The organism is Streptomyces sp. L500 (assembly GCF_054551825.1).
Genome location: NZ_JBTOLC010000006.1, coordinates 113,933 through 218,315 on the forward strand (window position 1 = coordinate 113,933; position 104,383 = coordinate 218,315).

At 74.5% G+C, this 104,383-nt stretch carries 90 protein-coding genes and 1 riboswitch (1 of these 91 only partly in view); of the genes, 32 read left to right on the forward strand and 58 right to left on the reverse strand.

What is annotated here, in order from left to right:
* The 3 genes in view from ACX9I7_RS09170 to ACX9I7_RS09180 are tightly spaced (at most 10 nt apart) and all read left to right on the forward strand, a layout consistent with a single transcriptional unit that may run on beyond the window.
* Positions 1-1,653, forward strand: the 3' portion of a protein-coding gene (locus ACX9I7_RS09170) for an FHA domain-containing protein (protein WP_459387020.1). Its footprint begins 717 nt before the window's first position; the window shows 1,653 of its 2,370 coding nt (coding positions 718-2,370); the start codon falls outside the window, past its left edge; its stop codon occupies positions 1,651-1,653.
* 10 nt (positions 1,654-1,663) lie between these two features.
* On the forward strand, positions 1,664-2,356 hold the full coding sequence (locus ACX9I7_RS09175) for an SH3 domain-containing protein (RefSeq protein WP_459387021.1): 693 nt from the start codon (positions 1,664-1,666) through the stop codon (positions 2,354-2,356).
* Positions 2,356-3,360, forward strand: coding sequence for a serine/threonine-protein kinase (locus ACX9I7_RS09180; RefSeq protein ID WP_459387022.1), 1,005 nt, complete (start codon positions 2,356-2,358; stop codon positions 3,358-3,360). The genes ACX9I7_RS09175 and ACX9I7_RS09180 overlap by 1 nt, the downstream gene beginning before the upstream one ends.
* Here ACX9I7_RS09180 and ACX9I7_RS09185 read toward each other — a convergent pair.
* Together ACX9I7_RS09185 and ACX9I7_RS09190 are read right to left on the reverse strand one after the other, a co-directional pair.
* Entirely contained in the window at positions 3,348-4,445 is a 1,098-nt protein-coding gene (locus ACX9I7_RS09185) for a hypothetical protein (protein ID WP_387572489.1), read from the reverse strand. The two genes, ACX9I7_RS09180 and ACX9I7_RS09185, sit on opposite strands and share 13 nt — an antisense overlap.
* 124 nt (positions 4,446-4,569) lie before the next feature.
* On the reverse strand, positions 4,570-4,944 hold the full coding sequence (locus ACX9I7_RS09190) for an RNA-binding S4 domain-containing protein (protein ID WP_229820058.1): 375 nt from the start codon (positions 4,942-4,944) through the stop codon (positions 4,570-4,572).
* A 182-nt stretch (positions 4,945-5,126) separates the two neighbouring features.
* Here ACX9I7_RS09190 and ACX9I7_RS09195 point away from each other — a divergent pair, with 182 nt between their 5' ends.
* Positions 5,127-5,672, forward strand: coding sequence for a hypothetical protein (locus ACX9I7_RS09195; protein WP_459387023.1), 546 nt, complete (start codon positions 5,127-5,129; stop codon positions 5,670-5,672).
* A 122-nt stretch (positions 5,673-5,794) separates the two neighbouring features.
* Here ACX9I7_RS09195 and ACX9I7_RS09200 read toward each other — a convergent pair whose 3' ends face one another.
* The 3 genes from ACX9I7_RS09200 to ACX9I7_RS09210 form a co-directional block, all read right to left on the reverse strand.
* On the reverse strand, positions 5,795-6,262 hold the full coding sequence (locus ACX9I7_RS09200; RefSeq protein WP_387572495.1) for a MarR family winged helix-turn-helix transcriptional regulator: 468 nt from the start codon (positions 6,260-6,262) through the stop codon (positions 5,795-5,797).
* 64 nt (positions 6,263-6,326) lie between these two features.
* Entirely contained in the window at positions 6,327-7,667 is a 1,341-nt protein-coding gene (locus ACX9I7_RS09205) for an MFS transporter (RefSeq protein WP_459387024.1), read from the reverse strand.
* Between the two features lie 103 nt (positions 7,668-7,770).
* Positions 7,771-8,865, reverse strand: a complete 1,095-nt coding sequence (locus ACX9I7_RS09210; RefSeq protein WP_387572501.1) for a PP2C family protein-serine/threonine phosphatase — start codon at positions 8,863-8,865, stop codon at positions 7,771-7,773.
* A 194-nt stretch (positions 8,866-9,059) separates the two neighbouring features.
* Between ACX9I7_RS09210 and ACX9I7_RS09215 the strand changes: the two genes are divergently transcribed.
* Together ACX9I7_RS09215 and pdxR are read left to right on the forward strand one after the other, a co-directional pair.
* Positions 9,060-10,019: a GlxA family transcriptional regulator gene (locus ACX9I7_RS09215; protein WP_452672837.1), complete on the forward strand. Its 960-nt coding sequence runs from the start codon at positions 9,060-9,062 to the stop codon at positions 10,017-10,019.
* A gap of 87 nt (positions 10,020-10,106) precedes the next feature.
* Positions 10,107-11,558 carry a MocR-like pyridoxine biosynthesis transcription factor PdxR gene (gene pdxR / locus ACX9I7_RS09220; protein ID WP_459387074.1) on the forward strand — a complete coding sequence of 484 codons (1,452 nt, stop codon included), beginning with the start codon at positions 10,107-10,109 and terminating at the stop codon, positions 11,556-11,558.
* Positions 11,559-11,582: 24 nt separating this feature from the next.
* Here pdxR and map read toward each other — a convergent pair whose 3' ends face one another.
* Positions 11,583-12,350, reverse strand: coding sequence for a type I methionyl aminopeptidase (gene map, locus ACX9I7_RS09225; protein ID WP_459387025.1), 768 nt, complete (start codon positions 12,348-12,350; stop codon positions 11,583-11,585).
* A 74-nt stretch (positions 12,351-12,424) separates the two neighbouring features.
* Here map and ACX9I7_RS09230 point away from each other — a divergent pair, with 74 nt between their 5' ends.
* Entirely contained in the window at positions 12,425-12,697 is a 273-nt protein-coding gene (locus tag ACX9I7_RS09230) for a helix-turn-helix domain-containing protein (RefSeq protein ID WP_358622875.1), read from the forward strand.
* 41 nt (positions 12,698-12,738) lie between these two features.
* Here ACX9I7_RS09230 and ACX9I7_RS09235 read toward each other — a convergent pair whose 3' ends face one another.
* Positions 12,739-14,283: an AMP-binding protein gene (locus ACX9I7_RS09235; protein WP_459387026.1), complete on the reverse strand. Its 1,545-nt coding sequence runs from the start codon at positions 14,281-14,283 to the stop codon at positions 12,739-12,741.
* Positions 14,284-14,337: 54 nt separating this feature from the next.
* Positions 14,338-15,258 (reverse strand): LysR family transcriptional regulator, encoded by a 921-nt coding sequence (locus ACX9I7_RS09240; RefSeq protein WP_459387027.1) that lies wholly within the window; start codon positions 15,256-15,258, stop codon positions 14,338-14,340.
* 70 nt (positions 15,259-15,328) lie between these two features.
* Between ACX9I7_RS09240 and ACX9I7_RS09245 the strand changes: the two genes are divergently transcribed.
* Positions 15,329-15,934: an IclR family transcriptional regulator gene (locus ACX9I7_RS09245; RefSeq protein WP_358622882.1), complete on the forward strand. Its 606-nt coding sequence runs from the start codon at positions 15,329-15,331 to the stop codon at positions 15,932-15,934.
* 30 nt (positions 15,935-15,964) lie between these two features.
* Here the strand turns inward: ACX9I7_RS09245 and ACX9I7_RS09250 are convergent, their stop codons facing one another.
* The 5 genes from ACX9I7_RS09250 to ACX9I7_RS09270 form a co-directional block, all read right to left on the reverse strand.
* Positions 15,965-17,110, reverse strand: coding sequence for an RNA polymerase sigma factor (locus tag ACX9I7_RS09250; RefSeq protein ID WP_459387075.1), 1,146 nt, complete (start codon positions 17,108-17,110; stop codon positions 15,965-15,967).
* 8 nt (positions 17,111-17,118) lie between these two features.
* A complete protein-coding gene (locus tag ACX9I7_RS09255) occupies positions 17,119-17,526 on the reverse strand; it encodes a YciI family protein (protein WP_387572510.1) in 408 nt (135 codons plus the stop codon).
* A 209-nt stretch (positions 17,527-17,735) separates the two neighbouring features.
* Positions 17,736-18,194, reverse strand: coding sequence for an NUDIX hydrolase (locus tag ACX9I7_RS09260; protein ID WP_459387028.1), 459 nt, complete (start codon positions 18,192-18,194; stop codon positions 17,736-17,738).
* Positions 18,191-19,444 carry a DegT/DnrJ/EryC1/StrS family aminotransferase gene (locus tag ACX9I7_RS09265; protein ID WP_459387029.1) on the reverse strand — a complete coding sequence of 418 codons (1,254 nt, stop codon included), beginning with the start codon at positions 19,442-19,444 and terminating at the stop codon, positions 18,191-18,193. Before ACX9I7_RS09265 ends, ACX9I7_RS09260 begins: the two co-directional genes overlap by 4 nt.
* The gene (locus ACX9I7_RS09270) at positions 19,441-20,442 is read right to left on the reverse strand and encodes a Gfo/Idh/MocA family protein (protein WP_459387030.1); all 1,002 of its coding nucleotides are present in this window, start codon (positions 20,440-20,442) and stop codon (positions 19,441-19,443) included. Before ACX9I7_RS09270 ends, ACX9I7_RS09265 begins: the two co-directional genes overlap by 4 nt.
* A 203-nt stretch (positions 20,443-20,645) precedes the next feature.
* Here ACX9I7_RS09270 and ACX9I7_RS09275 point away from each other — a divergent pair, with 203 nt between their 5' ends.
* Positions 20,646-22,022, forward strand: coding sequence for a helix-turn-helix domain-containing protein (locus tag ACX9I7_RS09275; RefSeq protein ID WP_459387031.1), 1,377 nt, complete (start codon positions 20,646-20,648; stop codon positions 22,020-22,022).
* Positions 22,023-22,377: 355 nt separating this feature from the next.
* On the opposite strand, the gene ACX9I7_RS09280 is transcribed toward ACX9I7_RS09275, so the two are convergent.
* Complete coding sequence (locus tag ACX9I7_RS09280; protein WP_459387032.1) at positions 22,378-23,109, reverse strand: B3/B4 domain-containing protein; 732 nt, start codon at positions 23,107-23,109, stop codon at positions 22,378-22,380.
* Positions 23,110-23,318: 209 nt separating this feature from the next.
* Here ACX9I7_RS09280 and ACX9I7_RS09285 point away from each other — a divergent pair, with 209 nt between their 5' ends.
* The 3 genes from ACX9I7_RS09285 (at position 23,319) to ACX9I7_RS09295 (ending at position 26,438) form a co-directional block, all read left to right on the forward strand.
* The gene (locus ACX9I7_RS09285) at positions 23,319-23,840 is read left to right on the forward strand and encodes a DM13 domain-containing protein (RefSeq protein WP_459387033.1); all 522 of its coding nucleotides are present in this window, start codon (positions 23,319-23,321) and stop codon (positions 23,838-23,840) included.
* Positions 23,841-23,902: 62 nt separating this feature from the next.
* A complete protein-coding gene (locus ACX9I7_RS09290; protein WP_459387034.1) occupies positions 23,903-25,399 on the forward strand; it encodes an FAD/NAD(P)-binding protein in 1,497 nt (498 codons plus the stop codon).
* 94 nt (positions 25,400-25,493) lie between these two features.
* Complete coding sequence (locus ACX9I7_RS09295; RefSeq protein WP_459387035.1) at positions 25,494-26,438, forward strand: oxidoreductase; 945 nt, start codon at positions 25,494-25,496, stop codon at positions 26,436-26,438.
* An 8-nt stretch (positions 26,439-26,446) separates the two neighbouring features.
* Here ACX9I7_RS09295 and ACX9I7_RS09300 read toward each other — a convergent pair whose 3' ends face one another.
* Genes ACX9I7_RS09300 through ACX9I7_RS09310 form a run of 3 tightly spaced genes read right to left on the reverse strand, consistent with a single transcriptional unit; the run spans position 26,447 to position 28,998 of the window.
* Complete coding sequence (locus ACX9I7_RS09300; protein WP_387572543.1) at positions 26,447-27,109, reverse strand: methionine ABC transporter permease; 663 nt, start codon at positions 27,107-27,109, stop codon at positions 26,447-26,449.
* A complete protein-coding gene (locus tag ACX9I7_RS09305) occupies positions 27,106-28,116 on the reverse strand; it encodes a methionine ABC transporter ATP-binding protein (protein ID WP_387572546.1) in 1,011 nt (336 codons plus the stop codon). Before ACX9I7_RS09305 ends, ACX9I7_RS09300 begins: the two co-directional genes overlap by 4 nt.
* A gap of 3 nt (positions 28,117-28,119) precedes the next feature.
* Entirely contained in the window at positions 28,120-28,998 is an 879-nt protein-coding gene (locus tag ACX9I7_RS09310) for a MetQ/NlpA family ABC transporter substrate-binding protein (RefSeq protein WP_459387036.1), read from the reverse strand.
* Positions 28,999-29,191: 193 nt separating this feature from the next.
* Here ACX9I7_RS09310 and ACX9I7_RS09315 point away from each other — a divergent pair, with 193 nt between their 5' ends.
* Positions 29,192-30,145: a hypothetical protein gene (locus ACX9I7_RS09315; protein ID WP_358634565.1), complete on the forward strand. Its 954-nt coding sequence runs from the start codon at positions 29,192-29,194 to the stop codon at positions 30,143-30,145.
* Here the strand turns inward: ACX9I7_RS09315 and ACX9I7_RS09320 are convergent.
* From ACX9I7_RS09320 to ACX9I7_RS09330, 3 genes are all read right to left on the reverse strand, one after another.
* Positions 30,120-30,602: a DUF6624 domain-containing protein gene (locus ACX9I7_RS09320; RefSeq protein ID WP_387573042.1), complete on the reverse strand. Its 483-nt coding sequence runs from the start codon at positions 30,600-30,602 to the stop codon at positions 30,120-30,122. The genes ACX9I7_RS09315 and ACX9I7_RS09320 overlap by 26 nt on opposite strands.
* A gap of 175 nt (positions 30,603-30,777) precedes the next feature.
* Complete coding sequence (locus ACX9I7_RS09325) at positions 30,778-31,467, reverse strand: response regulator transcription factor (RefSeq protein ID WP_358634563.1); 690 nt, start codon at positions 31,465-31,467, stop codon at positions 30,778-30,780.
* Position 31,468: 1 nt separating this feature from the next.
* On the reverse strand, positions 31,469-33,538 hold the full coding sequence (locus ACX9I7_RS09330) for a sensor histidine kinase (protein ID WP_387572552.1): 2,070 nt from the start codon (positions 33,536-33,538) through the stop codon (positions 31,469-31,471).
* Positions 33,539-33,765: 227 nt separating this feature from the next.
* On the opposite strand from ACX9I7_RS09330, the gene ACX9I7_RS09335 reads away from it, so the two are divergent.
* The 4 genes from ACX9I7_RS09335 (at position 33,766) to ACX9I7_RS09350 (ending at position 40,827) form a co-directional block, all read left to right on the forward strand.
* Positions 33,766-34,827, forward strand: a complete 1,062-nt coding sequence (locus tag ACX9I7_RS09335) for a radical SAM protein (protein WP_387572554.1) — start codon at positions 33,766-33,768, stop codon at positions 34,825-34,827.
* A gap of 33 nt (positions 34,828-34,860) precedes the next feature.
* Positions 34,861-37,461, forward strand: coding sequence for a class III lanthionine synthetase LanKC N-terminal domain-containing protein (locus ACX9I7_RS09340; RefSeq protein ID WP_459387037.1), 2,601 nt, complete (start codon positions 34,861-34,863; stop codon positions 37,459-37,461).
* Between the two features lie 147 nt (positions 37,462-37,608).
* The gene (gene lanKC / locus ACX9I7_RS09345; RefSeq protein WP_459387038.1) at positions 37,609-40,131 is read left to right on the forward strand and encodes a class III lanthionine synthetase LanKC; all 2,523 of its coding nucleotides are present in this window, start codon (positions 37,609-37,611) and stop codon (positions 40,129-40,131) included.
* 153 nt (positions 40,132-40,284) lie between these two features.
* A complete protein-coding gene (locus tag ACX9I7_RS09350) occupies positions 40,285-40,827 on the forward strand; it encodes a hypothetical protein (protein ID WP_459387039.1) in 543 nt (180 codons plus the stop codon).
* Between the two features lie 67 nt (positions 40,828-40,894).
* On the opposite strand, the gene ACX9I7_RS09355 is transcribed toward ACX9I7_RS09350, so the two are convergent.
* From ACX9I7_RS09355 to ACX9I7_RS09390, 8 genes are all read right to left on the reverse strand, one after another.
* Positions 40,895-42,451 carry an MFS transporter gene (locus ACX9I7_RS09355; protein ID WP_459387040.1) on the reverse strand — a complete coding sequence of 519 codons (1,557 nt, stop codon included), beginning with the start codon at positions 42,449-42,451 and terminating at the stop codon, positions 40,895-40,897.
* 340 nt (positions 42,452-42,791) lie between these two features.
* Positions 42,792-43,397: a response regulator gene (locus tag ACX9I7_RS09360; RefSeq protein WP_459387041.1), complete on the reverse strand. Its 606-nt coding sequence runs from the start codon at positions 43,395-43,397 to the stop codon at positions 42,792-42,794.
* 53 nt (positions 43,398-43,450) lie between these two features.
* Complete coding sequence (locus ACX9I7_RS09365; RefSeq protein ID WP_387572568.1) at positions 43,451-43,696, reverse strand: antitoxin; 246 nt, start codon at positions 43,694-43,696, stop codon at positions 43,451-43,453.
* A 104-nt stretch (positions 43,697-43,800) separates the two neighbouring features.
* Entirely contained in the window at positions 43,801-46,002 is a 2,202-nt protein-coding gene (locus ACX9I7_RS09370; protein ID WP_459387042.1) for an FUSC family protein, read from the reverse strand.
* Positions 46,003-46,075: 73 nt separating this feature from the next.
* Positions 46,076-46,693: a DsbA family protein gene (locus ACX9I7_RS09375; RefSeq protein ID WP_459387043.1), complete on the reverse strand. Its 618-nt coding sequence runs from the start codon at positions 46,691-46,693 to the stop codon at positions 46,076-46,078.
* Between the two features lie 92 nt (positions 46,694-46,785).
* Positions 46,786-47,280 (reverse strand): MarR family winged helix-turn-helix transcriptional regulator, encoded by a 495-nt coding sequence (locus ACX9I7_RS09380; protein ID WP_189450432.1) that lies wholly within the window; start codon positions 47,278-47,280, stop codon positions 46,786-46,788.
* A 73-nt stretch (positions 47,281-47,353) separates the two neighbouring features.
* Positions 47,354-49,954, reverse strand: coding sequence for a bifunctional lysylphosphatidylglycerol flippase/synthetase MprF (locus tag ACX9I7_RS09385; protein ID WP_387572577.1), 2,601 nt, complete (start codon positions 49,952-49,954; stop codon positions 47,354-47,356).
* Positions 49,951-51,318, reverse strand: coding sequence for an alpha/beta hydrolase (locus ACX9I7_RS09390; RefSeq protein ID WP_459387044.1), 1,368 nt, complete (start codon positions 51,316-51,318; stop codon positions 49,951-49,953). The genes ACX9I7_RS09385 and ACX9I7_RS09390 overlap by 4 nt, the downstream gene beginning before the upstream one ends.
* A 156-nt stretch (positions 51,319-51,474) precedes the next feature.
* On the opposite strand from ACX9I7_RS09390, the gene ACX9I7_RS09395 reads away from it, so the two are divergent.
* Positions 51,475-53,649, forward strand: a complete 2,175-nt coding sequence (locus ACX9I7_RS09395; protein ID WP_459387045.1) for a hypothetical protein — start codon at positions 51,475-51,477, stop codon at positions 53,647-53,649.
* A 31-nt stretch (positions 53,650-53,680) separates the two neighbouring features.
* Here the strand turns inward: ACX9I7_RS09395 and ACX9I7_RS09400 are convergent, their stop codons facing one another.
* The 4 genes from ACX9I7_RS09400 to ACX9I7_RS09415 form a co-directional block, all read right to left on the reverse strand.
* Positions 53,681-56,545 (reverse strand): M48 family metalloprotease, encoded by a 2,865-nt coding sequence (locus ACX9I7_RS09400; protein ID WP_459387046.1) that lies wholly within the window; start codon positions 56,543-56,545, stop codon positions 53,681-53,683.
* A 6-nt stretch (positions 56,546-56,551) separates the two neighbouring features.
* The gene (locus ACX9I7_RS09405) at positions 56,552-57,025 is read right to left on the reverse strand and encodes a hypothetical protein (RefSeq protein ID WP_459387047.1); all 474 of its coding nucleotides are present in this window, start codon (positions 57,023-57,025) and stop codon (positions 56,552-56,554) included.
* A 147-nt stretch (positions 57,026-57,172) separates the two neighbouring features.
* Positions 57,173-58,198: a hypothetical protein gene (locus ACX9I7_RS09410; protein WP_387572590.1), complete on the reverse strand. Its 1,026-nt coding sequence runs from the start codon at positions 58,196-58,198 to the stop codon at positions 57,173-57,175.
* 63 nt (positions 58,199-58,261) lie between these two features.
* The gene (locus ACX9I7_RS09415) at positions 58,262-58,792 is read right to left on the reverse strand and encodes a hypothetical protein (protein WP_387572592.1); all 531 of its coding nucleotides are present in this window, start codon (positions 58,790-58,792) and stop codon (positions 58,262-58,264) included.
* A gap of 237 nt (positions 58,793-59,029) precedes the next feature.
* Here ACX9I7_RS09415 and ACX9I7_RS09420 point away from each other — a divergent pair, with 237 nt between their 5' ends.
* Together ACX9I7_RS09420 and ACX9I7_RS09425 are read left to right on the forward strand one after the other, a co-directional pair.
* On the forward strand, positions 59,030-59,452 hold the full coding sequence (locus ACX9I7_RS09420; protein WP_459387048.1) for a YchJ family protein: 423 nt from the start codon (positions 59,030-59,032) through the stop codon (positions 59,450-59,452).
* 139 nt (positions 59,453-59,591) lie between these two features.
* Positions 59,592-60,047: a hypothetical protein gene (locus ACX9I7_RS09425; protein ID WP_459387049.1), complete on the forward strand. Its 456-nt coding sequence runs from the start codon at positions 59,592-59,594 to the stop codon at positions 60,045-60,047.
* A gap of 28 nt (positions 60,048-60,075) precedes the next feature.
* Here ACX9I7_RS09425 and ACX9I7_RS09430 read toward each other — a convergent pair whose 3' ends face one another.
* The gene (locus tag ACX9I7_RS09430) at positions 60,076-60,747 is read right to left on the reverse strand and encodes a class I SAM-dependent methyltransferase (protein ID WP_459387050.1); all 672 of its coding nucleotides are present in this window, start codon (positions 60,745-60,747) and stop codon (positions 60,076-60,078) included.
* A gap of 156 nt (positions 60,748-60,903) precedes the next feature.
* Positions 60,904-61,350: a glycine-rich domain-containing protein gene (locus ACX9I7_RS09435; protein ID WP_387572602.1), complete on the reverse strand. Its 447-nt coding sequence runs from the start codon at positions 61,348-61,350 to the stop codon at positions 60,904-60,906.
* A gap of 187 nt (positions 61,351-61,537) precedes the next feature.
* Here ACX9I7_RS09435 and ACX9I7_RS09440 point away from each other — a divergent pair, with 187 nt between their 5' ends.
* Complete coding sequence (locus ACX9I7_RS09440) at positions 61,538-62,836, forward strand: helix-turn-helix domain-containing protein (protein ID WP_387572604.1); 1,299 nt, start codon at positions 61,538-61,540, stop codon at positions 62,834-62,836.
* A gap of 86 nt (positions 62,837-62,922) precedes the next feature.
* Here the strand turns inward: ACX9I7_RS09440 and ACX9I7_RS09445 are convergent, their stop codons facing one another.
* From ACX9I7_RS09445 to ACX9I7_RS09490, 10 genes are all read right to left on the reverse strand, one after another.
* On the reverse strand, positions 62,923-64,497 hold the full coding sequence (locus ACX9I7_RS09445; RefSeq protein WP_459387051.1) for a carboxylesterase/lipase family protein: 1,575 nt from the start codon (positions 64,495-64,497) through the stop codon (positions 62,923-62,925).
* 90 nt (positions 64,498-64,587) lie between these two features.
* The gene (locus ACX9I7_RS09450) at positions 64,588-65,061 is read right to left on the reverse strand and encodes a C40 family peptidase (RefSeq protein ID WP_358628582.1); all 474 of its coding nucleotides are present in this window, start codon (positions 65,059-65,061) and stop codon (positions 64,588-64,590) included.
* Positions 65,062-65,065: 4 nt separating this feature from the next.
* A riboswitch (cyclic di-AMP (ydaO/yuaA leader) is annotated at positions 65,066-65,218 on the reverse strand.
* A gap of 246 nt (positions 65,219-65,464) precedes the next feature.
* Positions 65,465-66,421, reverse strand: a complete 957-nt coding sequence (locus ACX9I7_RS09455; protein ID WP_459387052.1) for an endo alpha-1,4 polygalactosaminidase — start codon at positions 66,419-66,421, stop codon at positions 65,465-65,467.
* 14 nt (positions 66,422-66,435) lie between these two features.
* Positions 66,436-67,143 carry a spherulation-specific family 4 protein gene (locus ACX9I7_RS09460; protein WP_459387053.1) on the reverse strand — a complete coding sequence of 236 codons (708 nt, stop codon included), beginning with the start codon at positions 67,141-67,143 and terminating at the stop codon, positions 66,436-66,438.
* Positions 67,140-68,099: an NAD-dependent epimerase/dehydratase family protein gene (locus ACX9I7_RS09465; protein ID WP_459387054.1), complete on the reverse strand. Its 960-nt coding sequence runs from the start codon at positions 68,097-68,099 to the stop codon at positions 67,140-67,142. Before ACX9I7_RS09465 ends, ACX9I7_RS09460 begins: the two co-directional genes overlap by 4 nt.
* A gap of 9 nt (positions 68,100-68,108) precedes the next feature.
* Entirely contained in the window at positions 68,109-68,822 is a 714-nt protein-coding gene (locus ACX9I7_RS09470) for a sugar phosphate nucleotidyltransferase (protein WP_358628594.1), read from the reverse strand.
* Positions 68,823-68,870: 48 nt separating this feature from the next.
* Positions 68,871-69,872, reverse strand: a complete 1,002-nt coding sequence (locus tag ACX9I7_RS09475; RefSeq protein ID WP_387572618.1) for an SDR family NAD(P)-dependent oxidoreductase — start codon at positions 69,870-69,872, stop codon at positions 68,871-68,873.
* 35 nt (positions 69,873-69,907) lie between these two features.
* Entirely contained in the window at positions 69,908-71,359 is a 1,452-nt protein-coding gene (locus ACX9I7_RS09480; protein ID WP_459387055.1) for a hypothetical protein, read from the reverse strand.
* On the reverse strand, positions 71,356-72,873 hold the full coding sequence (gene pelF / locus ACX9I7_RS09485; RefSeq protein ID WP_189450461.1) for a GT4 family glycosyltransferase PelF: 1,518 nt from the start codon (positions 72,871-72,873) through the stop codon (positions 71,356-71,358). Before pelF ends, ACX9I7_RS09480 begins: the two co-directional genes overlap by 4 nt.
* 63 nt (positions 72,874-72,936) lie before the next feature.
* Positions 72,937-75,105, reverse strand: coding sequence for a hypothetical protein (locus ACX9I7_RS09490; RefSeq protein ID WP_387572626.1), 2,169 nt, complete (start codon positions 75,103-75,105; stop codon positions 72,937-72,939).
* A gap of 769 nt (positions 75,106-75,874) precedes the next feature.
* Here ACX9I7_RS09490 and ACX9I7_RS09495 point away from each other — a divergent pair.
* The gene (locus ACX9I7_RS09495; protein ID WP_459387056.1) at positions 75,875-77,059 is read left to right on the forward strand and encodes an ABC transporter substrate-binding protein; all 1,185 of its coding nucleotides are present in this window, start codon (positions 75,875-75,877) and stop codon (positions 77,057-77,059) included.
* A 110-nt stretch (positions 77,060-77,169) separates the two neighbouring features.
* The gene (locus ACX9I7_RS09500) at positions 77,170-78,111 is read left to right on the forward strand and encodes a carbohydrate-binding protein (protein ID WP_387572630.1); all 942 of its coding nucleotides are present in this window, start codon (positions 77,170-77,172) and stop codon (positions 78,109-78,111) included.
* Between the two features lie 42 nt (positions 78,112-78,153).
* On the opposite strand, the gene ACX9I7_RS09505 is transcribed toward ACX9I7_RS09500, so the two are convergent.
* Together ACX9I7_RS09505 and ACX9I7_RS09510 are read right to left on the reverse strand one after the other, a co-directional pair.
* Positions 78,154-79,077 carry an NADP-dependent oxidoreductase gene (locus tag ACX9I7_RS09505; protein ID WP_387573048.1) on the reverse strand — a complete coding sequence of 308 codons (924 nt, stop codon included), beginning with the start codon at positions 79,075-79,077 and terminating at the stop codon, positions 78,154-78,156.
* A 76-nt stretch (positions 79,078-79,153) separates the two neighbouring features.
* On the reverse strand, positions 79,154-79,735 hold the full coding sequence (locus ACX9I7_RS09510; RefSeq protein WP_459387057.1) for an SRPBCC family protein: 582 nt from the start codon (positions 79,733-79,735) through the stop codon (positions 79,154-79,156).
* A gap of 126 nt (positions 79,736-79,861) precedes the next feature.
* Between ACX9I7_RS09510 and ACX9I7_RS09515 the strand changes: the two genes are divergently transcribed.
* The 3 genes from ACX9I7_RS09515 (at position 79,862) to ACX9I7_RS09525 (ending at position 82,803) form a co-directional block, all read left to right on the forward strand.
* Positions 79,862-80,617, forward strand: a complete 756-nt coding sequence (locus ACX9I7_RS09515) for a DUF2334 domain-containing protein (RefSeq protein ID WP_387572636.1) — start codon at positions 79,862-79,864, stop codon at positions 80,615-80,617.
* A complete protein-coding gene (locus ACX9I7_RS09520; protein WP_459387058.1) occupies positions 80,614-81,735 on the forward strand; it encodes a glycosyltransferase in 1,122 nt (373 codons plus the stop codon). Before ACX9I7_RS09515 ends, ACX9I7_RS09520 begins: the two co-directional genes overlap by 4 nt.
* A 483-nt stretch (positions 81,736-82,218) precedes the next feature.
* Positions 82,219-82,803 carry a histidine phosphatase family protein gene (locus ACX9I7_RS09525; protein ID WP_459387059.1) on the forward strand — a complete coding sequence of 195 codons (585 nt, stop codon included), beginning with the start codon at positions 82,219-82,221 and terminating at the stop codon, positions 82,801-82,803.
* A 4-nt stretch (positions 82,804-82,807) separates the two neighbouring features.
* Here ACX9I7_RS09525 and ACX9I7_RS09530 read toward each other — a convergent pair whose 3' ends face one another.
* Entirely contained in the window at positions 82,808-83,707 is a 900-nt protein-coding gene (locus ACX9I7_RS09530) for a 3-hydroxybutyryl-CoA dehydrogenase (protein ID WP_459387060.1), read from the reverse strand.
* Between the two features lie 217 nt (positions 83,708-83,924).
* Between ACX9I7_RS09530 and ACX9I7_RS09535 the strand changes: the two genes are divergently transcribed.
* From ACX9I7_RS09535 to ACX9I7_RS09550, 4 genes are all read left to right on the forward strand, one after another.
* On the forward strand, positions 83,925-85,325 hold the full coding sequence (locus tag ACX9I7_RS09535) for a short-chain fatty acyl-CoA regulator family protein (protein ID WP_459387061.1): 1,401 nt from the start codon (positions 83,925-83,927) through the stop codon (positions 85,323-85,325).
* Positions 85,326-85,448: 123 nt separating this feature from the next.
* Positions 85,449-86,567, forward strand: a complete 1,119-nt coding sequence (locus tag ACX9I7_RS09540; RefSeq protein WP_459387062.1) for an alpha/beta hydrolase — start codon at positions 85,449-85,451, stop codon at positions 86,565-86,567.
* 126 nt (positions 86,568-86,693) lie between these two features.
* Entirely contained in the window at positions 86,694-88,169 is a 1,476-nt protein-coding gene (locus ACX9I7_RS09545; protein WP_459387063.1) for a serine/threonine-protein kinase, read from the forward strand.
* Positions 88,170-88,191: 22 nt separating this feature from the next.
* Positions 88,192-89,559: a DUF6777 domain-containing protein gene (locus ACX9I7_RS09550; RefSeq protein WP_459387064.1), complete on the forward strand. Its 1,368-nt coding sequence runs from the start codon at positions 88,192-88,194 to the stop codon at positions 89,557-89,559.
* On the opposite strand, the gene ACX9I7_RS09555 is transcribed toward ACX9I7_RS09550, so the two are convergent.
* The 10 genes from ACX9I7_RS09555 to ACX9I7_RS09600 form a co-directional block, all read right to left on the reverse strand.
* A complete protein-coding gene (locus ACX9I7_RS09555) occupies positions 89,513-90,637 on the reverse strand; it encodes a ferritin-like domain-containing protein (RefSeq protein WP_459387065.1) in 1,125 nt (374 codons plus the stop codon). The genes ACX9I7_RS09550 and ACX9I7_RS09555 overlap by 47 nt on opposite strands.
* Entirely contained in the window at positions 90,634-92,505 is a 1,872-nt protein-coding gene (locus tag ACX9I7_RS09560; protein WP_459387066.1) for a GMC family oxidoreductase, read from the reverse strand. Before ACX9I7_RS09560 ends, ACX9I7_RS09555 begins: the two co-directional genes overlap by 4 nt.
* Positions 92,502-92,999, reverse strand: coding sequence for a hypothetical protein (locus ACX9I7_RS09565; protein WP_387572661.1), 498 nt, complete (start codon positions 92,997-92,999; stop codon positions 92,502-92,504). Before ACX9I7_RS09565 ends, ACX9I7_RS09560 begins: the two co-directional genes overlap by 4 nt.
* Before the next feature lie 118 nt (positions 93,000-93,117).
* Entirely contained in the window at positions 93,118-94,059 is a 942-nt protein-coding gene (locus ACX9I7_RS09570) for a serine/threonine dehydratase (protein WP_459387067.1), read from the reverse strand.
* A gap of 153 nt (positions 94,060-94,212) precedes the next feature.
* The gene (locus ACX9I7_RS09575; protein WP_387572666.1) at positions 94,213-95,745 is read right to left on the reverse strand and encodes a hydrogenase large subunit; all 1,533 of its coding nucleotides are present in this window, start codon (positions 95,743-95,745) and stop codon (positions 94,213-94,215) included.
* Positions 95,746-95,748: 3 nt separating this feature from the next.
* Positions 95,749-97,254: a proton-conducting transporter transmembrane domain-containing protein gene (locus ACX9I7_RS09580; RefSeq protein ID WP_387572669.1), complete on the reverse strand. Its 1,506-nt coding sequence runs from the start codon at positions 97,252-97,254 to the stop codon at positions 95,749-95,751.
* Between the two features lie 395 nt (positions 97,255-97,649).
* On the reverse strand, positions 97,650-98,423 hold the full coding sequence (locus ACX9I7_RS09585) for a hypothetical protein (protein ID WP_387572671.1): 774 nt from the start codon (positions 98,421-98,423) through the stop codon (positions 97,650-97,652).
* Between the two features lie 6 nt (positions 98,424-98,429).
* On the reverse strand, positions 98,430-99,392 hold the full coding sequence (locus tag ACX9I7_RS09590; RefSeq protein WP_459387068.1) for a respiratory chain complex I subunit 1 family protein: 963 nt from the start codon (positions 99,390-99,392) through the stop codon (positions 98,430-98,432).
* Positions 99,389-101,437, reverse strand: coding sequence for a proton-conducting transporter transmembrane domain-containing protein (locus tag ACX9I7_RS09595; RefSeq protein WP_459387069.1), 2,049 nt, complete (start codon positions 101,435-101,437; stop codon positions 99,389-99,391). The genes ACX9I7_RS09590 and ACX9I7_RS09595 overlap by 4 nt, the downstream gene beginning before the upstream one ends.
* 136 nt (positions 101,438-101,573) lie before the next feature.
* Entirely contained in the window at positions 101,574-102,056 is a 483-nt protein-coding gene (locus ACX9I7_RS09600; protein ID WP_386723922.1) for an NADH-quinone oxidoreductase subunit B family protein, read from the reverse strand.
* A 376-nt stretch (positions 102,057-102,432) separates the two neighbouring features.
* Between ACX9I7_RS09600 and ACX9I7_RS09605 the strand changes: the two genes are divergently transcribed.
* Positions 102,433-102,762: a DUF6233 domain-containing protein gene (locus ACX9I7_RS09605; RefSeq protein ID WP_189450500.1), complete on the forward strand. Its 330-nt coding sequence runs from the start codon at positions 102,433-102,435 to the stop codon at positions 102,760-102,762.
* Between the two features lie 77 nt (positions 102,763-102,839).
* Positions 102,840-103,745: a hypothetical protein gene (locus ACX9I7_RS09610; RefSeq protein ID WP_358628674.1), complete on the forward strand. Its 906-nt coding sequence runs from the start codon at positions 102,840-102,842 to the stop codon at positions 103,743-103,745.
* 71 nt (positions 103,746-103,816) lie between these two features.
* Here ACX9I7_RS09610 and ACX9I7_RS09615 read toward each other — a convergent pair whose 3' ends face one another.
* Complete coding sequence (locus ACX9I7_RS09615; RefSeq protein ID WP_387572680.1) at positions 103,817-104,242, reverse strand: hypothetical protein; 426 nt, start codon at positions 104,240-104,242, stop codon at positions 103,817-103,819.
* Positions 104,243-104,383: the final 141 nt, after the last annotated feature.

Below are 104,383 nucleotides of genomic sequence, written 5' to 3' on the forward strand. Positions count from 1 at the left end.
AAGACCCTGCTGGACGACGTCTCCTTCCCCGTCGGCGCCAAGACCCTGCTCGCCGTCGTCGGCCCCAGCGGCGCCGGGAAGTCGACCCTCCTCAACGCCCTCACCGGGCTGCGCCCCGCCGACCGGGGCACCGTCCTCTACGACGGCCGCGACCTCTACCGGGACTACGCCGAGCTGCGGGCCCGCATCGGGCTCGTCCCCCAGGACGACATCCTCCACACCCAGCTGACCGTGCGCCGGGCCCTGAACTACGCCGCCGAGCTGCGCTTCCCCGGCGACACCGCCAAGGCCGAACGCCGGGCCCGGGTCGAGGAGGTCATCGGCGAACTGGGCCTGGAGCAGCGCGCCGACCAGCCCATCCACAGCCTCTCCGGCGGCCAGCGCAAACGCGTCAGCGTGGCGCTGGAGCTGCTGACGAAGCCCTCACTGCTCTTCCTCGACGAGCCGACCTCCGGCCTCGACCCGGGCATGGACCGCTCGGTGATGAACATGCTGCGCGGCCTCGCCGACGACGGCCGCACCGTCATCGTCGTCACCCACAGCGTGCTCAGCCTGGACGTCTGCGACCGGCTGCTGTTCCTCGCCCCCGGCGGGCGCACCGCCTACTACGGGCCGCCCGGGGACATGCCCGGATTCTTCGGCTTCGGCCAGTGGCCCGAGGCCTTCGAGGCGTTCGAGAACGACAGGGACCGGGACTGGGCGGGCGAGTACCGCTCCTCGGCCCACCACCGGCAGTACATCGCCTCCGCCACCGACCAGCCGCGCCTGGGCGCGCCGCCCGCGCCGGAGGCGGCCCCCGCGCCGGCCAAGGCGCAGACCTGGGGCGCCCAGCTGTGGACCCTGATGCGCCGCTATGTGATGGCGCTCAGCACCGACCGGACCTTCCTCATCATCATGGTCGCGCTGCCCTTCCTCACCGGCGCCATGGCCCGGCTGTCCTCCGGCACCCGCTTCGCCTCCGCCGACAAGGCCAACACCGTGCTGCTGATCCTCTGCGTGGGAGGCGTGCTGACGGGCGCGGCCAACGCCGTGCGCGAACTCGTCAAGGAACGCGTCATCTACCGGCGGGAGCGTGCCGTCGGGCTGTCCCGGTCCGCGTATGTGATGTCGAAGATCCTGGTGCTGGGCGTGATCACGGTGGCGCAGGCGATCGTCCTGGGCGTGGTGGGGCTGGGCGGGGTGGACACCCGTGCCCCGAAGGGGCAGGGCGTGCTCATGCCGCCGCTGCTGGAGATGACGCTCGCCCTGGCGCTGCTGTCGTTCACCTCCATGCTGCTGGGCCTGCTGGTGTCGGCGCTGGTGCGCAGGGAGGAGGTCACCATGCCGCTGCTGGTGCTCATCACCCTCGTCCAGGTCGTCTTCTGCGGCGGGATGATCGAGCTCAACGGCAGGCTGGTGCTGGAGCAGCTCTCCTGGCTGGTGCCGTCGCGCTGGGCGCTGGCCGCGATGAACTCGACCATCGACTTCACCCATATCCCGCCCGAGTCCGGCCAGCTCCCGCCGAAGGGCGGGAGCGGGGCCGACCCGCTCTTCCGGCACGCCGTCGGCACGTGGCTGCTCGACATGGGCATGATGGTGGTGCTGTCCTTGGTCTTCGCGTTCCTGGTCGCCCGGCTGCTGCGCCGCCACGAGCCTGCGGTCATGCGGAAGTGACGGCGCCGCCATGAGTACGGTCCCCCTGCCGTCCGGCGCGGTGCCGGACGTCCCCGGTTTCCAGCCGACCCACGTCGTGCCGAACGAGGGCCTGCCGACGTGGGCGACACCCGACGCGGCCGTCCCCAGCGAGCCGCTGGACCCGCTGCTGCCGGTGCGGCTGCTGACCCGGCACGGCGACTGGGGTCAGGTGCTGTGCTCCAACGGATGGTCGGCGTGGGTGGACGCCCGGCTGCTGGTCACCTTGCCGCAGCGGCCGCCCGGCACGGGCGGGGCGCTCGTCCGCACGGCGGACGCGCGCGAGCTGCTGGCCGGGGTGGAGGAGACGCTGGGGCGCTACCGGCAGGCGGTGGAGGACCTGACGGCGGGCCGGACGGACGGCGAGACGTTCCGGCTCACGACGCGGGGCCTGCGGATCGGGGTGGTCGTGGCGGGCGAGGAGGTCTGGCTGTACGACGCGGCGCACGACCGCTGGTGCTACAGCGACGGCGCGACGATGACGACCGTCGCGGGCGGCGAACCGTCCCCGGACCGGGACGCGAGCGGCGGCCCGGCGTGGGCGAGCGCCGCGAGCGCGGGCTCGACCCGCCTCGACGCCGGCGGCCCCGCCGCCGGCCCGGGCCCCACCGGGCCCGGACCCGGGGCGACGCGGCTGGACGGCGGAGGTCCCGCTCCGGCCGGCTCCGACGGTGGGGGGCGGTGATGGCCGGCGAGGGGGAGGCGCGGGCCGTGCGGCCCGATGTGTCGCTCGGGGCCGGGCCCGGGGGGCTGATCGGGCATCAGGTCGCGAGCTATCGCGTCGAGGGCGAGATCGGCCGCGGCGGCATGGCCGTCGTCTACCGCGCCACGGACCTCCGGCTCGACCGCACCGTCGCCCTCAAGCTCCTCGCCCCCGAGCTCGCCCGCAACGACACCTTCCGCCGTCGCTTCAGCCATGAGTCGAGGGTGGCCGCCGCCATCGACCACCCCCACATCGTGCCGGTGTTCGAGGCCGGTGAGGTGGAGGGCGTCCTCTACATCGCCATGCGCTACGTGCCCGGCCAGGACCTCCGGGCCCTCCTCGACCGCGAGGGACCGCTGTCGCTGTCCGTCACCGCCCGGATCGCCGGGCAGGTCGCCTCCGCCCTGGACGCCGCGCACGCCCACGACCTGGTCCACCGGGACGTCAAGCCCGGCAACATCCTGGTGGCCGAGGGCACCGACGCCGAGCACCCCGAGCACGTGTACCTCACCGACTTCGGGCTCACGAAGAAGTCCCTGTCGCTGACCGGCTACACGCGGGTGGGCCAGTTCGTCGGCACGCTGGACTACGTCGCGCCGGAGCAGATCTCCGGCAAGCCGGTGGACGGGCGGTGCGACGTCTACAGCCTGGCCTGCGTCGTCTTCGAGATGCTGACGGGGGCGCCGCCGTTCCGGCGCGAGGACGACATGGCGCTGCTGTGGGCCCATCAGTACGAGCCGCCGCCACGGCTCTCGGAGCTGCTGCCGGGGCTGCCCCCGGACGTCGACGACGTCCTGGCGACGGCGCTGGCCAAGGCGCCGGACGACCGTTTCGACAGCTGTCTGCGGTTCGTGACCGCGCTGCGGCGCACGGGACGGGCCAGTCCGGCGGGGGAGGCGGCGGAGCCGCCGCCTCCCCCGCCGGACTGGGCGGCCGTGGTCTTCCCCGGCCCGGGTGCGGGCCCGGGCCCGGGTCAGCGTCCCTGAGGGATCGTGAAGGGCAGCTGCTGGGAGTGGAAGGACGCGTCGCCGTTGCCGACGGAGATTCCCGCGTCCGCGCGGGTCACGTCGCGCGGGGCCGTCCGGGCGACGGCGACCTTCAGCCGGTAGACGGCCGTCTCGCCCGGGGCGAGGACGCGCTTGCCGGTGGTGGGCAGCAGGGCGGCGCTCATGCCCGGGTCGCAGCCGCCCGCGACCAGCGGGACGCCCACCCAGCCGCGGTCCGAGCGGTACTGGGACAGCGTCAGGTCCTTGGGCGTCAGGACGTGCGAGCCGCCCGCGCCGTAGGCGAAGTACGAGCCGTTCAGGGCCGGGTAGGCCCGGTCGGTGGTGTTCTTCACGGTGACCGTGACGACGCGCCCCGTCCCCCCGCGCCGCAGGGTGGCGCCCCGGTCCCAACCCGTCACGGTGACCTTCGGCCGGGTGGCCTCGGCGGTACGGACGGGGGCGCGGTAGGTGTGGCCCCGGCCGTCGTCGAGGGAGGCGGCGACCGTGAGGGTGCCGGGCCGGTCGAGGTCCTGGAGCCGCAGGGCGATGCCGACCGGGTGCTTGGCGCTCGCGTCCGGCGCGGTCACCGGGAAGGTGAGGACGCCTCGGGTGGGGAAGGATTCCGAGCCCGGCTTGGTGTCCAGGTCGACCCAGCGGCGGTCGCGCGGCTCATAGCGCTGCACCGTCAGGGAGTCGGTGCTGAAACCCTTGCTGGCGACGTCCAGCCGGACCGTGCCCTTGGTGACGGGCGTGCGCAGGGTGACACCGGATTCCGACCACAGCCCGATGGGCAGCTGGCCCGGCATGCCGTACGCGAAGCCCTGCGCGGCCGTCCCGGTGAGGGCCGGCACGGGCGCCGGCTGGTGCGCGGCGGCCCACGCGGGCGCGGCGCTCGCGGCACCGGCCCGGTCCGGGGTGTCGCAGCCGGCCTTGGCCGGGGCGGCGCCCCCGGCCGGTGTGGCGGCGGCCTGGCCCGGCGCCGCCGTGCCCATGACGAGCGCCAGGCCGGCGGCCAGCGCGGCCGCCGTTCTGACCGTGGCCTTCCGTACCGCCGACGACCGCCGCTGCGCGACCTTGAATGTCATGTACCGCCCCCCGCGATGTGGGTGTGTATCCCGTGCTCGGCGTACGTGTGTACGCGTCCGGCCTCAGAGAGGGCCGTCCACAGCTGATGGTTCCCCACGGGGAACGGAAATCCCACGTTTTCCGTCAGTGGCCGCGCAGCTGCTCCATTTCGCGCCGGTCGCGCTTCGTCGGCCGGCCCGCGCCCCGGTCGCGGACACCGGCGGGGGCGACGGCCTCGCGCGGCGGGGGCGGCGGGCTGTTGTCCTCGTAGCACTCGACCGCGACGGGCGCGCCGACGCGCTTGCGGATCAGGCGCTTGACGACCACGACCCGTTCCCGGCCCTCCTGGCGCACCCGCACCTCGTCCCCGGGCCGGACGGTCTGGGCGGGCTTGGCCCGTTCGTCGTTGAGCCGGACGTGCCCGGCGCGGCAGGCCGCGGCGGCGGCCGAGCGGGTCTTGGCGAGCCGTACGGACCAGATCCAGGCGTCGATCCGTACCGCCCCTCCCTCTGTCTCCATGTGCGTAAGCCTAGGGGACCCCACCGACATGGCCGATTACCGTCGGCGCCGCCCCGCCGGGCCCGGGAGTCCGTTGACTTCTGCACCTTCCCGTGCGACTGATGTCGTGTTCACATCAACCCCCGCTCTTCGCAGCCGGCGGTGGCCGCGAGTGCCGCTCCCGGCCGGAAGGGAGTACGGCGATGAACACATCCACCATCGGCAACCGGCACCGCGGGCGCGTCGCGGCCACCGCGGCCTTCGTGGCCGCCCTGGCGAGCGCCGGCCTCGGCCTGGGCACGACGTCCGCCGCCGCGGACACGGTGTCCGTCAGCTACACCTGCACCGGACCGGGCGCCCCCAGCGACGTCCAGTCGCTGCAGGTCACCGTGACCGCTCCCGCGAGCGTCCCGCAGGGCGGCACGGCGGACCTCACCGTCGAGGCCAGCACCCAGCTGAAGGTGCCGATCAACGTCCCCGCGCGGGCCGTCACCGGGGAACTCGACCTGACCCTCGGCGGCGCAGCGTCCGGCACCGTGACGGCCACCGGCTTCACCAACCCCGACCCGGTGCCGAGCGGTTCGGGCGTGACCCTCACCGGCGGCACGGCCTCCGTCAAGCTCGACAGCGCCGGCACCACGACCTTCAGCCCCGGCACGGCGAAGGTGCACGTCTTCGGTGTGACGGTGGAGTGCGCGGTCTCCGGCAGCGCGCCCGTGGCGGCGAGCACGCAGGTGACGACCGAATAGCCCGCACGGTCCGGCCCGGTCCGGCAAGGGTCGCCTCGCGCGCCGGGCGGTCACGCCGCCGTCCGGCGCCCACCGGCCGAAAGGCACTGGCCCGGCTCCGCCGCGACCGTCACGCGCGCGGTTCAGTCGTCCTCGGCCAGGCGCGCGAGGAGGCCGAGCGCCTCGACGACCACGGCCTGTTCGCGCTCGTCCAGGCGCTCCGCCAGGGCCCGGGCGATCCAGCCCTCGCGCTCCCGGCGGACCTCGGCCAGCCGGAGGCGGCCCTGGTCGGTGAGGGACATGATGGCCTGGCGGCGGTCGCTGGGGTGCGGGGAGCGCTCGACGAGGCCGGCCTCCTCCAGGGCGGCGAGGGTCGCGCCCATCGACTGCGGGCGCACGCGCTCGGCGCGGGCCAGGGCCACGGTGGTGGCGGGCCCCTCGCGGTCGAGCCTGCTGAGGGCGGCGGCCTGCGAAAGCGTCACGTCCGTGCCCTCGGAGGCCGCGCGCAGACGGCGCGTCAACTGCCCGGTGAGCACACGGAGCCGGGCGGCCGCCTCGGTCAGTTCGGCGGACGGGGCGGGGGCGGCGGTGGGCTGCTCTCGGTCCATCATCAAGCAAGGGTACCTTTCGAACGGCCGGTGGTCCGGGGCCGGGGCGAACGGGTCCGGGCGGACCTCACCCCGCGTCGCCCTGGCCGCGCGGCAGGTCGCGGTCCGCCAGGGTCGCCACCAGCAGGAGCACGCTCAGCGCGCCCAGGACAAGGGCGAGGGCGTGGAGGCCGGACGTGGTGGCGCGGTCCCCGTAGAACAGGCCGATCAGGCTGGAGGCGGCGATGGCGCCCGTGTATTGCGCGGTGCGGAAGAGGCCGGCGGCGGTGCCCGTCTGCTCGGCGGGGGCCTGGGCGTACAGGGCGGTCTGATTGCCCACGGCGTTCAGCCCGTTGGGCAGCCCGAAGAGGGCGCCGAGGACGACGAGGAGCACCACGGGGCTGTCCGGCCCGGCGCACAGCAGCACCCCGGTGGCCACCACCATCGCGCCGGTGCCCAGCAGCAGCGGGCCGCGCACCCGCTTGCGGCGCGAGCCCAGCCAGGAGGCCACGGCCGCCACCACCGACATCGGCAGCATCAGCAGCCCCGCGGTCGTCGTCGAACGGCCCGCCGGCTCCTCCAGCCATTGCGCATAGCCGTAGAGGACGCAGTAGAGGACGAGGAAGGCCGTGGCGTAGCGGGCGTAGGTGCGCACCAGGGGGCGGTTGGCCGCCAGCATCCGCAGATCGAGGAAGGGGCGGCGGGCACGGAGCTCCCAGGCGACGAGCGCCGCGGCGAGGGCGCCCCCCAGCGCGAGCAGGGACCACCGGGGGTGATCGAGGCGCATCAGGAAGAGCACGGCGGGCAGGGCGGCCCCGGCGAACAGGGTGGCGCCCAGCGGGTCGAGGGCCGTCCAGGCGGACTCCCGTTCGCCGGCCGGGCGCGGGGTGTCCCGGGGCAGCCAGGCCAGGGTGAGCAGGAGCCCCACCACCGCGAGCGGGACGTTGACGACGAAGATGGCGCGCCATCCGGCGAGTCCGGTCAGCAGTCCGCCGAGGGCCGGGCCGACCGCCGCGCTGGCGAGGCCGGCGATGGTGAGGGCGCCGAGGACGCCGCCCGGCGGTTCCCGCCGGAGGCGGGCGGACTGGGCGCGGATCATAGCCATCGCGGCGGGGTAGGCGGCCGAGGTCCCCACCCCCAGGGCCACCCGCACCGCGACCAGCTGCCCCAGCGAGCCCGCCCGGAGCGCGGCGAGCCCGGCCAGGGCCACCAGGACCAGCCCGGCCGCGTAGACGCGGCGGGGACCGAACCGGTCGGCGACCTTGCCCATCGCGGGCTGGGCGACGGCGCTGGCCGCGTAGAGGCCGGAGACCAGCCAGGCGGTGCCGGCCGCGCCCGTGCCGAGCGCGCGGCCGATGGGGACGAGGGCCGTGGAGATCATGGTCGAGTTGACCGGGTTGAGCATCGACCCGATGACGATCGGCACCACGAAGCGAGGGCCGAAGCCTATGGATCCGGATGGCCCGGACGAGGAAGGCGACATATAGGAAGGCTAACTTCCCAGAAGGCCGCCTTGCAAGGTTGCCTTTCTATTATCGTTTTTCCCTACGGACGATCAGCAGCGCGGCGTCGTCCGCCAGCTCGCCCCCCGTATAGTCCCGCAGATCGGCCACGATCCGGTCCGCCAGCTGTCCCGGCGTCAGGTCCGGCAGCGCCGCCAGCCGCTCGCCCAGCGGGTAGAACGTGCCGGTCGCGTCGCGCGCCTCCGTCACCCCGTCCGTGTAGAGCACGAGCGTGTCGCCCGGCGCGAAGGGGGTGCGCAGGACGTGGTACGGGCCGGGGTCCAGCTGCCGCAGCGCCAGCGGCGGGTCGGGCGTGGGCGACTGGATCTCGGCCACCTCGCCCGCGCGCCACAGCAGCGGCGGCAGGTGCCCGCAGTCGACCAGCTCCGCCGCGCCGTCCCCCGCCGACACCCCCACGAGCACGGCCGTCACGAACTCCTCCCCGGCCCCGCGCCGGACGACCGTGGCGTCCAGCCGCCGGGCGACCCCGTCGAGCCCCGGCTCGACCTGGGCGGCCTCCCGGAAGGCGCCGAGGACGTCGGCGGCGGTCTCCACGGCGGCCAGCCCCTTGCCCCGTACGTCGCCGAGCAGCAGCCGCGTCCCGTACGGGGTGCCCAGCACCTCGTACAGATCGCCGCCCACCCGCGCCTCGGCCGCCGCCGAGGCGTAGCGCACCGCGACCCGCAGGCCGCCGATCCGCTCCGGCGCGGGACGCAGCAGGGCGCGCTGGGCGGCCTCGGCGATCGAGCGGGACCGGAGCAGCTGGCGCTCTCGGGTCGAGACGAGGACGACGTTGGCGGTGGAGACGCAGGTGATGGCCAGGACGGTGGCCCCGGCCGTGAGGTGGACGGGCAGGGTGACGCCGGGGTCGGCGAAGGCCAGCGGGGCGACGAGCAGCAGCGCGATCAGCCCGGTCGCCAGGGGGACGCGGGCGCTACGGGTGCCGAGGCCGGCGAGCGCGGGGGCGGTGGCCAGCACCGGGGAGAAGGTCAGCGAGGGGTTGGTGGCGAGGTCCAGCGCGACGGCGGCGGCGAGCAGCACATAGGCCGCCACGACGAGCGGGCGCACACCGCGGGGCAGGGCCGGGGCCGCCCCGGGCACCTCGGGGCCGGGGTCTCGCTTCATGGCTGTCTTCCACCCTAGGGGCCGGGCGGGGTGCCGCAACCGCTGGGACGGCCGTGACCGGCCCGGGGTCACCGCTCATGGCACAGCGCGCCTTATGACCCGAAAAAAGGCCATTGCTCCATAAAGGTGATCGTTGACCCGTTCGGCCGTGCGCCCCCGGGGAGGCGCTCGATGATGGGCCCGTGAGCGGCAAGGTGGTGACGCGCGACGTCCTGATCGTCGTGTACGACGGAGTGCAATTGCTGGACGTCGCGGGGCCCTTGGACGTCCTCGACCGGGCCGGTGGCGACGGGGACGGCGGCTACCGGGTGCGCCTGGCCTCGCTGGGCGGCCGGTCCGTGCTCACCTCCGCCGACGCGCAGTTGGGCGTCTCGGCGGACCTGACCCGGATCCGCAAGCCGCCGGACACCCTGATGGTGGCCGGCGGCCGGGGCTACGCCGCCGCCGCGTCGGACCGCGAACTGGTCCGCCACGTACGGCGGCTCGCCACCGGGGCGCGGCGGACGGGCTCGGTGTGCACGGGGGCGTTCGTCCTGGCCGAGGCCGGTCTGCTGGACGGGCGGCGGGCCACCACCCACTGGGCGTTCTGCTCCGAACTGGCCGCCGGGTATCCGGAGGTATCGGTCGAGCCGGACGCCATCTTCGTCCGGGACGGCGCGGTCGTGACCTCGGCGGGGGTGACGGCGGGCATCGACCTCACCCTGGCGCTGCTGGAGGACGACCTCGGCCCGGAGGCGGCCCGTGCCGTCGCCAAGTTCCTGGTCGTCTTCATACAGCGCCCCGGCGGCCAGTCCCAGTTCAGCACCTGGACGCGCGGCGACCCGCCGCGCGGGGGCGCCCTGCGCGAGCTGGTCGAGGACATCGACGCCCACCCGGCGGGCGACCGGTCGGTGCCCACGCTCGCCGCGCGCCTGGGCATGAGCCGGCGCCACTTCAGCAGGCTGTTCAGCCAGCAGGTGGGGACCAGCCCCGGCGCGTACGTGGAACGGGCCCGGGTCGCGGCGGCGCGGGCCCTGCTGGAGAGCACGCCGGACAGCGTCGACGCCATCGCCGGGCGGTGCGGCTTCGGCACGGTCGAGACGATGCGCCGCGCGTTCGTCCGCGAGACGGGGGTGTCCCCGGCCGCGTACCGCGACCGCTTCCGCAGGGTCTGACCCCTCGCGCGATGCCGCCGCCGGCCGTCGGTCCATGCCGGGGATCTCGCGGATGATCATCCGTGGTGCAATTCACGAGTGAACGCGATGGTCAATTCCGCTGGTCCCGCCGCTGATCCCACCCGTGGGACGGTCCTGGGCGGCCCCGGCGGCGATCTCCACCTGGAGCTGCCGGACGGCCCCGGAGGGCGGCGCGGCGCGCTGATCCGGGCCCTGCGCGACGCCGTCCGCACGGGCCGGCTGACGCCCGGCACCCGGCTCCCGCCCTACCGCTCCCTCGCCGCCGACCTGGGCCTGGCCCGCAACACCGTCGCCGACGCGTACGCCGAACTCGTCGCCGAGGGCTGGCTCACCGCCCGGCAGGGCTCCGGCACCCGGGTCGCCCACCGGGCGGAGCCGCCCCGCGCCGAGCGCCTCCACCGCCCCACGGCCCCCACCCCGCCCCGCGGCCCCGTCCACGATCTGGTGCAGGGCACCCCCGACGCGTCCTGCTTCCCCCGCACCGCCTGGGTCGCCGCCACCCGCCGCGCCCTGACGGCCGCGCCCAGCGAGGCCTTCGGGCCCGGCGACCCCCGGGGCCGCCCCGAGCTGCGCCACGCCCTGGCCGACTACCTCGCACGGGCGCGCGGCGTACGGACCGACCCCGAACGCGTGGTCGTCTGCGGCGGCTTCGCCAACGCCCTGCGACTGCTGGGCCGGGTGCTGGAGGGGACGGTCGCCGTGGAGTCGTACGGGCTCGGCTTCCATCGTGGCCTCCTCACCGAGGCCGGGCTGCGGACGGTCACCCTGCCCATCGACGAACACGGCGCGCGGGTCGACGTGTTGCCCGCCACCGGTGTGAGCGCGGCCCTGCTCACCCCCGCCCACCAGTTCCCGACCGGCGGCCCCCTCCACCCCGGGCGACGGGTCGCGCTCGTCGACTGGGCGCGGAGATCGGGCGGGCTGGTGCTGGAGGACGACTACGACGGCGAGTTCCGCTACGACCGCCGGCCCGTCGGAGCCGTCCAGAGCCTCGACCCGGAGCGGGTCGTCTACCTCGGCACGGCCAGCAAGAGCCTCTCCCCCGCGCTGCGGGTGGGGTGGATGGTGCTGCCGGGGCACCTCGTGGACGCGGTGCTGGAGGCGAAGGGCGAGCGGGAGTCCTGGACGAGCGCGCTGGAGCAGCTGACCCTCGCCGAGTTCATCGCCTCGGGCGCCTACGACCGCCACGTCCGCCGGATGCGCCGCCACTACCGGCGGCGCCGCGACCGGCTCGTCGCGGCCCTCGCGGAGACCGCCCCGCACGTCCGGGTCACCGGGATCGCGGCCGGGCTGCACGCGGTGCTGGAGCTCCCGCCGGGCACGGAGCGGGCCGTCGTCCGGGCCGCCGCCCGGCGGGGGCTGGCCGTGGAGGGGCTCGGGACCTACCGGTACGGGGAGGCGGCCGGGGTGCCGGGCGACGGCCTGGTCGTGGGGTACGGCACTCCGCCCGAGCACGCCTTCGCGGGCGCGCTGGAGGCGCTGTGCGGGGCGCTGCCGGCGGCGGGCGCCGTCACGTGAGCCGGTGCGGGTCCCACCCGCCCGTCAGGGGAGGGTCAGGACGCGCGGGCCGTCGTCCGTGATGGCGACGGTGTGCTCGAAGTGGGCGGCGCGGCTGCCGTCGGCCGTGCGCAGGGTCCAGCCGTCGGCCGCGGTGGCGTAGTCGTCGCGGCCGCCCGCGATGAGCATCGGCTCGATGGCCAGCACCAGCCCGTGCCGCAGCGGGAAGCCGCGCCCGGCCCGGCCCCGGTTGGGGACGTGCGGGTCCTCGTGCATCCGGCGGCCGATGCCGTGCCCGCCGAAGTCGGCGGGCATCCCCAGCCGGGCGGCCCGGGCGACGGCGCCGATGGCGTGGGAGATGTCGCCGACGCGGTGGCCGACGGTGGCGGCGGCGATGCCCGCGTCGAGGGCGCGCCGGGTGGTCTCCATCAGCTCCGCGTCGGCCGGCCGGGGCGTGCCGACGGTGAAGCTGACCGCCGCGTCGCCGGCCCAGCCGTCCAGCATCGCGCCGCAGTCGACGCTGACGAGGTCGCCGTCGCGCAGCCGGTAGTCGTCGGGGACGCCGTGGGCGATGGCGTCGTTGACCGACGCGCAGATCACCCCGGGGAACGGCACGGGCGCGAACGAGGGCCGGTAGCCGAGGAAGGGCGATGTGGCCCCGGCCTTCTCCAGGACGTCACGGGCCACCCCGTCCAGCTCCCGCAGGCTCACCCCCACGGCCGCGGCCTCCTCGACGGCGGCGAGCGCGTGCGCCACGACGCGGCCCGCCTCCCGCATGGCCGTAAGCGCCGCGTCCGTCTTCATCTCCACCATGTCCACTGACTCCCCGCCGGTGATCAACCAATTCTTATACCGGTATTAGTATCACGCCCACTAGGATCGTGGGCATGGTGAGGACTCCTCTGACCCCTTGGGAGCGGCAGCGCGGCGAGCGGCTGGGCGAGCTGCTGCGCGAGGCCCGCGGTGAGCGCAGCATGGTGGAGGTGGCGGCCCGCGCCGGGCTGTCCTCCGAGACCCTGCGGAAGATCGAGACCGGCCGGGCGCCGACACCGGCGTTCTTCACGATCTCGGCGCTGGCGAACGCGCTGGGGCTGTCCATGGACACCCTGGCCGGCGCCTGTGTCGCGGACCTGGACCCGGCGGAACGACTGACGGCCTAGACCGCGCCCGCCGGGCCGTGCGACGACCGGTCCGGCGGGCCTCAGCCCGCCAGCCGCTCCCGCAGCAGCCGCTTGTCCGGCTTGCCCGCCGCCGTCAGCGGGATGTCGGGCATCAGATGCAGGGACTCGGGGGCGTAGAGGCGCCCCTTGCGGGAGATGACGAACTCCCGGACCTCCTCCAGCGAGGGCCGCCGCCCCGCCACGGGCACCACGGCGGCGTGGACGTGCTCCACCGACTCCGCGTCCCGGCTGCCGAAGACCGCGCACCGGGCGACGTCGGGGTGGCTCAGCAGCAGCTCCTCCAGCTCCGTCGGGTACACATGGCCCCCGACGACCACGATCATGTCCTTGATCCGGTCCACGATGTAGAGGTGGCCGTCCTCGTCGAGATAGCCGACGTCGCCGGTGTGCACCCAGCCGTCCCGCAGCACCTCCGCCGTCAGGTCCGGCCGCTTCCAGTAGCCGGCCATCACCTGGGGCGTGCGCACCTGCACCTCGCCCCGCTCCCCGGGCGGCAGGGTCGTCCCGTCGGGGTCCCGGATGGCGATCTCCACCCCCGGCACGGCCCGGCCGACCGTCAGATGCCCGCCGCTGCCGGTCGTCGTCTGCTCGTCGGGGCCCGCTTCGGTGATGTGCTGCGCCTCGGCCTGCCCGTACAGACCGTAGAGGACGGGCCCCAGGGCCTCGGCCGCCTGTCGCATCCTGGCCGCCGAGGCGGGGGTGCCGCCGTAGCTGATCCGGCTCAGGCTGGAGAGATCGGTGCCGGGCAGGTCCGGGTGGTCCAGCAGCCGGTAGAGCAGCGGCGGCAACAGCCAGGTGTGGGTGACGCGCTCGCGCTCGATCGTGGCCAGCACGTCCCCGGGCTCGAAGCCGTGCCGCAGGACGGCCGAACCCCCCTGACGGAGAGTCATGTCGATGAAGACGCCCGCGAGATGGGCGAGCGCGGTGCACGCCAGGAAGCGGGGCGGGTCGCCGGCGCCGGTGAACCGGTGGTCCAGGCTCCGCCGGTACGGGCCGTGGGTGGTCCGGATGCCCTTGGGGACCCCGGTGGTGCCGCCCGTGTGCCGCACGCACCAGTCGTCGTCCGGGCCCACCAGGCCGCCCATCGGCCGGGCGGGCCGATCGGCGGCCGCGGCCAGGACGTCCTCGGCGAAGCCGGCCGGCCCCAGGGCGAGCATCGGGGGAACGCCGGCGATCTTCCCCAGCTCCTCGGCGGTGTCGTGCCGCCGGTCGTCCACCAGCAGGAGGGCGCACTCCACGCTCGCCATGATCTCGGCCATGGTCGGCGGGCTCATGCCCTCGTAGAGGCCGACGACGCGCGCGCCGGCGAGATTGGCGGCGTAGCGGGCGACGAGGGCCTCGGCGGTGTTGCCGGTGAGCAGGGTGACCGTCGTGCCACGGGCCACCCCGCGCTCCGCCAGCTCCGCGGCGAGCCGGAGCACCTGGTCCCGGAGCTCGCCCGCGCTGATCACCCGCCCCTCGGCGGTGGTGACGGCCGGCCGTGCGGGCCCTTCGGACAGGGCGTCGAGGACGGCCTCCACATAGCTGTCGAAACCGCCGTCCGGGGTGTCGTCTCGCTGGCTCATCGCTGGTCTCCCTCGTCGGAACCGGTGGACGGACCCGACGCTAGTGCTGGCCCCTCATACCTTCCACGACCTGTTCCGCCATGAACTCATGTCCCCGGAGGCATGATCCGTTTCCATGGCCAGCCGGCGGAAGTCCTGGGCGGCGGGGGACAGATAGGCGTCCTCGCGCCATACGAGGCTCAGCGTCCGGTGGCAGTCCGTGGCGTCCAGCCGCAGCCAGACCACCGGGCTGCGCCCGCCGAGGGTGTCCCGCGCGACGGCCGGCATGAGGCCGAGGCCCAGTCCGGCGCCGATCAGCTCGGGCGTGGCGGCGGCCTCGTCGCCCTCGCAGACCACCCTCGGCGTGAGCCCCTCGCGGGCGAAGAGCCGCTCCAGCAGGGCGCGCTGCCAGTGGCCGGGGCGCGTGCTGACGAACTCCTCGTCCGCCAGCTCCGTCACCGCCACGCGCTCCCGGCCGGCCAGTGGATGCCCGGGCGGCACGGCCAGCATCACCTCCTCCCGCACCAGCTCCACCGCGCACAGCCCGGGGCCGGCCAGCGGCTGGGAGGCGACCGCGAAGTCCACCTCGCCGGAGCGCAGATGGCGCCGCATCGCCTCCGGTGGCGCCTGGAACAGGCGCACCCCCACTCCGGGGCGGTGGGCGCGGAGGGCGGCCAGCACCCCGCCCAGCTGGACCAGGGTCTCGGCGGCGACGGCGACCCGGCCCGGGCCGTCACCGGCGGCGTCCGCCATCTCGCGCCGGGCGTCGTCGAGCTCGGCCAGTATCCGCTCGACGCGGCGCAGAAAGGCCGCGCCGTGCTCGTTGAGCCGTATGCGGCGACCGTGGCGGCCGAAGAGCGGGACACCCAGTTCCGACTCCAGCCGGATGATGGTCCGGCTCAGTGACGGCTGGGCGACCCGGAGTTCCTCGGCGGCGCGGCTGATGTGCTGGTGGCGGGCCACGGCCCGGAAATATCGCAGCGAGAGAAGATCCATGGCGGCAGTCTCGCGGAATCGGCCGTTCGGCCGACCCGCGTCCGGCGGCGGCCCTCCTAGCCTGGGCCGCATGTACCGGAACCAAGCACTCGCCGGCCGCACCGCCGCCGCGCTGCGGCTTCTGGACCGGCACCCGGAGGACGGTGTCACGGCGCTGCTGCGGAGCCTGGAGGCGGAAGGACTGGTCCGGCGGGAGCCGGACGGCGCCTTCCGGCCGGCCGGCCCGCTCGGCGGGCCCGCCGCCGACTGCAACGACCTGCGTGCCGCCGCCATGAACTGGGCGGACAAGCTGGCCGCGCACAGCGGCATGAGCGTCCGCCTGGCGGTGGCGCACCCGGACGGGGCGCGGATCGTCCACCACGTCTTCCGCCCCGACAACAGTCCGCAGCGCCTGGAGACGGGCGAGACGCGCCCCGCGACGGGCGCCCTGGCCCGCGCCCTGGCCGCCCCGCACGACGGGCGCCTCGTCTACGCCACCGACACGGACGGTCACGGGACGGCCTCCCTGGCCACCACGATCCACTGCCCCGGCCCGGAACCCACGTCCTGCGCCCTCGGCCTCACCGGCCCGCGCCCCGCCCTGGACCCGACCCTCCCGGCCTCCGGCCACTGCCGCGACCTCCTGCGGGAGGCCGCCGACCGCATCGCGACCACCCTGGCGGCCGGCCGCCGCTGAGCGCGGCGGGGGAAATCCGGGAGAGACCCGTCAGCGGCGTCGGAGGGCGTTGAGCCGGGCGGCCTGGCGCGTCAGGTGGTCGCGCTCGGCGAGGTCGGGTGCCTTGTGGGCGGCCTCGGCGTACAGCCGGGCCGCCGTCGCCGGGTCGCCGTCGCGCTCGTGGAGGTACGCCGCGACCGCGGTGTAGCGCGGCAGGGAGGGGTCCAGCGCGGCGAGCGCCGCGAGGCCGGCGCGCGGTCCGTCGGCCTCCCCGACGGCGACCGCGCGGTTGAGCCGGACGACCGGGCTGTCGGTCAGGCGCGCGAGCTCGTCGTACCACTCGACGATCTGCGGCCAGTCGGTCCCGGCGGCGGTGGGCGCGTCGGCGTGGAGTGCCGCGATGGCGGCCTGGGCCTGGTACTCGCCCAGCCGGTCGCGGGCGAGGGCCGCCCGCAGGATTCCGATGCCCTCGGCGATCGCCGCGGTGTCCCACCGGCCGCGGTCCTGCTCGGCGAGCGGCACCAGGCTGCCGTCGGACGCGGTCCGGGCGGCGCGCCGGGCGTGGTGGAGCAGCATGAGGGCGAGCAGCCCCGCCGCCTCGGGGTGGTCGACGGCGGCCGCGAGCCGCCGGGTGAGCCGGATGGCCTCGGCGGCGAGGTCGACGTCGCCGGAGTAGCCCTCGTTGAAGACCAGGTAGAGGACGCGCAGCACGGTGGCGACGTCGCCGGGCCGGTCGAACCGCACGCCGGAGACGGTGCGCTTGGCCCGGCTGATCCGCTGCGCCATGGTCGCCTCGGGCACCAGGTAGGCGCGGGCGATCTGGCGGGTGGTCAGCCCGCCGACGGCGCGCAGAGTGAGCGCGACCGCCGATGCCGGGGTCAGCGACGGGTGCGCGCACAGGAAGTAGAGCTGGAGGGTGTCGTCCACCGCGGGCGCCGGCCCGGGCGTCGGCTCCTCCTCGACGCGGTCCTCCCGCCGGCGGCGGGCGATGTCGGCGCGCGTCGCGTCGAGGAACTTGCGCCAGGCCACGGTGACCAGCCAGCCCTTGGGGTCCCGCGGCGGGTCGGCGGGCCAGACGCGGAGCGCCTCGACCAGCGCGTCCTGCACGGCGTCCTCGGCCGCCGCGAAGTCGGCTCCGCGGCGGACGAGGACGGTGAGCACGCTCGGCGTGAGGCTGCGGAGCAGGGCCTCGTCCATCGCCGAGGTCACTCGGTGATGGTGGGAGGGCAGGCCAGGAACGGGCGCACCTCCAGCCACTCGTGGATCGGCTTGCCGCCCGCCCCGGGGGCGGCCGACAGCTCTCCGGCCAGCTGGACGGCGCGTTCGTAGCTGTCGACGTCGATCACCATCCACCCGGCGATGAGGTCCTTGGTCTCGGCGAACGGCCCGTCGGTGACCGGCGGGCGCCCCTCGCCGTCGTAGCGGACCCACGCGCCCTCGGGTGCGAGCGCTTGACCGTCGACGAACTCGCCGGTCTTCTCCAGCCGGGCCGCGAAGTCGTTCATGTACCGCATGTGGTCCGAGATCTCCTCGGGCGTCCACTGGTCCATCGGCACGTTGTTCACCGGAGCCGGGGCGCCGCGGTAGTGCTTGAGCAGCAGGTACTTCGCCATGGTCGTTCTCCTCGGTGCGGGTGCGACCCATTGTGGTCGCGTTCACCCCGGGGACGGAGCCGGACGCGGGTTCTCGACATCGCCGTCCGGAATTTTTTCGCGGTGCCCTCGCCGTAGCGGCGTACGCCCGGCCGCGGGGCGGTCCGTGCGGCGGAGGCCCCGGCCGTTGCACGGAGGCGCTGCGGCCGGGGCCCTGCCTGCGGTGGCGGTCAGGCCGGATGTCGGCGCCAGGTGTCCAGGATGGCCTGGACGGCGCTGGAGACCTGGCTCTGCCGGCCGTCACCGGCCCACAGGTGCGCGTCATGCTCGGTGAGCTTGACGGTCTGCCCGGTGACTGCGGCGGTGAAGTTGAACTGCCGGGTCCGGCGGCCGGAGCCGGAGCGATAGTCGAAGTGCCCCAGGTAGTCATCGACCGCTGTCACGATCAGGCCGGTCTCCTCGGTGACCTCGCGCCGCAGGGCGTCGGTCAGGCTCTCGCCGGGCTCGACACCGCCCGAGGGCAGTTCCCACAGCCCGCCCAGGTAGTCCTCGGCAGGCCGGTGCAGCAGCAGCACCCTGTCGTCCGGGTCGGTGATGACAGCGCCGACGACGGTCTTCTCGATGCTGTCCTGTGCGGCGGTACGGGCGAGGTCGTCCAGCAGGTCAGGATTGACGGTGGAGAAGGTCACATGAGGTCCTTCGCGTTGGTGGCGACCTTGGTGATGGCGGTGGTGTAGGCGTCGGCGAGGCGAACGTCGCCCGCGTGATGCCACACTGGCAGCTTCAGCGTCGTGGCATGCACGTGCTCCGCCGCCGGGAAGCCGTCGGCGGGCAGGCCGTGGCCGTCAGCGTAGCCAGGCAGCAGGGTGCCCGGGGTACGGAAGAGCGGATGGGCGTGCAACGGGCAGGTGGAGCCGGGGCGGTCGGCCTCGGTGGCGCCTTCGGCGTGGAGGGCGTCGAGGAACCTCTCGATGGGCAGGCCGTCGAGTTCGGCCGACTCGTAGCGCAGTGGCAGCGCGTACCACGACGGCCGCGTCGCCGCCGGCAGGTCGGGAACGCTGATGCCGGGAACGCCGTCCAGCGCAGCGCACATCCGGTGCGCGACCGCCTGACGCCCGGCGAGGTGGTCCTCCAAACGAGTGAGCTGGGCGCGGGCGAGCGCGGCGGCCAAGGGGTGGATACGCAGCTTCAGGCCCATGCCGGTGACGGCGAAGCGCGCGAGCGGGTGGGCGGCGGGGATCTCGCGGCGGCAGCGCTTGTTGTACTGGCCGTGCAGCAGTACCCGGTAGTACAGCTCGGTGTCGTCGGTGGCGACGAAGCCGCCCTCGCCGGCGGACAACGGCTTGGGCCCGTTGAGGCTGAACGCCGAAGCGGTACCGAAGGTGCCCACCATCTGGCGATTCCAGATGGCGCCGTGGGCGTGTGAGCCGTCTTCCAGCAGCATGAGCTCGTGCTCATCGGCGAACGAGGTCAACGCGTCCATGTCCTCCGGCAGCCCCCACAGGTGCACAGCCACCACCGCCTTCGTCCGGTCGGTGACACGGCGTGCTGCCTCCTCCAGATCGAGTCGGCCGCGCTCGTCCACGTCGGCGAGAACGGGATGGGCGCCGAGGTGGAACAAGGGGGTGGCGGTGGCGTGGAAGGTGAGCGCCGGGATGATGACCTCGTCGCCGGGGCCGATGCCGGCGGCCGCGTACATCGAGTGCAGCGCCGCTGTCCCTGTGCAGGTGGTTACCACGTGCCGGACGCCGAGGTAGGAGGCGAGGGCGTCCTCCAGGTCGGCGACGACGCCGGAGCGGTCCGGGATCGAGACGGCCGTCTCCAACTGGCGGTCCACCGCCCGGCGGTCGGCCTCGGTGATCGGTGGCCAGGCGAAGTGCCGGCCCGAGGCGGTGATGGCCGGGGCGCCGCCCAGCAGGGCCAGAGTGGAGTCGTTCATGGCAGATACTCCTTGGGGTCGGCGGGCTGATTGGTGGCCGTGGAGGCGTAGGCGGCGGCCAGGAACGCGGCGTGCGGCAGGTGCTCGGCCGGGCCCGACGGGTTGGTGGCGGTGCCGTCGAGGACTCGGCAGAATCGGTCGATCACGGTGGCGGGCGGGCAGGGCCAGGCGGGCTCCTGCAACAGCGACTCCACGACCTGACCACCGGGAGCGAGGAGGCGGGCGGTGCCGCGCTCGATGGCGAGGGTGCCGTGGGGGCCGGTGATGGCCAGGTGTTCGGTCTTCGGACCGGTCGAGCGGGAGACCAACAGCGACCCGTACAGCCCACGGTCGTACGCGAGGTGCACCAGGGCGGTGTCCTCCGCGTCGTACTCGCTCTCCGGCGCCGCGGCGGCCGAGATGCCGGCGAGGACGCGGTCGGGCAGACCGAGGTACCACAGGAGCAGGTCGACGAGGTGGTAGCCCATGTCCGCCAGAGCCCCGCCCCCGGCGAGCTCGGCGCGACCACGCCAGCCGGCGGCCGGGTCCGGGCAGTGGAATGTGTAGCGGCCCTCGACCAGGTACGGGTCGCCGATCCGCTCCAGCAGGGCGAGCGCGGCCGCGTAGACGGGGTGGAAGCGGCGCTGGACGGTGACCATCAGCTCGATCTCTGCCTTCTCGCACAGCACGGCCAGGTCGGCGGCCTCGTGCGGGTCGGTGGCGAACGGCTTCTCCTTCAGCACGTGCACCCCCGCCTCGGCGCACGCCTTGACGACCTCCCGGCCGGAGTGGTGCGGGACCGCGATGATGACGAAGTCCGGCCGCACCGACTTCAGCAGTTGCCCGATGTCGGTGAAGCCCGGCACGTCGTGCCTGTCGGCCACGAGGGCGATCCGATCGGGGTCGACGTCGCAGACGCCGACGAGCTCGGCGAGGCGGCACTCGGCCAGGCCGGGAAGATGGTCTCCGGTGGCCTGGCCACCGAGCCCCACCACAACCGCCCTCTTGCGTACGGTCATCGCTCATATCCCCCTTCGGGTTGCGCGGCGGTGGCCCGCCGTCCGGGCCGCCTGCCCTTCGAGGACACCGCGACCGGCAACGCGGCGTCAGGGGCGTAGCCGTGAGCCGCAAAGCCGTTTGCATCCGGTGCAAAGCCCCTGTCCCTGGGCGGCCGGTACCGCTACGGTTGCCGCGGCGCACTCCCGGCGAACGGGGGACGGGTATGGACGCGGTCCCAGCACAGCCGGCACCGGCGACGGACGGCAATTCCGGGAAGCTGGTCCGGCTGACGCGTAAAAAACGTGGGCTGACCTTGGCTCAGCTCGGCGAGCTGACCGGGTACTCCGCCGCCCAGGTATCCCGCTACGAACGGGGCATTTCACCGCTGACGGACATCACCGTGCTGCGGCGTTTCGCCGGAGCGCTCGGTATCCCGGCGCAGGCCCTGGGGCTGACCGACCCACCCGAGATCCGGCACGGGCGCGCGGTCGTGCGGACTACCGCCTACCCGCGCCTGCCAGCCCCTAGGCTGGCGGGGACGGCTCGTCGAGGAGACGGGGAGGATCCGGTGCGGCGCAGGCAGTTGCTCGCCAATCTCGCGGTCACCGCTGCCGCGGCCGTCGGCGCCCCGATCCTGCCCACCGGCAGGACACCCGCCGCCGGAGCCGTTACTGGTGAGGCCCTGGTCGCGCGCGTCCGCGACGCCATGCTGGGTCTCCGCACAGACACCGCCGTGCCATCGGCCACGGTCCTGCGCACCGACCTGGCCCGTGCCTTCACAGACTTCCGCGCCTGCGCCTACGGCAGTCTTGCCATCCGCCTGCCCCGGCTCCTGAGCGCCGCGCACGCCCGGGCGACAGAGGACGACGGACTGCTGGCCCACAGCTACCTGCTGGCCACACGCATGCTGATCAAGCTGGACGAACAGCAGCTCGGCTGGATGGCCGCGGACCGTGCCCGCCAGGCCGCCGAAGCCGCCGACGATGCTCTGCTGGTCGCCGAGGCCGCGCGGCAGCTCGCCGTACTCGCCCGCAAGGCCGACTGGCACGAGCAGGCCCTTTCCCTCGCGCTCACCGCCGCCGACGATCCCCGTCTGCGTGGCGGCGCTCCGGTCCTCGCGGCGCAGCGGGGCCTGCTGATCCAGTCCGCCGCTTACACCGCCGCCCGTGCCGGTGACGCCGCGGGCATGCGGGAGTTGACCGGCGAAGCCGCCGCCATCGCCGAGGAGCTGGGCAAGGCGACGTTGCTGCGGAACCACGGCGGCGGATTCGGCCCCACCACCGTTCAGCTGCATTTGGTGTCCGCGGAGAACTCCGCCGGCGACCCGGCGGCCGCGCTCGCCGCGGCCAAGGCGGTGGCGCCCGGGAGCCTGCCCAGCACCGAGCGCCGCGCCCGCTACTACACCGACGTCGCCACCGCCTTCGCCCGCTGGAACCGCCGGGACGACTGCATCCGCGCACTCCTGGCCGCCGAGCACCACGCCCCCGAGGAGACCCACGCTCGCCCGGCGGTGAAGTCGTTGGTCTCCGGGCTACTGCTCTCCGGGCGGACGACCACGGAACTACGCGGGCTCGCCGCCCGCGTCGGCGTCCTCGCCTGATGGCCACCGCCTCGCAGGGAGAACGCCGCCGACGATTGCTATCGGGGCGTTTCGGCCGCCAGGGCGTCGAGGTGGCGGCGACCCGCTGGAGCAGATTCATCAGCATCTCGTGCTCGTTGGCCTCGTCGGCCGAGAGGCACTGCATCATCCGCATTCTCAGGGCTCCGGCCCCCTCGGAGATCCGCTCGTAGGCACGTTGCCCCTCCTCGGTCAGCGGCACGCTGCGGTGGCCCGACCCTCTCGCGGGGCGGGGCGACCAGGCCGGTCGTCCCCGCTTTGTCGGCGACTCCCCCAGTGCCTCGTTCGGCGGTGCGGGTCTGACAGCGCCGGTCCGCGAGAGACGACGGTACCGGCCCTACCGGACCAGCCGCGAGGCCAGCCTCGCCCCCGGACTGCTCTCCTCGAGCGCCGTCACCAGCGCGTCCCCGGCGGCCGTCAGGGACGGGTCGTCGAGGGGGCCGAGGGCGTCGAGGATGAAGACCGCTCGGGTGGTGGTGAGGGTCAGCCGGGTGCGGGCGCACTGGCGCCAGTTCCAGCGGCGGCAGGTGACCCCGGCGTCGTCGCGCCAGACCACCTCGCCGGGCGGGCAGTGCTCGGTCACGCTCTCGCCGCCGCCCGTCGTCCCGAACGGCTCCTCGCCCGTGGCGCGGACCAGCCGGGCCGGGCCCCGGTAGTGGTCGAGGTCCTCGCCGCCCAGCGGCAGGACGTGGGCGACCGAGATCGCGTTGTAGATGTCGGTGAGCCGGTCCACCCGGGGCAGCCCCGCGGGCACGCGGCGCAGCAGCGCTTCCGCGCTGGGGCGGGTGCGCTGCGGCTTGGCGCCGAAGGCGCGGAACGCCTCGCGCCAGGCGGCCAGGTGCGGGTGGCCCTCCGGGGCGGTGTGCGCCAGCCACTCGCGGGCGGTCTCCTCCGCCCCGGCGAGCAGCTTCTCGCTGGTGTCGTCGCTCGGTCCGGGCACGAGGCCCTCGGCGACGACGACCAGGGCCCGGTAGTCGGGCCGCAGCTCCCGTACGGCGGGGTCGACGGCCACGGCCTCGAGCCAGGTCCCGATGTCGGCGGTGTCGGCGGTGCCGGTGCCGGTTGTCATGGCTGCTCCTCGGGTCGGTACGGTTCCTCGGACCCTTCAGAGCAACATCATGAACTAAAGGGTGCTTTTTACTGTACCCCGTCCGTGTTCACCGATCGGCGGCCCCGTCATGACCTCCGTAAGACTTTCGTCATCGGAAATCCGGATCCCCGGCCCGCCTCCCCGGCGTTCTCCCCGGTGAGACGAGGAACGGCTTCGGGAGGCGGAACATGGGACGCGTGCGGCGACTGCTGGGCAAGAAGGTGGTCATCGGCATTCTGGGCGTCGGGATCCTGCTGGTGGGCGCGGGGACGTACTGGTTCCAGCCGTGGAAGCTGTGGGTGAGCGAGACGGTGCGCGAGGCCGCGCCGACCGCCGGGGACGGGCGCGGGGAGGCGCCGCGCACGCTGGCGACGGGCCGGCTGATCAGCCACGAGCACATCACGAGCGGCACCGTGCGGATCCTGCGGCTGCCCGACGGCTCGCGCACCCTGCGCCTGGAGAACCTCGACACCAGCAACGGCCCCGACCTGCGCGTCCTGATCACGGACGCCCCGGTGAAGGAGGGCCGGGCCGACTGGTTCGTCTTCGACAAGGGCGCCCACACCAGCCTCGGCAAGCTCAAGGGCAACAAGGGCGACCAGAACTACGCCCTGCCCGCCGGCCTCGACCTCAACCGCTATACGAGCGTGAGCATCTGGTGCGACCGCTTCGACGTCTCCTTCGGAGCCGCCGCCCTGACCCGTGTGTGATCACGCATCCGCACGCCCCCGCCCGGGCAGGGTGAGAGGACCGACGGGAAGGGGAAGCGCCCATGGGACCGAGCGGGCAGGCCGGGCGGGACCCGGCGCGCGATGTGGTGATCGTGGGAGCCGGGGTCGCGGGGACCAGCGTTTTCCTGTGCCTGGTGCGCGCGCTCGGCCGGAAGAACGCCGGGCGGATGCGGTCCATCCGGATCGTCGACCCCAACCCCGTCGGCTGGGGCCTCGCCTTCGGCGACACCGACCCGCTGCTGCTGTGCAACAGCGCCGCCGAGGTCAACTCCCTCCTCGCCGACGAGCCCGCCGACTTCGTCGCCTACTTGCGGCGGCACGGCTGGACGGGCGAGCCGCGAGACTGCGTGCCCCGGATGCGGATGGCCGAGTACTGCCGGGACCGCTTCGAGGACGCCCGCGAGGCCGCCGAGGCCCTGGGCGTCGAGGTCGCCCACGTACCGGCGGCGGTCGACTCGATCGCGGCCGGTGCGATCCGGCTGAGCACGGGTCAGGAGCTGTACGCCGACGCCGTCGTCGTCTGCACGGGCGTCCACCGCCCCCGCGTCCCGGACGGCTTCGCCGCCTTCACCGGGCACCCCCGCTACTCGCCCGCCCCCTACCCCGCCGCCCGGCTGCGCGACCCCGAGCTGGGGCCGCCGCCCGGAGCGGAGGTCCTGGTCCTGGGCAGCCGCCAGTCGGCCGTCGACGCCTCCCTGCTGCTGTGCCGGGAGGGCCACCGGGTGACGATGGCCTCGCCCTCGGGCGTACTGCCCGCCGTACGGGTCTCGCTGGGCGCGCCCGTAGCGGACTTCCCGTCGCTGGAGGGCCTCGCACGGCTCGACCCGGACGATCCCCTGCTGGAGGAGAAGGTGCGGCGCGCGGTCGTGGAGGCCGTGCGGTCGCTCGATCCGACCCCGCTGCGCCTGCAGTCCTCGTCGGCCGGCGACCCCGTGGCGCGGCTGCGCGAGGAAACGGCGCTGGTGGAGGCGGGCGCGTGCGCCTGGCCGGGGGCCGTCATGGCCGCGCTGGAGGCGGTCATCGAGCTGGGCGCCCGGCTGCCGGCCGAGCGGCGGGCGGCGCTGCTGGAGCGCCACTGCTGGTTCATCGCCCGGTATGCCACGGCGATGACGGTCGTCAACGCGCGCCGGCTGCTCACGCACATCGACTCCGGCGCGCTGCGCCTGGCCGGCGGCTACCCGGACGCGGTGGCCTTCGAGGCGGGCGCCTGGCGGGTGGAGTGGCCCGGTGCGGGCGGGCCGGAGCGCTTCGGCCACGTGGTGAACGCCACGGGCTTCGACCAGCCCCGGCTGTACTGGTCGGAGGACGGCGCCGCCCTCCACCCGGCGGAGCCGCCGCGCCACTTTGGCACCGTGGACTTCCTGGCGGACGACCTGCGCGTCCGGCGGAGCCCCGGGGCCCGGCCCGAGCGGGTGTGGGTGGTGGGCGTCGGAACGCACGTACGGTTTCCGTTCTCGAACCACCTGCGCCAGGTGGTCCGGCAGGCCCGCCGGGTCGCCGGGGAGGTGTCGGGGACGGCGGACGGCACCGCGGTGTGAGGCGGGGCCGCCGCCGGGCGCGCCTTCCCCTCGGGCGCCGGTCCGGCGGCGGACAATACGCTCGCCCGTCCGCGACCGGCCGCCGAGGAGTCGCATGCGCCACAGCCCGCCCCGCTGGACCACCGAGGACATCCCGAGCCTGGAGGGCCGGCTGGCCGTCGTGACCGGCGCCACCGGTGGCATCGGCTACGTCACCGCGCGCGAGCTGGCCCGTGCGGGCGCCGAGGTCGTGGTGACGGGGCGGGACGCGGGCCGGGCGCGGCGGGCGACGGAGGACATGGCGGGCGAGGTGCCGGGCGCCCGGGTGCGTCCGGACCTGCTGGACCTCGCCGACCTGGCCTCCGTCACGGGCTTCGCCCACCGGGTGGAGCACGGCGGGCGCCCGGTCGACCTGCTGGTCGACAACGCGGGGGTGATGGGCGTCCGGCACCGGGCCACCACCAAGGACGGTTTCGAGCTGACCGTCGGCACCAATCACCTGGGCCACTTCGCGCTCACCGGCCGGCTGCTGCCCCAGCTGCTGGCCGCGCCCGCCCCGCGCGTGGTGACGGTCAGCGCGGCGATCTCCCGCAGCGCGATCGCGGAACTCTCCGACCTGCAGAGCACCCGCAAGTACCGGCCTCTGAACGCCTACGCCAAGTCCAAGCTGGCCAACGTGCTGTTCGCCCTGGAGCTCCAGCGCCGGGCCGACGCGGCGGGCGTCGCGCTGACGAGCGTGGCCGTCCACCCGGGCTTCAGCGCGACGGGCCTCCAGCGGCACGCCACCCGGCCCGTCCGCGCGCTGGCCCGGCTGCTGCCGGGGCACTTCGTGGGCCAGTCGGTGGAGTCGGCCGCGCTGCCGACGCTCTACGCGGCGACGGCGGCGGACGTCGCCCCCGCCGGCTTCTACGGCCCGACCGGCCGCTTCGAGACCCGTGGCACCCCCGGCCCGGTGGACCTCCCCGCCCCCGCCGCGAGCGCCGCGCTCGCCGCCCGCCTGTGGGAGACGTCCGAGTCCCTCACCCACGTCCGCTACCGCTGGCCGGAGGGTGCTTCCTGACGGGTGTCTCACCGCCTGAGCACCTTGCGGGCCAGGAAGTTGCCCAGCAACTGGGCGAGCTGCACGAGGAGCACGAGGACGGCCACGGTGACCACCATCACCGAGGTGTCGAAGCGCAGATAGCCGTAGGTCATGGCCAGGTTGCCCACTCCCCCGCCGCCGACGGTCCCGGCCACGGCCGAGAAGTCGATGAGGGCGACGAGCATGAAGGTGAAGCCCAGCACCAGGGGTCCGAGGGCCTCGGGGACGAGGACGGTGAGCAGGACGCGCAGGGGGCCCGCGCCCATGGAGCGGGCGGCTTCGATCACTCCGGGTTCGACGGACAGCAGATTGCTCTCGACGATCCGGGCGACGCCGAAGGTGGCCACGACCGTCATGGGGAAGATGGCGGCCTCGGTTCCGATCATGGTGCCGACGACGCCGCGGGTCACCGGGGAGAGCGCGACGATGGCGATGATGAAGGGGACCGGGCGGATGACGTTGACGAGGGCGCTCAGCACGGCGAAGACCGCGCGATTGCGGAGGAGGCCGCCCTTGCGGGTGGCGTAGAGGGCGAGGCCCACGGCCGTGCCGAGCACGGCGGACAGGGCCAGGGTGACGAGCACCATGTAGACCGTCTCGCCGGTGGCGTCGACGACCTTGACCCAGAAGGTGTTCCAGTCGGCCTTCATCGGGCCACCACCTCTTCCCCGGCGGTCAGGCGGGCCAGGACGGCGGCCACGTCCCGTTCGGCGCCGCGCAGTGCGAAGGTGACGCCGCCCAGCGTCCGGGCCTGGACCTCGGTGACGCCGGCGTGGGCGATCGTGAAGTCGACGTCGTGTTCGCGGAAGAGCCGCGAGAGGTCCTCGCCGCCGCCCACCGGGACGGTCACCAGCCGTCCCGGGTGGCGGGCGCGGAGCCGGGCCAGGGTGGCGGCGTCGGGCACGTCGTGGAGCGCGGAGCGGACGAACGTCTCGGTGACGGGGTGCGCGGGGCGGGAGAAGACGTCGTGGACGCCCCCGCTCTCCACGACCTTGCCGGCGGCCATCACGGCCACGTGGTCGCAGAGCGAGCGGACCACCTCCATCTCATGGGTGATCAGCACGATCGTCACGCCCAGTTCGCCGTTGACGCGCCGGAGGAGGTCCAGGACCTCGCCCGTGGTCCGCGGGTCGAGGGCGGAGGTCGCCTCGTCGCACAGCAGCACGCCCGGCTCGGTGGCCAGGGCGCGGGCGATGCCGACGCGCTGGCGCTGGCCGCCCGAGAGCTGTTCGGGGTAGCGGCGGGCGTGAGCGTCCAGGCCGACGAAGCGCAGGGCCTCCCCGGCCCGTTCGCGGGCCTCGGCGCGGCCGAGCCCGGAGAGCCGGAGCGGGTAGGCGACGTTGCCGAGGACGGTGCGCGAGCGGAACAGGTTGAACTGCTGGAAGACCATCCCGATGGAGCGCCGGACCTCGCGCCGCCGCCGTTCGCCCAGGGCGCCGAGGTCCTGGCCGTCGACGAGCACGGTGCCGGAGGTGGGGGTCTCCAGGTAGTTGACGAGGCGCAGCAGGGTGCTCTTGCCGGCGCCGCTGTGGCCGACGACGCCGAAGACGCTGCCGCGCTCGACGGTCAGGGAGACGCCGTCGACGGCGGGCGCCGCGGCGCCGGAGCCCTTCTCGGCGGCCGGGAACACCTTGGTGACATCACGGAGTTCGATCACGGTTCAGCCCCGGTCCTGGCGCGTGAGGCGGTCGAGCTCGTGGCGGAGCTCGCCCTGGGGGATGTCGAGGACGTACCGGGCGCCGTGGCCCGACTTCCTGACGGCCTCCTGCACCGTGCGTGAGCGGTAGAGCTCGACGACCTTCCGGATGTTCTTGTTGTCCTTGTCCTTCGCGCGGGCGGCGATGACGTTGACGTAGGGGCGGGTGACGGCGCTCTCGGGGTCGTCGTGGAAGACGGCCTGCTCGATCCGGTAGCCGGCCAGTTCGGCGACTCCGGCGTTGATGACGGACGCGGCGGTGTCCTTCAGGGCGCGAGGGGTCTGCTGGGCGTCGACGGGTGTGATCTTCAGGTGCCTGGGGTTGTCGGTGATGTCGTCGGGCGTGCCGTGGATGCCGGCCTTGTCCTTGAGGCCGATGAGCTTGGCCTGGCGGAGGACGAGCAGGGCGCGGCCCTGGTTGGAGGGGTCGTTGGGGATCGCGACGCGCGCGCCGTCGGGGATGTCCGCCACCTTCTTGTGCCGGAGCGAGTACAGGCCCATGGGTGCCACGGAGGTGGAGGTGACGGGCACGATGTCGGTGCCGTTGCGCCTGTTGAACTCGGAGAGGAACGCCAGGTGCTGGAAGGCGTTCAGTTCGATGTCGCCGTCGGCCAGGGCCCTGTTGGGCAGCTGGTAGTCGTCGAAGTTGACGATCTTGACGTCGATGCCCTCCTTCTTGGCCTCCTCGGCGAGGACGTCCCACTCCGGGTCGGCGCCGTTGACCCCGATGCGCACCCGGTCGCCGCCGGCCGCGTCCGACATGCCGCAGGCCGACAGCAGGAGCGCGAGGGCGGCGGCGACGGAGGCCGCGGTGGCGCGGCGGCGGGAGAGGGGGATTCTCATCGGAGCTCATTCCACGAAAGAACGTACGGGGCTTGCTGTTCCGATGATCGTAGGGGTGAAATCCCGCTTCGCCTGGAAATGAAAGGAGACATTCACGTTTTCGCAATAGAAGCAAGGAAGGCCCGGTCGTGGCGGGAGCCGTGGCGGGAACACCTCCCTTGCCGGGGGCGGCACGCGGCGCTGCAATCGGCTCATGGTGACGACCCGACACAGACCCCGCCCTCTCAACCACCCGAAGATGGCCACCGGGTTCGACCAGGTCCTCCACGCCCTGCGCGGCCGGAAGCCCCGGCGCGCCGCCGGGCTGCCGGGCGAGCCCCGCTGGCGCGCCGAGTTCGTGGCGAAGGACGCCGAGGGGCCGCGCCTGGGGCTCCAGGACTTCGGCTACGCCTCCCACGAGCTCAGCCGCGGCTACGGCGCGGTGGACGACACGGCGCTCGTCGGTCCGGTGCGCCTCCTCACGCCGGACGGCCTGGCCTGTCTGACCGAGGTGTGCGACCGGCTGGAGAGCTCGGCCGGCACCGCCCGCTTCATCACCACCCGCCGGGTGCGCAACGCCGATCTGATGTCGGCGTTCATCAACAACATGATCCGCGACAAGGGCTTCCTGCTGGCCTGCTCCCGCCTCGCGGGGGTGCCCCTGATCCCGCATCCGCTGCGGATCCCCACCGTGCAGATCAACTACTTCGAGGCCGACGGCCGCGCCGACATCGTCAAATGGCACCACGACGGCATGGACCACGTCCTCACCCTCCAGCTCAACGGCTACGAGGACTACGACGGCGGGCGCTTCCACTACTTCCTGGGCCGCGTGGACGAGTTCACCGGCGCCCGGCAGGGCGATCCCCGGATCCGGGAGGCGCCCTGCGGAGAGCGCGGGGCGGCGCTGTTCCTGCACGGCAGCCGGATCTACCACGCCGTCACCCCGGTGACACGGGGCCGCCGGGTGACGGTCGTCGTCTCCTTCCTCTGCCCGTACTTCGCCCGCCGGGACTCCAACACCTTCTGGCACCTGGCGGCCGACGACGGCATCCCGGCGACGATCCCGGGCTGGCTCCGGCTGAAGTGGCCGGTGCGGGACCCCGCGATGGACTACAGCCTGCGCGCGGGGAGCCCGGTCGTCACCTGGGAGGACCTGCGGGGGTAGGCGCGTGCCGGGCGACGTACGCGGCGAACGGCTCGATGCCCACCGCCGCGCGCAGCTCGTCCACGCGCTCGGGCTCCTCGCAGGGCCAGGGGACGGGCGAGCCGTTCTCGACCCCGGCGATCTGGGTGCCGTAGATCTGCTTCCGGCCGTCGTTGACCAGCACCCGGTCGCGGAGGAAGGCCAGTTCGCGAGGGCCGGCCGCACCGGCCGCGACGGCCTCCTCCATCAGCCGCAGCGCCCTGCGCTGGACGCCGAGCTGCCGGTCGGCGTGCTGGGCGATCAGCCAGGCGGCGCGGGCGGCGTCCGGGCCGACCAGGCCGGCGGTCGGCCAGCCGAGCTCGTCCATGATCTCGGCGAGCCGGTCGCCGTGGCGGGCGGTCAGGCGCCGCCAGGCGAGCTGTTCGGCCGGGTCGGCGCTGAGCCCGAGGGGGGCCGTCCGGTGGTCCTCCTCGGCCATCTGCACGAGCTCTGCCGCCAGTGCGGTCGTATCGGGTCGCGTCACGTTCTCTCCCGCGGATCGGGTCGGGGCTGGTCCCCGTAACGCTAGGGGCACACGCGAGCTTCAAGATCGTTCCGAGGGATGGTGACAGGACCCGCCGTTCGCGGCGATAATGGATGTACTCCCCCGGGCCTCATGCCCCCTTTTCCCGCGGCGCGTGCCGCAGATACGCGAGGACGGCGCTGACACGCCGGTGCAGCTGGGGCTCCTCCGCGAGGCCGAGTTTGGCGAACGTGGAGTTGACGTGCTTCTCGATGGTCGATTCCGACAGGACGAGCTCCGCGGCGATGCCGCGGTTGGTCTTGCCCTCGGCCATGTGCCGCAGGACGTCCAGCTCGCGGCGGGTCAGACAGGCCAGCGGGGCGTCGGCGGCGCGGGTGTGGCTGCCCATCAGGACCTCGACGATGCGGGGGTCGACGACGGAGCGGCCCGCCGCCACCTCGCGCAGGGCGCGCAGGAGTTCGTCGAGCTCGCCGATGCGTTCCTTGAGGAGGTAGGCGAGGCCGTCGGTGCCGCGCCGGAACAGGTCGAAGGCGTAGTTCTCGTCGGCGTGCTGGGAGAGCATGACGACGCCGATGCCCGGGTGGCCGGCGCGGATGGCGTGGGCGGCGGTGATGCCCTCGGTGTGGTGGCCGGGCGGCATGCGGATGTCGGCGATGACCGCCTCGGGGCGGAGCTCCTCGACGGCGTCGAGGAGCTCCGCCGCGTCGCCGACCGCCGAGACGACGGAGATGTCGCCGGTGTCCTCCAGCAGCCGGCGGGTGCCCTCGCGCACCAGGTAGTGGTCCTCGGCGATGACGACGCGCATCGGTCCCTCCGTCACCTCAGTCAACGGTCTCCTCTTCTCTGAGCCTCTCGGCCAGCCGGGAGCGGATCGTGGTGCCGCCCCCGGCACGGCTGGTGATCCGCAGGTCCCCGCCGACCGCCTCGATGCGGTCCCGCATGCCCGTCAGCCCCGAGCCCCCGGTGGTGTCGCAGGGGAAGCCCACGCCGTCGTCGACGACCTCCACCACCAGCCAGCCGTCCGCGCGCGATATGCCGATCGTCACCCGGCCGGCCCGGGCGTGCTTGAGGACGTTCGTCAGCGCCTCCGAGACCAGGTAGAACGCCGACTCCTCGATGTCCAGGGCGAAGCGCACCCGGTCCAGGGACTCGTCGACGCGCACGGTGACGGGGATCGGCATCCGCCGGGCCCGGGAGGTGACGGCCGCGACCAGGCCCTGGTCGGTGAGGACGGGCGGGTGGATGCCGTGGGCGACCTCGCGGAGCTCGTCGATGACGCGGTAGGCGTCGTCCTGCACCTCGGTGAGCACGGCGTCGACGTCGCCCCCGCGGCCCAGCCGGTTGCGGGCCAGGCGCAGTTTGGCGACGAGGGCCACGAGGTCCTGCTGGATGCCGTCGTGCAGCCGCCGTTCGATGCGGCGGCGTTCGCTGTCCTGGGCGTGGACGATCCGGGCGCGGGAGGCGTCCAGCTCGCCCGCCTGGCGCTGCACCTCCAGGACGCGGGTGGAGAGCTCGGCGGCCAGGCGGGCGTTGTGGACGGCGAGGGCGGCCTGCCGGGCCAGGGTCTCCACCAGGTCGTGGTCCTCGGGGGTGAAGCGGCCCCCGGCCTTGGGCCCGTACTCGATCAGGCCGAGGACGTCGTTGCCGTAGCGCAGCGGGAAGCCGCCGCCGGGGCCGGCCGGGCGGCCCCGGCCCGGGGGTTCGCCGGCCGTGCCCAGGTGGACGGGCAGGTCCCCGCCGCCGAGCCGGACGCGGGTCCAGCTCAGGGTGAGGCCCTGCTGGAGGCCGGCCGCGAGCTGGGGCGCCAACCGGCTGAGGTCGTAGGCGTGTTCGAGGGCGCTGCCGAACTGGACGAGCAGTTCGAAGCCGCTGAGCCGCTCGCCGAAGACCCGCCGCTGGGCGAGCCGGTTCAGCCGCTCCCGCACGGGCTGGAACAGGGCGGTCGCGGTGACCGCGACCAGCACGGACAGCCCGATGGGGAAGTACTGGCCGGCCGTCAGCCCGAGCGTCATCGCCATGCCCAGGTACCAGCCGCTGATGATCAGCCACAAGGTGCCGTAGACGACCGAGCGCCGGATGACGATGTCGACACCCAGGAGCCGGTAGCGGAAGGCGGCGTAGACGACGGACAGGGAGATCAGCACATAGGGCAGGGCGCCGAGCGCCGAGCCGACGAGGTAGAGGACGCCCGTCTCGCCGTGCCAGGGCCGGAACAGCCGCGAGGCGCCCCGGCCGAGGAAGAGGACGGTGGCCACGGCGGCGACGGGCAGCACCCCGGCGAGGTCCCGGTCCCCGGCGGCCCGCGCGCGCAGGGCGCGCAGCACCAGCAGCGCGGCGCCCACGCCGGGCAGCCAGGCCTCGGGGTAGTAGAAGACCACGTACTCCACGACCCGCGTGGGCACGCCCGCCAGCGGCAGGAGGAACGGCAGGGCCAGCAGCGCCCACAGCGAGCGCAGCACAGGGCGTTCGTAGCGGAACCGGGGGAGGCCGTCGGGCAGCAGGGCGAGCAGGTGGACGACGAGGATGCTGACGGCGAGGTTGTCCCACTCGGTGGGCAGGACGAGGCAGGACGCCGTCAGGGACGGCAGGCCGTTCTCGGGCGCGGTGAGGTCCCAGCCGAACGAGGTCGTCAGCAGCGCCGACGTACAGCGGATGCCGATGCTCACCGCCAGCGCCGCGCCGATCAGGAGCAGCCGGCGGGCGACCGGGCTCGCGGGGGCGTGCCACCACGCGAACAGGCCGGCGCAGTAGCACGGGAGGACGGAACCGAGGATCCACGGCAGGGTGACGGTGTTGTTCCGCAGCAGAAACGCTCCGGTGGTCACCGCCCACAGCAGGCACAGCCCGCCGGAGAACGCGGCGATCTGTATCGCACGGCCGTTACCCCTCACACGCACCCCTCACGCGCGACATTATCGGGGGCGCCCAGGTGCCAGTCCAGACGATCCCGTTCGGCGCGTATAGCGGAAAACCCCCAGTGGGATCGGAGGATTCCGGGGTACGCACGGCGGGCCCGGCGCGGCAGACTCGGTATATACGCCCTTTACCCGGCCCCGGCGGCCCCGGTAAGACGATCGACTGTGCGATTCTGCGATTCAAGGAAAGCCGAAAGGGAACCATGAGCGTGTCTTCCGGTCCCGAGGTGGTCGTCTGGGACACCACCTATGCCTGTCCCCTGCGTTGCTCGCACTGCTATTCGGAGTCGGGCAGGCGGGCGTCGCGGCAATTGAGCCACGAGGACATGCTGCGGGTCGCCGACGCCCTGATCTCGCTGAATCCCCGGGTGGTGGCGCTCTCCGGCGGGGAACCCCTCGTCGTCAAGGGGATCTTCGAGGTCGCGGGCCGGCTCTCGCGGGCCGGGGTGCGCACCGCCGTCTACACCAGCGGCTGGATCATGGAACCGTGGATGGCGGCCGAACTCGGCTCGGTGTTCGACGAGGTGATCGTGAGCCTCGACGGGGCGACGGCCCAGGTCCACGACCGGATCCGGGGCCGGCGCGGCTCCTTCGACCGGGCGCTGAGCGCCCTCACCCTGCTCGACGGGGTCGCCCGGGAGCGCGCCCGGCGGGGGCGCGCGCCGCTGTGGTTCGGCATCGACTGCGTCGTCGTGCGCAGCAATTTCCCGCAACTCGAGGAATTCTGCACGGCCATCGCCCCGCGCTTCCCGGAATTGCGCACGCTCACCTTCAACGCGGCGGTGCCCGAGGGGCTCGCCAGCCGCCCGGAATTCTGCCGCTTCGAACTCCTCGACGACACCCAGGTCGCCGAGTTGACCAGTGACGGGCGGCGGGCCCGGCTCCAGCGGCTCGCACCGGCCGGGGTACGGGTCTTCACCACCGACAATCAGAACCTCGTGATGCGCCCGGACCGTTTCGCCAGTGGCGTCGACACACTGGTGATGCAGATCGAACCGGACGGTGATGTCAGGGCGCTGCCGGTGTACGAAGGAACCGTGGGAAACATTCTCCAGGAATCCCCGCTCGATCTGTGGCACCGGGGCGTCTCCCGGCTCAGCGATCCCTTTGTCGTGGAAACGCTGTCGGCGGTGCGCACGATGCAGGACTGGGCGGCGGCCGTGCGCCGCATGGACTATCACTTCGGCTCCCCGGAGGTCCGTTCCCGTATCGACCGCCGGGCGATCCGTACGAATCCCCCGGAGTTCAGCGCCCTCGCCCACTGACCCCCGCAGTCCCCGCCCCGAAAGGGACGCGCCGTGCTGACCCCCAAGGCCGTGCTGACGCTCAAGGACTACGACCGCTTCTGCCTCGCCGACCCCGTCTTCTACGAGGTGCCCGAGCGCTACCCGGACGACCACGACAGGTTCGCGGCGGCCCGCCGGGAGCCGCCGAGAGGCTGGGAGCGGGGCGAGTCCGGCTGGTGGATCACCCTGCGACCCGGTCCGGCGGAGCCGGAGGCAGGGTGGCGGATCCATGTGTCGGTGGCGCTGCCGGAGCTCGCCCGGGCCGTCGAGATCGTCTGGGGGCACTGCGTGGCGCACGCCCTGCCCTTCGACTTCGTCCGCAGCCGCGCCACCGCCCGGGAACTGTGCGGCGACCGCGCCGAACCGCTGCCGGGCAGCCGGCTGATCACCGTCCACGCGGGCGACGGGGAGACGCTCACCCGGAGCCTCGAAGAGCTCGGCGTCCTCCTCGCCGGGCTGCCCGGCGGATATGTGGCGGGCGCGCTGCGGCACGGCCCCGGCCCGCTGTACGTCAGCCACGGCCCGCCCGGCCCGGAGGGCCGGCCCCGGCCGGGCGACCGGGCCGTCTTCGCCCCGCCCGACGGGGTGCCGCTGCCCGAGCCGCTGCGGGCCGACCTGGAGGCGCTGCGCGCCCGGCCGGCGGGCGGCTTCCCCTACCGGGCGGAGCGGGCGCTCGGCAGGTCCCACGGCGGCGGCACCTACCTCGCGGTCGACAAGCGCACCGGCGAGCGCGTGGTCCTGCGCGAGGCCCAGCCCTACGCCGGGCTCGACGAGCGCGGCGAGGACGCCGTCACCCGGCTCGACCGGGAGCGGGCCGCGCGCGAGCGCCTCGTGGGCCTGGACTGCGTACCGCGCGTCCTGGCCCACCTCACCCACGCCGAACACCGCTTCCTCGCCGAGGAGTTCATCGAGGGGACCTCGCTGCTGCGGGCCGCCGCCGACGCCTTCCCGCTCACCTCGCGGGAGCGCGCCGCCCGGGAGGCCGCCCCCTACACCGCCTGGGCCCTGGACGTCGCGGACCGGACCGAACGGGCCCTGCACGCCCTGTATGCCCACGGGCTGCGCCTCGGCGAACTCCGGCCGGAGAACGTCGTCGTGCGGCCGGACGGGCGGGTGGTGCTCGTCGGGCTCGGCACGCTCACGGACGCCGGGGACGACCGGGCCCCCGCCACCGGCGACCCCGGCTTCACCGTGCCGCCCGGCCTCACGGCCCCCGACGCCCTGCGCCATCTGCTCGACCGGCTGCGCCTGTGGCTGTTCCTGCCGGTCCCCCACCGCGGCCCCGGCAAGCTCCATACCCTCACCGCCGCGATCGAGCGGCACTACCCGGTGCCCCGGGGGTTCGGCGCCGGGCTGCTGACGGGGCTGTGGCCCGCCGGCCACCCGGCCGAGGACGACCGGGCGGGCGCGCTGCTGGCGGCGGACCGGCCCGACTGGCCGGCGATCCGCGACTCCCTCGTCCGGGGCATCCACGCCACCGCCACCCCGGACCGCCCCGACCGGCTCTTCCCCGGCAGCCCCACCGGGACCGGGGCGCTGGGCGGCCCCGGGCTCGCCCACGGCGCGGCCGGGGTCCTGTACGCGCTGCACCGGACCGGGGCGCGGGTTCCCGAGGAGTACACCGCGTGGCTCCTGGACGCCGTGCGGCGCGACCCCGGCCCCGCGCCCGGCCTCCACGAGGGCCTCCACGGCGTCGCGTTCGTCCTCGACACCCTCGGCCTGCGCGCGGAGGCCCTCGACGTCCTCGGCCGCTGCCCGCCGGAGCGGGACGCGGTGCCCGACGCGGGCCTGGCCGCCGGCCGGGCCGGCATCGCCCTGACCCTGCTCCACTTCGCCACCGCCACCGGGGACCCCGCGCTCCTGGCCCGCGCGCTGGGCCTCGCGGGCGGGCTCGGCCGCGCCGTCGAGGACGGCCCCCCGCCCGCCCAACCGGGCTACCCCGCCCCCTACGGGCTGCTGCACGGCGCGACGGGAGCGGCCCTGCTCTTCCTGCGGCTGTACGAGCACACCGGCGACGCCTCCCTCCTCGGCCTCGCCGGGCGCGCCCTGCGCCACGACCTGGTGCGGCTGCGCACCCTCCCCGACGGAACGCTCACCCTCTTCGACGGCACGGCCAACCTGCCGTACCTCCACGGGGGCAGCACCGGGCTCGCGTTCGTCCTGCGCGACCTGCTGCGATACCGGCCCGACCCCCGGCTGGCCGCCGTGCTGACCTCGCTCCGGCTCACCTGCGACGCCGTGTACGTGCGCAACGCGGGCCTGCTGCGCGGCCGGGCCGGTTCGGTGGCCGTGCTCGCGGCGCTCGGCGAGCCGGTCACGGGCACGGCGCTCGGCGGGCAGATCCGCCGGCTTTCCTGGTACGCCCAGACCTACCGGGGGCACCTGGCGTTCCCCGGGTTCCGGATGCTGCGGCTGTCGGCGGACCTGGCGACGGGCGCCGCCGGTGTGCTGCTCGCGCTGGGCTCGGCGTTCGGGGCGGCGGGGCCCGTGCTGCCCTTCCTCGACCCCCGTCCCGTGGCCGTACCGCCCGCCCGGGAGGGAGGTGAACGACGTGTCGGAGATCCTGGAGCTGCAGGAGCTGGAGGAGGAGACCCCCGCCCAGTGGCCGTGTAGCAACAGCTACCAAAGCACCCTCGGACAGGTCTGAGCCGCCCTCGGAGGACGGCGGGCCGGCCGCCGCACCGCACGGCGACGGCCGGCCCGCCGGAATCGCGAGGCCCGACACGGCACCGGAACCGCACGGCACCGGAGGAGCACGGCATGCTCGCTCAAGGCCACCTCGTCGCCGACCCCCTCTTCGTGGACGCACCGGAGCGCGTGGAGGACACCGCCGTCCGCTTCGCCCACGCCGCCCGCCCGGCCCCGCCGGGGTGGCGGCGCGCCGAACGCGACGGCTGGGTGATGCTCCGGCCCCGGGACGCGCGGCTGCCGCCGCAGGGCTGGAAGATCCACGTCTCGGCGACCGCCGAGGACGCCTCCCGGGCGGTCGCCACGGTCTGGGAGTACTGCGTCGCGCGCGGCATCGGCTTCAAGTTCCTGCGCAGCCGCGCCCTGCTGGCCCTCGTCAACAGCAAGCGGGCCCCGCGCTCGGCGGGCGGCAAGCTCGTCACCGTCTACCCGTGCTCCGAGGAGCTCCTCGAGCGCGCGCTCGAGGAGCTGTCCACGCTGTTACAGGGCGTCAAGGGCCCCTACATCCTCAGCGATCTGCGCTGGGGCGACGGGCCGCTGTACCTGCGCTACGGGGGTTTCACGCCCCGGTTCTGCTTCTCCGGCGACGGCGAGTACGTGCCCGCCGTCGTCCGGCCGGACGGCAGGGCGGTGCCCGATGTGCGCGGAGCCGCGTTCAAGGTGCCGCCGTGGGCGGGCGTGCCGTCGTTCATCGCCGGGCGGATCCGCGCCGCGCGGGCGGACGGCGCCGGCGGCTTCCCCTACCGGGTGGAGAAGGCGCTGCGGTTCTCCAACAGCGGCGGCGTCTACCGCGCGCTCGCCCCCGGCACCGGGCGGCGGGTGGTGCTGCGGGAGGCCCGGCCGTACGCGGGGGTCGACGACAACGGCATGGACGCGGTGGCCCGGCTGGGGCGCGAACACGCCGTGCTGGAACGCCTCGCGGGGCTCGGCTGCGTACCGCGGGTGCTCGCCCGGACGCGCCACTGGGAACACCACTTCCTCGTCGAGGAGTTCGTCGAGGGGGAACGGCTGGAGGAGGCCATGGGCCGCCGCCACCCCCTCTTCCGGCCGGACGCGAGCCGCGCGGAGCTGGCCGCGTACACCGACTGGGCGTGCGCGGTCGTCACCCGCGTCGAGGAGGCGATAGCTGCCCTCCACGGGCGGGGCGTGGTCTTCGGGGACCTCCAGCCGGGCAATGTGCTGGTGCGGCCGGACGGCAGCGTCTGCCTCGTCGACTTCGAGACGTCCTTCGGGATGGACGAGAACTTCACCCCGGCACTGGGCACGGCGGGCTTCACGGCCCCCTGGGCGCGGACGGGGCCGGCCGTCGACGCCTACGCGCTGGACTGCATGCGGCTCGCGGTCTTCTGCCCGCTCACCGAGCTGCTGCGCTTCGACCCGCGCAAGCACGAGCAGTTGATCCGGCACGTCGAGGACCGTTTTCCCCTCCCGCCCGGCTACGGCGAGCGGTTGCGCGCGGGCCTCGCCCCGCCCCCGGACCCCGCGCCGCCGCCCGCGCCCGCGTGGCCGGGCGCGGCGTCCGGGCCGGCCGGTCCATGGGACGAGGTCCTCGGCTCCCTGTGCGACGCCGTGGTGCGCAGCGCCACCCCGGAGCGGGAGGACCGGCTCTTCCCCGGTGACGTCCGGCAGTTCGACGGTCAGGGCGCGGCGCTGGCGTACGGCGCGGCGGGCGTGCTGCACGCCCTGTACCGCACCGGGCACGGCGGCGGCGCGCGCTTCGAGGGGTACGTGGACTGGCTGGCCCGGGCGGCCGAGCGGACCGACTGGCCCCGGCCGGGCCTGTACGACGGGCTCGCGGGCGTGGCCTACGTCCTCGACGAGCTCGGGCGCCCGCAGCAGGCGCGGGCGGCCCTGGCCCGGCTGGCCGCGTTCGACCTGCGCGGCTGCGGGGCGGGGCTGTTCGGCGGGCTCGCCGGGATCGGCCTGGCCTTCGCGCACTTCGGGGACCTGCGGGCGGCGGCCCGGCTCGGCGCGCGGCTCGCGCACGGCCTCGACGGCGCGGGCGACGGGCCCGCGCCGGTCCCGGCGGCGGGGCTGATGCGGGGCTGGTCGGGGCCGGCCCTGCTGTTCAGCCGGCTCTTCGCCGAGACGGGCGAGGACCACTGGCTGCGGTGGGCGGAGACCGCGCTCGCCCGCGACCTCGCGCACTGCGGCGTGTCCCCGGGCCGGCACGTCCATGTGCGCGCGGGGCGGCGCCGGCTGACCACGCTGGGCGGGGGCGGCGCCGGTGTGGCCATCGCCCTCCACGAGTACCTGCGGCACCGCGAGGACCCGCACTTCGCCGGGCTGCGGGACCGGATCCGCGCCGGGCCGGGCGCCGAACTGCTGCTGTCCTCCGGCCTCTTCGAGGGCCACGCCGGGCTGCTCTACGCGCTCGTCCACCTCGGCGGCCCAACGGACGCGCGCGAGGCCCAGCTGCGCGGGCTGGGACTGCACGCGGTGCGGTTCCAGGGGCGGCTGGCGTTCCCGATGGACGGGCTGCTGCGGCTGTCGATGGATCTGGCGACGGGCACCGCCGGGGTGCTGCTCGCCGTCCACGCGGCGCTGCGGGGCACGACGGCGGGGGCGTCGCTGCCGCTCCTGCGCACGGGGTGAGCGCACCGCGCCGGGGTGCGCGCGCTGCGGCGCGGGCGGGCCGGGGGTGCTGCGGGAGCCGGGCGGTGCCAGGTGGTTCGCGTGGGCGGCGGGGGTAGGGAGGGCCGGAACGCGCCCGTCCGGGTGCGTCGAGGCTTCTCGAAGGGGTACCGCATGTTCGGAAAGCGCGGCATCGGGGTCGCGTCGGTCTCACTGGCGCTGATCGCCTCCTGCCTGGGCTGGGCCGCTCCGGCGGCCGGGGCCCACGGCGGCCACGGGCCGGTCACGTGCCAGGGGCAGGAGAGCACGACGTACACCCCGGGCCTGACGCTCACGCCGCAGCCGGTCGGCATCCGGGGGGCCACCGCGTACACCTGCTCCGACCGCCCGGGGCACACCGTCGCGGCCACCGGAGCCACCAACGGCCGGTCCCCGGAGTCCACGTGTCTCGGGGTCAACGCCCCCGCGGGGCACGAGGTCCTGCGGTACGGGGACGGCTCGGTGTCGGAGATCTCCTACCCCGTCGGCAACGCCGAGCGGGTCTTCGGCGTCAACACGGTGATGCTCAAGGGCCTGGTCGTGGCGGGGCGCGACAAGGGCGCGGAGGCGGAACGCTTCGTCCAGCTGGCGCCGGCCCAGGGGCTTCCGACGGCGTGCCTGACCCCGGAGGGCGTCCGGCGGTCGACCGGTGTGACGCAGCTGCGCATCATCCCGTGATCCGGCGCTGACCCAGCCCTGACCCGGCCCTCATCCGGCCTTGATCCGGGCGGCGGGCGGCCGTCGTTCAGTGGCCGCCGCCCGTCACCTTGAAGCCGCGCGGGACCATGAACACGGTCAGCAGGGTCACGGCGACGATGATGCCCGCCGAGACGTAGGCGGTGGTGGTGAGCGCGTGGTCGAAGGCGCTCCGCGCGGCCGTCAGCACCCGCCGTCCCGTCTCCCCGCCCACCTGCCGCGCCACGTGCGCCGCGCCGCCGACGGAGCCGCGCGCGGTGTCGAGGTCGTGCCCGCGCAGCGGCAGGTCCGCCGTCCGGTCCGTCATCCGGTCGGAGAAGACGGCGCCGTGGATGCTGCCGAGCAGGGCCACGCCCAGGCCGACGCCGAGCTCGTAGGCGGTCTCGGAGACCGCGCCGGCCTGCCCGGCCCGTTCCGCCGGGACGGCGGAGACGAGGACGGACGCCGAGGCGGTGATGGCCAGCCCGTCGCCGAGGCCGAGCCCGGCCAGGACGACGGCGACGACCGGGTAGGTGGTCGGCTCCGGGGCCAGCGCGAGGAGCAGGAACCCGGCGGCCAGGGCGCCCAGTCCGGTGGCCAGCACGGCACGGACCCCGGCGTGGTGCATCAGCCAGGGCGAGCTCAGCGAGCCGGCCAGCATGGCGAGGGCCGAGGGCAGGGTGCGCAGCCCGGCCTCCGAGGGCGAGTAGCCGTGGACGTACTGGAGCCACAGCGAGATGAGGAACAGCGCGGCCCCGATGGCGAGCATGGCCAGGAGGGTGGCCAGCGCTGCCGCGAGGAACGGGCCCTCGCGGAACAGCCGGACGTCCAGCAGCGGGTCTTCGAGCCGTAGTTGGTGCCAGGCGAACAGGGCGAGCAGGGCCACGCCGAGGACGAGGGCGCCCACGTCCGAGGGGTTGGGGCTGCCTTTGGCGACGTGCTTGATGCCCCAGGCGAGGGCCACGATGCCGACGATCGACAGGCCCGCGCCGGGCCAGTCGAGCCCCGCTGGGTGCGGAGCGCGGTACTCCGGCAGCAGCCGCACGCCCACGGCGACCGTCACGACGACGACAGGGACGTTCACCCAGAACGCCGCCTGCCACTCGAAGTGCTCGACGAGGAACCCGCCCACCAGCGGCCCCACACAGGCGCCCGCCCCGGCCACGGCGGCCCACACACCGATGGCCAGGGCCCGTTCCCGGGCGTCGGTGAAGATGTTCCGGATGAGGGAGAGCGTCGAGGGCATCACCATGGCGCCGCCCAGCCCGAGCAGCACCCGGCCGCCGATCAGCTGGAACGAGCTGTGCGCGGTCGCGGCGAGGACGGAGGCGACGCCGAAGAGCACGAAGCCGAGGAGGAAGAGCCGTTTGCGGCCCCACCGGTCGCCGATCGCCCCGGTGGTGACGAGGAGGCCGCCCAGGATCAGCCCGTAGATGTCGATGATCCACAACTGCTCCAGCGGGCCGGGCCGGAGGTCGTCGATCAGGGAAGGCAGGGCGACGTTGAGGATGGTGGCGTCCATGGCGACCAGCAGCAGGCTGGCGCACAGCACGGCCAGCATCGCCCAGCGGCCGGGGGCGGGACCGGAACCGGACGCGGGGTCGGGGTCCCCGGAAGCTCGCGCCATCGGACGACAACACCTCACCGATCTCGGGAACCCGAGCGTCCGGTGGCCGGAAGGCACCGGTCAGCCCAGTCGACCGGATCCCCGGGGCACCCGCAACCGGAGCGTCGTCCGAGCCCGCGAAACGCTGAGTCCTCGGCGCGCATGCGGTGCCCCGTAGGGGCGCGGGGCCGTGACACCGTGCGGCTCCGCCGCGTGGGCGCGACAAGCCACGACGTGCCCGCGGATCGCCCGGACCCCGGGGTGGCGTGTCGGCTGCGGGCCGTCGCCGGCTGATCGCGCAGTTCCCCGCGCCCCTACGGGCCGCCGTGGTAGCGCGTGACGAAGAGCCGCCGGACACGGCCTAGTCGAGCAGGCCCCGGCGCACGGCCTCGGCGACGGCGGCCGCCCGGTCGGGCACGCCGAGCTTCTCGTACAGCCGGTGGGTGACGGTCTTGACCGTGCTCGCCGCCAGCCGCAGCTCGGCCGCGAGCTGCGGGATGCCCTTGCCCTCGGCGAAGCCGCGCAGGACCTGCCGCTCATGCTCGGAGAGGGCCGCCGCGTCCCCGCCGGCGGACGGCCGGGGACCGGCCTCCGAGGGCACCGGCCTGCCGTCGGCGGCCGCCAGCACCGCCTCGACGAACTCGGGCCGTTTGGCGTCCTTGGCGAGGTGCCCGGCGGCTCCCTCCCGGAGCGCCCGGTAGACGACGGTCGCGTCGGTCGCCGCCGACAGCAGGACGAGCCGGGTCGGCAGGCCCTCCCCGACGACGGCGTGGATCACGGCGACGCCGTCCATCTTGGGCAGCCGGTAGTCGATCAGGGCCACGTGCGGGACGAGCTCGCGGATGGCGGTGAGCGCGGCGACGCCGTCCTCGGCCTCGGCCCGCACGTCGATGCGGCCGTCGGCGCGCAGGCCCCGGACGACGCCCTCGCGATAGGCGGGGTGCTCGTCGGCCACCACCACGGTCACTCTCCGGGAGGGCTCCGCCCTCTCACCCCCCTGGGAGGACCTCCGCGAGCCGGTCACCCCTGGGGTTCCGCGGATGCTTCCGGAGCGGGCGGAGGAGGAGTCTCGGACCCGCTTTCCTGGGGGATGGCGTTCTTCGCCGCCTCCTTGCCCTTGGCGATCTTGTCGGAATACTTGTGGTCCGTCTTCTCGTCGATGAAGTCCCCGGCCTTGTCGACCGCTTCATGGACCTTTTCGGGGTTCTCGGCCGCCGCGTCCCTCCCCTTGCCGACGAGGCCCTTGAGCGTGTCGATGAACGACATGGCGTTCTCCTCCCTGCGCGCCGGGTCGCGGGGCCATGCTCGGGAAAGCCCCTGTCTTCAGCATGCGCACAGCCCGTGAGGGGGCATGCGGAGCACGGCGCGGACTAACCCGAACGGGTGACGACAGGGGTCGCGATCCGTGCGACGTCCTCCGCCACGCCCGTCAGCCATGCCTCCGCGTCCACCGTCAGCAGGACGCGCGCGGCGTCCACGTGACCGGCGTGGAGGGCGGCGCCGCGCAGGAGACCCGACGTGGCGGCGGGGTGAGTCTCCGGGTCGGGGATGCCGGGGGCCGGGTGCGGCGGGTCGGGGTCGCGCAGCGCCTCGGCCGCGCGGAGGGCGTCGTCGGCCACGCGGTCGGCGAGGAAGGTCAGTTCGGCGGCGGCTCCGGGTGAGAGGGGCGTGGTCCCGAGGGCGGCGCCGTACCGCAGGAGCATCAGTTCCGCGCCGCGCAGCATGTGGTAGCCGGTCAGCATGGCGAGCTCCCACGGCGGGTCGGTGGTGCGCCGGAGGAGGCGTTCGCCCTGGTACTGGCAGTACGAGGCCTCGGCCAGGAGCATGGCCACCCGGACCGGGCGCAGGGGGTCGGCGGGCGCGGGGCGGCCGCAGAGGAGGTCCGTGACGCCCCGGCACCCGGCGGCGCCCGCGGCGAGGAAGTCGGCGACGGCACAGCGCAGTTCGCCCCCGGCGCCGCGCGGCCAGGCGAGCAGGCTCGCCAGGGCGCCGATCGCGCCGCCGACGAGGACGTCGACGAGGCGCACGGCGGACAGCTGCCACTGCGGGGTGGAGAGCTGGGCGAACATCAGCACGATGACGACGGTGAACGTCGCCTGTCCCCACGCGGGCCCGAGCAGCGGGGCCGCGGTGAACCCGACGAGCAGGACGACGGGCAGCGCGGCCGCGTAGAAGAGCGGTACGTCGCCGACGACGCGGAGCGCGAGGGCGGCGAGCAGGGCCCCGGCGGTCGTCCCGGTGACGGCGGGGCGCAGGGCGGTACGGGTGTCGGCGGCCGAGGTGCGCATGAGGCTGAGGGTGGCCAGGAGGACCCAGAAGCCGTGCGAGAGGCCGAGGACGCCGACCAGGAGCCGGGCGCCGGCCATGGCCGTGGCGACCCGGAGGGCGTTCTGGAGGTGGACCGAGCGGAGGGTCAGGTGCACCCGCATCCGGTGCCACCACAGCTCGGGGGCGGGCACGGCGGCGTACCAGAACGGTCCGTCGCGCCCCGCCCCGGCCGTCGTGGAGCGGGCGCCCAGCGCGATCCGCGCCGCCTGGCCGGCCAGCCGCGCGCCCTCGGCGGCGGAGCGGACGACGGCGTCGCGGCGGAGCCGCTCGGGCGGGGCGCCGGGGAGCTCGTCCGCGCGGACGGCGTCGAAGGCGGCGACGGCGCGGCGCAGTGCGTCGCCGTCGTCGCCGTCGTCGCCGTCGTCGCCGTCGTCGCCGTCGTCGCCGTCGTCGCCGTCGGGTGGCGGAGCGCCGCTGGTCAGGCCGGTGGCGACGGGGCGCAGGGCGGTGGCGGTGCGCTCCAGCAGGGCGGTGGCGGGCTCGTCGGCTCCGGCGGGTCCGCCGGGGGCGCGACAGAAGCGGTCGAGCTGGTCGTGGACGTGCCGGACGCACGCGCGGGTGTGGTTGAGGGCGCGGTCGCGGGCGGAGGGCGAGGTGGGTCGCTCGGCGGGCGGGATCCGGGAGGGGCGCGCCTCCTGGAGCGCCCGGTCGGCGGCGGGCCGGACGTCCTCGCCGCCGCGCGCGGCGGCGGCGCAGCTGTCGGCCACGGCGGCCGTCGCGCGGCCGAGCCGCTCCCGGTACGGGGTGGGTGGGGGCTCCCGCAGGCCGAGGAGGTTCAGCAGCCGGTCGACCAGGGCGGTGAGCAGGATGCCGGCGGTCAGGCCGGCCAGGCGGGAGCCGAGGGTCGCGGGGGCGTAGGGCGGGAAGCAGGGGAGGATGTAGAAGAGCTGGCAGGCCACGCTCAGCCCGGCCGGGCCGGGCCCGGTCGTCGCCGCGAAGGCGACGAGGAAGCCCACGACGAACATGCCGGCCGCGGCGGCCCAGCCGCGCACGGCCAGCAGCGTGCCGGACGTGACCATGACCCAGCCGACCGGCACCATCGCGAGGAGGACGCGGGTGCGGTGCCGGGCGGGGCCGGGGATCTGCGAGAACAGCACCAGCGGGAGGACGCCGAAGATGGCGTAGAGGCCGACGGTGCGGTCGCCGAGGGCGTGCGCGAAGCCGTAGAAGCCGGCGCAGCCGGCGAGGGTGGCCCAGGCGGCGCGGCGGGCCGCGCCGGCGGGCGGGGTGGGTGCGCGAGCCATGGTGTCACCCCAGCGTAGGGCGAGTGCGGGCCGTCGCAACCGGGGACCGGGGGTCCGGGGGCGGAGCCCCCGGTCACGCGGCCCGCGCCGCCACCAGCCGCGCGGCGACCTGGTCGGCCGTGGCGTGTCCCACGGCCAGGACCGTGACGCGCTCGCCGTCGACGGCGAGCAGCGTCGGGAAGCCCTGGACGCCGTACTCCGCCGCGCGGCGGAAGTCCGCGCGGGCGGCCTTGGCGGCGCCGGGTGCCGAGAAGGCGGCGGCCACGGCGTCCGCGTCGAGGCCGGCGGCCTCGGCGACGGTGCGGTAGGTGCTCTCCTCGGAGAGGCTGAGCCCGTCCGCGTAGAACGCGTCCTGGAGGGCGGCGGCCAGCCCGGCGGCCCGGTCCGGGGCGGCCTGGCGCAGGGCGGCCATGCCGCGCGCGGCGGCCTCGGAGTCCATGACGAAGGAGCCGTCCGCGATCAGCCGGTCGTAGGCCGCGCCGAACTCCGCCCCCGTCAGCTCCGCGATCTTCGCGTTGGCGCCCTGGACGTAGCCGAACTCGCGGATCGGCACGCGGCGGGCGCCGGTGAACAGTCCGCCGGAGACGACCTCCACGGGCAGCTCCGGGTGGCGCCGGGCGGTCTCGGTGAGCGTGGCCGAGAAGCCGTGGGACCAGCCGCAGTAGGCGTCGAAGACGTAGACGAGCTTCATGGGGATGCCTCCAGGAGGGTGTGACGCGAGCTATTCACCTGCCCCAACAGTATCTGCTCAGTCAGATATTCCGGACGCCCGCGCGTACCCCCTCAGCGCAGGCGCGGCAGCGCGTCCCTCGCCGCGTGGCTGAGGACCTTCAGGTCCTCAGCGAACCGCTCCCGGTGCGCCTCCGGCAGCGGCTCCAGGAAGAAGCGGCGGATGTTCTCGCGGTGGATCCGGGCGGCCCGGACCGCCGTCTCCTCCCCCGCCGGGGTCAGCCGGACCAGCCGGCCCCGCCGGTCGCCGGGGTCGGCGTCCCGGACCACCAGGCCCGCCGCCTCCATCCGGTCCACCAGCCGGGTCACCCCGCCCGTGCTCAGCACCCGCTCCTGGGCGATCGCCCGCATGGGCAGCCCCGCCTCCCCGGCCCGGCCCAGGATCAGCAGCACCTCGAACATCAGGTGACTGATCCCGCACTCCTCCTCGATCGCCCGGCCCAGGATGTACTCCAGCCGGTTCGCGGCCCCCTGGAGCCGGCCGAAGGCCAGCACCAGGCCGTCGTCCGCCGCTTCCTTGGCCGTCGCGATCCCGCTCTCGTGTGCCACGTGGCCCCTCTCGCCCGTCACCCGTCACCCCTGGCTGTGCGTGGCACCCGTGCGCCACTGGAGGAGCCTAGAGCTACGCCGAGAACTGCCGCACCAGCCGCACCCCCTGGACGGCCGTCAAGTGCGGCAGATACGCCTTGCTGACCGCCCGGGTGATGGCGGGCAGGGCCGCCGGGTCCGGATACGCCATGTACATGGGCCGGTAGCGCGGCTGGAACTTCGCCTTGAACGCGAGCAGTGACCGGAAACCGTAGACGGGCTCCAGCATCTTCCCTCCGTAGTCGAGGACCCGCTGGAGGGCGACCGGTGGCTCCTCGGTCGCCTTGCGGGCCAGCGGGGCGCCGGAGAGGCTGAGGAAACGGGCGCCCTCCTCCTTGAAGCCGAGCGCGGCCGAGGCGATCAGGAACTCCATCGAGCCGCGGAAGCCGTCCGCCCTGCGCCGCATGAAGTCCAGCGTCCAGCCCGCGGGCCGGCCCTCCTCGTAGACCGGCATCCAGCTGGTGATGCCGTGCACGGTGTGCTCGGCGTCGACGGCGAGGAGGCAGCGCACGGCCGGGTCGTCCAGCTCGTCGAGGCCGCCCAGGGTGAAGTTCATCTCCGGCAGGCCCTTGTCGGCGACCCACTCCTCGGAGATCGACCGGATCTGGTCGGTGACGGCGACGGGCGCGTCGGGGAAGGACCACCACTCGGCGGTGACGCCCTCCTTCTTCGCCTTGTTCAGCGCCGTGCGCACGTCCTGCCACTTCTTCCCGGTGAACGCCAGGTCGGGCAGCGGCACCACGGTGTCCTCGGCGACCTGCACCGAGCGCCAGCCCAGCCGCTCGGCGGCCTCGCGGGTGGCGGCGCCGACGCTGTAGAAGCAGGGCGTCCAGCCGCGCTCGTCGCAGAAGCGGGCGAAGCCGCCCACCGCGTCCGCCCGCTCCTCCGGCACCCCGAACGGATCGCCCGTGGTCAGCGCCACCGTGGCGATGACCCGGTAGGCGACGGCGGTGCGGCCGTTGGCGGCGAACCAGTAGTAGTTGCCGTCCCAGGTCGTCAGGTACGACAGCGTCGAGCCGCCGTGCGCGACGAGCAGTTCGCGGGCGCGCACGGCCGCGTCGGCGTCGGTGTGGAGCCGGGGCCTGCGGAAGGTGATCAGCAGCGCGATCAGGGTCACCAGCCAGAAGAGGAGCCCGCAGTAGCGGAAGAGGGTCTCCGCCGCGCCGCCGACCGGCACCGGCCAGTCCGTGAAGTAGCCGAGGAACGCGGGCGGCAGGTACTCCGACACCAGGCCGCTCAGCAGCGGGCCGAAGCCGGCCGCCGGATCGTACTGGTCGCGCACCGCCCAGCCGATGCCCACGTACGCGGCGGAGGCCAGCAGCAGGGCGCCCCCGGCCACGGCGGCCAGGCCCCCCAGGGCGGAGCGCGGCAGGCGCAGGTCGAAGCGTTTCCGGGTGACCAGCAGAAGCAGCAGCACCAGGACGGGCAGCAGCATCTGCTCGGCGAAGTACTGGATGTAGTCGACGTGCTCGGTGGGCTCCGCGCCGTAGGCCGAGGGGTTGCCGAGGAAGTCGTGGAGCCAGTAGGCGAACAGGGCGATCCAGCCGAGGTGGAGCAGGACGGCCAGGCTCCAGGCGAGCCGCAGCCCCCGGCGCAGTCCCTCGGCGAGGACGAGGAGGACGACGGGGACGACGACGGCCATGGCGATGGCGGGCGAGTCGTAGAAGCCGCGGACGGCGTGGGCGGCGTGGCAGTCGCGGGCCGACTGGGCGCAGGCGTCGGCGACGTCCTGGGCGCTGGGCCGGGTGGAGACGTAGAGCTCGTTGAAGGTGCTGAAGGGACCGTAGGCGTCCTTGTAGAGGATGGCGGTGATCGGCCCGATCGCGGCGGCGGCCACGACGAGGGCGACGAGCACCCGGGCCTCGGTGTGGGAGGAGTGCAGCGGGCGCAGGGGGCCGCGGCGGCGGAGGAGCAGGGCGCCCGCGGCGAGCCCGGCCACCGCGCCGCCGAGCCGCAGCACGCCCTGGAGGTGGCCCACGTACAGGGCCATGACCAGGGAGAAGGCGACGATGCCGAGCCGTACCCGGCGCCGCCACAGGGCGGTGAGCCGGTAGCTGAGGACGGCTCCGGCGGCGAGGGCGCCCACGGTGGGGGTGACGGACAGGTCCTGGGTGAGGCTGTCCAGCCACTGCTCGCCCGCGAGGGAGCCGAGTTTCACGGCTCCGACGCCCAGCAGGGTGCCCAGGATCTGGCCGCCGAGGAGCGCGGCGGCGGCTCTGGCGACGCCCAGGCGCCGCTCGGCGGGGGTGACGAGGAGCAGCACGATGACGGTCGAGCCGATGTAGGCGCCGAGCCCGGGGCACCACAGCAGGGAGCTGGCGGGCGTCCACCAGCGGCCCTCGGCGAGCGCGGGCACGCCGACGGCGATCCGTTCCATGCGGTGCGGCCGGGGGCCGGAGCCCAGGGAGCCGGTGACGGCGCCGACGATCCACAGCACCGCGAGGAAGCCCAGGGTGAAGGGGGCGTGGCGGACGGGCACGAGGAGCCGGTCGAGGGTGGCCCGCCAGGGGTGGGCGCTGTCGCCGACGCCGGGCATGTCACCGGGCGCGGGTACGGGCGGCGGGGCGGCCGGGCCGCCACCGCCGCCCGCGCCGGGCACGTCGCCGCCCCCGGGTGCCCCGCCGGGCGCGCTCACCGGATCAGTCCCGTCTCGCGGGACAGCCAGGGCAGTTGCCGCTCCAGGCCGGGACGCCAGACGGCCCAGCTGTGCCCGCCGGGCAGCAGCACGAACTCGGCCCGCATCCCGGCCTTCACCGCCGCCTCGTAGACCTTCCGCTGCTGCGGCCGGTAGGTGCCGTCGTCGCTGCCGGCGACGAAGGCCGCCTTGGTGTCGGGGAAGCGCTGCCGGGCCATGACGTCCAGCGGGTTCACCTTCTCGTAGGCGGCCGCGTCCCCGCCGAAGGCCTTGTCGATCGTCTTCTGCCGGCTGCCGAGGGTGGGGGCGTCCTGCCCGGAGATGTCGTTGACGACGCCGTAGACCTGGGGGGCGTTCACGCCGAGCTGGAGGGAGCAGGTGCCGCCGAAGGAGAGGCCGGAGACGGCCCAGGAGGTGCGGGCGCCGGCGACCTGGAGGTGGGAGCGGATCCAGTCGGGGACGTCCGTGGCGAGGTAGGTCTGGACGTTCCCGAGCCGGGAGTCCAGGCAGAGGGTGTTGGCGAACTGCGAGCCGAGCGGGTCCACGACGGCGACGACGGGGGCCAGGCCCCGGTGGTCGCGGGCGAAGGCGTTCATCATCTCGACGAGCCGGCCGGAGTTGATCCACTCGTCGGGCGAGCCCGGCTGACCGGCCATCAGGACGAGCACGGGCAGCAGCGGGCGCGGGGTGGCCTTGTAGGCGGGCGGCAGATAGACGTACGCGCTGCGGGCCTTGAAGCCCGAGACGGTGCCGGGGATGTCGGTCCGGGAGATCGTGCCCGTGTCGGCCATGCCCGCCGGGGGCCGCCACACCTCGGAGAGCGCCTTGCCCGGCGGCACGGCCAGGGTGGGCCCGGCGGTGCCGGTGGCCTCGGAGAGGCGGGTGGTCTTCTGCAGCCAGGCGTTGAGGGCGCTGCGCGCCGTCGGGTACTGGTCGAAGTGGCGGTTGATCTGCGAGGCGCCCATGAGGACGACGAGCAGGCCCGCGAGCACGGCCGGGAGCCAGTGGCGCGGCCGCAGCAGCGGCAGCCGGAAGGCGGTGAGGCACAGGCCGAGGGCGGCGACGCCCGCCCAGAGGACGACCTCCGTGGGCAGGGGGTCGGGGAAGGGCTGGAGCCAGTCGTCGACGGCCACCTGGAGGAGCAGGGTGAGCAGGGCGGCGAGCACCACGGCCGCCGGGGACCGGCGGGCCCACCACACGCGCCGCCGGGAGGAGAACAGGGCGGCGAGGGCGCAGAGGCCGGCGGCCAGGACGGCGAACGGGATCCATCCGCTCACCAGGGACCAGTCGAGGGGGCCCGCCGCGAGGTCCAGTGGGCCCGCCGCGAGCCGCGGCGGGCCGTCCGGTATCCGTATCCGCACCACGACAAAATGCTACGTATTTACCGATTTCCGGCAACCCGGGGCGTATGGGCGCGGCATTGCCGGAACTCTTCCCTCCCGCCGGATTCCCAGCAGAATCGCTGCTTCGCGCGACTGCCGCGACAGCGGCGCCGGACGTCACCTCAGGAGGTCGAAGTCATGGACGTGCCCCGGAGAATGAGCCGAAGAGGGCTGTTACGGGCGGGGCTGGGGGTGGGGGGCGCCGCCGTGGCGGGGCAGCACCTGGCGCTCGCCGGCCCCGCCTCGGCCGCCTCCCCCGCCGCACCCGCCCCGCTGCCCCTGGACCGGGCGGCGTGGGCCGCGCCCGCCGTACGGGCGGGGGCCTTCCCCGAGTGGAGCCGGTTCGCCCGGCTGGCCGACGGGACGTTCGACGAGGACGCCGACCCGGTCCGGGACATGAAGCCGGTGATCGACGCCCTCAAGGCGCAGAACGTCAGCGTGATCGAGCTCGACACCGTCCTGTCCAACTGGCTGACGGACCAGGAGTTCACCCAGCACGTCGGCAAGGTGAGGGACTTCGTCGGCCTCGCCCACGCGGCGGGCCTCCGCGTGGTCATGTACTACCCGTCGATGGAACTCATCAGTGTCGGCGGCGAGAAGGGCCGCTCCTTCTACAAGAACGACCGGGGCAAGGAGTGGGTCCAGCGCTCCCTCGACGGCAGGCCCAACGTCTTCTACGGCAGCCTGGTCGTCTGGGTGGACCCGGGCGACGAGAGCTGCTGGCTCAGCCCCGACTCCCCCTGGCGCGACTACTACCTGGGCCGGGTCAAGGCCCTCGCCGGCACCGGCCTCGACGCCATCTGGCCGGACGTCCCCATCTACTTCGACGGCGCGCTGAGCTGGTGTGACGGCTCCTCCTGGGCCGCGGCCGCCTTCAAGGCCGACACCGGCCTCGCGCTGCCCCCCAAGGCCGACTTCACCAGCCTGACCTTCCGCCGCTACGTCGAATGGCGCCACCGCAACCTCCACCAGTGGCAGCTGGACATCGCGGCCGCCGGCCGGGCCGTCAACCCCGACCTCGTCACCTTCGTCGAGACCGTCAGCATGGACTACCAGTACGCCACGCTGGTCGGCCTCGACGGCGCGTACCTGCGCACGGCGGAGGGCGTGAGCCAGATGTGGGAGGTGGACGTCCTCGGCAACTACGACGGTATGCGCCACGCCACCGCCACCGACTGGACCTGCCTGATCTCCATGTACAAGTACGCGCGGGCCGCCAGCGGCACCAAGCCGGCCTGGGCGTTCTCCTACGGCTGGAAGGCCGACGACGCGTCCCTGGTGATGGCCGAGCTGCTGGCCGCGGGCTGCAACCCGTACGAGGTCAAGAGCCCGTTCAAGAACGAGACCACCGACAAGGCCATGCGCACCCGCATGTACGCCTTCGTGGCGGCCAACCAGGAGAAGCTCTACACCACCACGACCGCCGCCGAGGTCGGCGTCTACCACTCCTCCGCCTCACGCGACTTCGTCAGCCCCTCACCCGGCACGGGCATGTACGCCAACGTCAAGAAGCCGGCCGGCGTCAAGGAGTGGTGGAGCTCGGGCAGCGCGGAGGAGAGCTGCGCCCGGCAGGCGTGGCTCGGGGAGTTCCGCGGCACGGTCAAGGCGCTGGTGTACGCGCACGTCCCATTCGTCACCGTCACCAGCCCGGGGCTGACCGCCGCCGATCTGGCCGGGCTGAAGGTCCTGCTGCTGCCCAACCTCCAGGCGGTCTCGGACGCGGAGGCGGCGGTGCTGCGGGGGTTCGTCGCGGGCGGCGGCACCGTCGTGATCACCGGCCCGGCGCCGACGGCACTGGACGAGCTGGGCACGGCCCGGAGCGAGTACGCGCTCGCCGACGTCCTCGGCTTCCGCAAGGGCGACGCCCTGCCGGACGGCAAGCAGAACCGGTTCGGCGCGGGGACGTGCCGGTACGTCAAGTCCCTGCCGGGGCACGCGTACCTGGACACGGCCGACAAGGCGGCGGGCGAGCTCCTCCTCGCCCCGGTACGGTCCGCCGCGCCGCCTTCGGTGACGCTGAGCGGCGACGACCGGATCCATCTGGAGATGGGGCGGCTGGGCGGTGACGTGGTGGTCCAGCTGGTCAACTTCACGGGGTTCGGGGACGTGCCGACGGCGTTCAGGACGACGCCCGCCGCGTGTACGGTCGCGCTGGCGGTGCCGGCCGGGAAGAAGGTGCTGGGGGCGACCGTCAGCTCGCCTGACGCGGCATCGCCCGCTCCGCGAGCGGTGCCCTTCACGGTGGACGGCGGAACGGTGAGCGTTCCGCTGACAGTCGCCCAGTACGCACTGCTCACCGTCAGCATGGGCTGACGCCGGGGACGAAGGCGGTGGCCCGGGGCGTCTACCGGATGTCGCCCTCCTCCGCCACCGCCTTCGTCCGCGCGATCACCGCGCCGCCCAGGCGGGCCGCCCCGACGAGCTCGCTCATCGACCGCTCCAGGAGCCGGCCGTTCGACTGCTCCACGGCCTGACCGCACGTCCGGCCCGTCTTCTCCACCTGGGCGACGAACTGCTTCCACAGCTCCGCGGCCCGCGGCTCCGGCACCCGGAAGAACGCGCCGGCGTCCCGCGCGATCCGCGCGAAGTCCTCGCAGAAGGGGCGGACACGGGATTCGGACACCTCGCCCCGCCCGGCCGCGAGAAGGTCCGAGAAGCCCTTCGCGCCGGTCATGAAGCGCTTCACCAGCTCTTCCCCGCCGTACATGTGCCAGGCGAGCACCTGGATCTCCCGGGTCCGGGCGGATACGGGCGGCCCCTCGGGGCCGCCCCCCGCCTCCGCACGGCCCACAGTGATCGCCGGCTCACGTCCGCGCGCCCTGTCGTCGAGGCCCTTGCCGTCCCCCGCCCGGAACACCCCCGCCGCCACGGTGGCGCCCACCGCCACGGCGCACAGCAGGCCCACCGCGACCGCGCGGCGGACGGGCCGCACGGCCCGTCCTGGGGCGGCGGCGCCGCGCGACGCGGGCCGCCGTCGCACGGCCCCGACCGCCGACACGGCCGCGGCCGCGCCGACGGCGACGACCACGCCCAGCAGCAGAGCGGGACCCAGCAGGAGCCGGTAGAGCGGCCAGGGCACCTCGGGGCGCCAGCCACAGGTCCGGGCGAGCGTGCCGAGCGGCGGGACGCATCCGTCGAAGGAGGCGAGCGTGAACGTCGCGGCGCAGCCCGCCGCCACCGCCGCCTCGCCCGCGACGAGCGCGACGAGCAGCCGGTAGCGCCCGGCCGACGCGCTCGCGACGACGGCGGCCACCGCCGCCGCCGTCCCCAGGGCCACCAGGATCCATCCGCAGTAGGTCAGCACGTCGAGAACCGTCAGGCCCTCGGAGGCCCGCCGGGCGTGGAGGAAGGCCATCGCGCCCGCGAGGGCGGCACAGGCCGACACCCCGCCGAGCAGCACGGCCAGGAGCACGCGCCGCAGCGGCGGCACCACCTCCCCGTCCGGCTCCACGGCGCCGCCGCCGGTGGCGTCCCGCATCCAGCCGGGCGGGGCGGTGGCCGGGCCGATCGCCCAGGCGAGCAACGGCACGACCCACAACGTCGCGACCGCCGGGAGCACGAGGGGCCGGCCGGCCACCGTGGACAGCTCCAGCAGCGCCTTGGCGGGCAGCGACCGGTACGGCTCGGCGACGGACGCCAGACCCGACGACTGCAGAAAGCCCCCCGTGTCGAAGGGCCCGCCGGCCGCGTACAACGTGCCGGTCCGCTGCCACCACTCGAACCACGCCGACAGCACCAGGCACATGGCCGCCAGCCCCAGCAGCATCGGCGGGCGGATCGTCCGGCCCGGCCACGCCCGGATCCACAGGTGCGCGCACTGGGTGGCCCACCACGCGAACGTCCCTCCCGCGAGCACCACCAGCGCGAGGACCCAGGGCCGTGCGGGCAACCAGGTGAACGACGTCACGTCGTCCACGACCAGTTCGCCCACCGCCATCCCCGCCCCCAGCCACAGCCCCGCGCGCACCCCGGACGGCACCCGGCGCGAGGTGAGCACGGCGTGGGCCACCCCCCGCCAGAGCGCGACGCCGAGCACTCCGACGACCAGCACGGCCGAGGCCAGTACCCACGCGTGGTCCGCCCACCCGGCGTTCGCGGCGAGCACCTCGTGACGCGCCTGGGAGGTGATCACGGTGGCGGCGGCTCCGGTCAGGAAGAGCGGCAGGGCCCGCACGCCGAACAGCACGACGGGGTCGTCGAGGGACCGCCGGCGAAGGTCCCACCTCGGGTGGGTGCGCCACAGCTCCGCGAGGGCCCCGGCGGCCCGCCGCCATCCGGCCGGCGGCGGGTCCGGTGTCGTGACCGCCCAGCCACCGCGATCCGCGCCCCAGCGCACCGCCGCGAGGTCGGCGTAGATCTCCCGGCTGCGCAACACGTCCGCGCGGGCGAGGTGGACCAGGACGACCAGGAAGCCCAGCAACCCGAAGCTCCGCACCAGGGACGGGACCTGGGTGTCCTGGAACTGCGGCGCGATGGAGACGGCGCTCCGGACGAGGACCGCCACCGCGGGCACGAGCACCACGGCGACGAACGCCCACCACACGGCGAAGGTGACGTAGGTGAGCGTCACGTCCCGGTTGCGGATGTGGGCGAGTTCGTGGAGGAGCACCGCCCGGAAGCCCTCCGGATCGGTGTGCCTGCGGGCGAGCAGGCCCCCGTGGAGGCACACCGTGGGGCGGCGGTCGCTGCCCAGCACGACCGCGCCCGTCGAGGCCGCCGCCGGATCGATGACGACGCGCGGCACCCGGCTCAGCCCGGCCACCGTCGCCAGCTCCTCCACCAGCCGCAGGATTCCGCCGTCGGGGTCGACGGCCGCCAGCGGGACGGCCCTGCCGCGCCGCGTCCTCCAGGCGGGGACGGCCCGGAACAGCGCCCAGGCCACGACCACGAGCAGCACCGGCCAGGAAAGGGTCACCCACCAGGCCAGCGGCGGCTCGTAGCGGTCGAGGCAGGCTTGATAGGCCGGGCGCTGGAGGGCCATGGCGACCGTGTCGCGCGTGACGCTGCCCGCGAACGGATCGCCCCCGGCGGCGAACAGACAGCCGTAGTGGTCGAACCCGGTCCGCAGGGCGGCCCGGCGGGTGATGCCTCCCATCACATTCCAGCAGCTCACCAGCAACAGGACCATCAGGAGCACGAAGCGCACCGTCGTGCCCGCGCCCATCACCCGTTCGTCGACCCGTATCCGGGGAGGCGTCGTGGTCGCCATGCGGCGCTAGCCCCGCTCCGGTGCGGGGGACTCCGGTGTCCCGTCCCCCGCCTCCGCATCCGCCAGCGCCAGCCGGGCCACCACCGCGTCGGCGATCGTCTCCGCCCGGCGCGCCGTCAGGCCCCGCGCCAGGGCCGTCTCCACCACGCGCCGACGGACCTCGGCCAGCTGCTCCGGACTCAGGGCGGGGAGGACGACGGGCGCGGACGGCCGGCGGAGGACCTTGCGCAGCACGGACCTCGACCTGGTGGCCGCGGCGTCCACGACGGCGTCCGCCATCCGGCGCCCCGCCTCGTCCAGGACCAGCCACACCACGGGCGCGGCCATCGCCACGACCTCGCCCAGCCCGAACCCCAGCGGCTCGCGCCGCCCGCCCGTGCGGCCCAGCCGCCGGACGACCGTGGCGTCGTCGAACCGGGCCAGCGCCGTCACCAGGGGCAGCTCCTCCGGCGCGACCTCGGCCACGACCTCGTGGACCACGTCGCGCACCGTACGTCCGCCGGCTGAAGTCGCTCCAGAGCCCATCGCGCCCTCCTGTGACGTGAGTTCCGCAAGAGCACGGTACTGCGGAGCCTCTCGCTCCACCCGCGATTCCTAGTTGGTTCGAGTTCGCGGGCGGGCGTGCCGTCAGGTCCGGGGAGCCGGGATCCGCCACAGGGAGCTCGGGCGGTCCTCGCCGCCCTCGTGGGACTCGAAGGCTATCCAGCGGCCGTCCGGGGACCAGCTGGGGGCGCCGTCGTAGGTGTCGGGGTTCCTGGTCACGCGGAGCGGCGCCCCGGAACCGTCGGCGGGGATGACGAAGATCTGCGGCAGCTCCAGGCCGCCCGCCGTGGAGGAGAACACCACCGACCGCCCGTCCGGCGACCAGCTGGGGTCGGTGTGCTCCCCCGCGTCCCGGGTGAGGCGGCGCGACCCCGAGCCGTCCGCGTTCATGACGTACAGCGCCCAGTCGTCGCCGTCCTCCTCGCGCCGCTGGAAGACCAGCCGGTCGCCCTTGGGGGACCAGTTGGGCTGGCGGTTGTCGGTCCGGGTGGCGGGGCCGTCCACGAGCTTGGTGGCGCGGCTGCCGTCGCGCCGGACCTTCCACAGGGAGCCGAGCTCGGCGCCGTCGCCGGAGCCCTCGCGCTCGACGCTCTCCTGGAAGACGATCCACTCGCCGTCCGGGGAGAAGCTGGGCTCCAGATAGCCGGAGGGTCCCTCGTGCTCGGTCACCCGGGTGGGCCGTCCGCCGGGTCTGAGCACCCAGACCTCGTCCCGGCCGCCGCCGGCCCGGTCGGAGGCGAAGGCCACCTCGCCGGACGGGTTCCAGCTCGAACCCGGCAGGTTCACGGCCGCCTTGTCCCGCTCGTCGAGCAGGGTGCGGGGCGTGGCCCCGGGCGTGCCGCCGTCGCCGCCGGCCAGGGGCAGGACGCGCAGGGCGGCGGCGCCCTCGTTGTAGCCGTCCTCGAAGACGGTGAAGAGGAGCGAGCGTCCGTCCGGGGAGAACGCCGGGTTCTGGGCGCTGGCCCGGCGGCCGCCGTGGAAGAGCGGTTCGGCCTGGTCGGCGCGCCGGGAGCGGGAGGGATCCGGGTCCGGCTCCTCCGAGCCCTCGCCGCCGCAGGCGGTCGTCAGGGAGGCGGTAAGGATCGCTGCGACGAACAGACGTCTGCGCACCGGGCCGACCGTAGCGGAGCCTGGCGCCCTCGAACAGGGGTGTGCCGGAAGGAGCGGAGGTGGCTACTGTCCCGGGAGGGGCGCCGGGTTCGCCAGGAGCTTGGGTACGGAGGTGAGGAGGGCCCGGAGGTCGGCGGTCACCTTGCCGTTGAGCGCCGTGACCTTGCCGACGTCCTTGGCGTCGACGGCCGCCAGCAGGTCGTTCACGTCCTTGACCAGGGTGTCCAGCTGTGTTTTGACGTCCGTGAGCGGGTCGACCGCCAGGCCGTCGGTGCCGGGGCGGGCCGGGGTCTTGGCCTTGACCGCCCGGATGTCGGCGAGCAGCCGCTCGGCCGATTCCCGCAGCCGCGTTCTCAGGTCCCGCAGGTGCTCCACGTCGGGGTTCCAGGAATCGGCCTCCTTGGTGATCCGGGAGCCGAGGTGGAGCGTCTCGCCCAGGCTGCCGATGGAGTCCGCCGGCCCGGTCGCCGCGGCGGCGGGCCGGGCCGCGCGGCCGGCGGCGAGCGCGGGTCCGGTGGCGCCCAGGGCGACCGAGCCGGCGACCGAACCGCAGACGAGGGCCGTGGCTATGGCGGTGAGCTTGGTGCCGCGCATACGGATGACTCCCTTCCGAACGCCCGAACACCTGTCGGGACCCGACCACCGTCCGCCGCGCCGGACGGGCGCGCAACCGGTCGCTCCCGGTGACCGGCGCCGCGCGCCGGGCCCGCACACCCCGATGAGCTGGGAATTCACCCGAAAGAACAGCGGGGACGACGCCATCCGGCCCTGCCGCCGAAAGGGTTCGCCCCCGTGGCCGGGGGCGCTCCTTCGGGCAGGCAGAATCGTGGGGTGTCCAGAAGAAGCTCCCGTTCCCCGAAGCCGCCCGTCGTCACCGCCGGCTCGCCGTGCCCTTGCGGGCTCGGCGCGACGTACGGCGACTGCTGCGGCGCCTTCCACGCCGGCCGCGCCACGGCCCCCACCCCCGAGCGCCTGATGCGCTCGCGCTACAGCGCCTTCGTCGTCCTCGACCCCCATTACCTGCTGCGCACCTGGCACTCCTCCACGCGCCCGGCCGACCTCGACCTCGACCCCGGCATCCGCTGGACCGGGCTCGACGTCCTGGCCACGACCGGTGGCAGCACCTTCCACAACGACGGAACGGTCGAGTTCCGCGCCCACTACGAGGCCCACGGCGAGACCGGCTCCCAGCACGAGCTCAGCCGCTTCGTACGGGAGGACGGCCACTGGGTGTACCTGGACGCGGTGGAGTAGGGCGTGGCTGTCCGACCTCGGCGCATACACACGCTGGGGTGAGACTGCGAGATCTCGGCCACCTGGCGTGAGCGCGCAAGTACCGTCTGCGTTCGGAGTATCGGACGTACGAAACGCTCACGAGAACAGGCGGAACAATATGAGGACAGCCTTCCGTGCCTGCGCGGTCGTCGCGGCGAACCTGCTGGCGATCACCCTGGCCACGACGGCGGGGCAGGCCACGGCCGCACCCTCGCATGCCGCGCACCATGCGCAGGGGTGCCGCGGCGACGGCACGTCGTTCACCGACAGGCTCATCCCCGGCCACTGCCTCCAGAACGGCGGCTACCGTCTGGAGATGCAGTACGACGGCAACCTCGTGCTCTACTCCGGCTCCCGCGCCTGCTGGGCGAGCGGTACCGACGGGACGAACGGGGTCTACGCGCAGTTCTCCGGCGACTGGAAGCCCGACTCCCCCTACATGACGCTGGAGTCGCCCGTCGGCGAGCTGCGGAAGTACCGCGGGAAGTACACCGGGCTGCACAAGTCCGGGAACGTCAGCCTCAACAACAAGGGCGAGGTCTGGATCGCCTACGGCAAGATGGCGGGCTGCTGACCCGGCGCCAAGGGGCGGGAACGAAGGTTCAGGCGACGCCCGCGCGCACGAGGAGAGTGCCCAGAGTCTCGTCGCCCGGCGGGGGAACGACGCGTGCGTCAATGTCCGTGAAGCCGCTGCGCTTGAGCAGATCGGCCCACGTCCGGGGCGGGTACTGCCAGCGCAGTACCGTGAGCTCCCGTTGCCGGCCTTCGAGCCACTTCCCGCGCATCCGCTGAGGGCCGTACGCATCGGGGCCGGGCTCGGCGTGGCTGAAGACGAAGACGCCCGCCGGCGCCAGGCGCTTGGCCACCAAGGGGAGGAGCTGTTCGGGGTCGGTGAACCAGACCGCGCCCCACATGGAGTAGATCGCGTCGTACTCGGTGGCCTCGGTGACGAGGTAGTCGCACACGTCGGCGTGGATGAAAGTGACGCCTGGTTCGTTCGCCCACCAGCGGCGGGCGCGCTCGGTCTGGAACGCGGAGAAGTCGACGCCCGTGACCTCGGCGCCCCGGCGGGCCAGGTGGACGGCGTCGGCGCCTTCCCCAGGGCCGAGTTCCAGAACCGTGCGCGGCGTGCCGAGAAGTTCGGGGCCGGGGCCGTGGCCGGGAAACTGCGTCCACTCGAACCGTCCCGGCTCGGGGGCCGGCTGCGTCCCCTCGCCCCGGTGGGGCTTGTAGAGGTCCCAGTACTCGGCGGGGGTGAGGGGTGGGCGGGGCATGGTGCTCCTCGCGGGGAACGGCGGGCCACGTGAGTTCGCCACCGTACCGGCGCCGTCCTGCCGCCGAGGCGTGTTCGCCGCAGTCCGCCCGCCCGGCCCATGAAGCGGCCCGGGGAGCGCTCGTAGCGCCCCCGGGCCTGACCCTTTCCGGTTCGCTCAGTGACAACTGGTGCCAGGTGCGCACGGGCCGCACTTGGCGTAGTCGGCTTCCCAGAGCTTCCAGTCCACCTCGAACCCGTTGTCGTGAATGATCTTCGCAGTGCGTTCCACCGAGCCGTCGTACTTGAACTCGATCTCTGGGATGTGCTCCAGGAATCGGCCCTGGAAGTGCTCGGCGCAGAACTCCCGGTAGTTCCTGGTGTCCAGGATGAAGGTGTGAACAGCGATGTCCACGGTGCGGCCGCAGCACATCTCCAGCTTCTCGCCCCACTTGTCCATCGCGGTGATCAGGTACGACACGGCCGCGTGGAACAGGCGGTTCGCGTACACCTCGTCGAAGGGGTAGTCACGCATCAGCAGCAGGATTTCCCGCTCCCACACTTCCGGCTTCACGTACGTGCGGGGGTCGCGGACCGTCGACCTGGCCTCGACTGCCGTTGCCATGCTGTCCTCCCTTGGCTCGATCCCTGTGCCCCACGGCCGGGGCACTCCCTCAGTGCACCCCGCCCACGTCACTCCCGGTGATCCATTGCCGCAGGTCGCACATGGTGTGCAGATGCTGCACACGCCCTCGACGCGCCCTGCGGCCACACGTACCGTGGGCGCGCCGGTCCCGCCCACTGGGGGTGTGATGAGCACCGATCCGCTGTGGAGGACGGCCGAAGCGGTCGCCCTGATCGAAGGGCGTCAGGCCGGTGCCCTCATCCGGCTCGGCCGGACCCGCCGCGGCTGGCGCCAGGCCGATCTCGGCCGGAGACTGGGCTGTTCGGCCTCCACCGTCTCCCGCCTCGAGCGCCACGGGACGGGCGACCTGGGCCTGCTCCGACACGCCGCGCGCGAGGTGGGGTTACCGACAGATGTTCTGGCCATCGCCATCGGCCTCGACGAGGCGGCGGCTACTACAGTGGCGCCATCTGGTCCGTGTCGCGAGGAGGACCCGTTGCGCCGCCGCACACTGCTCACCACTGCCGGAGTGGCGGGCACCATCCAGCTGCTGGCCGGTATCGACGACGCCTTGGCAGCCATCCCCACGTCACCGGGCGGCGCCGCGCCGGCCCCCCCACGTCTGGCCCCGGCCCAGGCCCTCTTCGACTCCGGCCGGCACGCCCAGCTGCTCGAAGCGCTGCCGACGCTGCTGGCCGATGCCCACGCCGCCACCCGAACCGGCTCACGGACGGCGTACGCGACCGTGTCGTCGTGCTATTCCCTGGCCTCTCGGCTCCTGACGAAGATCGGTCGCTATGAGCGGTCCCGGCTGACAGCGGACCGGGCCCTGACCTACGCGGACCTGTCCGGCAGCGCCATCGCCACAGCCGAGGCATCCCGCGAGCTGAGCATCGTGCTCCGGCATCAAGACCAGCCGCAGGCGGCCCAGCGGCTGGTCGACCGGGCGCTGACAGCCGTCGAGCGCACGGGGCTGGCCACGCAGGCACAGGCGATGACGTACGCCCAGATGCTCTGCACCACCGCCTACACCGCCGCCCGAGCCGGTGACCGCGACCGGGCCCTGACGCTCATTCGAGAAGCCGGCCGTGCAGCCGCACGCCTGCCCGACCAGCCGCCGGCGGGTGCCGTGTTCTCGATCAGCCCAGCCGCGGTCACCCTCTACGAGGTCGGCGTGCACTGGGCCGTCGGTGACGCGGGCACCGCCCTCCACGCCGGCCGCAGCTTGCACCCCACGCAGTTCTCGACGGCCGAACGGCGCGCCCGCATGCACACCGACCTCGCACGCGCCTGGTGGCAGTGGGACAAACCTCAGCAGACCGCCGACGCTCTCCTCCACGCCCTGCGTGTTTCCCCGGCGGAGGTACGGGACCGGCCCGCCATCCGGCGAGTCGCCAGCGACCTGATCAACCGGCACCCGCGTACCGCCGGTGCCCGGGAACTGGCTTCGGCCCTGGGGGCCCGCATCCGGACGGAGAGCGGGTGACGCTTCGCGGTCCGTCCGGCACGGCTGGGGAAGGGCCATGCGCTCCGTGACTGGCGGAGGTTCGCCCCGCCAGCCCGCTCCCCCCGTCAGGCCGGCAGGTCGTAGGGCCGGACCGTGTGGCCCTCCCAGACCTTTCGGGACGGCTCCTCCGGGTACGGGGCCGTGCTCGGCTCCGTGTCGAGGAGGCGGGTGAGGCGGCCGTCGGCGGCGGTGTGGGCGGGCCAGCCCGGGTCGCCGTGGGTGGCGAAGGCCGTCCACGAGCGGCGGATCTCCTCCCCGACGGCCAGGAGGTCCTCGGGGAGGGGGCCCTCGCCGAGCAGCAGCCTGGCCTGCGGGGCGTCGTAGGTGCCGAACAGCAGTGAGACGTCGAGCCCGTGGGCGGCGCCGAGCGCGCCGCCCAGGGCGGGTGCGGGGCGGCGCAGCTCGTACAGGTGCGCCGTGCCGCCGCCGGCGGTGTGGGCCTCGGCGAGGTGGAGCGAGGGCATGCGGAACAGGACGTCGCTGTGGACGGTCTCGAAGAGTTCCACGGGCGTGGCGTCCGGGTAGGCGGCGCGGTAGGCGCGGGGGCCGTCGGGGCCGGGGGCGAAGGCGTTCAGCGCCGCCGTGGTGTCCTCGTCGGTGACCTTGTCCCGGCCGCCGCTCATCACGAGGAACGGCCGGAACTCGTCCCGGGTGTGACCGGTCAGCAGGTCGACGCCGCTCGCCCGGCCGTCCGGCAGGGCCGTCCAGGGTGTCTCCGGCACGAGGTCGCCGTCCACCACGACGGAGAACGGGGAGCCGGTCCGGGCCAGCGGTCCCCAGCGGTCGGCCTGTGCGGGCAGGCCGTACATCATCGGGGTGATCGCCTCGGCCAGCCGCCACGGGTCGATCGTGGCGAGACCGGCCGCCGTGGGGATGGTGCCCAGGCTCCCGGCGAGCTCGGCGGCGAGGCCGGAGGCGAGGGCCGGGGTGGTGTAGAGGCCGGGGACGGACTGGGCTGTCGCCCGGCGGAAGAGACCGGCGGCGCGGGGGACGGCCAGCAGGGTGGCGACCGAGCCGGCGCCGGAGGACTGGCCGGCGACGGTGACGCGCGCGGGGTCGCCGCCGAAGCCGGCGATGTTCTCCTGGACCCACTCCAGGGCCGCGATCAGGTCGAGCAGGCCCCGGTTGGCGGGGGCGCCCTCGAGCTGGGCGGAGGCCTCGGCGCCCACCCGGTAGTTGAGGGTGATCACGACGAGGCCGCCCTGCCGGGCCAGGAGCCCGGCGTCGTAGAGCGGGTCGCCCGCGTGGCCGGAGACGTAGCCGCCGCCGAGGATCCACACCAGGACGGGCAGTCCGGAGCCGCCGGGGTCCGGTGACCAGACGTTCAGGGTGAGCCAGTCGTCGCCGGCGGTCGTGCGGGTCGCGGGGATCGGGCCGGACTGCGGGGGCGGCGGGCCGAACTCCCCCGCGTCCCGCACGCCGTCCCAGGGGCGGGCCGGACGGGGGGCCATGAAGCGCAGCTCGCCCACGGGCGGCTGAGCGTAGGGGATCCCCCGGAAGACGGCGAGGCCGTCCTCGGTACGGCCCCGTACGGTGCCCCGGTCCGTACGGACCTCCGGACCGGTGAGGCCGGTGGGACTGGTGGGGCCAGTGGGGGCGGTTCCGCCGGTGACGCCGGTTCCGCCGGTGACATCGCTCATCGTCGCTCCCTCCCGCGCCCGGAAGCGGCACCCCCGTGCGCGAACACGGATGTCGGACGGCCCGGGTTCCGGACCGCCCGATCAAGGAGCCTAGTTGACGCGTCCGTACCAGACGCTGCCGGTCCAGATCTTCTCCAGGCGGACCGTGGCGCCGGGCTTGGGGGCGTGCCAGATCTTGTTGCTACCCGCGTAGATCCCCACGTGGTAGACGTTGCTGCCCGAGTGGAAGAACACCAGGTCGCCGACCTGGCGGGAGCCGCCGGAGATGTGCCGGGTGCGGTTGTACTGGTCGGCGGCCACGCGCGGCAGGTTCTTGCCGACCTTCTTGAACGAGTACTGGGTCAGGCCCGAGCAGTCGAACCGGTTCGGGCCGGCGGCGCCGTACTGGTAGGGGGAGCCCGCCTTGGCGGCGGCGACCCTCAGAGCCTGCTCACCGGGGGTGGCCGCGGACGCCTGGGAGGCGAGGCCGGGGACGAGCACCGACGCCGCCAGCGTGGCGGCGGTGACGGCCGAGGCGGTGCCGGCCCGGGATATGAGCGCGGGAATGCGAGGCATAGCAGACATGCCGAAGCCCTTCGACATCCGCCTACGAAAGATGACCTGTCGGGTTCGGGCTGCGAAGTTGCCCGGCCGGATTTCCCGGCTTCACCCCAAGGACCACCGACTTCGTGATCCGTACCGCTTGGGTCTCCCGCTCCTGCCGATTCATCAATTCGATGCCGCACCCGGGGCGGCGGCAGGACTCGGCGTCCGCCCGGGTGGCCCGCCAGGGTGACGGGATCTTGTGTTCGGTGAGAGATCCTGCACCATGAATCATTAAAATCCGGCACCCGGGCGGCCATCTGTGAACTTCTTCACTTCGGGAGCAGACCCGGAACCGCGCGCCGTGCGCCCCCGCCGAACTGGCCCTAAACCCCTGTGACCGCGGGTACTTGCAGCATGGAACGAGTAATTCCGGGAGGCACGTTCAGCAGGGCCGGCGCCAGGCGTCCAGCTCCAGCTTCTTCTGCATCGAGCTCAGCCCGAGCCGCCGCGCCGTGGCACAGAACTCCCCCGGCTGCAGTTCGTATTCGACATGAAAGACCGCTTTGTCACTCTTCACAAAGGGGCTGAGCTTCTCGCACTCGTCGTACTGCGCGCACTGTTCGTTCACCGCGAAGTCGAAGACGTTCACCAGCTGCGGGATCTGGTCCAGGTCGTTCTTCAGCCCGATGGCCATGCCCCGCTCATGGGCGAGATCCGCCAGCATCCGGTTGAAGGCGAGCTGGTGATCGGCCGTCAGCGGAAAGCCGGTGGTATTGCGGAATCCCTCGGTCAGATCCGGTTCGACGGCGTCGAACCCCTTCTGCCGGCACATGTCCATCCGGGCCGCCATGAGCGGCCGCAGGGTGTCGAGGCGGCGGATGTCGAACCATTTCTCGCCCTTCCACCCCTTGTTCTTGTTGCCGAGCAGGGTCTTGGGGAATTTCCCCTGGTCGGGCCGGAAGTCCTCCCAGGCGCCGGCATTGATGTAGCAGATCACCTTCCGGCCGCGGGAATGCAATTGGGCCACGGTTTCGGCCGAATTCTCGAATCCGTCGATGTCGTAGACGGGGGCGTCCACCGAGGTGTCGGCCTTTCCGTCCAGCTGCCACTGCCAGCCGGTGCCCGGCTTCGGCTGCCAACGGGCCCCGGCCGACCCCGGCGCCGAACCCGTGGCCGAACTCCCGGGCGAGGCCGAGGCGTCCGGAGTGCCGGTGGCCTCCGGCTTGCCCGAGGCGCGAGGGGAACCCGAGGCGCGGGGGGCCGCCGTGACGCCCTCGTCGTCCCGGTCCGGCCCGTCGTCGTCGGCGGGCGACGCGGAGCAGGCCGCCAGGACCAGCAGCAGCGCGGCGCACAGCCCAGCCCGGACGCGCCGAGCGCTCCCGCCACGCCAACTCCCCATACCCCCACGCGCGTTCATATCGCGCCCCCCGCCGCGAGGCCGGCGGCCGCCCGGGGCACCGAGCGCCAGGGGTTGGCCCCCGTGCCCGGCACCGCGCAGTGCACCGCGGCACCGCGCCGGGCGGCGAGCCGCGCCACGCCCGCCGTGCGCTCCTCGGGCACGCCGTACACGAGGTGGCAGAACCGCTCCGGTGGATGGCCGGTGGTCCACTCCGGGATCCGGGCGCGTCGGTAGTCCTCCCACGTGCCCTCGAAGGTGACCAGGAGGTCGGCGAGCGAGGCGTACCCGGGCTCGGGGTGGGCGCCGGGGTTAAGGACGGCCGTACGGGCGCCGAGCACCCGGGCGGCCAGCACCACGCGGCGGTAGTGGGGCAGCGGGGTGTCGTGCGCCGGGACCTGGTCGAGGAAGACGCCGTCCACGTCGTACCACCGGCGGTGGCGGCGGATGTCGGCGACCACGGCGCCGGTGCGGCGGTGGCCGTAGCCGGTGTCGACGTAGCCCAGCAGCCGGACGCCCGCGGCGCGCAGCCGTGCGGCCGCCGCGTGGAAGGCGGGGTCGGGGCGGTCGCCGGGGCCGTCGGCGACGTTGAGGACGACCCCGTACAGCCGGGGGGCGGCTTCGAGCAGCGCCGCCCACTCCTCGGGGTGGGTGGCGGGGTGGACGTAGAGCGGGACGAGCAGCCGCCCGTCGTCCTGGTGGGCGGCGGGCGCGGTGGCGGTCATGGCACGGGCTCCGTGGCGGGCGCGGTGGCGGCCCACAGGTCGGTGAGGGAATCGGTGAAGGAGTGCCGGGGCACCCAGTCCAGGGTGCGGCCGACGGCGGTGATGTCGGCCTGCTGCCAGGGGACGGCGGCCGAGCGCGGCGAGCCGTCGCCGTCCTCGGCGACGCGGTCGCCGACCGGGCCGGTGAACCCGGCCGCGCGCAGCAGCCCTTCGGCCACGTCGCGGACGGGGCGGGCGGTGCCGCTGCCGATGTTGAGGACGGCGGGCAGGGGGCGGGGGGCGGTGACGGCGAGGGCGACGGCCTCGGCGACGTCGCGCGGGTCGACGAAGTCGCGGTGGGCGGAGAGGTCCCCGGTGCGGACGCGGTCGTCGGGTCCCGCCCGGCGCAGTTCGGCGGCGAGGCGGCCGGGGAGGGAGGCTGCGGGGGCGCCGGGGCCGACGGGGTTGAACACCCTCAGGACGACGGCGTCCAGGCCGGAGCCGGTGACGGCGAGGGTGCCGGCCAGCTTGCTCGCGCCGTAGAGGCCGAGCGGGCGGGCCGGGGCGCCCTCGCCGACGGGCAGCCGGGCCTCGGCGGGCCCGTACTCGGCCGCCGAGCCCAGGTGGACCAGGCGGGCGTCCGGGGCGGCGGCGCTCAGGGCCTCGCAGAGCACGGCGGGGCCGCGGGCGTTGACGGCGGTGAGGGTCACGGCGCTGCCACCGACCGCCCCCGCGCAGTTGACGACGGCGTCGGGGGCGGCCTCGCGGATCAGAGCCGCGAGCCGGTCGGGGTCGGCGGACGCCAGGTCGACGGGCAGCGGGTCGACTGGCGGCAGGTCGACCGTCGCCGGGCCGGGAGGCGGCCCGGCGGCGGGGGCGCGGCCGGCGACCCGCACGTGCGCGCCCGGGAGGGCGCGCAGGCGCGAGGCGGTGTGCCGGCCCAGGAAGCCGGTGGCGCCCAGGACGAGGATGCGCATCGGGGCCGGTCACGCTCCCTTGATCAGCAGGTCACGGCGGATGGCGAACTCGGCGTTGGCCCGGTCGTAGTCGTCGGGGCGGCCGATGTCGAGCCAGTAGCCGTCGAATTCGTAGGCGTTGGGCGGGGTGCCGTCCGCCAGCAGGTCGAGGACGAGCTCGTCGAAGCCGAGCGGCAGTCCGGGAGTGTAGCGGTCGAGGGCGGCGCGGGAGACTCCGTAGACGCCCATGGAGACGCGGTAGTCCATGCTGGGCTTCTCGGCGAAGCCGACGACGCGGCCCGCCTCGGTGGTCAGGACGCCGAAGTCGATGCTGACCCGGCGGGGGTAGGTGGCGATGGTCAGGGGCGCCCCGGAGACGGTGTGGTCGCGCAGGACGTCGCCGAAGTCCAGGTCGGTGAGGACGTCCCCGTTCATCACCAGGAAACGTTCGGGAAGCCGGTCGGTCATGGTGAGGAGCGGGCCCATGGTGCCCAGGGGGCTCTCCTCGGTGGTGTAGTCGACGTCGAGGCCCCACTGGGAGCCGTCGCCGACGTAGGCGCGGATGATGTGGCCGAGGTGGCCGATGGCGAGGGTGCAGCTGGTGAACCCGGCGCCGGCCAGCTGGCGCATGACGATCTCGAGGATGGCGTGCTGGTCGCCGATGGGCACCAGGGGCTTGGGCAGCGCGGTCGTGTACGGGCGGAGCCGGACGCCCTTGCCTCCGGCAAGAATCACTGCGTGCATGTGGGTGCCGTTCCTCTCTTGTCTTGTGCCGCGTGAGTGGACGGAACGTCAGACGTTGTAGATGCCGGTCTTGTAGCGGCCGAGGTTGGCGGGGTCGCGGAAGAAGGCGATGGTGTCGGCGAGGCCCTGTTCCAGGGTGTGGGCGGGGGCCCAGCCGGTGGCGGCGCGCAGCCGGGAGGAGTCGCAGACCAGCCGCATCACCTCGGAGTTGGCGGGCCGGACGCGCTCGGCCTCCTCGGTCACCTCCAGGTCGGTGTCCATGAGCTTGCCGATGAGGGTCACCAGATCGCCGACGGAGATCTCCTCGCCGGTGCCGGAGTTGAAGGTGCGGCCGAGGACGGCGGCGGCGGGCGCGGTGCCCACGGCGCGGAAGGCGGCCACGGTGTCCTTGACGTAGCTGAAGTCGCGGGTGGGCCGCAGGTCGCCGAGGGTGATGGCGCGCTGTCCGGCGGCGACCTGGCCGATGACGGTGGGGATGACGGCCCGCATGGACTGGCGGGGGCCGAAGGTGTTGAAGGGGCGCAGGGTGACGACGGGCAGGCCGAAGCTGGCGTGGTAGCTGTCGGCGAGCCGGTCCCCACCGGCCTTGGAGGCGGCGTAGGGGGACTGGGTGTTGATGGGGTGGTCCTCGGTGATGGGCACGGTCCGCGCGGTGCCGTAGGTCTCGCTGGTGGAGGTGTGGACCAGGCGCGGGATGCCCTGGTGGCGGACGGCCTCCAGGACGTTGAGGGTGCCGGTGACGTTGGTCTCGACGTAGCTGTGCGGGGCCCGGTAGGAGTACGGGATCGCGATGAGGGCGGCCAGGTGGTAGACGGTCTCGGCGCCGGCCACCAGGCCCTGGACGGAGCCGGGGTCGCGGACGTCGCCGAGGACGACCTCGACGTGCTCCATGACCTCCTCGGGCAGGTCCTCCAGCCAGCCGAAGGACGAGAAGGAGTTGTACTGGACCATCGCGCGGACCCGGTGACCGTCGGCGACGAGGGCCTCCACGAGGTGCGATCCGATGAATCCTTCGGCGCCGGTGACGGCGACGAGTGCGTTTGCGGACACGAGGGTTCTCCTCTTCAGGGCTTCTTCACGGTGGCTCAGCGGTGGGTGGTGATCCGGCCGAGCAGGGCGGTGGCCACGGCGAGCAGGGCCGCCGCCGCACCGGAACAGATGACGAGCTGGTCGGTGACCGGGGCCGCCGTGCCCAGCCGGAGCGCGCCGGCCTCGGCCGCGGCGGCGCCCAGGCAGAGCAGGGCCGGGGGCCAGGCGGTGCCGTAGGCCTGCAGGAGCAGGCCCGTCCACAGCACCGCGCCGAGCGCCAGCAGGGCGGTCAGCCGGCCGGGGCCGGGTGGTGCCCCGCCGGGCCACAGCGCCCCGACGGCCAGGACGAGCGCGGTCAGGGCCGCCAGGTATCCGGCGGCGCACAGGGCGAGGACGCGCGCGGCGCGCCACAGCAGCCCGGTGGTGGTCGTGGCGGCGGCGAGCGCCGCCAGGGAGCGGCCCCGGCAGCGGTAGAGCAGCCATTCGGCGGGGCCCATGCTGAGGGTGAGGGCGATGACGGCCGGTCCGCTCGTGCCGCCGCCGCCCCGGTGGGCGAGGGCGTCGCCGAGGGCGGCGAAGGTCGTCAGCAGCCCGCAGCCCAGGCCGAAGAGGCCGTAGGGCAGGGACGCGGCGGGCGCGGGCACCGGCCCGGAGGGCGGTTTCTCGCCGCGCCGGGCGCGCAGCGTCTCGTACCCGGCGGCGAAGAGCGCGCCGCCGACCGTGGCCACCAGCAGTCCGGTGCCCAGCAGGGCCGGGGGCCGGGCGGCCATGAGCACCGCTCCCCCGGTGGCGGTGGGCAGCAGGGCGAGCAGCAGGAGCCGTTCGCGGCCGAGGACGAGCAGGGCGGTGGCGGCGGCCAGGTAGAGGGCCTGGCCGGCCGCGAAGACGAGCACGCCGGCCGGGGCGCGCAGGGCGAGCGCGGCGGCGGTGGCGAGCAGGGCGCCCAGGGGGGCGCCCACGCTCAGGGAGCGGCCCGCCGCGGCCCGGCCGCCGGCGGCGAGCCGGAGGTAGGCGCGGTGGGCCAGGCCCTGGTTCCAGGCCCAGGCGGTGAGCGCGGAGGCCACCAGCGCCCAGGTGCCGGCGGGCATCCCGAAGCGGTCCCGGGCGCCGGCGAGCAGGGGTGAGCCGAGCGCGTAGCCGAAGCCGGGCAGGGTGAAGACCACCGAGCGCAGCAGGGACGCTCCCGGCCCGACCTTCCAGGGGTCGGGGCGCGGGGCGGGTTCGGGGTGGCCGCGCGGCACCCGGGCGAAGAGCTCGGCGGCGAGCTCGAAGGCGTCGGCGCGGCCGTAGCGTTCGGCGATCTGTTCGCCGGTGAGGCCGTCGGCCTCCAGGACGGCGGCGATCTCGTCGGGGTGGACGGCGGCCGCGCAGACGTCGGCCAGTTCCTCGGCGAGTTCGTCGAGGGGGTCGGCGGCCCACCGGGGCCGGGAGCGCGTCCCGGTGGGCGCGGCGGCGAGCTCGTGGGAGGGCTCGGGTTCGCCGGGGACGAGGCGCAGGAGTCCGCTCATCCCGCACCGCCGGCGGCCAGGGCCATGACGGGTGCGGGCCGGTCGGCGGTGACGTCCACGGGGACGGGGCGCCGCAGGCCGGAGAGGTCGTGGTAGATGTCGCGGAATCCGTCGATGGTCTGCCGGAGGGTGAACTGCTCGATGACGCGCAGCCGGGCCGACTCCCCCATCTTGGCGCGCAGTTCGGGTTCGCGGAGCAGCCGCAGCGCGGCCCGGGCCATGGCCTCGGGGTCGCGCGGCGGGACGACCAGCCCGCTGTCGCCGACCGCCTCGCGGACGCCGCCGACGTCGGTGGAGACGGTGGCGCGCCCGCAGGACATGGCCTCGATGAGGGTGAAGGGGAAGCCTTCGCTGATGCTGGAGAGCATCACGACGTTCCCCGCGGCGTAGGCGTCGCGGATGTCGTCGACGCGTCCTTCGAAGGTGACGGCGTCGGCGACGCCGAGTTCGGCGGCGAGGCCCTCGCAGGCGGTGCGGTAGCCCTCGCCGCCGCGCGGGGTGCCGCCGAAGAGGCGCAGCCGCGCGTCGGGTATCTCCTTCCGGACGAGCGCGAAGGCGCGGATGAGGGTTTCCAGGCCCTTGATGGGGTCGACCCGGCCGGCCCAGCTGAGGGTGGGCGACTCCGGCTCGGGGCCGGCGGGCGGGAAGGCGGCGGGGTCGACGCCGTTGTAGACGGTGCGGATGCGCTCGGGCGGGGTGCCGCCGTGCTCCTCCCAGCGGCGGTTGTAGCGGTTGCCGGGGGTGACGAGCGCGGCGTTGCGGTAGCCCTCCTCGGCGAGCAGCCGGAACAGGCCGAGCATCACGGCCTTGACGGGCCAGCGGTACGGCTCGGCGCGGAAGCTGAGGTAGCGCTCGCGGAGGTAGATGCCGTGCTCGGTGAGGAGGAAGGGGGTGCCGTGGCGGTGGTGGGCGATGAGCCCGGGGAGGGTGGCCAGGCCCCCGCTGACCGCGTGGGTGATCCCCTCGGCGGGGGCCGGTGCGGCGAGCGGGCGCAGGGCGTGCTCCAGCAGGTCGGTGGCGGCCAGCGCGTCGTGGAGCGTGGGGCGCGCCGCGGCCGTGGCGAGGTGCGGCCGGTTCCACAGCCGGGCCAGCAGCCGGGCCGCCGCCTCGCCGCGCAGGGCGGCGAAGAGCGTGCCGTCGGCGGCGTGGTCGGCCAGCCGGTAGAAGGCGGGCGCGAAGAGCGCTTCGCGGGCGGGGTCGAGGAGGGACAGCAGGAACTGTTCGTAGGTGGCGAGGAATCGGCGGAGGTGGCCGCCGCGCGGGGCGCGGCCGGCCGGTGGCGGCCCCCACAGGGGGAAGGTGTCGACGGCCTTGACGTGGCCGGGCAGTTCCCAGGCGAGTGCCTCGCGGCCGGTGCCGGTGACGGCGATGACGTGGAAGTCGACGTCGGGCATGCCCTGGACGAGCTGGTCGCACCAGACGCTGACCCCGCCGTGACTGTGGGGGTAGGTGCCCTCGGTGAGCAGGGTCACCGAGGGTGTGGCGGACGCCGGTTCGGCTGACGGTCCGTGCATGAAAGTCGGTTCTCTCCAGGAGACGGTGGGGCGGGGTGGTGCAGCACGGAGGTACGAGCCGGTTCAGCGCCGTTCGGTGTGCCCGGCCCCGAAGGGGACGCGGTGGCCGACGCCCGGGGGCACCGGGAGGGCGGCGGCGGGGGCCTGGATCCGGGTGGCCCTGCCGTCCGCGACGCGGGCGACGGGGGTGCCGGCGGGCAGGGTGAGGGTGAGCTGGGTCTGGTCGGCGGCGGGCGTGCTCCAGCCGGAGCGGGCGCCGGCGTACGCGGACCCGAAGGCGGTGCCGCCCTGGCCGGTGGTGCCGACCGGAACGGTCGCGGTGGTGTGGAGCCCGGCGGGCGTGATGACGGTGACGGCGTTGCCGACGCGGTAGCCGGTGACCTTGCCCGCGGCCACGGCGGCGCTCCAGGCGGCGCGGCGGCTCAGCTCGTCGCCGATGTCGCGCTGGCGGAGGTTCACGAGCGGGGTGTTGTCGGCGTAGAGGCCGGCGTAGTCGGCGAGGACCTTCTCCAGGACCGTGTAGCCGATCCGCTCCTCGGAGAGGTTCGACTGGTGCATGAAGTGCGGGCGCGGGTCGTTGGCGAGGACGTGGCCGAGGGCGATCCGGGCCTCGAGCGGGGCGATGTAGGTCTGGAAGCCGGTCTTGACGTCCAGGGGCTTGGACAGGCAGGTGGTGGTCTCGGGGAACTTCTCGCAGGTGCCGCTGCCGCCGTCGGCCTTCTTGGTGTAGAGCCAGTTGTACTCGTCGGTCTGCTCGGTGGCCTTGCCCACGTTGTAGTACACGTTCATGGGGTAGCGGGGCACGGTCAGGGCGGTGCCGACCGGGCGCTGCTCACGCTCGCGGGAGGTGTCGCTGGCGATCCACTTGACGCCCGTCTGGGCCAGGACCGGGGCGAGTTCGGGGTTGTCCTGGGGCTGCTGCGGCGTGGTCTTCAGGCCCGAGTGCTCGCCGGTGACCAGCTCGTCCTTGTCCAGGCTCAGGCCCTGGCGGGCGGCCCAGCGGAGGTTCTCGTCGACCTGGTAGCCGATGGTCTGCCGGCTGACCCAGCGCGTCTTGCCGGTGGCGTCGGTGACGCACTTCCAGGGCACGGAGGTGGTGTCCTGCTCGCAGCCGAGGAAGGCGTGGGTGTAGGTGTGGTTGATCCAGCGGAAGGACTTCTGGTCGGCGACGAACTGCTGGAGCAGCGGGTCGGGCGCGCCGCCGTGCGAGGCGCGGTACTCCTCGCTGCCGACGCCGTTGTAGGCGAAGTCGATGGGCAGGTTGTGGGCGGCGGACCACTGCTTGGCGTACTGCGCGTCGGCGGCGGTCATGCGCAGCGAGGGGGCGCTGGGGTCGGGGTTGCCGGGGCAGTCGACGTCGCCGGGGGTGCACTTGAGCTTGGTGTCCCAGCGGTCGTCGGCGGCGAAGACATCGTCGACGTGGACGCCGAAGTAGTTGCGGGCGGCGCCCAGGTGGACACCCCGGGTCAGCCACTCGACGATGCCCCGGGAGACCAGGCGGAACTGCGTCTGGTAGCGGTTGGCGACGAAGGTGACGACGAGTTCGCTGCGGCCTTCGTGGTCGTACTGGCCGATCAGCGAGCCGCGTCCGGAGCCGCCGGGGACGGGCGCGTCGACGAGGCTGGTGTAGCTCGCGCCCTTCTCCTGCTGGGCCAGCGGTACGGCGACGTAGCCGTAACTCTCCTTGACGGCGGGGTCGTTGTCCTCGAAGGGAACGTTTTTCTTGAGGTAGCCGAAGGGCCCGGCGGCGCCCGCCGTGGTCACCTGGGCGGTCTGCCCGTCGAGGGGGCCGGCGTAGCCGCCCGTGTCGGGGGTGTTCAGGCCGACGGCCGGGCGGGCGTAGGTGTAGGCGTCGACCTGCCGGATGCCGAATCGTTTCTCGTAACCGGCGAGGGCCGTCATCTCGGCGGAGTCGGCGCCGAAGGGATTGTCGTTGGGCAGCACCACGCCCTGGAATTTGGCTCTCGGTCTGCCGTCCAGGGTGTCGCTGAGGAACGCCTCGTCGACGCGGGGGCGGGCCGCGTCGGCGAGGTCGAGTCTGGTGTACGGGGTGCCGGCCGCGTCGAGTTCGGCGCGGATGGCCTCGACGGCGGGGCCGCCGTCGTCCACCAGCAGTAAGCGGAGGTCGATGCGCGGCGGCAGGTCCGCCGCGCTCGCGCTGCCCGTGGGCAGCGCCATCGTCAGCATCGCGGCGGCGGCCCAGGCCGCGACCGCGCGCGTCGTACGCCCCATTGTGTGTCTCCCCCCGGACGGAGGTGCGCGCGGGGTGCGCGGGCCTCCGTACCTGATACGTGCACGGCGCCCCTGACGAACGCCGTCACACTTCGAGTGATCGCGAGCGGCCCCCTGGCGGCCGGATCCCCACTCCGGCCGCGAACGCTCCTCCCCTGCCAGGGAACGGACGCCGATGTCCGGTTCCCAGCCGCGCGCCCAGGAGCCCGGGGCGCGCGACGACGACGCGGGCTCCGGGCACGGGGGTGCCACGGCTCCGAGAGACATCGCTGCCTCTCGACCGCTCAGCCATATAGTGCGTCATGCCCGAAGCCCGCGCGGGGCGCACCGGGGACTCGCCCGGGGGCCCCGGAGGGGCGTTGGCCGAAAGCCGCCGCAGCCTCCGGCACCCCGTCGCACCGGCCCGTGGGGGGCCGTCCGGGGCCATTCCCGAGGTGACCTGTGTCAACTTCCGTATACAACGTCACCGGACGTGTGTTCAGGGGCCGGAGGCACATCCGCCTCCGATGGTTCCGGGCGTCACGAGATCGGCCTGATGACGGCTGTCCGGAATGACCGTTCCACCCGCTATTCAAGCGCCGTGACCGTCAACTTCCCTGCAAAGAACGGACGGTAACCGTCCGGACCCGATCGTTCAGGCCCGCGGGACGGTACGGAATCACCCTTCCGGGTCCGGGGTGTCACGTGTCAACCATGTTGCGGACGGGGGACGTTGATCCTTGAAGGACCGTCGGGGAGCGGGAGCGGCAGCGGAACGGGGGGCGGCCTGATGGGTCGTGGGCGGGCGGGGGAGCTGTGCGTGGGGGCGGTCGTGTCGCGGACGGGGCGGCTCGCACGGCTGGGCGACCCCCTGTCGTACGCGCTCGGCAGACTGGCGCCCCGGCTGGCGGGCGGGGTGCGCGGCCGGCCGGTCCGGCTCGCCTGGCGCGACAGCCGCTCCGGCCCCGACGGGGCGCGCCGCGCGGTCGCGGAACTCGTGCGCGACGAGGGCGCCTCGGTGGTGGTGGCGATGGGCGGCACACGGGTGCTGCCGGCCGTGGCCGACGCCTGCGAGGTGCTGGGCATCCCCTGTCTGTCGACGGGCTTCCCCTGGCAGGCGTACGCCCTCGACCGGGGCGCGGAACCGGGGCGCGCGTTCCGCTGGACGTTCCACTTCGGGTGGGGGCTGGACGACATCGCCGCGGTCTTCGCGGAGATGTGGGAGCGCGTGGGGCCGCGCCGCACGGTGGGCTGCCTGTGGAACGACGGGCCCCAGGGACGGGCGCTGCGCCACCCCCGGCACGGCTTCGCGCCCGTGGCGGCCGCGCGCGGCCACACCCTCGTCGACCCGGGCGGCTACCGGGAGCCGGCCACCGGATTCGCGGGCATCGTCCGGCGGTTCAAGGAGGCCGGGACGGATGTCGTCACCGGTGCGGCCACCGTCGCGGACCTGGCTCTCTTCCACCGGCAGGCCCGCGAGGCGGGGCTGCGCACCCGGCTGATCACCTGCTCCCGCTGGCTGGCCCACCCCCGCTTCACGGCGGCCCCGGACGGGCTGACGAACGCCCGGATCGCCACGCTCGTCTACTGGACGCCCCGGCACCCCTACCGCTCCTCGCTGGACGACACCACGGCGGCCCGGCTCGCCCACGACTACCGGGCCACCACCGGCCGGCCCTGGCTCCAGCCCCTGGGCCCCGCCCACGCCCTGCTGGAGGCAGCCGTCCACGCCCTGACCACCGCCCCCGACCCCACCGACCGCCACGCGGTCGCGGCCGCCCTCGGCACGACCCGGCTGGCCACGGTCGCGGGCCTCCTCGACTTCACCACGGGCCCCGTCCGCAACGTCGCCCTGCTCCCCCTGATCGGCGGCCAGTGGCGCCCGGGCCGGGACGGAACCCGCGAACTGGCCCTGGTCACCAACGCCCGCCTCCCCCACATCAGACGGGACGCGGACCTGACGGTCGGGCTCTGAGCCCGACGGCTGGTGCCGCCGGGGCCCTTGACACTCCAGGGGCTGTCATGGACATTCCCATCGCCGGAGTCCGCAGGCGCTTCCCACCCCCCGTCCCTGCTGGAGTTCATGTGAACAGACACCGGACCCCCCTCGTCGCGGCCCTGCTCACCGTCCTGGCCGCCCTCGGCGCCACCGCACCCGCCACCGGTGCGACCGGTTCCACCGCGCCCGACCCCGGCGCCCCGCACCGGGGCGTGGTCACCGGCGCCCGTACGCCCGACCGCGCCCCCGGCGGTTCCTCCGGCCGCGACCGCGCCGTCCGCGCGTTCGAGAACGGCCGCCGGGCCAGGGCCGGCACGTGGGCGCACCACCCGCCGACCGCCACCGGCCGGCCCGCGGCCGACGTCACCCACAACTGGTGGGGGATCTTCCCCCGGCCCGGCTCGCACGACGGCGTCACGGCCACCCACACCGTCGACCCCTCCTACAAGGTGTCCAGCGCCGACGACTTCACCTACGCGCCCACCACCAAGGCCCAGAACTCCTGCATGGAGATCGTCACGGCCTACTGGAACAGCGGCGACGAGATCTGGGCCTGGGACTGGTGCGGCAAGGGCGGGCCGGCGAAGGTGCTGGCCGTCGACGCGGACTTCCTCGCGACGTACACCACCGGCACCGGCGGCGGGCGGAGCTACAGCGTGCAGCTGGTACGGGACGCGGCGAGCGGCAACCGCTGGTCCTCGTACCTCTACAACGTGCGGACGCGCAGCTGGAACCTGCTCTACCAGCAGTCCGGCACCGACCGGAGCGGCCTGGCCCACGGCTGGGACATGTTCGAGATCTACGCGAGCGTCGACCCCGCCACCGGCGTGGGCCACTACTGCACCGAGGCGCGGAACACCGTCTTCGACAGCAGCGCCATTCAGTTGCGCGCCAACGGCGCGTGGAAGCCCGCGAGCCCGACGGACGCGCCGTGGACGGAGGACCGGCCCGACGGAAGCGCGTTCCTCTGCCCGCCGCTGCGGTTCGTCGAGGCCGGGGCCAACGACCACTGGACCGTGCGGCGGTGACGAGCGCCGCACGCGTGGCCGGGCCACGGCGGCCCGGGCCGCTCAGGCCACCGCGATGACGATCTTCCCGGTGAGGTGCCCGTGCTCGCTGGCGCGGTGCGCCTCGGCGGCCTCCGCCAGCGGGTAGACGCGGTGGATCGGCAACTGGAGGATCCCCGCCTCGTGGAGGGCGAGGGCGGCCTCGATCGCGGGCACCGTGCCCATTCCCGTGCCGCCCGAGCTGAAGCGCGCGCCGTGGCGCCGGGCGCCCTCCGCGTCGGCGATGGACAGCACCCGGCCGGGGTCGCCGGTCACCTCCACCGACACCCCGACCGCGTCGCCCTTGCCCACCGCGTCCAGCGCCGCGTCCACCCCCTCGGGAGCGATCCCCCGCACCCGGCCGGCGAGACCCTCCCCGTAGGTGACGGGGAGGGCGCCCAGCCCCCTCAGGTACTCGTGGTTGAACTCGCTCGCCGTGCCGATCACCCGGACGTCCCGCGCGCGGGCGAACTGCACGACCAGGGTGCCGACCCCGCCGGCCGCGCCGTGGACCAGCAGCGTCTCCCCGGCCCCCACGCCCAGCTCGTCCAGGCTTCGCAGCGCCGTCTCGGCCGCCACCGGCAGGGCCGCGGCCTCCTCCCAGGGCAGCGAGAGGGGCTTGACCACCAGCTGGTCCGCCCGGGCCAGGGCCGCGTCGGCGTAGGCGCCGGTGAGCGTACGGCCCAGGACGGCGTCCCCCGCGCACACCTCCGTGACGCCCTCGCCGACCGCCTCCACCACCCCGGACGCCTCCACACCGGGGACGTGCGGCAGTTCGGTGGGGAAGACCGCTTCCATGGCACCACTGCGGATCTTGTGGTCGAGCGGGTTGACGCCCGCGCAGCGGACGGCGATCCGGACCTGCCCGGGCCCGGGGGCGGGCAGGTCGGCGTCGCCGAGCCGGAGCACTTCGGCGGGGCCGAAGGAGCTGAAGGAGATGGCCTTGATCTTGGTCATGGAATCACCATCATCGAAAATCAGGATTTTCCGTACCAGGCTGGCCGTCCTCCCCCCCGATTTCGCCCTACGCCCCGGAACTGGACCCGGAGCTGGACCCGGCGCCCGCGGTCGCGTCCCGGGCCGGCTCCTCCGCGAGCCGCTTGACGCCCTCCAGGGTGGCCCGGATGCCCTCCCGCAGCTCGCCCAGGCGCATGGCGAGGATCTGCTCCTCGCGGTCCGGCATGCGGCTGATCGCGGTGCTGAGCCCGGAGGGCGCCGGCCCGACACGCACCGACTGCCGCAGCAGCGTCCCCCCGTCCTCGGGCCGGAGCTCGAACTTCCAGGTGGCGAGGGGGAAGGCAGGATCGGCGGGCCCGCCGCCGAACCGGTTGTCCGGGTCCGTGACGGCCCAGCCGAACAGCCGCTCGGGCTCCAGGGCGACGATGTGCGAGACGGTCCGCCACTCGCCGACCATGGGATGGCGGTTGTGGCCCTCGAAGGCCGCGCCGAGCGCCGGACCCGTGGCGCCGTCCAGCCACTCGACGCGCTGGAGTTCGGTGCTGATCCGGGCGGGCAGGCCGATGTCGGCCACCAGTCTCCAGACCTCGGCCGGGGCCGCGCCGATGTGGACCTCGTCGTGGACGCCGGGCCCGTCCGCGTAACGCATGCGATCTCCTGAAGCTGCTGAAGCTGCCGGGTGCGTGACACCTTGTCGAACAACAGTCTGCACCCGGAAGGGGGTGTTCACCCGGACGTACGGCGCACGTCACACCGGCCGGAGGATCCTGGGAGGGTGACAGCGGTCTTCGTGGTCTCGGTGCACGACGTCGCCCCCTGGAGCTTCTCGCGCAGCCGCCGGTGGCTGGCCGAGCTGGACGCGCGGGGGGTGCCGGCGACGCTGCTGCTCGTGCCGGGCGCCTGGCGCGGGCCCCGGCTGCCGGACGACCCGGCCCTGGTGCGCTGGCTCCACGAGGCGGCCCGACGCGGGCACGAGCTCTCCCTCCACGGCTGCACCCACCGGGCCGTGCCCGGCGGCCCGCCCGCGCGGCGGTGGCTGAACTCCCTGCTGGCGCGCGGCTGCGCGGAGTTCTGCGCGCTGGACGAACCGGAGGCCCACCGCCGGCTCTCGGCCGGTCTGGCCGCCCTCGCCTCCGTGGGGATCGCCCCGGAGGGCTTCACCCCACCGGGCTGGCTCGCCTCGCCGGGATCGTTCGCGGCCCTGCGCGCGGTGGGCCTGGAGTACACCACCAGCCACTTGGCGGTGCACGACCTGCGCACCGGCGCCCGGCACCGGATGCCGGCGCTCTCCCACCGGCCGGGCGGCCTCGGGGAACGGGCCGGGGCCCGTCTGATGCGGGCGGCGGCCGGCCGGTGGTCCGGGCGCGGCAGGCCCTTCCGCATCGCCCTCCACCCGGCCGACCTGGACCGGCCGGGCCTGCGCGAACTCGCCCTGGAGGCCGTCGACCTCGCCCTCGCGGCGGGGGCCCGCCCCTGGACGTACGCCGGCCTGGTGCGCGCCCTGCGGCGCCCGGGGGACGACGACGCGTGAGGATCGTCCAGCTCGCCAACTTCCACGGCCCGGCCTCCGGCGGCCTGCGGACCGCGCTGGACGCGCTCGGCCGGGGCTACGCGGCGGCGGGCCACGAACGGGTCCTGATCACCCCGGGCCCCCGGTACGCGGCGTGGCGCGACGCCGCCGGGCTCCGGGTCGTCCTGCCCGGCGTGCCGGTGGGCGGCGGCTACCGGCTGATCTGCACCCCGGCGGCGCTGCGCGCGCTGATCGCGCTCCTGGAGCGCCTGACACCGGATTCCGTCGAGGTGTCCGACAAGCTCACCCTCGTCCACGCCGCGCACTGGGCCCGTGCGCGGGGCATACGGGCGGTGCTGCTCTCCCACGAACGTCTGGACGCCGTCCTGGCGCCCCGGCTGCCGCTGGGGGCCGCCGCGCTGAGGCGACCGTCGGACGCGTGGAACCGGCGCCTGGCCCGCGCGTTCGACGCCGTGGTGGCGGCATCCGCCTTCTCCTGCGCGGAGTTCGCGCGCGTGGCGGCCCCGGCGCTGTACCGGGTACCGCTCGGCGTCGACCTGGACGTCTTCGCGCCGTCCGAGTCCGTCCCCGGAACGGTGGCGCGCCTGGTGTACGCGGGCCGCCTGTCGGCGGAGAAACTCCCCCATCTGCCCCTGGAAACCTTGCGCGTACTGCTGCGTCGCGGCGTCCCGGCCCGCCTGGACGTCCTGGGCACCGGCCCGGAGCGCGGCCGCCTGGAACGGCGGGCGTACGAGGCGGGGTTGCCGGTGCGCTTCCACGGCCATGTGGCCGACCGCCGCACCGTGGCCCGCGCGCTCGCGCGGGCGGACGTGGCGCTGGCCCCCTGCCCGGTGGAGTCCTTCGGCCTCTCGATCCTGGAGGCCCTGGCCTGCGGCACCCCGGCCGTCACAGCGAACACCGGCGCGTCCCCAGAACTCCTCGCCCCCGACGCGGGGCTGGCCACCCCCACCACACCGGAGGCGACGGCGGACGCGGTGCTCCGCCTGCTCTCCGTCCCCGAATCCCGCCGCCGCACGGCGGCACGGAAACGGGCGGAGCAGTTCCCGTGGGAGCGCACGGTGCAGGGGATGCTGGCGGTGCACACACGTGCGGGTGAACGAAGTTTCCCTGATCCGTAATCTCCGCCGACATGGCCGGACTTGGGGCCCGGAAGGGATATGCTCACCCCTGGCGGCGCACTCTCGTGCGCCCCCTCTCTGAGGACCGCTTCTTCCGGACGCTCGCCCTGGGCGCCCGGCAATGGGTGCCCTCCGGAGCGCCACCGGCCATGGCGCACCTGTAGAGAGGGGGCGCCCATGGGGCGTCACCGCAAGGAGCGACCGACGTGGTTCGTCCGGACTCAGGTCCGGCGGATGGCGAAGCGAGCTGCCGGGGCGATTTTCACCGCCCTGGTCAGCTACGCCGTCCGGGAAGGGCTGAACCAAGCCCTGAATCACAAGGACGGCCCGCTGTCCCACAAGCAAGATGGGGCAGATGACCGTTAGCTCCTCGAAACCCTCGGCGTCGGTGGCCGCCGACGCTGAGGGTTTCACCATGCCATACCGTCTGACCCGGTGCAACGGCATCGCGTCCGGAGCCCGTTCGCGCCACAATCTCGCCCCATGACCGTGCGCGCCATGTTCCTCTCCCCCGCCACCGGCCCCGCCCTCCGCGAAGCCCGGTTCGACGACGGCTCGGCGCTCGACGAGCGCGGCATCGCGCGCGCCCGCGCGGTCGCCGGGGCCGTGCCGCGGGCGTCGCGGCAGTTCACGGCGCCCTCCCGTCGCTGCCGCGAGACGGCCGCCGCCCTGGGGCTCTCACCGGAGCCGGAGCCCGTCGCCGGGCTCGCGGACCTGGACGTCGGCCGGTGGCGGGGCCTGGGCCTCGACGAGGTGGCCGTCGCCGAGCCGGAGGCCGTGGCCGCGTGGCTGGGGGATCCCGGAGCCGCGCCGCACGGCGGCGAGTCGGTGCTCGCGCTCGTCGGCCGGGTCGGCGCCTGGCTCGACGGGCTCGGGGACGGCGACGGCCGGGTGCTGGCCGTCGCCGAACCCGCCGTGATCCGGGCGGCGGTCGTGCACGCCCTCGCGCTGCCCCCGGAGACGTTCTGGCGGCTGGACGTACAGCCGTTGACACTGACCGCGCTCAGCGGCCGGGCGGGGCGGTGGAACCTGCGGTGCGGGGAGGCCCTGGGATCCACTACGTCGTAGCGGGTCAGGCCGGGTACGGGTACGGGTGGAACCCCCGTCCCGCCTTGCGGCCCAGCAACCCCGCCTCCACCATGCGCCGCAGCGACGGCGGCGCCGCGTACAGCGGTTCGCGGAACTCCTCGTAGAGCGACTCGGCGATCGACAGGACCGTGTCGAGGCCGATGAGGTCGGCCAGGGCGAGCGGGCCCATGGGGTGGGCGCAGCCGAGTTCCATGCCCGTGTCGATGTCACGGGCGGCGGCGAAGCCGGACTCGGCCATGCGGATCGCGGAGAGGAGGTACGGGACGAGCAGCGCGTTGACGACGAAGCCGGCCCGGTCCCGGGAGCGGATGACCTGGCGGCCCAGCGTCGCGGTGACGAACTCCTCCGCCGCGCGAAGGGTGTCGGCGCCCGTGTGGAGCGAGGTGACGACCTCGACGAGCGGCATGACCGGCGCGGGGTTGAAGAAGTGCAGGCCGATGACGCGGTCCGCCCGCGTGGTGGCCATGCCCAGCCGCATCACGGGGACGGACGAGGTGTTGGTGGCCAGGACCGCCGCCGGATCCTCGACGATCTTGTCGAGGCCGGCGAAGACGTCCGCCTTGACGTCGGCGTCCTCCACCACGGCCTCGACGACGAGCTGCCGGTCGGCCATGTCGTCGAGGTCGGCGGTGAGGACGATCCGGGCGAGGGCGGCGTCGCGCTCGTCCGCCGTCGCCCCGCCCCGGGCGACGGCCCGGTCGAGCGAGCGGGCGATCCGTTCGCGCGCGGCGCGCGCGGCCGTGGCGTCGACCTCCCGGACGACCGTGTCGAGCCCGGCGCGGGCGCACACCTCGGCGATGCCCGCGCCCATCCGCCCGCCGCCGACGACGCCGACACGGCTGATCGGGGTGCTCGTCGGGGGGCCGGTTTCCGCCTGTTGCATGTCCCCTCCCGGGAAGCGAGGTCTGAAACGTGCGAAGCCTTGCGAAGAAACGGAACGCCTGCGAAAGCCGTCGGCCCGGCCCCCCTCAGGGCCGGGCCGGCCGTACGACGACCGTCCCACCGGCACGGCACGTCCGTCGACGCTGGCCGCGTGCCGATTTCCGCGAAGAATCCACAGCCGCTTTGCGAACGTTGCCAACCCCACTACGCTCGCGGGCATGGGCAGGACCTACGCCGGCGCCCGATTACGCCGGCTGCGCGAGGAACGGGGGCTCAGCCAGGCCGAGTTGGCCCGGCGGCTGGCCGTCTCGCCGAGCTACCTCAATCAGATGGAGCACGACGCCCGGCCGCTGACCGTACCCGTGCTGCTGCGGCTGACCGAGGCGTTCGGCGTGGATCCCGGCTTCTTCGCCGAGCGGGACACCTCCCGGCTCCTGGCGGACCTGCGGGAGGCGCTCGCGGACGGGCCGGAGGGCGGCCGGGTCTCCCCCGCCGAGCTGAGCGAGCTCGCCCACCGGCTGCCGACGGTGGCCCGGGTCCTGCTCGACCTCGACCGCCGCAACCGCGCGCTCACCGAACGGGTCGCCGAACTCGCCGGGGACCGGGGGCCGGACGAGGCCGCCGTCCTGGGCCGCACCCCGTACGACGAGGTGCGGGAGTTCTTCTACCGGCGCCAGAACTACCTCCACGACCTGGACACGGCCGCCGAGGGCCTGGCGGCGGGGATCGGGCTGCGGCGCGGCGAGGTCCGGCGGGCGCTGGCGGCGCGGCTCGCCGAGCGCCACGGCGTCCGGCTGGTCGCCGACGCCGAGCAGCAGCACCGCTACGACCCGGCCGCCCGGGTGCTGCACTACTCGCCCCGGCTCCGCCCCGGCCAGCAGGCCTTCCGGATGGCGACGCAACTGGCGCTGCTGGAGTACGGGCAGGAGCTCTCCCGGCAGGCGGCCGAGGACTTCACGGAGGACTCCCCCGCCTGGACGCCCGCCCGGATCGGCATCGCCAACTACTTCGCCGCCGCGCTGATCCTGCCGTACGCCGTCTTCCACGCCGCCGCCGAGGAGACCCGCTACGACGTCGAGCGCCTCGCCGACCACTTCGGGGTCGGCTACGAGACCGTCTGCCACCGGCTGTCCACCCTGCAGCGGCCGGGGGCGCGGGGCGTGCCGTTCTCGTTCGTCCGCGTCGACCGGGCGGGCAACCTCTCCAAGCGGCAGTCCGCCACCGGCTTCCACTTCTCCCGGGGCGGGGGCACCTGCCCGCTGTGGAACGTCTACGAGGCCTTCGCCTCGCCCGGGCGGGTCCATGTGCAGATGGCCGCGATGCCGGACGGCCGGCGCTATCTGTGGACGGCCCGCACGGTCACCCGCTCCCGGGGCGGCTGGCACGAGCCCCGCAAGACCTTCGCCATAGGTCTGGGCTGCGAGATCCGGCACGCGCACCGGCTGGTCTACTCCGCCGGCCTCGACCTGGCCGACGCGTCGGCCGCGACGCCCATCGGCATGGGCTGCCGGGTCTGCGAGCGGCTGGACTGCCCCCAGCGGGCCGTGCCGCCGCTGGGACGCCGCCTGGCCGTCGACGAGAACCGCACGACCTTCGTGCCGTACCCGGTGGAGCCCTGACGAACGAACCGGAGCGCGAGGTTTCCGGTACGGCTATAGGATGAAAAAGGCCCTCTTTCAGGAAACCGCGTCCCGTCGTTTGCCCTCTCTCCAGGAGACCCCCCGTGAAGAGGAGCGACAACCGTGGGCCTTACGTCCCAGACCTTCCTGCTGACCCTGGTGGTCATAGCCGTCGCGGTGACCGCGCTGGTCCTGTGGCTGTGGCCGCGGGCCGCGAAGAAGGGGCCCCTGGCGTTCGCCTCCCGCCTCGGGATGCTCGTGCTCGTCCAGCTCTGCGTCCTGTCCGTGCTGCTCGTCGCGGCGAACAACGAATTCGGCTTCTACTCCACCTGGAAGGAACTCCTCGGCCAGAACTCCCGTAAGCAGGCCGTGCGGGCCGGTTCGGGCAACGGCAAGCGGCCGCCGGCCCTGACGGTCAAGGGCCAGGAGCCCGTCGGACTCGGCCCCAAGGAGAAGGCCGGACAGGTGGACCGGATCGAGATCAACGGCCCGGTGACCGGGCTGAGCATGGACGGCTTCGCCTATCTCCCGCCCCAGTACTTCCAGAAGGGGCACGAGAAGGACACCTTCCCCGTGATCATGTCGATCACCGGGCAGCCCGGCCAGTCCATCAACCTCATCACCAAGGCCAAGGTCCCCCAGGCCGCCTCCAAGGCCGTGATGACGGGACAGATGAAGCCGACGATCGTGCTGATGCTGCGCCCCTCGGTGGTGGCGGACCGCGACACCAACTGCACGGATGTGCCCGGCGGTCCGCAGGCGCTGACCTTCTTCAACCAGGACGTCCCCCTAGCCGTCAACGACGTCTACCGCGCCGACAACACCCGTGGCGCCTGGGGCGCGGTGGGCAACTCCACCGGCGGCTACTGCGCGTTGAAGATGGCCATGACCGCCCCCTACCGTTACGGGGCCGCCGCCGGCCTGTCCACCGACCTCTTCGCCCGCGAGGACCGCGACACCGGCGACCTCTACGCCGGCAACAAGCAGATCAAGAACGAGTCCGATCTGACGTGGCGTCTGGAGCACATGCCTCCGCCGCCGGTCTCCCTGCTCCTGGCCGCCAGTGAGAAGGGCGAGGAGAAGTACTACGCGCAGATGCAGAAGTTCGCCGGGAAGGCCAAGCCGCCCACCAAGGTGGAGAAGCTGGTGCGCGAGGAGGGCGGCCACAACTTCGTCACCTGGCGCGAGGAGTACCCCGTGGTGTTCCGCTGGCTCGACAAGGAACTCGCCACCCGCCGCTGACGCCCGCGCGCACACGGCCTTCACCAGCGGAGGGGAACGGTATCGGTCGGCGCCACGTCCCAGCCAGTGTGGCCCGAAAGCGCACGGCTCCGTACGCCGTACGCGGGGGGAAGGGGCGTACGGCATATGGACACGGAACGCCGCAAACCACTGCTGGCCGGGCGCTATCGGCTCATGGAGCAGCTCGGCCGGGGCGGCATGGGCATCGTCTGGCTGGCCATGGACGAGGTGCTGGACCGCGAGGTGGCCGCGAAGGAGGTCCAGGCCCCGGAGCGGATGAGCGCCGACGACGTACGCGTCCTCTACGCCCGGCTGAAACAGGAGGCCCGCGCGGCCGCCCGGGTCAGCCACCCCAACGTCATCACCGTGCACGACGTGGTGGAGCAGGAGGGCCGCCCCTGGATCGTGATGGAGCTGGTGCGCGGGCAGTCCCTGGACGCCGTCCTCCGCCAGGAGGGCGTGCTGACGCCCAAGGAGGCCGCCCGCATCGGCGCCCTGGTGCTCCAGGCGCTGCGCGCCGCCCACGCCGTGGGGGTGCTCCACCGCGACGTCAAACCGGCCAACGTCCTGCTGGAGGCCGGGGGCCGGGTCGTCCTCACCGACTTCGGCATCGCGCTCGTCGAGGGCGCGGGCACCCTCACCCGCACCGGCGACCTCATCGGCTCCGCCGAGTACCTCGCCCCCGAGCGGGCGACCGGCAAGCGCCCCGGCATCCCCTCCGACCTCTGGTCGCTGGGCACCCTGCTGTACGTGGCGGTCGAGGGCGTGTCGCCGTTCCGGCGCGGCGACGCCCTCAGCACGCTGCGGGCCGTGGTCGACGACCCGCTGGCGCCGCCCCGGCGCGCCGGCCCGCTGACGCCGCTGCTGGAGGGGCTGCTGCGGAAGGACCCCGCCCGGCGGATGGGCTCGGCCGAGGCCGAGCAGCTCCTGGACGCCGTCGCCACCGGTCGGCTGACGGAACAGCCGGGGTACGTGCCCACGACCCTCGACGAACCGGTGCGCGCCCGGACGGAGACCCCGTCCCCCCTCCCCCTGCGGGAGACGCCACCGCCGTTCACGCCGACGCCCACCCCGCCTCCGACGCCGACGCCGTCCCGTGCTCCCACGCCGACGCCCACGCCGTCACCGACGCCGAGGCCCTGGGCCGGGCCCTCCCCCATCGGCTCCCCGACCCCGCCGCCCGTGCCGGTCGGGCTGCAGCAAGGGGGCCTCGCCACGCCCCTGGTCGGCCCCGGCTACGGCGATCCGCGCCATCCCGGGTACCCGGTGGGCCCGGATCCGGATCCGGTGCCGGACCCCGGGCGACGGAAGGCCGCCTGGATCGTGGCGGCCGTCACCGCGCTGGTCCTGGTCGCCGGGGGCACCGCCGGGGTGATCGCCTTCCGGGACGCGGGCGGCGGCGCGGGGACGCCGGGCGGCGGGCCCACCGCCCCGGTCTCCCAGGGCGTCGGCGGCGGCCAGGACGGGCAGAGCCAGGCCCCGGCCACCGGGGCGACGGGGGACGACGGGTCCGGGAATCCTTCGCCCGCCCCGTCCCCCACCTACGAACCATCTCCCAGCGCCCGGACCTCGTGCGGCGGTGGCTGGGTGACGTCGTGTTAGTCACGCTATCGGGGGTGTGAGTGTGCAACGGACCAGGATCGTCTCACTGCTGGCGGTGCCCGTGCTGCTGGCCGGCGCGGGGCTGACGGCCTGCTCGTCGGACGGGGGGAAGCAGTCGAAGATCGCCCTGGAGGCGGCGGGCGTGGTGGCGGCGCAGCCGTTCGTCCAGGCCCCCGGGGCCGACATCCAGGGGGTCAAGGCCGTCCCGGTGACGGGAGGCACCACCCGCGCCGACGCCAAGGGGGCCTTCGGCGGCACCCCGGGCCAGACCCACTGCGACCGGGCCAAGCTGATCGACCAGCTGACCCAGGACCCTGTGAAGGGGAAGGCCTGGGCCGAGGTGCGGGGCATCGCCTTCGACAAGATCAAGGATCACATCAACGGCCTCAACGAGATCACTCTCGTCCAGGACACCCTGGTCGAGAACCACAACTACCAGGGCGACGGCAAGACCGTCGCGTACCTCTCCGTCCTCCAGGCGGGCGTCACCATCCTTCAGGACGACTACAGGAACCCGGCGGTCAAGTGCAACTGCGGCAATCCGCTGGGCAAGCCGGAGGACGTCGACCGGAAGGGGTCCACGTACACCGGGACCAAGTGGGAGCGCTTCGAGGTCACGCAGGTCACCGTGATCGAGGCGCGCACCATCGAGGAGGGCCCCCTGAAGTCGGTCTCGCTCGTCGACGTCCGGCAGCCCGACAAGGCGTTCGACCGGCCGGCCAAGGGCGACGGCTCGACCGACGGAAAGCCGTATACGCTGCCGCCGCAGGCGCGGCCCGGCGGGTCCGGTTCCCCGTCGGACGCGGGATCCGGGTCTCCCTCCGGTTCCGCTTCCGGTTCCCCGTCCGAGCCTGGAACGGGCTCTCCGTCGGGCTCCGCCTCGGACTCCCCATCCGGCTCGGGCTCGGGCTCGGCGTCAGGGCAGGGCCCGTCGTCGACGCCGTCCCACTCGTCCACCCCGTCCGGGAGGGGCACCGGCGGCACCGGCGGCCACAGCCCGTCGTCCGGCGGCAATCACACGCCGTCCAAGCATTCGTCGCTCCCGGCCCCGACACGGACCGGTGGCGGTGGCACGGGCGGTGGCATGGGCGGTGGCACGCACACGGCCCCGCCGAAGTCGCTCGCCCCACCACCGCCCACGTCCGGCCATACGCCGGGCACGGTCCCGACGCACGCCACCACCGCCGCCCCCGTGCACACGACGGCCGTGGCGCCCCCGCCCGTCCACACCACCGCCGTGGCCCCGCCCGTGAGGACGGCGGCCCCGCCGGAGCGGAAGACCGAAGCCCCGCCGGAGCGGAGGACCGAGGCTCCGCCGGAGCGAACGGCGGCGCCACCGGCCGTCAGCCCGCCAGCTCCGAACGGGCACGCGCCAACCGGCTATCAGTGATCTCGTACGTGGGTGACGCGAACAGCCCCCGCGCCCGCCTCCCGGGGTCGGGGTGGGGGTTGCGGCAGAGCCACCCGGCGAGGTCGCGGAGCTCCAGCATGGTGGGCACGGTCCGGCGCAGCGCCCCGGGGTCGCCGGTGAAGGCCCGCTCCAGGACGCACAGCAGCAGCGCGTAGACGTCGTCGAAGCGGTCGGCGGCCCGCCGGACCTCGCCGCCCGGCGGGTAGTCGGCGACCCGGGCGGCGGGGTCGATGGGGTGGACGTCGTGCCAGGTCACCGCGAGCGACGGGCCGGTCGGCCCGGTGGCGGGGGTGTCGTGGGGCCCGTAGGTGCGCTGCCGGAGGATCTCGTCGAAGCGGAAGTAGTGCGCGGGCTGCCGGGCCTCGCCGAACAGCCGGTCGTCGGAGTCGAAGACGGTCCGGTCGGCGCCCTCGCCCTGCTCGGTGATCACGCGCAGGGCGGTGAGCGCCGAGGCGAGGTCCGTGACGGGGAAGGCCTCCCCGCCGGAGTTGTAGAAGTCCCGGGGCCCCACCTGGCGGGCGGGATCGCCGCGGAAGAGCTCGCGTTCGCCGAGTCCGTCCGCCAGCCGGAGCACGCCCTCGCGGATGGTGCGGTAGAACTGGCCGACCGAGGTCCAGCCGTCGTCCTCGCGCACCGACGGGTGGCCGGGCGGCTCGGCCACGTACGCGGGCCGTTCGACGGCCAGGAAGGTCTCCAGCGCCTCGACGCCGAAGTGGCGCAGGGCGACGGTGACGTCGTCCCTGCTGAAGGGCAGCCGGGCGGGGTAGGCGCTGACGAACCGCGAGTGGGCCACGAGGGGCCGGCCGCCGACCGCGTTGAGGAGGTTGGCGACGAGCGTCATGTGGAGCATCTCCTCCAGCACCACGCTCCGGATGACGAAGAAGGCGGGGCGGTTGGTGCCCGCCCGCAGGGTGTGCATGGCGGTCAGGTAGGGCGGGATGGTGAGGTGTTCCAGCGTCAGCGCGGCCTGGAGGAACAGCTGGAGGTCCGCGCGGTCGCGCGGCACCCGGAACGGAGGCTCCGGCAGGACCGCACGCGAGGGCGCGGCCGCGGTCATGACGATCCTCCCGGCTGCCGGACGACCAGGGGCCGGCGCAGCTCCGCGAGGTCGCGGTCGACGGCCTCGGCGCTCCGCAGCGCGAGCGCGGCCATGGTGAGCGAGGGGTTGGAGGTGCCGACCGAGGGCATGCTGCCGCAGCCGACGGCGTAGAGGTTGGGGTGGTCCCAGCAGCGCTGCCACGGGTCAACCACGGATGTCGCGGGCGAGTCCCCCATGATGTGGGTGCCGGCCGCGTGGCCCGCTCCCTGGAAGACGTAGTCGCGCCCCTCGAAGCGGTACCAGCCGGGCGCGGCGGGCCCCGGCGCGTGGACGGTCCGGTCGTCGGCGCCCAGTAGGGCGAAGAGGCGGGCGGAGACGGCCCTGGCGGCGGCGATGCCGCGTTTGACGTGCTCGGACAGGTCGTAGGTGAGGACGGGCCGGGGGTTGCCGAGCGCGTCGCGGTGGCGGGGGTCGAGGGTGACGCGGTTGCGGCTCTCGGCGTCCTGTTCCATGGCGAACTGGAGGCACAGCTGGCGGCCGACCTCGTGGCCCAGCGTCTCGCGCAGCGCGGTGCCGAAGAGGCCCGCGCCGCGCGGCGCCCCGGGGTCGGCCCCGATGCCGAGGAGACGGGCGACGTCGCTCGCCGGAGCGCCGGTGGGCCAGCTCCAGCCCCAGTTGGCGATCTCGACGCGGAAGGGGGCGCGGGCGCGCCGGGCGGGCCCGGTGCGGAAGCACTCCAGGCCGGAGGTGGAGCCAGGGCCCCGGAACGGGCCGACGGGACGGTTCAGCAGGCCCCAGGTGAGCAGCGTGGGGTGGTCCATCAGGTTCCGTCCGACCTGGTCGCTGCTGTTGGCGAGCCCGGAGAGGAGCAGCAGCCGGGCGTTCTCGACGGCGTGGGCGGCGAGGACGACGACGTCCGCCTCGACCGTGTGGGTGGTGTGCGCGGGGGCGGCGGGATCGTCGTAGCGCTGGTACTCGACGCCGAGGACGCGTCCGTCGCCCGCGACGAGCACCCGGTTGACCACGGCGCGGGCGCGGAGGGTGACCCGGTGGCTCCAGGCGGCCTGGGTCTTGCGGGCGTCGTACTTGGCCTGGACGGGGCAGATGGGGACGCAGGAGGCGTTGCCGACGCACCGCTGGCCGTAGTTCGGCAGGCCGGTGGCGCCCACGGGACGGTAGTGGTCGTGGCGTGGGTCGGGGGTGCCGTTGCGGGCGTGCGGGGTGGTGACCACGCGCAGGACGGTCCCGGCTCCGTCGGGCGTCTCCCGGAGGGGCACGCCGTCGAGGCGGGCGGCGAGGACCCGGTCGATGTGGCTGCGGGGGATCGCGCGCATCGGGTAGGCGTAGCCGGGCGGGAAGGGCAGGCCGATCGCTTCGCGCTGCTCGTCGGCGTCCCCGGCGGCGCCCAGGGCGTGTTCAGCGGCCCGGTAGTGGGGTTCCAGGTCGGCGTAGCCGAGGGGCCAGTCGCGTCCGTAGCCGTAGTCGGCGCGCACGGCGAAGTCGTCCGGGTGCATCCGGGGCACCAGGCCCATCCAGTGGAGGGTGGTGCCGCCGCAGACGCGCAGGTAGTCGCTGGCGTAGGGCAGGGGGCCGTCCTGGAGGAAGTAGCCGTGGGCCCGGTAGCCGCCGGACGGCAGGCCCTCCAGGTCGAGGACGTCCGGGGAGGGGGCGGCGGCGTTGGGCCGGTAGGGCGCGTTGGGCACCTTCGCGAGGGCCGCGTAGTAGGTGTTCAGGGCGTCGAGGTGGCCCGGCCAGGTGTCCAGGGTGCGGGTGCCGGCCTCCAGGACGAGGACGCGCCGGCCGCGGTCGCCCAGGTGTTTCGCGACGAGGGAGCCGGCGAGCCCGGCGCCGACGACGATGACGTCGTGACGCTCCCCGGCGGTCACGCCACGTCCCCCGCCGCGCGGTCCGGGGTTCCGGGGGGTGGGTCGGCCCAGGTGCCGAAGCCGGGGGCCCGGGCGCCCGGCGGGTGGCCGTGGAAGGTCCGCCAGGCCAGGCCCTCGGTCCAGGCCTCGGGCGAGACGACGAAGGCGGTGTTGGGCGTCTCCCGGCCGAGCGCCGTGTGCGTGGCGCGGGCCAGGGAGGGCCAGACGCCCAGGTACCACAGGTGGGTGATGGCCCGGGCGATGTCGCGCGAGACCTCGTCGGCGAGGGCCCCGGGGTCGTCCCCCGCCGCCGTCAGGTCGTCGAGGAAGCGGCCCACGGCCGCCCGGCCCAGCTGGTCGAGGGTGGTGTCGTGGTACAGCCGGACCATGCCGGTGCCCCGGAGGTCGAATTCGTCGAAGCCGGTGAGGCGTACGGACAGTTCGACGAACCCGGCGCATTCCGGGGGCACTCCGGGTGGTTCGTGCGCTGTTGTCGCAGGGTGCTGGGTGTCCATCCGTACTCCCCCCGTCGGTACGCCTGCCGCATTTCTAGCGGAGCGTCCGCAATGGGCGGAAGAGGGCTGAACGCCCTTCGTGCCCCCGGATGTTGCCCGGGGGCGCACCCGTGGTTCCTCAGCGTCGTACGAGGTCGCTGGGGTCGGTGTTGGCGCCGCAGACGACCACGGCCACGCGCTCGCCCTCGGCGGGCGCGTACGCGGCGTCCGCTCCCCCGGCCAGGGCGGCGAGGGCGGTGGCGGCGGCGTGTTCGACGGCCAGCCTGCGGTCGTCCCAGAGGGCCTGGCGGGCGCGGACGATCGCGGTGTCGGGCACCAGCACGGAGCGCACACCGGGGTCCCGGGCGATGGTCAGGGCGGTGCGGGAGGCCCGGCGGGCGCCGAGCGCGTCGGCGGCGACGGAGTCGACGGGCACGTCGACGACCCGGCCGGCCTCCAGCGCGGCGTTCAGCGCGCGGCAGCCCTCGGGCTCGACGGCGACCGTCCGCACGCCGTGGTGGCGCGCGGCGGTGGCGACACCGGAGAACAGCCCGCCGCCGCCGACCGCCACGACCACGGTGTCCAGCCCGGGCACCCGCTCCCGGATCTCGTCGACGAGCGTGCCCGCCCCGGCCGCGATCAGCGGGTGGTCGTAGGCGTGGCTGGCCAGGGCGCCGGTGGTCGCGGCGAACTCCTCGCAGGCCGCCAGCGCCTCGGCGTACTCGGCGCCCACGAGGCGGACGTCCGCGCCGTAGCCGCGCAGCTTGGCGACCTTGACGTGCGGGGCGTTCTCGGGCAGGAAGACCGTGGCCCGCACCCCCTGGAGCCGGGCGGCCCACGCGCAGGCCAGCCCGGCGTTGCCACCGGAGGCGATGGTCACGCCGGCCTCGGGCAGTGTGCCGGCCTCGCGGTGGGCGGCGAGGAAGTTGTAGGCGCCGCGCGCCTTGAAGGAGCCGGTGTGCTGCATGTGTTCCAGGGCCAGCCACACGCCGTCGTCGCCCTCGGCGACGGTGACGGGCCGGGTGCGCCCGGCCAGCCGGTCGGCGGCCCGCTTGACGTCGTCATAGGTGAGATCGCACACGCCCCTGCTCCTTCGAATGAACGGATCACTCCACGGTACGGGATCGTTTCCGGTGGCGTCCCGGCCGGATGGCCCTACTTTCACCGGCTGTTCACGGGGTATGGGGTCTGACGCGGGCTCAGCGGCCGTCGTCGCGGGCCCAGCGGCCGTCGTTCAGAGATCGTTGCCCGCGTAGGAGAGGTTGAAGCTCTTGTTGGCCAGGGGGAAGTCCGGGACGATCGTGTCCGCCAGGGCGACCGGGAGCGCCGGCCAGTTGAGGAACGACGGGTCGACGATCTTCACACGGGTCAGCACCGAGCCCGGGACGAGCTCGACGCGGGTGGCGATCGTGCCCCGCCAGCCCTCGACGAGCCCCACGCCCGAGCGGGGGCCGGGGGCCGCCGGGCCGGGCTCCGGTGGCACGGCCACGGCACGGCCGGGGGCGAGGCCGTCCGCGAGGTGTTCGAGGAGCGCCAGCGAGGTGTCGGCCTCCTCCGCCCGGACCAGGAACCGGGCCAGCACGTCGCCGCCGGAGTGGACCGGGACGCGCAGCGCGGGGCCGTAGTCGCACAGCGGGTGGGCGAGGCGCGCGTCGGCGGCCAGGCCGCTGGCCCGTGCCACATAGCCCAGGCAGCCCAGGTCCCGGGCGGCCGCGGTGGTGAGCCGGGCCGTGCCCGTGAAGCGGTCGCGGACGGTGGTGTGGCCCAGGGCCAGCTCCACGATCGAGCCGATGTCCTCGCCGAGCGCTCGCAACCGTCCCGGGCGGGGCACGGACCGCAGTTCGGCGCCGCCGAGGACGACGCCGCCGCGCAGCAGCCGGTGCCCGGTGACCTCGCGGTTGAGCCTCAGCAGCTCCTCCCGGACGCGCTGGGCCTGGGCGTTGAGGACGCCGTGGCCGACGTCGTTGCACAGCGCGCCCAGGTCGGCGACGTGGTTGTGGAGCCGTTCGAGCTCCAGGAGCAACGCCCGCGCGCGGCGGGCGGTGCCGGAGACGCGGACGTCGAGGGCCTCCTCCACGGCCAGGCAGTAGGCCAGCGCGTGTCCCACGGCGGTGTCGCCGCTGACGCGTTCGGCCAGCGGCAGCCCGCGCCCGGGGGTGCGGCCCTCGAAGAGCTTCTCGACGCCCTTGTGGGTGAACCACAGCCGGGCCTTCAGTTTGATGATGGTCTCCCCGACCACGGAGAACCGGAAGTGGCCGGGCTCGATCAGCCCGGCGTGCACCGGCCCGACCGGGATCTCGTAGACGCCGTCGCCCTCGACCTCCAGGAAGGGGTACGGCCCCTCGGGCTCGGCGAAGGGCGGGGGCGGTCCGGCGTCCGGGCTCATCGGGTACCAGCCGCGCGGCCAGTGGAAGTGCCGCACGAGCCGGTGGGGCAGCGGGTGGTCCCGGGGGACGATGCCGTACAGGTCGCGCATCTCCCGTTCGAACCGTCCTCCGGGGAAGGACAGCCGGGCCAGCGTGGGCAGTTCCGGTGCGTCGGGGTCGAGGCGCACGTGCAGTTCGGTACGGGTGTCGGGCGGACCGGAGACGAAGAGGTACACGACCCGTACGGCACGGTCGCGGTCGCCGTGGGCGGGGTCGTGGTGGGCGGCGACCAGGGCGAGGCGGTGGCCCGCGCGCAGCAGCGCGGCGAAGCGGCCGGGCAGTTCGGCGGCGTCGGTGTCGGTGACGGTCCGGGATCCGGTGGCCGTGTCGAGGGACTCCATGGCTCACCGTCCTCCGACGATCGCGGCGGCGGCGGTCAGCAGCCCCGTGAGCGGCCCGGTGCTCACGCCGAGGGCCGCGCACAGCACCAGCCCGCCGGCCAGCGGGACCGCCTCCGCGGCGGGCAGCCGCGCGGGCGGGCCCGGCAGGGGCGGCGGGCCCAGCAGCATCCGGGCCGCCCGGGCGCCCAGCGCGGCGAACGCGACCAGCAGCAGGATCAGGACCACCCCCATGACCGCGCCCATGCCGGCCGCGAACCCGGCCCGTACGAGCCCCAGTTCGGCGGTGAACAGCCCGAACGGCGGCAGCCCCAGCAGGGCCAGCACGGCCAGCGCGAACAGGGCGCCCGCCCCGGGCGCCTGGGCCAGCAGCCCGCGCACCCGGCCGATGCGGCTGGTGCCGCGCAGCCGCAGCACGTGCCCCGCCGCGCGGAAGGCGACGGTCTTGGCCAGGCCGTGCCCCGTGATGTGCAGCAGCATCGCGGAGGCCGCGAGCGGGCCGCCGACGGCGGCGCCGAGGGCGATCAGGCTCATGTGCTCCATGCTCGAGTAGGCCAGCATCCGCTGGTGGTCGCGCTGGGCCAGCAGCAGCGCGGCGGCCAGCGCGAGGGTGAGCAGGGCCGTCGCGGTGAGCAGGGTGCGCGTCCAGCCGGGGCCGAGGGCGGCGTCCGCGATCACCTTGTAGCGCAGCAGGGCGGTGAAGGCGACGGAGGACAGCACCCCGGACATCAGCGCGGAGACGGGCGCGGGCGCCTGGCCGTAGGCGTCGGGGAGCCAGGCGTGCAGCGGCGCGAGCCCGGCCTTGGCGCCGAAGCCGAGGACGACCAGTCCGGTGCCCAGCCGGGTGACGGCCGGGTCGAGCTCCCCGGCCCGGGCGGCGAGGGCCGGCCAGTCCAGCGCCGACGCCTCGGGGATCCCGGCGCGGCGGGCCGCGTAGTAGAGGAGCACGGTGCCCAGGAAGGCCAGGGCGATGCCGGCCGAACAGATCAGCACGTACTTCCAGGCGGCCTCGACGGAGGCCCGGGTGCGGCTGTGGCCGACCAGGAAGGCGGTGAGGATCGTGGTCGCCTCGATGGCGATCCAGACGATCCCGAGGTTGGCGGCGAGCACGGCGGTGGCGAGCGTGCCGAGGAAGGCGTGGACCAGGGCGTGGTAGCGCCGGGCGGTCCGGGCCTCGGGCCCGGACGCCGCGCACGCCAGGACGGCCACGGCGCCGACCGTCAGCAGCATCCACACGCCGAGCGCGTCGGCGCGCAGCCCGTACGCGGCGACGGGCCCGTGCCGGGTGACGGTCCGGGCGAGCGCGACGGCGCAGGCGAGGACGGTGAGGGGGGAGACGAGCGCGAGCCACGGGGTGACGGCGCGGGGGATTCTCCCCCGGCCCGCCTCTTCACCGAACCGCGGCTCCGCCCCGGACCCCGACGGGTCCTGGCCCGCCGGGCCCGGGACGGGGGCCCGCCGCCACCGGCGGAGGCGCGGGCCGATCCCCGGCCCCGGGGGTGCGAATGGCATCCGGCCCGGTCGGCGCCCCCGGGCCGGTGTCCTGGGCGGAGCTCCCGGGAGGGTGCCGGTAGCGGGGTCGCCGCCGGGCCCGGACGCGCGCGGCACGCGCCGGCCCGGGGCCCCGGCAGGCTCCGGGAGTGCGACGGGCTCCGAGGGGCCAACGGGCTCCGAGGGTCCGGGAGCGGAGCTCCCGGTTTCGGGAAGGGGCGGGCCTGGGGAGGAAGCCACCGCACCCGCGCCCACCCGTACCCGCCGGGGTGCCCCGCGCTGCCGTGGCGGTCGCGCCGTGCCCGCCACGGCGGCCCGCCGTCTCCGCGCCCCCGCCAGGGCGAACGCGCCCGCCACCGCGAACGGCACCCCCACCGGCGCGGTCAGGAGCAGCACACAGGTCGTGGAGTGCGTCGTCATCGGTCGCAGAGCTCCCGCAGGTCGTCGATGCCGGTCCCGCCGAAGGCGGCCCGCATCCGGGTGGTGAGGATGCCCAGCACGAGCACCGCGAGGAGCACGTCGAAGGACACGCCGAGCTCGACGATGAGGGGCACCCCGGAGGCGGCCAGGAACGCGGTGGCGGTGATGCCGTTGTCGAGCAGCAGGAAGCCGACCACCTGGGCCAGGGCGCGCCGCCGGGTGACCAGGACGAAGAAGCCGATGAGGACGACGGCCAGGCCGACCGGCAGGGCGCGGGTGGCGGGCGTGGGGTGGAGGGCCACCAGGGGCCTGGCGACGGCGTAGGCGAGGAGGGTCAGCAGGGCCGCGCTCAGCAGGGAGGCGGCGACGTTGACGAGCGGCTGTGTCTCGCGGGCCTCGCTGACGTCCTCCGCGTAGTGGTGGCCCGCGCCCCCGGCCCTGCCCGCGCCCGTGCTCCCGGCCGTGCCCCCGGCCCCGCCCGTGTCACCGGCGAGCGGCGCGGGGCCGGTCGCGACGGCGGTCAGGGCGCGCCGCATCAGCAGGGGCAGCAGCCCGGCGCGCAGCAGGCCGATGCCGACGGCGACCGCGAGCAGCTCCCAGCGGCTGTCGTGCCCGTCCAGGAGGGCGGCGATCCCGGCGAGGGCCACGCCCTGGAGGGCGAACACCCGGACGATCGAGGCGAGCTGGCGCAGCCAGAGCACCACGACGGCGGCCAGCAGGAACGCGCCGCAGACCAGGTCGAGGAGCTGGGCGTGGAGGGTGCCGGGCACGGCGCGTCACGCTCCCGTCAGGAAGTAGGAGGCGGTCACCGCGAGGAGGGCCAGCAGCAGGGAGCCCGCGAGGAGTTCGGGGACGCGGAACAGCCGGAGCTTGGCCCAGCACACCTCGGCGGCCGCGAGGGCGGCGCCCAGGGCCGCGACCTTGACGGCCAGCAGCGCGATCGCGAGGGCGACGGCGAGCGGGGCGGCGGTCGTGGCGATGCCCCAGGGCGCGGCGAGCGTGGCCAGCAGGCCGAGGAGGACGGCGAGCCGCATCTGGGCGCCGAGTTCGACGAGCGCGAGGTCCGGGCCCGCGTACTCCAGGACCATCGCCTCGTGGACCATGGTCAGTTCCAGGTGGGTGGTGGGGTTGTCCACCGGGAGCCGGCCCGTCTCGGCCAGGACGGCGAGGGCGAGGGCGGCGGTGGCCAGCAGCCCGGACGGGGAGGCGAGCCGGTCCGCGTCGCGCAGACCGGCGGAGACGATGGCGGCCAGGTCGGTGGAGCCGGCGGGCAGCGACAGGGCGAACACGGCCAGCAGGATGGTGGGTTCGACGAGCGCGGCGACGGTCATCTCCCGGGAGGCGCCCATGCCGCCGAACGCGGTGCCGGTGTCCAGCCCGGCCAGGGCCAGGGCCACGGTGCCCAGGGCGAGCAGCGCGACGACGAGGATGAGGTCGGACCGGCCGGTGGCGAGGGTGGCGGTGCTGGCCAGCGGCATCAGCGCGGCCACCACGGCGGTGGTGGCGACCAGCAGCGCCGGGGCGACGCGGAAGGCCGGTCCGGTGCCGGTGGGGGTGATGGGCTCCTTGCGCAGCAGTTTGCGCAGGTCCCGCCACGGCTGGCGGACGCCCGCCCCGGCCCGGCCCTCCATCCGGGCCCGTACCTGCCGCATCAGCCCGGTGAGCAGGGGCGCCCCGGCGACGACCGCCACGACCTGGGCGCACATGGCGGCCGCCCCGGCGGTGGTGTGGCCCGTCACGGGCGCGCCGCCAGGACGAGCAGGAGGGCGACGAGGCCGCAGAAGCCGTAGCCGAGGTAGAGGTGGACGCTGCCGGTGGCCAGCCGGCGGGAGGCGTGGCCGAGGGCGGTGACGGCCTCCAGCAGCGGGCGGTAGAGGCGGTGTTCGAAGCGGTCGGGGACCCGGCGGCGGAACCGTACCCGTTCGACGAGGTACGCGGATTCGGGGGCGGCCGTCACGCGGACGTCCTGTTCGGGCGCCAGCACCCGGTCGAAGACCCGCTGGAGGGGCTCGGCGAACGAGGTGGCGGTGTAGGCCATGCGGGCGGTCGGCGCGCCTCCGCCGCAGTCCCACAGGCGGGCGTTGCGGCGCCGGCGGCGGCGCGCCAGGAGGCGGGCGAGCGCGGCCGCGGTGATCAGAGCGGCCGTCAGCGTGCAGGCGGCCCACAGCGGGGAGAGGGTGGTGGCGAGGCGGTCCAGGCGGACGCCGAGGGGGCCGCCGGTCAGCGGCGGGGCGTCGGCGAGCCCGGTGGCGGCGACGGCCGCGGACAGCCCGTCGCCGAGGACGCCGGGGACGAGCGCGAGGGCGGCGCAGAGGGCCGCGAGGAGGCCCATCCCGGCGAGCACGGCCGGGGGGCTCTCGCGGGCCTCGGCGGCGCGGGGGCCGCGCGGGCGGGCGAAGAAGGCGACGCCGAGGGCCTTGACGAAGACGGCGGCGGCCAGTCCGGCGGACAGGGCGATCACGGCGACGGCCGGGGGCAGCACGAGGGCGGTGACCAGGCCGGGCAGGGCCAGGCCGTGGATGAGGGACTGGAGCAGGAGCCACTCGCCGAGGAAGCCGTTGCCGGGCGGCAGGGCCGCCGCGCCGAGCGCGGCGAGCGCGAAGAAGCCCGCGGTGACGGGCATCCGGGAGCGCAGGCCGCCCATGCGGTCCAGGTCGCGCAGACCCGTGGCCCGCAGCACCGAGCCCGCCGCGCAGAACAGCAGGCTCTTGAACGCGGCGTGGTTGACGAGGTGCAGCAGGGCGGCCGCCAGGGCCAGCGCGGCGGGGGCACCGCCGCCCGCGTCGGCGAAGAGCCCGGCGGCGCCGACGCCGATGAGGGCGAGGCCGAGGTTCTCGGAGGTGGAGTGGGCGAGCAGCCGCTTGAGGTCGGAGGCCATCGCGGCCTGGAGGACGCCGTACGTGGCGGAGAGCGCGCCCGTGGCCAGGACGCCCAGCCACCACCAGCGCGGCCCGCCGTCCAGCAGGTCGAAGCCGGTGCGGACCAGTCCGTAGATCCCGAGGTTGACCATGGCGGTGCTCATCAGCGCCGAGACGTGACTGGGGGCCTCGGGGTGGGCCCGGGGCAGCCAGGGGTGCAGCGGCACCGCGCCCGCCTTGGCCGCGAACGCGGCGGCGGTCAGGACGAAGACGGTGCCGCGGACGGCGGAGGGCAGGTGGTGGGCGCCGTCGCGCAGCGCGGTGAACGTCTCGCCGCCGGCGCGGGCGGCGAAGAGGGCGGTGCCGGCCAGGAGCAGGAGGAAGCCGAGCTGGGTCATCACGCCGTACCAGAGCCCGGCCGCGCGCACCGCCGCCCGCGCGGCGGGCGGGCCGCTCCGGTGCCCGGCCAGGACCAGCAGCAGGGAGGTGAGGGCCATCAGCTCCCACAGCAGCAGGAAGGAGCAGACGGAGGCGGCGGCCGGGACGAGCAGCAGGGTGAGGGCGAAGAGCGGCAGCACGGCCTGGGCGGTGCGGGAGGCCGCGCCGTGGCCGGTGTGCCCGGCCGCGTACCCGATGCCGTAGACGGCCACGGGGAGGATCACTCCGCCGGCCACGGCCATGAACAGGCCGGACAGCGCGTCCACGGCCAAGTGGACTCCGGTGGGCGGCAGGACGCCGGGCAGGAAGACCGACCAGCGCGCGCCGCGCAGGGCGGCGGTGCCCGCGGCGAGCCCGGCGGCGCCCGTCGCGGCGGTGCAGACGCCCGACGCGACGACGCGGGCCCGGCCCGGCAGCGCCGCCCCGCACAGGGACCCGGCGGCCGCGCAGGCGACCGCCGCCTCGGTGGCGTGCCCGATGACGCTCATGTCGCCGCTTCCGACGTTCCGTAAGCGGGCCCGGCTACGGGCAGGTGGGGGCTGAGGACCGGGGCCGGGTGCCGCCCGTGGGTGGTTTGTGCCCACCCGTTCCGCCCTGCGGAACGATTGCCCACAAACCACTCACTCATCGGCCGGTCACCCGGCGCAGCGCGGCCACGATTCGTTCCGGCTCCGGGGGGCAGCCCGGTACCTCCAGGTCGGTGGGTACCACGTCGGCGACGGCACCCTCGACCCCGTAGCCCCCGGCGAACTCCCCGCGGTTCAGGGCGCAGTCGCCGACGGCGACCACCAGGCGGGGCCGGGGCATGGCGGCGACCGTGCGGCGCAGCGGCTCGGCCATGTTGCGGGTCACCGGGCCGGTGACCAGCGCGACGTCGGCGTGCCGGGGCGAGGCCACCAGGCGGGCGCCGTACCGCTCGGCGTCGTACACCGGGCCGAAGGCGGCGGCGATCTCGATCTCGCAGCCGTTGCACGAACCGGCGTCCACGCAGCGGACCTGGACCGAGCCGCCCAGGTCCCGCGCGGCGCGCGGCGGGGCGGCGGTGGGTGGTGGCGGGGCGGGCTCCGCCACCCGTCCGGTGTCGCGGATCTTGCGCAGCAGGCCCATGCCGCCTCCCTCGAAAACTCCCCGGCGCCCGGTACCGCCGCGCCGTGGGACTGAGTAGTAAACGGCCGCACCCCCCTCGGGGGTTACGGGCCCCGGGATCCGTCCGACAGGAAATATCGGGCGTTCACGAGGACAGGTGATAACGGAATGGCCAAGAGGTTGGCGATGCGTGTATCGGCGGTCGGTGCCTTTGGATAGGCCCGCGTCCTATGCCACCGCCGGGAAAGGCGCCCGGAGCTGCGGATCGTATGACGAGCCGATCGTCGCCACCGCCGAGCGGATGCCGTTCTCGCTGGTCAAGCCCGCAAGTCAGCATCGTGGGCCATTGCCCGGAACCGGGCTCGCCCGGAGTCCCCCGCTGCTACTGTCCCGCCTCATGGAGACCCTCTTCACTGCTGAGGAACTCGTCCGAATCGAGGCCGCCGCGCTGGAATGCGGCCTCTCCGTGCGGGATTGGGTGCGCGAGGTCGTGCTCCAGCGCCTCAAGGGCGAGTGGCGCCACGACCTCGAGGACGCGATCTGGCCGGTCACCGTCCACCGCCGCCCCGGCGGCACCCTCCACGAGCTCCACCACGCGGGCTGCTGGGTGCCCAGGGGCGGCGAGGACACCCTGACCACGGCGGAGGCCCGTGAGCGCGCGGCCAAGTTCGACGTCCGGTTCTGCGACGCCTGCGAGCCCGAGAGGTTCCTCGTCCCCTTCGAGTGACCGGGTGACCCGGTAGTGGGCGCGCGCCATTACGCTGTCCCCCTCAAGATCAATTAGGTGGGTGGGGGAAGTACGGCATGAGGGTGTGGACGCGCCTCACGGGGTGGGCGACGCTGCTCACCGGGTACGCGACCGTCCTGCTCGGAGCGGCTCCGTTCCGGGAACTGCCGCCCAAGCGGCACCAGTTGGGGCTGTTGTGCGCGACAGCGGTGTGCGCCGGATGCTGGATCCTCGCTTCGCTCGTGGTCCGCGCGCACCGGCGGGAGGCCCTGCGGAAGAAGACCTGGCGCAGGCGTTACGAGCCCTGGCCCGAGCCGCGGCCGTCCCGGCTGCTCTGCTGGGCGCTGGGCTTCGGCGTCGCGCTCACCAGCGCCGCCGCGCTGTGCCAGGGCGTGGGGCCCGACGGCGCGGAGGGCGAGTGGCTCGCCACGGCGGCCCGGGCCGGTGCGGTGACGGGCGAGGTGCGCGTGGAACGGATCCTGGGCGAGCCTCGCCCCACGGACGTCGAGATCAACGACACCGACGAGTACGCCTCGACGATCGTCGCCACCGTCCGGTTCGCCTCGGGCGCCCGGCAGCTGACCGTCGAGGAGGTGCACACCGCCGGCAGGCCCGAGGTGGGCCGGGCGGTGGAGCTGCTGTACGTGCCCGACCGGCCCGAGCTGGGGGCCCGTCAGGCGCCGGGCAACGACATCGGCACCTTCGCCGGCCGCATGATCATGCTGCCGGTCATCTGGACCTTCGCCCTCGCCGCGGGTTTCGTCACCGGCGTGGCCATGCACCGCAGGGAACCCGGCGTCCGCTACGCGCGTCGATTCGAGCCCTGGGTCCATCTGCCCGCCGCGCTCCTCCTGGTGTGCGGCGCGGGCCTGGTCCTGCCCCTGCTCATCGGCTTCCCCGAGACGGGGACCGGCTGGGCCCTGGCCGCCGCGAGCGCCACCACGCCGTGGCTGGCACTGGCCTGGGTGGCGAGAACGAGCTGAGAACGAGCCCGGAACGAGCCGAGCGGGGCCCGCGACGGCGGGCCCCGCTCGGCGGGAGGACGACCGGGAGGTCAGGAACGGCGACGCCGGAAGGCCCGGCGGATCATGAAGATCACCAGCACGATCACCGCCACCACGAACAGGACGGCCAGGATCAGGATGACGAGCAGGGCCACGCCCAGCTTCGCGAAGAAGCCCTTCTTCTTTTTCTTCTTCTTGTCCTTGGCCAGCGTCGTGTGACCGTGCTTCGCGTGGTGGTGGGAACCGGCGACGACCTCGTGGCCGCCCGACGCCTCCACGGCGCCGCCCGTGCCCACCGCCGCCGTACCGGCCTCGGCGGCCGCGACGGAGACGACCCGCGCGGTAGCGGCGGACGGGCTCGCCGCCGTCGCGGGCGTCGCCATCAGGACGGCGCCCAGCGCCACGGCCACCAGGGCCGACATCCTGCGGGCCACCCGGCCCCGGTACCGTCCGTCGTGCTTCCGCTCGTGCTTCATCCGCGCCCCCTGTGTCTGGTGCTCTGGCTTTCGGTGCTCCGCAGGCCGCGGGGCGCATCCATTATCCGCACATCCGAAGACCGCCCAGCAGGGCGCGTCCGCCGGCCCCGCAGTGGCACACACCGCGCGCGGGCCATAAGA

Excerpts from the sequence above, each read along its gene's own strand:
- ACX9I7_RS09175 (WP_459387021.1), top strand. The coding sequence starts at position 1,664 with ATGAGTACGGTCCCCCTGCCGTCCGGCGCGGTGCCGGACGTCCCCGGT.
- ACX9I7_RS09180 (WP_459387022.1), top strand. The coding sequence starts at position 2,356 with ATGGCCGGCGAGGGGGAGGCGCGGGCCGTGCGGCCCGATGTGTCGCTC.
- ACX9I7_RS09185 (WP_387572489.1), bottom strand. The coding sequence starts at position 4,445 with ATGACATTCAAGGTCGCGCAGCGGCGGTCGTCGGCGGTACGGAAGGCC.
- ACX9I7_RS09190 (WP_229820058.1), bottom strand. The coding sequence starts at position 4,944 with ATGGAGACAGAGGGAGGGGCGGTACGGATCGACGCCTGGATCTGGTCC.
- ACX9I7_RS09195 (WP_459387023.1), top strand. The coding sequence starts at position 5,127 with ATGAACACATCCACCATCGGCAACCGGCACCGCGGGCGCGTCGCGGCC.
- ACX9I7_RS09200 (WP_387572495.1), bottom strand. The coding sequence starts at position 6,262 with ATGATGGACCGAGAGCAGCCCACCGCCGCCCCCGCCCCGTCCGCCGAA.
- ACX9I7_RS09210 (WP_387572501.1), bottom strand. The coding sequence starts at position 8,865 with ATGAAGCGAGACCCCGGCCCCGAGGTGCCCGGGGCGGCCCCGGCCCTG.
- pdxR (WP_459387074.1), top strand. The coding sequence starts at position 10,107 with ATGGTCAATTCCGCTGGTCCCGCCGCTGATCCCACCCGTGGGACGGTC.
- map (WP_459387025.1), bottom strand. The coding sequence starts at position 12,350 with ATGGTGGAGATGAAGACGGACGCGGCGCTTACGGCCATGCGGGAGGCG.
- ACX9I7_RS09230 (WP_358622875.1), top strand. The coding sequence starts at position 12,425 with ATGGTGAGGACTCCTCTGACCCCTTGGGAGCGGCAGCGCGGCGAGCGG.
- ACX9I7_RS09235 (WP_459387026.1), bottom strand. The coding sequence starts at position 14,283 with ATGAGCCAGCGAGACGACACCCCGGACGGCGGTTTCGACAGCTATGTG.
- ACX9I7_RS09240 (WP_459387027.1), bottom strand. The coding sequence starts at position 15,258 with ATGGATCTTCTCTCGCTGCGATATTTCCGGGCCGTGGCCCGCCACCAG.
- ACX9I7_RS09245 (WP_358622882.1), top strand. The coding sequence starts at position 15,329 with ATGTACCGGAACCAAGCACTCGCCGGCCGCACCGCCGCCGCGCTGCGG.
- ACX9I7_RS09250 (WP_459387075.1), bottom strand. The coding sequence starts at position 17,110 with ATGGACGAGGCCCTGCTCCGCAGCCTCACGCCGAGCGTGCTCACCGTC.
- ACX9I7_RS09255 (WP_387572510.1), bottom strand. The coding sequence starts at position 17,526 with ATGGCGAAGTACCTGCTGCTCAAGCACTACCGCGGCGCCCCGGCTCCG.
- ACX9I7_RS09265 (WP_459387029.1), bottom strand. The coding sequence starts at position 19,444 with ATGAACGACTCCACTCTGGCCCTGCTGGGCGGCGCCCCGGCCATCACC.
- ACX9I7_RS09270 (WP_459387030.1), bottom strand. The coding sequence starts at position 20,442 with ATGACCGTACGCAAGAGGGCGGTTGTGGTGGGGCTCGGTGGCCAGGCC.
- ACX9I7_RS09275 (WP_459387031.1), top strand. The coding sequence starts at position 20,646 with ATGGACGCGGTCCCAGCACAGCCGGCACCGGCGACGGACGGCAATTCC.
- ACX9I7_RS09280 (WP_459387032.1), bottom strand. The coding sequence starts at position 23,109 with ATGACAACCGGCACCGGCACCGCCGACACCGCCGACATCGGGACCTGG.
- ACX9I7_RS09285 (WP_459387033.1), top strand. The coding sequence starts at position 23,319 with ATGGGACGCGTGCGGCGACTGCTGGGCAAGAAGGTGGTCATCGGCATT.
- ACX9I7_RS09290 (WP_459387034.1), top strand. The coding sequence starts at position 23,903 with ATGGGACCGAGCGGGCAGGCCGGGCGGGACCCGGCGCGCGATGTGGTG.
- ACX9I7_RS09295 (WP_459387035.1), top strand. The coding sequence starts at position 25,494 with ATGCGCCACAGCCCGCCCCGCTGGACCACCGAGGACATCCCGAGCCTG.
- ACX9I7_RS09300 (WP_387572543.1), bottom strand. The coding sequence starts at position 27,109 with ATGAAGGCCGACTGGAACACCTTCTGGGTCAAGGTCGTCGACGCCACC.
- ACX9I7_RS09310 (WP_459387036.1), bottom strand. The coding sequence starts at position 28,998 with ATGAGAATCCCCCTCTCCCGCCGCCGCGCCACCGCGGCCTCCGTCGCC.
- ACX9I7_RS09315 (WP_358634565.1), top strand. The coding sequence starts at position 29,192 with ATGGTGACGACCCGACACAGACCCCGCCCTCTCAACCACCCGAAGATG.
- ACX9I7_RS09320 (WP_387573042.1), bottom strand. The coding sequence starts at position 30,602 with ATGGCCGAGGAGGACCACCGGACGGCCCCCCTCGGGCTCAGCGCCGAC.
- ACX9I7_RS09335 (WP_387572554.1), top strand. The coding sequence starts at position 33,766 with ATGAGCGTGTCTTCCGGTCCCGAGGTGGTCGTCTGGGACACCACCTAT.
- lanKC (WP_459387038.1), top strand. The coding sequence starts at position 37,609 with ATGCTCGCTCAAGGCCACCTCGTCGCCGACCCCCTCTTCGTGGACGCA.
- ACX9I7_RS09350 (WP_459387039.1), top strand. The coding sequence starts at position 40,285 with ATGTTCGGAAAGCGCGGCATCGGGGTCGCGTCGGTCTCACTGGCGCTG.
- ACX9I7_RS09355 (WP_459387040.1), bottom strand. The coding sequence starts at position 42,451 with ATGGCGCGAGCTTCCGGGGACCCCGACCCCGCGTCCGGTTCCGGTCCC.
- ACX9I7_RS09365 (WP_387572568.1), bottom strand. The coding sequence starts at position 43,696 with ATGTCGTTCATCGACACGCTCAAGGGCCTCGTCGGCAAGGGGAGGGAC.
- ACX9I7_RS09370 (WP_459387042.1), bottom strand. The coding sequence starts at position 46,002 with ATGGCTCGCGCACCCACCCCGCCCGCCGGCGCGGCCCGCCGCGCCGCC.
- ACX9I7_RS09375 (WP_459387043.1), bottom strand. The coding sequence starts at position 46,693 with ATGAAGCTCGTCTACGTCTTCGACGCCTACTGCGGCTGGTCCCACGGC.
- ACX9I7_RS09395 (WP_459387045.1), top strand. The coding sequence starts at position 51,475 with ATGGACGTGCCCCGGAGAATGAGCCGAAGAGGGCTGTTACGGGCGGGG.
- ACX9I7_RS09400 (WP_459387046.1), bottom strand. The coding sequence starts at position 56,545 with ATGGCGACCACGACGCCTCCCCGGATACGGGTCGACGAACGGGTGATG.
- ACX9I7_RS09415 (WP_387572592.1), bottom strand. The coding sequence starts at position 58,792 with ATGCGCGGCACCAAGCTCACCGCCATAGCCACGGCCCTCGTCTGCGGT.
- ACX9I7_RS09425 (WP_459387049.1), top strand. The coding sequence starts at position 59,592 with ATGAGGACAGCCTTCCGTGCCTGCGCGGTCGTCGCGGCGAACCTGCTG.
- ACX9I7_RS09430 (WP_459387050.1), bottom strand. The coding sequence starts at position 60,747 with ATGCCCCGCCCACCCCTCACCCCCGCCGAGTACTGGGACCTCTACAAG.
- ACX9I7_RS09435 (WP_387572602.1), bottom strand. The coding sequence starts at position 61,350 with ATGGCAACGGCAGTCGAGGCCAGGTCGACGGTCCGCGACCCCCGCACG.
- ACX9I7_RS09440 (WP_387572604.1), top strand. The coding sequence starts at position 61,538 with ATGAGCACCGATCCGCTGTGGAGGACGGCCGAAGCGGTCGCCCTGATC.
- ACX9I7_RS09445 (WP_459387051.1), bottom strand. The coding sequence starts at position 64,497 with ATGAGCGATGTCACCGGCGGAACCGGCGTCACCGGCGGAACCGCCCCC.
- ACX9I7_RS09450 (WP_358628582.1), bottom strand. The coding sequence starts at position 65,061 with ATGTCTGCTATGCCTCGCATTCCCGCGCTCATATCCCGGGCCGGCACC.
- ACX9I7_RS09455 (WP_459387052.1), bottom strand. The coding sequence starts at position 66,421 with ATGGGGAGTTGGCGTGGCGGGAGCGCTCGGCGCGTCCGGGCTGGGCTG.
- ACX9I7_RS09460 (WP_459387053.1), bottom strand. The coding sequence starts at position 67,143 with ATGACCGCCACCGCGCCCGCCGCCCACCAGGACGACGGGCGGCTGCTC.
- ACX9I7_RS09465 (WP_459387054.1), bottom strand. The coding sequence starts at position 68,099 with ATGCGCATCCTCGTCCTGGGCGCCACCGGCTTCCTGGGCCGGCACACC.
- ACX9I7_RS09470 (WP_358628594.1), bottom strand. The coding sequence starts at position 68,822 with ATGCACGCAGTGATTCTTGCCGGAGGCAAGGGCGTCCGGCTCCGCCCG.
- ACX9I7_RS09480 (WP_459387055.1), bottom strand. The coding sequence starts at position 71,359 with ATGAGCGGACTCCTGCGCCTCGTCCCCGGCGAACCCGAGCCCTCCCAC.
- pelF (WP_189450461.1), bottom strand. The coding sequence starts at position 72,873 with ATGCACGGACCGTCAGCCGAACCGGCGTCCGCCACACCCTCGGTGACC.
- ACX9I7_RS09490 (WP_387572626.1), bottom strand. The coding sequence starts at position 75,105 with ATGGGGCGTACGACGCGCGCGGTCGCGGCCTGGGCCGCCGCCGCGATG.
- ACX9I7_RS09495 (WP_459387056.1), top strand. The coding sequence starts at position 75,875 with ATGGGTCGTGGGCGGGCGGGGGAGCTGTGCGTGGGGGCGGTCGTGTCG.
- ACX9I7_RS09510 (WP_459387057.1), bottom strand. The coding sequence starts at position 79,735 with ATGCGTTACGCGGACGGGCCCGGCGTCCACGACGAGGTCCACATCGGC.
- ACX9I7_RS09525 (WP_459387059.1), top strand. The coding sequence starts at position 82,219 with ATGACCGTGCGCGCCATGTTCCTCTCCCCCGCCACCGGCCCCGCCCTC.
- ACX9I7_RS09530 (WP_459387060.1), bottom strand. The coding sequence starts at position 83,707 with ATGCAACAGGCGGAAACCGGCCCCCCGACGAGCACCCCGATCAGCCGT.
- ACX9I7_RS09535 (WP_459387061.1), top strand. The coding sequence starts at position 83,925 with ATGGGCAGGACCTACGCCGGCGCCCGATTACGCCGGCTGCGCGAGGAA.
- ACX9I7_RS09545 (WP_459387063.1), top strand. The coding sequence starts at position 86,694 with ATGGACACGGAACGCCGCAAACCACTGCTGGCCGGGCGCTATCGGCTC.
- ACX9I7_RS09555 (WP_459387065.1), bottom strand. The coding sequence starts at position 90,637 with ATGACCGCGGCCGCGCCCTCGCGTGCGGTCCTGCCGGAGCCTCCGTTC.
- ACX9I7_RS09565 (WP_387572661.1), bottom strand. The coding sequence starts at position 92,999 with ATGGACACCCAGCACCCTGCGACAACAGCGCACGAACCACCCGGAGTG.
- ACX9I7_RS09575 (WP_387572666.1), bottom strand. The coding sequence starts at position 95,745 with ATGGAGTCCCTCGACACGGCCACCGGATCCCGGACCGTCACCGACACC.
- ACX9I7_RS09580 (WP_387572669.1), bottom strand. The coding sequence starts at position 97,254 with ATGCCATTCGCACCCCCGGGGCCGGGGATCGGCCCGCGCCTCCGCCGG.
- ACX9I7_RS09595 (WP_459387069.1), bottom strand. The coding sequence starts at position 101,437 with ATGAGCGTCATCGGGCACGCCACCGAGGCGGCGGTCGCCTGCGCGGCC.
- ACX9I7_RS09600 (WP_386723922.1), bottom strand. The coding sequence starts at position 102,056 with ATGGGCCTGCTGCGCAAGATCCGCGACACCGGACGGGTGGCGGAGCCC.
- ACX9I7_RS09605 (WP_189450500.1), top strand. The coding sequence starts at position 102,433 with ATGGAGACCCTCTTCACTGCTGAGGAACTCGTCCGAATCGAGGCCGCC.
- ACX9I7_RS09610 (WP_358628674.1), top strand. The coding sequence starts at position 102,840 with ATGAGGGTGTGGACGCGCCTCACGGGGTGGGCGACGCTGCTCACCGGG.
- ACX9I7_RS09615 (WP_387572680.1), bottom strand. The coding sequence starts at position 104,242 with ATGAAGCACGAGCGGAAGCACGACGGACGGTACCGGGGCCGGGTGGCC.